This window comes from Thiomicrorhabdus indica (assembly GCF_004293625.1).
In the GTDB taxonomy this organism is placed as follows: Bacteria; Pseudomonadota; Gammaproteobacteria; order Thiomicrospirales; family Thiomicrospiraceae; genus Thiomicrorhabdus; species Thiomicrorhabdus indica.
Genome location: NZ_CP033040.1, coordinates 1 through 115,343 on the forward strand (window position 1 = coordinate 1; position 115,343 = coordinate 115,343).

Consider the following 115,343-nt stretch of genomic DNA (forward strand, 5'->3'; position numbering starts at 1 on the left):
ATTATCCACAGGTATACTTTCCAAAGTTTTTATTAAATGAGACAGCACTCTTTTAAACTTCGAAAATCGAGTCGCTGCTCACCCTATTAGAGGTAAGATTTTGTCATCCTTGTGGTCTGAAATACTAAAAAGATTAGAGCAGGAATTGAATGAACAACAGTTTCATTCTTGGATTCTGCCTTTACGTGCCTATGAAAAAGACAATGTTATTCATTTGCAAGCGACCTCTAGCTTTATGCTTGACTGGGTGAAAAAGCACCATTTCGAACAGATTCAAGCAACTTTGCATCAAGTCGCACCGACCAATACCCCTGAAATAATTCTAGAGATTGGCTCGTATGAACAGGAAACCATTACCGATAGCGAGCCAACCGTTCCTCAAGCTTTAAAATCAAAAAGCAACAGTTCGCCCAAAGAAGCGCCCACTGAAAAGAAAATCAATCAAATTGAACATAATTTGAATACGAACTTTACCTTTGGAACCTTTGTAGAAGGTAAAGCCAATCAACTTGCAGCCGCAGCAGCACGTCAAGTTGCGGAAAATCCAGGTGGCAGCTACAACCCATTATTTATTTATGGCGGTGTCGGCTTGGGTAAAACACACTTAATGCACGCCATTGGTAATCAACTTTTAGCGGATAAACCCGATGCAAGAGTGGTGTATTTGCACTCCGAGCGCTTCGTTATGGACATGGTGAACGCCTTACGTCACAACAAAATTGATAAATTCAAGCAGTTCTATCGTTCGCTCGATGCACTGCTGATTGATGATATTCAGTTCTTTGCTAACAAAGAACAATCACAAGAAGAGTTTTTCCATACCTTCAACACGCTTCTAGAAGGAAACAAGCAGGTTATTCTAACCTCTGACCGTTTTCCAAAAGAAGTGGAAGGGCTTGAAGATCGTCTAAAATCACGTTTTGGCTGGGGATTGACCATTGCCGTTGAACCGCCTGAATTTGAAATGCGTGTTGCCATCTTACTGAAGAAAGCCACAGAATACGGCCTACTACTCTCAGATGAGGTCGCTTTCTTTGTTGCAAAACGTCTGCGAGGAAATGTGCGAGATTTAGAAGGCGCACTGAAACGAATTCGTGCCTATGTGCAATTAACGCATGCGCCAATTACCGTTGACCTAGTCAAACAAGCATTGAAAGACCTTTTGGCGTTACAGCAAAAAATGGTAACTTTGGAGAACATCCAAAAAACCGTTGCAGACTTTTACAAATTACGTGTAGCAGATTTATTATCTAAACGCCGCTCACGCAATATAGCACGCCCACGACAAATGGCCATGGCAATTGCCAAAGAGTTAACCAATCACAGCTTGCCAGAAATTGGCGATGCATTTGGTGGGCGTGATCACACAACAGTGTTACATGCCATTCGTAAAATTAAAGAATTACGTGAATCAGACCATCATCTTGATGAAGAATTTAACAGCCTGATTCGCATTATCACAAATTAAGTCAACGATTAAGGATAGAGACATGAAAATCTCAATCACTCGAGAAAACTTACTGAAAGTTTTACAAACTGTCGGAGGCGTTGTTGAAAAGCGCCAAACCATGCCGATTCTAGGAAACTTGTTATTTCAGGTGTCAAACCAAATCTTGATCGTGACAGCTTCCGATTTAGAAATTGAAACCCGTGCACAAACCCAGCTGGAATCCTCAGATACTGAGCAATTCTCAATTACTCTACCAGCCTTAAAGCTCATCAATATTGTGCGCTCGTTACCAGATGGGTTGACCATTAACATGGACTTCGGCCAAGACCGCTGTAACCTCACCGCTGGACGTTCGAAATTTAAACTTTCAACCTTGGATGCAGAAGGTTTTCCAACATTGGATTTAAGCCAAACCGACATTAGCTTTGAACTGCCACAAAAACGCTTGAAACAGCTGATGCAACACTCGAGCTTTGCTATGGCAAGCCAAGATGTGCGTTTTTATCTAAACGGAATGCTATTCGATATCAGCAAAAACCAATTTCGAGTGGTTGCAACCGACGGTCATCGACTGTCTACCTGTTTTACCGAAGTAGAATTAGAAAATGTCACCGAAACTCAAGCAATTTTGCCACGTAAAGGCGTTCTAGAACTCGCAAAATTGGTTCAAGACAGTGATGATTCTCTAGAATTTTCGTTGGCAAAAAACTATTTAATGGTTCGTGTAGATACCACTTTATTCACCTGTAAACTGGTTGACGGTCGCTTCCCTGATTATCGTCGAGTCATTCCGGAAAATAACGACCAACTGGTTCAAACTGACCGTGAATTGCTAAAGAGCTTGTTGCAAAGAGCATCCATTCTTTCGAATGACAAATACAAAGGAATTCGTGTAACACTTGGCAACAACCTGCTAGCGGTTAACGCAACAAACAGCGAAAAAGATGAATCACACGAAGATATGGCGATTGATTATGCCGGTGCGGAAATGGAAATTGGTTTCAACGTAGGCTACATCCTAGATGTTCTAAACACCATGGCCGATGACTGTGTCGTTTTAAAATTCAAAGATGCCAACAGCAGTTGCTTAATCAGTGCCGAATCCGACGGTTGTGCTTGCCAGCACGTTATCATGCCGATGCGTCTATAGTTTCATTCTAAAAAAGGCACCAGAATGTGGTGCCTTTTTCCAAAGACCAACAAGCCTATATTTCGATACGCCTTAAGCTATAATCTACTCGAACGATAAATATTCTTATTTGGGAATGATTATGGATAACCAGAAATTGATTCGCATAGCAACCTATGCTTCCGTTAGCACCGCTATGATTTTGGTCGCAATCAAGCTTACCGCTTGGATTCGCAGTGACTCGGTCAGTATTCTGGCTTCGTTGCTTGATTCTACTTTAGATATTGCCGCCTCTTTAATGATTGCTTTTGCCGTATACATTGCTCAAATTCCTGCGGATGAGGAGCACAGATTCGGGCATGGAAAAGCCGAGCCGCTAGCGGCCATGGCGCAAAGTATTTTCATAGCCGGCTCAGCAGTTTATCTCGTCATCTACTCAATAGAACGGATATTTGCCCCGCAAGCAATTACTCATGCTGACACCATTATTCACTATATGATTTTTAGCTTAATACTCACATTAGTGCTTATCACTTTTCAGCGTTATGTGATTGCTAAAACTCAATCCACAGCCATTCGTGCCGACTCGTTACATTACCTAAGCGATGTTTTCGCCAATATTTTGGTGATTGTTAGTTTATGGCTTAGCCACGTCAACTGGGTAGATCCTGTACTGGCATTATTGATAGCACTATGGATTCTTCACAGCGCAGCATCTATTGCTCGCGATGCTAGCCACCAACTGCTGGATCACGAATTACCTGAAACCGAGCGTCAGAAAATGGTAAATATCATCCTCAAGCACCCTGATGTTAGAGGGGTGAACGATCTTCGAACTTATCAATCAGGTCCGAATAAATTTATGCAATGTGATTTGGAACTGGATGACTTTCTCACACTCAGAGCCAGCCACTCCATTACCGAAGAAGTCACTCAACAACTAAAATCGCAATTTTCGGACTTAGACGTTATGATTCACCAAGAGCCCGTGAGCTTGCAAGGTGACCCTGAACATCACACATGGGGAGCAGAATCTAACAATAAGTTGCAAAAGCACTTAGCCAAAACAACTGAAAACTCATCTCTCAACAGAGCCAGTAAATAGACACCTTCATGACGCAAATTGTCAAAATTCAATTACATAGTTTTCGCAATATTACCCAAGCGAACTGCCAACTTGCATCTGGCCTCAACTTATTTATTGGCGATAATGCCGCTGGCAAAACTTCACTGATCGAATCGCTTTGGCTTTTAGCCACCGGACGCTCTTTTCGCAGTAGCAAAATCAAAGATTTGATTCAAATAGACCAGAGTCAAACAACTGTATTTTTAGAAATCCAAAATTCAAAACATCAACATCGTCTTGCCGTTCAAAAATCTGCTGACAGCACAACTTTACGGTTAGATGGGGCGAACTTAAAAAGCCAAGCACAACTGGCAACCTATTTACCCGTTCAGCTGCTCACACCTGAAAGTCATAAATTACTCGAGGAAGGGCCTAAAGCAAGACGGAGCTTTATGGACTGGGGCTGCTTCCATCAAAACCCAGCATTTATCGACAACTGGCGTATTTTTCAGCGCAGTTTAAAACAGCGTAACTCGGCACTAAAAAAACGAATGCCTGCCAAAATGGTACAAATTTGGGATACTCAGTTCATTGAATCCGCATTAAAGATCGATCAAATGCGTCAAGACTATTTGCAAAAACTCGCACCACACCTGCAAAACTTTTGCCAAAATTTAATGCCCGAGCTTGAAGCGGATGTAGGCTGTCATTACCGAGCAGGCTGGCCTCAAGCGACCGAAAATCTAGAACAGCTCATGCATGAAAACCTGCTAAAAGACCAACAACTTGGACACACACAGTATGGCGCTCATCGTGCGGATATTCGCTTTAAATTTGCCGGCCGAGAAGCCTTGCAAATGCTTTCTCGTGGACAACAGAAACTGTTTGTTTGCGCACTACTTTTAGCTCAAGCGAAATTACATGAAGAGATTTGTGGCGAAGCAGTCATTATGCTCATTGATGACTTACCCGCTGAATTGGATGAATTCCATCGTCGAAAATTATTAGAGCTTTTGCAATCACTGGGAATCCAGCATTTTATCACCAGTACTGCCGAGAACTTAATTCCCATTTTGTCGCCAAAAACTTCGCAGATTTGGCGAATTGAACATGGAAACTTCAGCCCAATAGTGCTTGGATCAACTTCCATTGATTATTGAGTTTTTAACCGGCCGGTATTCTTTCTAAAAACCACCGGAACGACACCCTTCAGAAAAAACCTTGTAACACTTTGTTTTTAAAAGGAAATTTATACCAACTTTCCTGCCTGCGAACCCAATCAATTTGTGGTAAAATCTAGCGACATTTTTGTGTATGAAAAACAATGTTTTATCGTTCATTTACCGGCCGGTAATCCTTATAAAAAGAAGATACTATGACTGAAGAAACACAATACGATTCCTCCTCGATTAAAGTCCTCAAAGGCTTGGACGCCGTTCGCAAACGCCCAGGTATGTACATTGGGGATACCGATGATGGCACAGGCCTTCACCACATGGTGTTTGAGGTCGTTGATAACGGTATTGATGAAGCCCTTGCAGGGCACTGTGATAAGGTCGTTGTTACGATTCACACTGATGGATCAGTTTCGGTAAGCGATAACGGTCGTGGGATTCCAGTTGGTCTTCACCCAGAAGAAGGCGTATCTGCCGCTGAAGTCATTATGACCGTACTCCACGCCGGTGGTAAATTCGACGACAATTCCTACAAAGTCTCCGGTGGTCTTCACGGGGTCGGTGTCTCGGTGGTCAATGCCCTTTCTTCCGAACTTCACTTAACGATTAAACGTGAAGGCAAAATCTGGAAACAATCTTATACTCATGGTGTGCCAGACGCACCATTGGAAGCGATTGCTGACACTGACGAAACCGGAACTGAAATCCGATTTTTACCGAGTAAAGAAACCTTCACCAACCAAACAGAGTTTTCATTTGACTACTTGCTGAAGCGCCTTCGTGAACTGTCCTTCCTGAACTCCGGCGTCCACATTGAGCTGGTTGACAAGCGTGATGATCGTCACGAAGTCTTTGAATTTGAAGGGGGTATTAAAGCATTCGTTGATTACATCAACCAAAACAAGACACCGATTCATGAGAAAGCATTTTATTTCTCAACGGTCAAAGACGACATCACCGTTGAAGTTGCCATGCAATGGTCAGAAGCCTATAAAGAGTCGATTTTCTGCTTTACCAATAATATTCCCCAACGCGACGGTGGAACTCATTTATCCGGTTTCCGTGCTGCACTGACACGAAGCATGAACAGCTATGCAGAATCTGAAGGTTTAAATAAAAAATACAAAATCAGTGTTTCCGGTGATGATGCTCGTGAAGGTTTAGCCGCGGTTATTTCAGTAAAAGTTCCTGACCCAAAATTCTCTTCACAGACCAAAGACAAATTAGTTTCTTCTGAAGTAAAAAGTGCGGTCGAAACCGCTATGAACGAGAAGTTCGCAGAATTCCTGTTGGAAAATCCAAAAGATGCACAAGCCGTGTTTGCCAAAATCGTTGATGCAGCACGTGCACGTGAAGCCGCGCGTAAAGCCCGTGAAATGACACGTCGTAAAGGTGCTTTGGACATTGCAGGATTACCAGGTAAATTAGCCGACTGCCAAGAAAAAGACCCTGCTCTTTCAGAACTTTACTTAGTGGAGGGTGACTCGGCCGGTGGTTCGGCAAAGCAAGGTCGTGACCGACGTACACAGGCAATTTTGCCGTTAAAAGGGAAAATCCTTAACGTTGAAAAAGCTCGCTTTGACAAAATGCTCTCTTCTGCGGAAGTCGGCACATTGATCACTGCGCTAGGCTGTGGAATCGGAGTCGATGATTACAATATTGATAAGCTCCGCTACCACCGAATTATTATCATGACGGATGCTGACGTGGATGGTTCGCATATTCGCACGCTACTTTTGACCTTCTTCTATCGTCAATACCCTGAACTGGTGGAAAATGGCTATATCTATATTGCTCAACCACCTTTATACAAAGTCAAAAAAGGTAAGCAAGAAACCTATCTCAAAGATGATATGGAACTTGAAGCCTATCTACTGCAAATGGCCATTGATGGTGCACAACTAAATCCAGGTTCTGGCGCACCTGCAATTACCGGGCTTGGCTTAGAAACACTTGCCAAAGACTATTTCAAAACCAAACACGTCATTGACCGTTTAAGCCGTCGTTACAACTCTGTCTTCCTGAATATGATGGTTGACCACGCGACGGTTAACCTTGAAATGTTGAATGATTTTGATGCTCTCAATGGCTGGGTGCAAACTATTTTGCCGCACTTAACCGCTAAAGGTGAACTCGATAAAGTGGAATATCAACTCAATGTTGAACCTGCGACCGATATTAGCGGTGATGCACAATTCCAAATTCGTTTAACTCAACGCGAGCATGGAACTCTAAGCTCACAAATTTTTGATGCAGATTTCTTTGCCTCGAAAGAGTATGCACAAATCGTTTCACTTGGTGAACAGTTACAAGGTCTACTCAACTCTGATGCCTTTATTCAAGTTGGTGAAAAACAGCAGTCAGTTGCCAACTTCCAAGAAGCAATTGAATGGTTATTCAACGAAGCTAAGCGTGGTCAAAACATTCAACGCTACAAAGGTTTGGGGGAAATGAACCCTGAACAACTTTGGGAAACCACCATGAATGCCGAAGCACGCCGCTTAATGCAAGTCACCATTCGTGATGCAATGGTCGCGGATCAAGTCTTTACCACGCTTATGGGGGATGAAGTCGAGCCTCGACGTGACTTTATTGAGAAAAATGCGCTACAAGTTGAAAATCTCGACGTGTAATTTCAGAGAAAATTTCAACGACTTATGCAAATTCAGACAACCGTTGTCACAAACATTTAATTTTGAAAAATCAGCGGTTTTAGTTTCTAATACCCTGCATTAGTCTAAAGCTATAAATATATTAGTAAAAAGCGAAACCTAACCGGCCGGTTCAAATCGGCCGAATTACCTGGGTTTCACATTAATTAGGAGACAGTTATGTCAGTAGAACATCCAATTGTTACGGTTACAGGTTCATCAGGTGCCGGTACTTCTTTCGTTAAACGTGCAGTCGAAAAAATCTTTGATCGCGAAAGCTTAAACGTTGCAATCATCGAAGGTGACAGCTACCACAAATACCCACGTATGGAAATGCGTGAAAAAGTTGCGGAATCCAAAGCAAATGGTGGTCCAGTACTGACTCACTTCTCTGAACAAGCGAACTTATTCAACGAACTTGAAGCACTTTTTAAAGAGTATAAAGAAACGGCAACTGGTAAACGTCGTTACTACATCCACTCTGACGAAGAAGCTGCAGAGCACAATGCTCGCCTAGGTACAAACCTAGAACCAGGTGAGTTCACGCCTTGGGAAGATATTCCAGAAGGAACTGACGTTCTATTCTACGAAGGTCTACACGGAATGGTAAAACGTAAAGACCACGGTCCTGAAGAAGGCATGCATGATGTCTCTCAATACGTTGACCTAGGAATTGGTGTTGCACCATCGATTAACATCGAATGGATGCAAAAAATCTACCGTGATACGTCTGAGCGTCCATATTCAGTCGACCAAGTACGTGATGTAATCCTTGAGCGTATGCCTGACTACATCGAAACGATCGTGCCTCAATTCCACCGTACACACATCAACTTCCACCGTGTACCGTTAATTGATACGTCTGATCCATTCTCAACGATGTCTCCAGATGCACCAATGGGACCAGCGCCAGAAGATTCATTGATTATCTGTCACGTTCGTCACCAAGACATCGATCTAGAAGCGGTCAAGAACGAAATTCCAGGCGCTTTCCTACAAAACGATGAAACTTTGGTTTGTAATGGTTCGCACATGGTTCAAGCAATGGACCTAATGATGACACCAATCATCCAAAACCTAATCGCTAAAAAGCGCGCTGCAATGGCAGCTCTAGAAGGCTAATCAAAAGGTTATCTCCTTCTAAACTTTACCGGCCGGTAACTTTTATCGGCTGGCATAAAAAAGCCCCCGCAAGAATGATTTCTTCGGGGGCTTTTTTCATTCAGCAGTATTTCAGATAACGGTTAAATAGTGACCTTATCCAGAGCTTGCTCAATGTCGGCAATAATGTCATCAATATGCTCAATCCCAACCGACAAGCGAATCAAATCTTCAGAAACTCCAGCCTTAGCTAACTCATCAGCATTTAATTGACGGTGTGTTGTGGTTGCAGGGTGACAAGCTAAAGACTTTGCATCACCGATATTCACCAATCGTAGAATCATTTGTAACGCATCAATAAACTGTGCACCAGACTCACGACCACCTTTGACACCAAAACTTAAAATTCCAGAAGCCTTTCCACCGCAAATCTTCTGACAGATCTCATGATATTTATCGCTCTTCAAACCTGCATAATTTACCCAAGAAACTTTTGGATGCGCAAGCAGATACTCTGCAACTTTCAGCGTGTTCTCACAGTGACGCTCCATTCTTAACGCCAAGGTTTCTAAGCCTTGCATTAACTGAAATGCACTCTGAGCAGACAATGCGCCGCCAGTGTTTCGCAAAGGCACAACACGGCATCGAGCAACAAAAGCCGCAGCGCCAACATCTTTTGTGTAGCTAACACCATGATACGAAGGATCGGGTTCATTGAGCATCGGAAAACGCTCTGCATTCGCCACCCAATCAAACTTACCAGAATCAACAACTGCACCGCCCATGGTCGTTCCATGTCCACCAATGTATTTGGTCAATGAATGGATTACTATATCCGCTCCATGCTCAATTGGGCGGCACAGGTACGGCGATGCAACCGTATTATCAACCATCAATGGCACACCATGCTTGTGTGCAATTTCTGCCAACTTTTGTAAATCAACCACATTACCAGCCGGATTACCAATTGACTCGCAGAAGATCGCTTTGGTATTCGCATCAATAGCCGCTTCAAACCCAGCATAGTCATCTGACTTGACCATGCGAACTTCAATCCCTTGGCGTGGTAGTGTATGCGCAAATAAATTATAAGTACCACCATACAACTGGCTGGTACTCACAATGTTATCGCCAACTTGTGCGATTGTTTGAATGGCATAAGTAATTGCAGTCATGCCTGTCGCCACAGCTAAGGCCGCAACACCACCTTCCATCGCTGCCACACGCTCTTCAAGCACCGCATTCGTCGGATTCATAATCCGAGAATAAATATTTCCTGCAACTTTTAAGTCAAAAAGATCCGCACCATGTTGCGTGTCATCAAAGGTATAAGAGGTCGTTTGGTAAATCGGAACAGCCGCCGCCTTTGTGGTTGCTTCAGACTTATAGCCTGTATGCAGAGCCATAGATTCTAATTTCATATTCAGTCCTTTAATTGTTGCAGAAAATGCCAAAACCTATCCTAAAGGTTTTGAGATTCAGCAAGATAAAAATTTTTCATCTTCAGATGACAATTTCTCATAGTTCGAAACTTTTCAATCGTGATGCAACGTCAGACATTTAAGATCGCTGCTCCATCATAGCCATCTTCACTCCGGTATAAAGTAAAGCGAACCCAGCTGTTTTATTCACAAGATGAACCACCCAAGATTTTAATTGCTGCCGTGCCAAATGGGCACCCAACAATGCATAGCCGCTATAAACGAGAAGATCAGCAATAAAAACAGTCGCCCCCATTAACATCAATTGTGTAAATATGGAGTCATTTGGATCAATAAATTGCGGTAACAAAGCTGTGAAATACATTAACGCCTTTGGATTAGAGATCTGAATCGCCAAACCTTGGCTAAATAATTTTCGACTTTGCTGAGAAGTTTTCATCCCCCCTAAACGCAGATTCGACCCTTTAGCGAATAAAGCCATGGCTCCCAAATACACTAAAAAAGCGACCCCCAACCATTTAATGATTTCGAATAAAGTGTGCGAAGCTAAGATTAATGTGGCAATACCGGTTGCCGATAAGAGAAAAAAGAAGGCATCTCCGCTAGCAATTCCCAGAACGCCTAACCCCGCCCGTTTGGATTGCAAGGCAGCCCCCTGCGAAGCAGCAACCATTGCCGACGGTCCAGGAACCATAATCAACAATACTGTGGTCACAAAAAACAGACTATAAATCTCAAAACTCATTTACTACTCTTCTAACCTCTCTCAAAAAAGCTCGACGCATTTTAGGGAACCTCTGATCGAATCAGAGATTCCTTAACTTATCGAACAATTGCCAAATGTGCCTCAAGTTCCACTGACTGACCTAAGCGTTTTTCAATTTGTTGCTGGATTTGATCAATCTCATAAGCCGTCAGTGTTTGTTCAGATAACAGAGTCAAGGACACTCTTAAAGGCTTACCACGCAAAATACGAACCTCTCGAATCGTTGCATCGGTTGACAACAAACTAATCGGCTGGGATTCGAGTGCCGTGACCATTCTCTGCTCTTGAACCATTGAATAAAACGCAATGCTTAATGGGATACTGACCAGTATCACCACGAATGTTGTCATCATCAAACCTTTTTTAGCCAAGTGCAATGGACTAAAACCCAAAACCAAAAAGGTTGCCGCCGCCGCCAAGACAATACCGACCAAGTTCGTTAAAAACAACAAAAAAGCACCAGAGAACACATGCCAATCCCACCAACCAATGCCAATTCCAGAAACAGCCAAAGGTGGAACCAACGCTACTGCAATAGCAACTCCAGCTAAACTTTTAGCGACTTCTGATTTCGCATTGGCATAAGCACCTGCGATTCCGGCAATAATTGCAACGGCCAAATCCAAAATCGTCGGACTTAATCGAGCAGAAATTTCCGAATTCAATGCTTGTAATGGCATAAGCCAACTGAACAAAGTTGCGCCAAATAGTGCCAATAAAATCCCGAAAAGTAATGTTCTACTGCTTGTAATAGTTAACTCTGTTTCCTGTCGCAAAACACCCATCGATAGCGAAATAATCGGTGCCATTAAAGGTGCTAAAATCATCGCGCCAATAATCACCGGTGCAGAATTAGCAAATAAACCAACGGTTGCTAACAATACAGACAAAGCCATTAATACAAGATACGGTGGCGATAGTTTAGCGCTCTCTTTAAGCGAAATAAACGTCTCTTTGACCTCTTCGGGATCGGAGTGATAAATCCAAGGCAATTCACGCGAGACAAGGGACGTGATAAGTTTGCCTTTTGGTAAGTGGCTAACTCGAAATGACTCTTTGGGGTCAGAAACTCGACCGGCCGGTAACTCTGTATTGCAAATCTGAATCTGTGTCGGTTTTACCTCACACTCAACCTGAGCCTGTTCACAGGTTTCATAATCAATCCGAATTTCAACCGATTTTGGAAACTCTAATTGCAGACTTTGCGTTTTGACATGTCCCAAATAAGAGGGCAAGTTCAACACCTTGGTCTTACTCGGCAAAATCCGTGTTAAAGCAAAATTCCAAATTTCAGAAATGGATCGGGGGGCAAAAATCACCGTATGCAAATTTGGCTCACTCTGTTCGCCATTCGCCACCACCCGATGGGTAAAGGCATTTTGCTCCGGCTGATATACCATGCTCAAACTTTTTGCCGCAGTTTGAATTTGTGAATTCTTATCGGTGGTTAAGGTCAGTAAAAATGGCTGACTGCGCACCATATGAACAATCATGCCCCAAAGATAAACGATACGTGCCCAAAAGCCTTGCTGAACTTTCGCTGCCGGCTCCATAGATTGACGATCGCCAATTAAAACCGAACCTAATACCAGTTGTTGATTACAAAAAAAGTTATCAATGATTTTCGGCGATTCGTCACTAAAAATGGCTTCTAATGCATTAGAAAGCTTTGCTGGAATATGAAAGCGTTTCGCACTCAAAGGTGCATCGGGATGAGGTAAGAGACCAATCTTTACCGGCCGGTCAAATTGATTCAGAAAGTTTTTGAGGTTTTGATCACTCAAAGACAGCAATATTAAAGAGTCACCTTGTTGAACAGCAAAGGTTTCAAACTCGAACTCATCAAAGTGAATCGTTTGAATTGAAGCGATGTTTTGATTTGCTTCCAGAAATGCTTGAAGAGTTGCATCAAGCTTCTCAGGTGAATGGTCATCGGTTAATAGAATCATCTAACATTGCTCAGTATCAATCAGAATGATAGATTTTAACCGATTTGAGCCTTAATCCTTACCAAACAAATCTCGGGTGTAAACCTTATCTTTAACATCACGAATCTCGTCCACCAAACGATTCGCCACAATCACATCGCTCATAGCTTTAAATTCGTCCAAATCGGTAATGACTTTGGAGTGAAAGAATTCTGTTTCACCCTGTTCTTCCAGTACAGGTTCATAAATAACGACTTGAATCCCTTTGGCTTTAATGCGCTTCATAATTCCTTGAATCGAAGAAGCTCGGAAATTATCACTGCCTGCTTTCATAATCAGGCGATAAATTCCTACAACCGTCGGGTTTTTCTTGAGAATCTGCTCCGCAATAAAATCCTTGCGAGTGGTGTTGGCGTCAACAATTGCTCGAATTAAGTTTTGAGGCACATCCTGATAATTAGCCAGCAATTGCTTGGTATCTTTAGGCAAACAATAACCACCGTAACCGAAACTCGGATTATTGTAATGGTCTCCAATTCGAGGATCTAATCCAACCCCTTGAATCACTTGTTGAGTACTTAGGCCATGAACTTCACAATAAGTATCTAGCTCATTAAAGTATGAAACCCGTAAGGCAAGATAGGTATTTGAAAACAGCTTAACCGCCTCGGCTTCGGTAGCATCCGTAAACAACACAGGAATGTCACCGGCCGGTTTACTAGCACCTTCCACCAAAAGGTTCGCGAATGTCTGCGCGCGTTCCGAATTTTCGCCAACAATAATACGAGACGGATATAAATTGTCCCAAAGAGCCTTACCTTCACGTAAAAACTCCGGTGAAAAGAAGATATTCTCGACGCCAAATTTTTCCTTGACTGAATCGGTGAAACCAACAGGAATCGTCGATTTAATGACCATCACTGCACTGGGATTAATCTCTAAGACATCGGAGATTACAGCTTCAACACTAGCGGTATTAAACGTGTTGGTATCAGTGTCATAATCTGTCGGCGTGGCAATCACCACAAACTCTGCACCTTTATAGGCAGTCTCTTTCTCCAAAGTCGCTGTGAAATTTAATGTTTTGTTGTTCAAAAACTCAGTAATTTCTGCATCAACAATGGGAGATCTTTTGGCATTTAATAACTCGATTTTCTCAGGAATAATATCCAATGCGACCACTTCATGATGTTGTGCTAAAAGTACAGCCAAAGAAAGACCAACATATCCAGTTCCAGCCACAGCAATTTTCATATCTATCCTTTCATCGCGAGAAATTTTGTCATTCAAATTCAGCGTTTATAATAACTGCCATCTCTTAAGAATTAAAAAGAAAGTTTTATGAAAAAAATCCATATGAGCCCAGACATGAACTTTTTAGCATGGGTCTATCGATTCTTTGATTTATGGTTACCATTGATCCTTCTCGCAGGCTTAACGCAGTTTGTTTCATCGGTGGAACTAAACTCTGATTATTGGTTAATCGGAATTTTTTCAGGAATTGCGTTTGTCTCTTTTGGGCAACTCTCTGGCCTCTATCGAACTTGGCGTGGAGATGATTTGTTTTTAACCGGCCGGTTAATTTTACAAGCTTGGTTTCTTGCTTGGTCTGCCATTATTATCATGGTGTTCTTTTTAAAAGAAAGTGAGTCCTATTCAAGGCTCGTGATGATAAGTTGGGCCGCTATAACCCCATTTATAAGTATCCTCATCCGTTTATTTATCCGATATATTTTAGGAAAGGTACGGAGTCACCCAAAAAATCAAACCAAAATTGCGATTGTTGGGGCGGGTAAAGTTGGCCAACAGCTCGCGAAAAATTTGTTAAACAAACCCTTGCTAGGCTACCAAATTCATGGATTTTTCGATGACAACGAATCTTTACTCGGCACGAAAATCGATGGTATTAAAATCCTAGGAACAACTGAAACAGTGTGTGACTCAATTGCTTCAAATGCGGTTGATGAGGTTTATATCTGCCTGCCGCTTAGAGCAGAAAGCAAAATTAAATCTTTATTAAATGAACTGAATAATTCTTCAGTAGTCGTTAAATTTATTCCAGATTTTTTTACATTTGATTTGATGCATGCTCAATGGATGGAAATTGATGGCCTTCCCATTGTCTCTATTTACGATACCCCTCTAAATTCACTAAGCGCACGCTTAACCAAGCGCCTAGAAGATGTCGTCTTATCTACTTTCATCTTAATTGGGATTTCACCCATACTGGTTATGATTGCAGTCGCCATTAAAACGACCTCAAAAGGACCAGTGATTTTTAAACAAACACGCTATGGCGTGAATGGTCAAAAAACTAATATCTATAAGTTTCGCACCATGACCACTCTAGAAAATGATGAAAATATTCAACAAGCTCAAAAGGGAGACACAAGAATTACCTCTATCGGCAGGTTTTTAAGAAAAACCAGTTTGGATGAACTGCCGCAGTTTGTGAATGTTCTGCAGGGAAAAATGTCTATTGTTGGCCCCAGACCTCACGCCGTTGTCCACAATGAACAGTATCGAAAACTTGTTCCTAAATATATGCAACGACATTTAGTAAAGCCCGGCATTACCGGATGGGCACAAGTCAATGGCTGGCGAGGAGAAACAGACACCTTAGACAAGATGCAAAAACGCATTGAATTTGATTTACATTACATCAATCATTGGTCAGTTTGGCTAGACCTCAAAATAATCGTACAAACAGTTTATAAAGGATTTATACACAAAAATGCCCGCTAAAGCGGGCATAACTGAAAAGTCATCGTTGTTAACAATAAACAACCATAATGCTTTTAATCTTCATTAAATGATCGAGCAAACATATTGGTAAATGGCTTAGTGAAATAATCGAGTAGCGTTCGCTCACCAATTTTAATCATTACTTCCGCCGGCATACCTGGAAGCAAGAAGATTCCATCTTCCTCCATTTGTTTGATCCCAGCATCGGTCAACATAACTTTCGCCTCAAAATATTCCATGCCCGACTGTTCATCCATGAACTTATCAGCGGATACATGATACACCTCACCTTCAACCACATGGGTTAGCTGAGTATTGAAAGCCGAAAAACGCACATCGGCAATCAGCCCAATCATCACCTTATCGATATCGGTGACCATCACTTTCGCTTTGACCGCATAATTTTTCGATGCAGGAACAATTTCCATCAGTGTCTTACCTGATTGGATGACCTCGCCAATGGTGTAAACTGTCAAACCATTCACTACCCCAGCGACAGGTGCAGTAATATCGACACGCTCTAATCGATCAGCTAAGGCAATACGACGAGACTCTAAATCAACACGTTCAGATTGAACCTCTCGAAGCTGAGAAACGACTTCCTCGCGGAACTGTTGTTTACGTAAAATCAACTGAGATTCAGTTTCCGCAATCTGGACTTTCAAACGAGCGATTTCCGATTGATTACTATTACGTTCACCTTTAAGACGTGACAATTCACGTTGCATTTCCTGCAAACGAATTTTATCGGCGTATTGCTCTTTGAACAGTGCTTCCCAGTCTTTAACCTCCAATTCATAACTGGCAATTCGCTCATCAAGGGTCTCAATCAGCGAGTTTAAACCATTGATTTGTTCATTCATGGCATCAATTCGTTGATCATAAATTTTTAACTCTCCACTCAGAGAGTTACGACGCGCGTTAAAGACTTCTTTTTGCCCTTGCAGAACTTCTTGGACATCTTCATTTGCAGACTGGCTTAATAAAGCCTCTGGAAATTGGATGGTGTCCGCCAATTTACGTTCTGCTTTTAAACGTGCTTCTAAGCCATAAACTTCATTTAACCGCGCCTCAATCACCGACATTTCAGCTTTAGCTTGCGTAGGCGAAAGTTTAAGCAGAACTTGACCTTTTTTGACTTGCTGCCCCTCTTCAACGAGAATTTCAGAAACCATTCCACCTTCATAGTGTTGGACAACTCGGTTATTGGATGCGACGAACACTGTTCCAGATGCAACCGCTGCACTGTCTAAAGGTGCCGTGGCAGACCAAGTACCAAATACACCAAAGACAATAAACAAAACCAATAAACCTAAACGGCTATATGGAGTATGGTCATTCTTTATATTCGGTAAATCATCCTGTTTTTGTATTGCCATACCATCCAAGTCAGAACTAATCACTTCTCCCTGGTGTTTAACGGAGGTTGCTTTTTCATTTGCTAATTCAGCCATTTCACACCCCTCTCTTATTTACTGTTACCAAGCGACAAACTGCCGTCTTGTAAAGCTTTTAAAACTTCATCTCTTGGCCCAAATCCACGCAATTGCCCTTCTGCCATTAGGATAATTTTATCGACATGTTTGAGAATCTGTTTACGATGTGAAATCAACACAGCGGTTGTACCTTTTGCTTTTAATTGTTGTAAGGCCTCAGCCAATGCCTGCTCGCCTTGATCATCCAAGTTAGAGTTTGGCTCGTCTAAAATCACGACTTTAGGGTTACCGTAAAGCGCTCTTGCGAGACCAATACGTTGACGTTGTCCACCCGATAAACCTGCATCCCCGCTTAAAACCGTGTCATAGCCTTGTGGCAAGCGTAAAATCATTTCATGTACACCAGCCATTTTGGCAGCCATAACAACTTTTTGAGGATCCAACTCACCAAAACGTGCGATATTTTCACTGATGGTACCAGCGAATAACTCTATATCCTGCGGCAGATAACCGATATGTTTACCCAAAGCATCTTTATCCCAAGCATGAATATCTGCACCATCCAATCGAACCTTACCAGCCATGAGAGGCCAAACCCCTAATAAAGCTCTCGCCAAAGAAGATTTACCAGCCCCTGACGGTCCAATAATCGCCACCATATCACCTTTATCTAGACCAAAATTCACACCTCGAACCGCAGGTGCTTGAGCACCGGGAGGTACCACCATAATATTCTCCGCAAACAACTGTCCTTCTGGGTCAGGTAAAGCCATCGGCTCTTGTTGTGTCGGATATTTGGTAAACAATTCATTCAAACGACCATAGGCACTTCGAGCCTGTCCAAACCCTTTCCAAGAACCAATCATTAAATCCACTGGTGCTAGCGCTCTACCCAAAATAATCGAACCGGCAATCATCATCCCAGGGGTAATTTCATTTTGAATGGCTAACCACCCCCCAAGACCCAGAATCAATGATTGGAACATCAATCGAAAGTTCTTTGACATATTAGTCAAAACACTGGCTCGATCACTGGCATCAGATTGTTTTTGTAAAAAACTTAAATGCTTTTGGAACCATTTGTAACGTAGGTTTTTCTCCATTCCCATGGCTGCAACGACTTCGGCATTTTTTAAGCAGGACGACGCATAGTTTGCTGATTGCATACTCTCGGTGTTCGCTTCTGCTAAAAGTGCTTTGGTAGAGTATTCATTAATCCAAGCCAGCGAGAACAGAACCACAACCGCAAATAAAGCAAACGCCCCAAACCACGGATGGAATAAGAATAAAATCCCAATATAAATTGGTAGCCATGGCGCATCAAAGAAAGCAAACAAACCATTACCTGTCATAAATTGGCGCACACTATTCATATCATGAATCGGTTGCGGAGAATTATGACCGGGTTCATTCACCGAGCGTTTAAACATCGAAGAAAATAGATTTTCATTCAGGTAGCTATCTAACTTATTTCCCACTCGAATCAGAATCCGAGAACGAATAAACTCTAATAACCCCATAGTGATAAACAGAATGACCACAATTAGAGTCAACATGTAGAGGGTATCTTCCGATCGGCTGGTTAACACTCGATCGTATAGCTGCAACATATACAGCGCTGGAACCAGCATTAGCAGGTTAATAAACAGGCTAAAAAAGCCTGCAGAATAAAAAGCGCGTTTGACACTGGCCAGCGCTTTTTGCAGTTCGGTTTTATCTTGAGGTTGGGACATAGCTAACGACTTATAAACTCTTTAAAAAGTTAAGATTTCAAGGCTGACATGGAAAAATCAGACTTCAGATAGGATTCAACACCGGCCGGTGACAATTGACCAATTAAATAGAGAAATTCAATTTGCGCCATAATATTGTCATGAATTTCGAAAATTAGGCGGCGCTCAACCTCATAGCCTCGCGCTTTGGCTTCTAATACATCGAAGACACCACGCAATCCATAGGTTAAGCCCTTTTGAGCAGAATCTAGATAAGCTTGATTAGAGACTTTAGATTTTTCTAAAGACTCAATATTCGCAATAGAACCTTCTAAACGCGCCATAATTTCATCCATTTTAAACTGGATAAAGCGTTTTTGATCTTCCAGAAAATAAGTTTCACTCTCTACCTGATAACGCGCCGCTGTCACTCGGGAATTCGTCATTCCCCCTTCATACAAAGGCATATTTAGTTCTAATTGAATTTTCTTATCTTTTTCGATGCTGCTTTCGTAGGTTTCTGAGTCGCCGACAGTCATTCTCAAAGAGACTTCAGGCCAATATTCGGCTTTAGCAACATCAACACCAATCTCAGAAACTTTTAAGCGTTTCTTTGCGACATCAATCGTTTGCGAATTTTGCAACGCTAAACTAACCCAATCTCCCTGCTCTAAAATATGATCGGCTCTTTTCCAAAGCTGCGAATTCAATGAGTCGACCTCTGTCACAGGCGTGCCCAAGATTCTCCCCAGACTTTTCTGAGCCACTTTCAAATCATTCTGATCACGAACTAAATTGGAGCGAAGTACATCATAGCGTGATTGCGCCTCCAACAGGTCAACCTTATTTGATAAACCACGCTCAAGCATTGCTTCCAGCTGTTCAATACGTTTCACATGATCATTCAGCTCCAAATCAGAAATGCGAACCGCTTCTTGAAATTTCAACACTTCAATATAAGACTGAGCCATTTCCACTAACTTGGTTTGTTGATCCAATGAAAAAACAGCTTCTTGACTGGCAACAGCGGCTTCAGAACGATCAATGCCCAAAAAACGTTTACGCGAATAAACAGGTTGCACTAAATTCAAATTCAAACGTTGATACGTTTCTTTTGCATCCTCAACAAAACCTGTTGAGTACTCGCCTCGTCCCTTTATGGCTGAAGCAGATATCTGCGGCTTAACTTGGGCCCAGGCTTGATTAATTTGCTCGGCATCCGCATTCAATTGTGATTGCTTGGACAATAGATCATCGTTGTATTGCAATGTTTGCTGCATAGCAGAAACAAAATCCACGCTTTCAGCAGCAGCAGGCATTTGCAGACCTGTAAAAATGACAAAACCAACCGCAAGGTTGGCTAGAGGATTACGCCCTTTAAAGCGCAATCGATTTCGAATACTCGTTTCCATAATTCTCTTTTTAAAATTTGAGGACATCACTATCATCGTCGTCAAACATTTTTTCCAAATCCACTTCATTGGCATTGGCTTGTTGTTTTAGCTTACTATGTACTTCCACCGCTTTTTGTAGGTTCTGGAACTTATCCATACTCAGTAAATGCGCGTAAATAAAGCCCATAGCTCCAGTACGTTGTAATGTCTGTAATGTTTCAGCAGATAATTCTCGCAACTTACCTTCATCCACTCGGAATAAATCCGGTCGAACCGTTTGCGTTTGTTCTGAATCCTCTGAAAGCTTCACCTGAATATTCATAGGGATTAAAATCCCAGATTCAAGTACCGAGTGAAGCGCTTTTTGATCGACTGCTACTCGTTGATTGAGTTGATCCAAAAATGTCATCACTCCCTTGCCTTTTTCAGTGAGCTTACCGTCCGCTAAAATCGCTTCACCTTGACCTTTAGCAAAAGCCTTATCAACCTCTGCTTGAAATACAGCCAGCATTTCCTGAGGCTTATCCTCACCCTGAGCTTTTGCTTTTATCAAACGAAAAGGATAGGCTCGCAAAGCCGCTGGAACATAAGGCAATAAAAACTTACCATTCACAGGGTGGACCAAACAGTTCTCTTCACCCAATCCTGAAGCCAGCCCAAAACGAATCATCGTACTCCCTTCTGACCTAATCACTTGGAAAAGCATCGGCATCAGACCAATCAATTTGGCAACTTCTGCTGAATTTAATTCAATAAAATTTGACGACTGAGCAAATTCAAACGGCTTAACTGGCGCATAGCCATAACCATTATGTAACTTCGAAGACAGGGCGATAAAAGGAGAACTTGGGACAGATTCAGACATAAAATTGAGCAAACTCACTAGCACATAATTTTTAGAAAGTGCATTCTAACACTCTGAGCAAGCAAGAGTAAATTTCTAAAACTGCTTAACCATCACTCAGTTGGCTTTAGAACTGCGCTACCAGAAACAAGGATAACTTGAGTTTGACCCGTTGTTAAGTCAGTTTCGACTTGCACCTCAGTCGGTTCTGACGTTTTTTCCAGAGTCCAACCCTTTTCCACCATAACAGGCTGATTTTCAACCAACTCTATTTGCGCTGGCTGAGGAATTTCATTACTCCCTCCACCCCCGCCTCCACAAGCAGTCAGAAAGAGTGCAAAACTTGCAATCACTGAATAACCAATCATGTTTAATGTCATATTTTTCATCTCATTTCTCCAACACTAAAACGCAATCGGTGCATCTAAATAAGAATTCACAATTAACTTACCATTTTGAATACGAATCTGACTAGATGCAGTGATAGGCGTTAATGGTAATACCCAAGTTGAATTGTCAGAAGTCACTCTTCCATCTGTGTCAATCCACAGTTGAATCGAACCATTCGCAGCCACTGGGTTACTGATTTGTAAGCTTAACCGGCCGGTCACTTCCTCTAAATCAACTTCAGTAAACGTCTCTATTAAATTCAGTACAAGGTTCGAATTCCCAATGGTTAACACCACATCCAGACCCACAATCGTCCGCTCAACCGTTACCACATCTGAAAGTTGGATCGACTCACCCACTTCCGGTAAAGTTGTCATAGCTCCAATATTCACAACAAACGGTGCAACAGTCACTTTAAAGGTTTCAGACTGGGTTTGCCCATCTTCTGAGACGGTGACGGTGACGACCACTTCTCCAGACGTGACAACTGGGCTCCAGTTCAATTGCAAGCCACTGTCTTGATAGCTAACACTCAACCACTGTGGCTGAGAGACTGCAATTGAAATAGTCGGTTGAGTCACACCCAAAATCGTAAATGGCAGATTTGTTGGCACTTGTCCCGCCGGTGCGACCACATTATTCACTTGCGATAGGGAAATATTTCGAACCAAAGGATCGGTGCCGTTTGCGATTTCTTCACTATCCGCAACCCCATCCCCATCGTCATCGTCATCTCGAACATCTGCAATGCCATCACCATCGGTATCTTTATTCGCTAATTCATCCAATGGAAAATCATCTTCTGCATCTAAAATCCCATCCGCATCACTATCCGCATTCAACGGATTCGTGCCAAGCCCGATTTCTTCAGCATCACTTAAACCATCATTATCATCATCTGGATCACGATTGTCACCGATTCCATCACCATCAGAATCTTTGGATTCAGAGGAATCATTTGGAAACGCATCTTCTAAATCTCTTACACCGTCATTATCCGAATCCAAGGTGGATTCAGTAATGATTAGCTGTGTAGCACTTTGATTATTCGTTTCATTAATCTCGATAACTGCTGAAAGAGTATCCACAACAGCAATCACAAAATAATCATCAGGAGAGGTAATCAAAGGGATGGATAAAGCCTTGGATACCGATTCACTTGGGTTCAAGGCGGATAACGCAATTTCATCACTGGCTAGTAAGACATCACGATCATCTTTCGTATTATCCGTCGATAGATACCAAGCAATGCTCACAGGATCAGCCGTAGCAGAATTCCCCTCATAAAACACCGTCGTGCTAGCGTTAAGCGTTTGGCCAGCTTCTAATGAAGTTGGGGACAATGACAAATCTGACACCTGATAATCCTGTTCAAGTGGGTAAATGGTCAAACGCCAGCTTGATGACCAATTACCTTCATTCGCTGAAATTGCAAAGGTTAAATTTACTGAAGTTTCATTGGTACAACGCTCAAAAGAAAGATCAAAATCACCCAAAGACCATGAATTTTCACCGGCCGGTAAATTATTCCAAGACTCCAGTGCATCGGTTATGTCTACACAACTTTCACTGGCAGACAGTCTGGCAGTCACACCTGTCGCGATGACCTCACCAGTATTTTGAATGCCAACACTCAACTCAATTCTTTCACCCGGTTCAATCGTGCCACTGTCATTACCAAAGCTCCCATCAGAAGTGTCATCATCCACCAAAACTGCCGTTACCGCTAATTCAGGATAAACCGGTGCCGGTTCTGGCTCCATAGATTGAGTCGGATAAAAAGCCGCGACCTGATCTCGGATAGCGTTAAAACCGCGAGCGTTATCCGCAGCAAGCGCCCCCGAAGCAACACCACATGGCTGGCCAACACACAAAATATTCGGATTAGAAAACACATCACCTTCCGGCTCATCGTAACTCATAATGGTTGCAAACACGCCTGGGTCATCATGCCCAAAGGAATAAGAAAAAATTGGGGTTTCGCCTCCGGCATGCGAATGATCGTGTTCCGAACCTAAGTTATGACCTAATTCATGGGCAAATGTATTATTAGGCGCAAAATAATTTTGGTCACTGCCATCACTGACCACAAAAAAAGCATAATCTTTGTCATAAGACTGCATAGCACCATCACTCCCTAAACGATAAGCAATGCCGGCACTTTGGTGCTCTGGATAACGAAAATCTCGAACAAACCCCACTAAATCAGCGCCGTATTGTGAACGCAAGGTAGATACATCAGCAAAAACGCCAGTACCCTCTTCAATCGCCGTTAAAGCTTGGGAATTACTCGCTGAGTTCGAATAATTTTTTAACGCACTGTAAACAAGACGCACTTGAATATTGATTTGGCTATCTGCAAACGCTTGATTGGTATAGGCCATTTTATTGTTAATCAGACTTCTAACAGCCGCCTCGCTGCCTAATCGTGATTGCAATGCCGAATCCCAAAACACCATCACATCAATAGTACTGCTTGCGGAAGCCTCTCGAACAACGGCCTTTTTAGCTTTCGGTTCATGCAAATCATTTGCAGAAACGAACGGTGTTACAGGTCTGGAAGGGACAACACCCCCTTCATCAATTGGAACCCGTTGCATGTTTTGCTTATATTGAGGGGGAACTAGCCACAAACCTCCTGCATCCGCATGCAACTCAAAACGCCCTTCTGGCGTTTTAATATGACCAAAACCAGCGAGTTTATTGGTTGTAGAAAAAGTGATTAATGCTGAAGTGGAGGCGTTTTTTCCTAAGCTCGCAGAAATCGAAATATCACCGTTACTATGTTCAAAGCGACGAGTGACTTGCAAGGTGACGGGCTTTTGATTGAGTACAAACGTCAAATCATCGCCAACATCAATCTTTGACAATTGCGCTGACAACACCACAGCCTGCCGATCTGAAATTGCTTGGTTATTTTTTTCGTTTTGAACGGTGTTTGAACGGACTTGTTCAAACAAAGGAAATGACGCTGCCAAAGACAACGACGACCAACTAACCAGGCCGATGATTAAAATCGACCAAGCTCTGACGAGAAAAAAATGCATAACGGCACCCAAATACAAAATGACTCAATGCATGATACCGAACTTTACAGTAAGAAGGTAAGCAATCTAAATCTTACCGGCCGGTTGGAAATGGATTACTTCGTCGTTGGTTTTTAGATTGCCGCGTCACTACGTTCCTCGCAATGACACCTTTTTTACGTCATTGCGAACGCAGTGAAGCAATCCACACAACACAGTCATTGCGTCTGCGAGCACCCCAAGGGCACTTGCTGCGCGACGCAGAGCGCGGCAGGAATCAATCGACAAAAGTTATGCTGCCGTTTGCAGATGACGACTCAAGGTTTTCACGTATGAATTGCGAGCGGTTTGAACCATTGACATTTCCATATCAAGAAGGGCTAATTTCTTATCTAATTCAATAATATGGTTTAAATGTTTTTTTGTTTCTTCTGCAAAATCATCTACAACAAACTTGTCGCCATTAATTGTCACAATTCCATTCTTTTTGTTTGGGTGTGCTTTTTCAGGTAGGTTTTGACTTACAAGCTCTGCGACCGAGCGGCGTGCTTTTTGTAGATTTTCACGATTTGAATTTAGAGATTTCAGCTTCCCTTCTGTAAATAAAATTGCATTGTATTGTTCACGAGCGACTTGGCTCAATTGCGCTACTTCAAATTCTTGATTGTCCAGTTTAATTACACTCATAAAGACTCCGCATGATAATAGGATTTTTTTCTTAAAACCACTGCATTTTACACACAATGCCCTTAAGAAAAAACCCTGCTCGGCAAGCCGAGCAGGGTTTTCGCACTTACCAAGAATACCTCAAGAGGCATTCAAGGCATTTCTAGTTAACTAGAAATTATACGAACAAAGTACCATCAAAGTTTGCAGAAGTTACTGCATCCAATGTGTTACCAAAGTCAATGATTCCAACTAGTTGTGCACCAGTGAAGTCACCATTGTTTTCAGCAACAAGGTTAAACACTTTATATTGACCATCGTTCAAGTCATTTTCAACCATAACGATATGGTTGTAAGTCCCTGAAGTTAGATTCGCAATATTAGCAGCATCTAGGTCAGTTTCATCAATTGAACCCCAATCTTCAGTACCTGCATCATTCAATGCAGCAACAAGATTATTTTCGTTCAATCCAGCCCATGTTTCACCAACAGACTGTGCAAAGTCATTGATGATGGTTACTTCGTTGATGTCCGCTGTCGTATCCGCGTTTAGCGTAATCGTAGGCGTGACAGCAGAAGCTGAAGAACCAGAAGCAGACGTTGACGCATTTAAGTATGCTTCAAAGTTGATGCTGTCTGCTGCATCACCGGTTTGAACAAAGTTCACAACTGTATCAGTACCGTTACCAGAACCTGTGTAAACCAACATGTCGTTAGATTCGAAATCTGTACCTAGAACAACAACGTCATCACCAGAGCCTAGAGTAATCATGTTGTCACTGACCGCTAAACTTGTATTACCTGCTAGCAATGCACCACCTGCATCAACCGCCATATCTAAAGCATCCAATGCACCACCGGTTGTGTAAACTTCAACCGCTTGATCCAGACGATTTTGAACTTCTGTATCGGTATAAGTTGCCGTAGAGTCATTATCGATGTCACGAAGTGCCCCAATAATTGCTGATTGCTCAGCTGCTGATAGATTCGTGAAAGTCGCCGCTTGAATAGTGATGGCTAGATCACTTTCTTGGAAGCGACCATCGATCGCTGAAGTAATAATGATGCTGTTCGCAGGGCCATCTTGAACCGATAGCAACTCTTCAAGTACATCATCACCAGCCACACCACCGGCAACGTTATCCGTTGTGGTTAATGCATCTTTGATTGCTTGGTTAATGTTAGTTGCGTTACCGATTGCATTGGTTGTACCAACAGTCACTGTTGATTCAAAACCATTGTCAGTCGCTACTGCATCACCTGAAATCACACCTGAAGCACCTGCAACTTGAGCACCAGAGTAAGTGACGGTTAGTTGTGCACCATATAGCAATGCATTTGCACCAGTACCAAGGCTGTCAAGATCTGTAATCACATGGTTGCCTGCTGCATTAGCTTCAGTGTTCACAACCCAAGTCGCTGCATTACCATTAGATGAGATTTCACCTTTTGTCGTTTCAGTAATTGTTGTTGCACCTTGAAGAGGCCCATCTGCAAATGTTGAAAGAGCAACGTTTGCAAAAGTATCTGTTGGATTATCCCAAGTTACTGTTAAGGTACCGTCTGCCGCAGTTGCATCAGCTGTTACCACTGTTCCTGCTTGCGCATTAATTGCTGCTGCAACTTTAGAAGCCACTTCGATTGCAGAATCGTTGTCATCTAGTGACACAGCTACCGTTGTATCTGTCGCAGCTAAACCAACTGTTCCGTCCGTGTCCAAGTTCACATAAAGTGTCCCTGTTTCATCTGCTGCACCCATAGTGAAAGTTTGAACTTCTGCAGTATCTGCATTGGTTACTGCATCAACACCTTGATTATCAACAGCAAAACCTGTTACACCATCCGCTGCACCAGCAGCAGTTCCTGCGATAGAAGTATCATCTAAATCAACCTGCGCAGCAGCAGTGTTGTTTGTTACCTGAACAGTACCAGCACTGAAGTCATAGTCAGTAACCGTGTGATTAGCATAAGTCGCACCAGCGAATTGCTCAACTAATTCATCAATTGACACTGTGCCGTTGCCATCGGTATCCGCTAGAGTAACTGTTGTACCATCAAATGTTACAGTTGAGCCGATTGCAGAGTTTGTGCCTGGAGTAAATGTAATGGTTGTAACTTCTGCTTCTGCTGCAACGTCTGCATTAGGTACACCAGCAGTTGTTTCAACAGCTGCAGCTGCAGCTTCAGTGTCATAAGATTCTTCAACAACGATTGGAGCAATGTCACCATTTGTTGCAAATGCAGCATCCACAGCAGCGTTATCGAAAGTGAAAACAACTGTGTCACCAACTGCAGTAGCAGAACCACCATCAGCATTCGTGAAATTTGCAGTGTTATTTAATGCAGCAGCAACTTTTGTAGCAACGTTAGCTGCAGTATCACCTTGAGCAACGGTTACCGCAACACCATCAACCGTGAAAGTAACCAATGTATCAACATCAGTAAGACCGTCTACAGATGCTGCTGTGAAAGTCAAAGTTTGAACTTCATTAATACGAGCACCAGCATTGTTTAGACCGCTGTTGTCTGTGTAAACTGTATCATTATCTGCACCGGCATCAATGACTGCATCACCTACACCAGTCGTCATAATATGATCGTTACCAGCACCACCGTTGATAGAAATATTAGCGTTTTCTTCTAAGTTTTCGTACCAGTTAGCACCTTCATCCCAGTTAGCGGCAATACCAAATGCCGAATCGTCATCTGCATCTCGACCTTCATCACGTGTGAATTGTCCAATGCGAACTGTGATTGAGTCATCACCATTGTTACCATCTACTGCTAGATTGAAATCTTCACGTGTCGCTGTTCCAGCTGATTGTAGGTTATCTCGATCAATATCAAGACGCAACGTATCATCATTTGTACCAAGATCGTAGTCAAACGTACGGTTATCTGCACCCGCATTAGTCGCTGTATCAGTTAGGTCTAGGTATTTGCCAACAACTGCTTCAGATAGAACCGCTGTGAAGTTTACCGCACCTTCCATTGCAGAAGCGTCAAGTACACGTACATCATTGAAACCATACTGATCGATTGTTCCAGCAACGCCGTCTTCATCATCAATATCGCCAACACCATTTGCACCACCGTCGTTACCATCAACAATACCTGTAACAGTCAAAGAACCGTTTGCAGTCGTGTTGTTGTCTGCGAAGTGATCACGGTTGTAAACATATACTTCTTCAAGCGTGTTAGCTGTTGAAGTGATGTTTTGTAGTTCTGAGTTACGGTCAACATAAATATCAAACTGTTCTACACCCGTTGAATCAGATGTTTCACCCGTTGACATAGCACCGATCACAAGATCACCACCCATAGAACCACGACCTACATCATCCAAGACAACTGTTGACGTGATTAGGTTTGAAGTAACCGTTGTGTCACCTACCGCTACGTTTGCAGAGAAAGCGTTGTTTGACGGAAGACCTTCATCTGCTGTCCAACCTGGATTGTTTAGACCAATTTCACCATCAGAAATAGTCAGTACATATTCATCCGCAGAACGTGCAACACCATCACGAGAGAAGAATGTGTCTGTTCCTGGCGAAAGTGTTAGAACAACATCTTCTAGAAGTTCTGAATATTCAGCTTTTGCTTGAGCTTCTGCAAATGCATCTTGCATCACTTGCCACATATCAGCATAAGTTTCTACATCTGCAACACCGTTCGCTGCAAGATCAAGAGTTACTGTTGTACTATTAACTTGGAAGCTTACATCCGTGTATGGAAGATCTTTTAATGGAGCCGTTGCATCAAAATCTGCAATTTCAACCTGATTACCAACTGTCATAGTAATAGAGTTTGAAGAGTTGTCACCTTCTTTAACCAAAGAGTGGTTATCAAAGTAAACATCTAGATCAACGTCACCTGAATCAGTCGAGACCATTGCAATTGTGATGTCTTTAGTGATTTGATTTGAAGAATCGTTGTAAGCTTCTGTACGCTCAATACGAACATCTTCAATCACTACATCTGCACGAGAGTTGTTAGACTCGTACCAGTTAGTACCTTCCATACGCTCAGCATCAATTTGAACGTTATTGTTCATATTGTTGTCTGATGAATCATCTGCAACGTTATCATCTTGCGCACGAACAGCAAATTGCTCAACAGACTCAGTGTGAGGAGTAATTGCAAAAGCTTGAGAGTTACCGATATCAGCTTCTAAACGGTCAACACCGCCAGCACCATCAATCATATCACCAGACTGAAGCGTGTTTTGGTTATCAAAGATGTAACCTAGGAACATGTCTGCATTATTTGTTCCAGACATGTCATCTTGATCAATTGTCAACATAAATGTTGTATCCACATCAACATTTGTAGAATCAGGACCCACGCCTTCAACTAGTCCTTGCAACGCAGCCATGTCAGTTGTTGCAATTGGGTTTGTTACAGACACTTCAACTGCTACTGCTAGTTTATTTGCTAGTGTCGCTGCTGCATCTGGGTAAGCTGCCATAACATCTGCATCTTGTGTTAGACCTTTTGTATAACCCCAGATTAGTGCTGCGATTTCGCCATCAATGTTTGATGGGTCAAACGCTGCAACTGCTGCTTCAGTCGCTAACAACATATCTAAGTTGTCTTCTAGACCGAAAGAAGAAAGGATTTTTTGTGCAAGACCTAGGTTATCTAGACCTTCAATAGATTCTTGGTACTGTGGTGATTTTACCAATGCACGAGCAAGCTCAGCCATAGTTTCATCATCAGTCAAACCCCATTCGTTTTGAACGTTAGTTGCATAGTTCGTGAAGTTGTTTAACCAGTAACCACCAGCAGGCATATCAAAAATACCAAGTGTTACGTTTAGAATGTCATTTGATGTAAATGCCATCGAGTATTCTCCTTATCGAGATTTTATGTTTAACACATAATTTCAATCTTGTTTAACGTATTTCCGCGCTTCCAAGTGTTGAAATTAATATTTGCAAATATTAAAGACCCATATACTTGTGCTTTAACGTTTCTGGATTCTAGCAAAGTCTACGCGCCTAAATGTGATGCGAGTCACATTTTAGGAAGAAGTCTCCATTTTCTCAATGTCTTTGTGTCATTTTTCTACCAACTCCATATCATTCCTGCCTGAATTGCATTTTGTTCAACATCAAATAAATCAATATTGCTCTTTTGTTTGAGAGCACTTGCTTCGATAAAGAGTTTTTTATCATCCATTAACCGATACTCATAAGCTGCAAACAACTGCATTTTCAACTGCTCTCTTGGCTCTAATGGCAATATCAAGGGACTATATAAATTTTCATCCTCGGTGTAACTCAAATAGGCCCCCAACTGCCAGTAATGTTGATTGTAGTCGTAAGGTTGGCTAACACCAAAATAAAGAGTACTTTGATCTCCTCCTGGTCTTGCCGGATTCTGAGCCAAATTTACATTCAAACCTACAATGTACTGTTGTTGTCCCGAGAGTGTCCAGTTCAATCCAACGTTACTCCCATTGTAAACACTTTGATCAAATTGAGAGTGTCCGAGCTGCAAACCAAATTCATACTGGCTTGATCGATAATTCGCATTTTGTTGTAAATAGTGCCCAGATCCGGTCAATCGACTGTAAGTGTAATTATATTCCGTTTGCATCTTCCAAAAAGGAGTCAGCAAATGCTGATAGCTTAAAGATACTTGTGAAATTGAAGCGCTGCTTTCAATTGCTTGCTTATGATGTGACTTTATAGACCACAAATCGCGTTCATCCGCTTGATAATGGAGTTGTAATTGAGTGTCTGAAAACAAATAGTTTTGCGCTAGATATTGGTTGTCAATCGGAACCGAGATAAGGGATTCTTGCCAAAATAATTCGAGCGATTTCTGATTAGATGTTTGGTAAAAATTATCATCATAACCGACTGATTGACGCAGTTGCCAGAAATGACGGGCGCTCTGAGGTTTTTGCTTTGCAGAACCTTCTAAGTATTGGTTTTTAATTTGAGAATCTCGCAAACTCTTTTGCCAGCTTTGTAAGAGCTGTTTATCGTCTGAGGAAACTGTTTCATTCATCAATAACTGATGAATCAACTGTTGTGCACCTTGAAAATCATTCACTGAAATCAATTCTCCAACCAAGGCTTTGAGCTGTTCGATTGTCGGCGGTTGATTGGATGACATTAATTGTTTTTCAATGTCGTTGGCCTGTACTATTCCTGCAATCAACACCATTCCTAATCCAATTAGCCGAATAAATGCTTGGATGAGTTTAGGCTTCACCGAATGCCCTTTGATAACAGTTTTGTTTTGACATGATTTATTTAATTTTGTTTATTCAATATGACAAAAGCTATTAGCAAGCCCTAAAGTTTGACAAAAAGGACAACTATTGAACTTGCTAAGATTTTGTTGGTTGTTTAGGAGAGGTTTATGGCTGCCATTGGGTAGCACCCTGAATGTATTGACCCTGAGTTGTTGTTGAGAATAGATATGCTGCTTCTTGACCTTTCGACGTAATCAATCCAGTGACAAATCCCTGCCCACTATCAGAAACGAGTTTACCTCGATTAGAAATAGCACCTTGAGAAGTAAATTGAGCTTGATCCAAATAGCCATTGGCATTCATCGTAAACTGTGTGGCAAATCGACTATTCGTTAAATCCAGTGCCAAGATCCCTTTACTTACTGATACTGGAATATCAGGGTTTGCTAACATTTTAACCTGAGTATTCGCAAGCAATAAGTTAAACTGGCCTTGTGTCGGTGTATAAGACATAGTTTCCGGTGTTTGATAGAGAGTTGCAACATTGTTAGCCATAACAGGATACCAGCCCTCTGGACGTTCTTTATTGATAGAGGCTGGTAAAACTCCTAACGTTAGCGCCGGTTTTTGAGGAGTTAAGGCTCCAGATAGGTTGACTGCTTGAGTATAAAGCTGATCAAGAACATCCGTTGCTTTTCTTTTCGAATCAAGCGTTAAAGGTTCTTTTGAATCCGAGGAGCTACTTGTCGATGTTTGTTGCGCCTCTTCCGAATTATGGCTTTCAGAAGTCGGTTGCGCTTGCTCTTCTGGCGAGCCTTCATCAGCTTCTTCTTGAAGTACTTCAACCTCATGAACCATTACATCGACAGAGTCTTTAGCTTGTTCTGTCACTTTTGTCAGCTCTGGTGTCGCCATGCCTAAGGTATATTTAATAATATGATCTTTTAGGGATTCATTAAGCTCAATCGCGGTTTGGCAACTTAATGGGTTATCGCACTGTGACTTTGAAGCCATTACAATCGCACCACTATACAGTGCAGCAAACGATTGTTTTTGATCTGTTTGCACCAAATAGTCTGTGCCTCTAATTCCAATAGCAACCACCGGTGTATTTAAACGATAGTTCTCTTTATTTGCTTGGCCTGCTTTACCAGTAATGCTTCGAACACTCCCTTGCAACAAATCAAATTCCACCTTATTGTTTTCGGGTTGCTCAGGCAAGTATCGATATTTCTGAATTTTCAACACAGTTTTTGGTCGTAAACTTAAGCTTCCCTGATCACAGAATCGAAGAAAAAGCCTTGCTCCAGCTTCGGTTTCTAAGGTTTCACCTTCTTGAATTACATCGCCATTATCGAGTAATCGTAATTGACCTTGCGTATTTTGTGCATAGGCTTGACCAATCACTAACTTCACAGTTGCGGCTTGTTGTTGACAACTTTCATTTGCTTGAACGGAATTCAACGCCCCAAAACAGAATAAGAGAGACAGCGGCCAAACCAGCAATAGATTCAATTGTTTTTGCATATTTCTCACCTTTTAAGTTTTGAAACGAAATTCAAGAGCTAACAAGCTAATTCTCACTTATCAAACACAAAAAATCCACAGACCTTTTATAATACCATTTTTATTGTTTACATTTTATTCTCAAAGGATTTTTTTTGGAATCTCAATCAGTTAGCGAATCTCAGACAGTTCTTGATACTCAAAACTTGGGTAAAACCTATATTACCTTTGGTTCTAAGTGGCAACACCTTCGCCAACTTTTATGGCCAAACTCCACAGCTCTACCTGGTTTTTCAGCCCTTCGAAATGTTACTTTTTCCTTGCAGAAAGGCGCAGTACTAGGCGTAATTGGACAAAATGGCGCCGGAAAATCCACACTTTTACAAATACTGGCTGGAACCTTACCACAATATGATGGGATACTTTCCATTCGAGGGAGGGTCGCTGCACTTTTAGAATTAGGCGCAGGATTTAACCCTGAGTTAACCGGCCGGGAAAATGTTTATCTATTTGGTGCAATGATGGGGGTTTCAAAATCAGAAATGCAACAAAGATTTGATGAGATTGTTGACTTTTCTGGTGTAAGCCGCGTCATTGATCAGCCTGTCAAAACTTACTCAAGCGGAATGTTTGTTCGTTTGGCTTTTTCAGTCGCAACCAGTGTCAATCCTGATATTTTGATTGTGGATGAAGCATTAAGTGTCGGTGATGGTGCATTTGCGAGAAAATCTTTTGATCGCATTATGGAACTTAGAGATTCGGGAACATCTATTATTTTTTGCTCACATGCGCTATATCAAGTACAAGTTTTATCCGATGAGGTTTTGTGGCTAGAGGCTGGAGAGGTTCGTGCACTTGGAGTGCCTAGAGAGGTTATTGAAAACTATCAAAAATTCTTAGACCGCTTACAAACCAATCAGCAAGTTCCTAAAATTGAAGAAAAACGCCCTTCCGATCAAACATTAGGCGTAGCACGCTTAACCAATGTTTCTATAAGCGCTGATGGTGATTCAGGTGAAGTTTTAAGCGTTACCTGCGAAAAAAGTGAATTGTCTATTGAAGTAGAATTTTCCTCAGACCTTAATCAGCCTTGCCCGACAGTCGCCATAGTTTTTACCGATGATGAAGGGAAAAATATCAGTAGTTGCACCACGTTTTATGACCACATTCACGTTGAACGTAATGCAAATGGTGATGGTAAGGTTGTAGTCGCCTTTCCTAAATTTGGGTTAATGCATGGGCGCTATTGGGTGAATGTACTACTGATGTGTGAAAAGGCTATTATGACCTTGGATGGTGTCTATCGTTTTGTCAAACTTGATGTGGAGCAAGTTGGACATGAAGTTGGAGTAGCAATGTTGCCTAGGCTTTGGAATAAAGACAACTCGTTCGATGTAGCAAGTAAACAGTAAGGCATACTGCTTGAATGAGCAGTACCACAACTCCAAAAAGGTTTAACTGAAAATCTGTCTATTCCATAGTGGCAATAAATCCATTGCCCACCAATGCTGGGGCTGCTGAATCAACTGCTGAGTTAACCATTGATATGAAGGTTGATACCAATCCTCGTCATCACTTGGGAAGCATGGTTCGGAAAAATGTATAGAAATATCGCCATGCAAATCAGCATCCGCATAATAAGCAACAATCGGTAAATTGTATATTTCTGCTATCTTTTTAGCTCCGGATGCTAAAACTACCTCACCAAACTTTGTTAGAACCTTAGTGCCATTACCATCAAACGACGGTAAATCTGCTAAAACAATAATGCTTTTTTTCTGTTTAACTTGAGTCACTAATGCCTTTAAACCGGTTTCAGAATGTTGGTGAGGTATCGCATTATATTTTCGAAAGTAATGCGCTTGCACCGCCTTTGGCACAGATTCTTTGTAGACGACATCGGATGTCATCAAAACAGCATCTTGATGATCGGCTAACCATTTAGCCGCTTGAATAGAACAACCATAATGCGCGGTAATAAAAATACACTGTTGAGGAATCGACTCTTGTTTAACACTAAATTGACCTGCTTGATTAACAAGCCTTTCAGTCATCAATTCCTCTATTGATTGCGCTTGATACCGTTGACTTAATAAAAGTTGTTGGCTTAGATTATTCTTTTCGGAAAGCCATTTCGAAGCCATGTCTGTTCTTATATGAACATCTTGGTCAATCTTTGAAAAGATACGCCAATCTCGCTTTCTAAACGAGTACACCGCCCCTCGAAACTTGGCTAGTTTGACAGCCATAAAAAACGGTAATTTAGCTAAGATGGGCAAAAACCAGCTGTAATCTATGTAAATCCATAACTTATTCATTCGACGCATTTTTTCTCTCAGTCTTAGAACAAGAGTCAGCTCTACCTAAGAATTCAGACCAGTGGTTTGCGTTATATTTTGAGTCGCCTTTTAATAAATATTCGGTATCAATCAACTCAAGGTTTTGTTGAGCTATTATGACTCCAAAGTATCGTTCTAAAGCATGCGCTAAAGTGCCATCAATGTCATTGGCTGTGTCGTAATAAAAATCCCCTAATTCAATTGGCGAATCTTTGAGAACTTGAAGCCCTTCTGGTTTAAACCAAAACATGGTTCCTGCGGCGAAAATTTCTTTGCCTGTCACCTCGGGGTAGGAAAATTTTTGCGATAAGCGCTTTAGCCATTTTTGATTTTTCCCCCAGAAATGTTTTATTGCTGGAGCATGGCCTTTTGCTGCAACCATACCAATTTTTTCTTGCTCACAGAAACGATTAAGTAACTCTAATGCCTGAGCTGGCTCATCGGGTAAAAGTTCTGAATAAAGAAAATCGCGCCATTCATTTCCGTCTTCGCGATGTAACGATTTTTTGGTATGTAATTTTAATACCGCCTGATAATTACAACCAATGATATCTGGTAAAACCGACAAAAACGGTGCAACATCTCGCCCAATGTTTGGCGTCAAATAAACCCGTGCATCTGGCCATAGTGATCGAATATCTCCTAAAGCTGTCTCATTTGAGATCGTCACCCAAATATCAAGCTCCAATTCACTGGCTTTTATTCTTTTTGCCAATATCGGTAGAATTTCTGGGTAATAAGCATGAATTATGATGGCATGGGAATTTGATTGATGTCCTTTCTGCAAAAGAGTCTTAGTTTTTTGATCCCAATGATTAATTGCTTTTTGAGTCGCGCACAAGTAGGCATGTCCATTAAAACGATCAGGCTCTAAATATGCCCCTTCTGCCCATTCGTTCCATGCGTTAATAAAAACCATCTGATTATCAGGTGTCTGGGTCCAACGCATGTCCACAATCGCATCATGTAGCCAACGACTGTACTGTAGAGGGGAATTATGAATAAATACATTGCCATCATGACCTCTTCGTGCCGTATTATCCCAACCTGGCATAACACCTCTAGCACGATAATAGTTTTCTTTTCTGTCATTCAATAATATCTGTTCGACAGTTTGATGATAGTCAAAAACCTTATGTGAAAACTCCTTGTAAGTTTTTTGCAGTGGTTGTGTACATGGTCTTGATTCCACACCCACCGGTGGAAATTCAATTGCACCATCAAAGCCAATGGATGTTGGATCAACTTGATCTCTAGATTGAACCACCAATAGGTGTAAATCAGTTTGGTAATTTGACCACATATAGTCTCTCCACCGATTTCCTGTCGCTTTGGCTTCTGGTAACAAACTTGGGTAGTAAAGAACCAGTACTGGCTTGTTGTCGATTCGATAATAACGCGGATCAAGCATATAACGACTGATGTGCTCAATAAAACGAATATCATCCTCTGGTGAGTGATCTTGTGCGATTAGAACTTCTTGATCTTGACCGTCCCATCGCCTCGTCCAGTTTTCATTCGCCCAGCAAAAAAACATTGGGAAATCTAGGTCTGACTGTTTCAACCAGTTTTCTAATGGTCGCTCCATTAGTGTTTTACCTGCAAACCAATAGAAGTAGACACAAAAAGCATCAATGCCAACCTTTCGAGCCAACTCTGCTTGTTTATACATAACTTCAGAATGCGAAAGATCATAAAACCCTAAATCAGCTGGCAACCTTGGTTGCTCATGCCCAATAAACTGTGGATTGGCTTTTGTTACATTGGTCCACTCAGTAAAACCCTTACCCCACCAGTCATCATTCTCGGAAAATGCATGGAACTGGGGTAAATAAAATGCAAAAACTTGATGACTATGATTGCTTTTCTCTGGCGCATCGCATTCATCTTCTAATAGGAAAAAGTGACTACGAGCATGCGTCATGTGCTTCACCCAACCTTGCGCTGATTCATACGGTAAAGGCTTAGAGCTTATTCGCGAAAATAGTTGGTACCTTAAATGCATTAGCTTCTGCATCAAACGGCAAACAGGCATCCAAAAAGGATAGCTATGACAAAAGGTTTTTATTTTTTGTTTGAAATGGTGAATATTGAATTTCATGGTTAGAGTATTTGAATATAACTATTTATTTTTAAAGAAACGGGCAAGTTTTGAAAAAGCCTGTTGGCAAAAACCAAAATAAGCCTTTTTTCTTAAGCATTTAAGCTCGTTTAATGTGTTTTGATAACTTTCTTGCAACTCTAGAAAATTATTTTTTTCTTCGTTCAAAGCTAACTGACATGCTGACAGCTGACCATTTAATGAATCGACTTGATCAAACCAATTTTGATGCTCAATGGATTTATGTTGTTTTAGAAGTTGAAAGTCATGAGTCATTGGCCAATTCATTTGCACTTTTAAAGTGACAGCTTGTTCAATTACTTCTTGCTCTACAGGAACTTCAAACCACGGATCAAAAGAGGTCATAAATATATTCAAATCTGAATTATTCCATTGAAATGTAATATCTGAACTACAATTCAAAATTGGAGCTGATTCACAAAACTGCCATAAAATTTGCTGGTTTTTATCTAAAAGCATCAAACGTTTTATTGTTACCAAGCCAGGGATATCCGCTGGGTCAAAACGAATTTTTTGCACATCGTTTGGTAGTTCAAAATCAAAATCCATGTATTCTGTCAAATAACAGCGAATAGATTGACTATCTTTTCCGGAGAAACTCTCTTCTCCCTTTTTTTGAAAAAACACTGTCGGTTGAATAAAGATACCTAAATCCGAAACCTCATGTAACGAATTTATAAATTGGGCATCTGGACTATAGGCTTTGCTTGGTTTTATTTCTAATAAAAACTGATACGTATTCGCTTCTGGAAGTCGCGAGAGCATCTGAACCCATTGGCCTGATATTCCATTTTTCAACTCTTCTGCAAATTCGGTTCCCTGAACACCTATTTCGACTCTATCCAGCAATTTCCAACCTACATTTCCTAAAAGTTGCATAAAGTTTGGAATACTTTGTGGACTAAAAAATCGCACATGCGTTTTGTCTAGTAGTCCGTGGTTTAGATAAGTAAATTTTTGTTGTAATAACTGTAAGATTACTGCCGCATGTGCAACATTAGGAATTGAAACCAATAGTTTTCCATCGGTTGTTAAACAATCTAGCAATTCAATCACTGTCGCTTCTGGAGTTCTTAGGTGCTCGAGTACATCTGCAATAACAATGACATCATAGTTTTTTTCCAATTGTTTAGAGAATCCTTTCGTCTCTAAATCAATTTGCCAAACATTTTGATAATGTTGCTCAGCCACTTCGGCAGATTCAGGATGCGCTTCAATCGCATCAATCTCTAAATCTGTATAAGACGATAAAAAAGCACCCAATTCACCTGTTGCACACCCAACATCTAGCAACTTTCCTTTATTAGGAATGTATTCAAGTAGCTTGCTAAGGCTATTATTCATCCCTTTTTCGAGAGCTGGCCGATCATACAAATTGTCTGAAATCATAAATTAATGCTCTTAATTTCTTAGAATGAGTGAATTATTCGGATCTACAAAATTAGATAGCATCTGCAAAACCTCTTTTTAACTTTCCAAACACCTTATATCCCAAAGCTGTTATGGAAACTGCAACCATCAAATAAATTGCCCACCCAAGCCAATCCGGCTGATTACCATAAAGAATAATTTGCCGGCTTTGCTCAATCATAAATGTCAAAGGGTTTAAGTACATCCAGTTATGCCAGTTTTCTGGGAGTCGCGATAAAGGATAAAAAATTGGAGACATAAACAATAAAAACATGGAGAGTGATCCACTGATTTGGGAAATATCTTTAATAAAGACTCCAAAAGCTGCTAAAAACCAAGCTACTCCAATCAATAAAACCAAAAATGGTAACCATAAAATTGGAATTAAGAGCCAGGTGAAGAAAAGCTCCTGCTTAATCACAACGATTGCCAGTAATAAAATAATCAGCGAGATGCTATTGTGTATCAGGCTATTCAGCAGTACAACCACTGGTAATTTTTCAGTTGGAAAAACAATTTTCTTGACCAATTGAGGGTTTGATTGAATCAAATTAGGCGCTTGCGTGATGATGTCCGAAAGCATGGCATGCAAGATCAAACCCGTGAACAACATCAATGCGAAATCAAAGGTTTTCTCGTTTTCAATTCCCCATTTTGCTCCAAGTACCACATTAAAAACAAAGGTATACATTACCAAGGTAATAAGTGGTAAAAGAATCGCCCAAAAAAAGCCAAATAGAGTTCCTCTATAACGCGAATGCAAGTCTTTCTTTATTAATTGATAAAGCATTTTGGTAACCGTTTACATGCAATCATGTTTTATTTGCTGTGTAATAGCCAAATTTGTAGGCTGTCCATTTAAGTATAGTTCGTAATATTGACTCTGGAATCATACTCGGCCTATGAGTTTTCAAATAATGGAGTTCACTTTTTACAAACTTAACACCTTCCGAGTCAGCCATTCCAAAATCTTGATTTATCCATGGGTTCTCACCATGAAATTGACCAATTTTTTTATATCTAGCTATTTCACCCCAAAAGCTTAATTTATGAGAATGATAGACAGCAGAAGTATGTTTATATGATACTTTGAACCCACCCTTTAGCAATTTTGCACATAGATACATATCCTCAGAGGCTGGGAGTGCTTTATCCCATCCATTGACCTCATGATAAGCAGAAACACGAACTGCACTAAATGCATCAGAACAGAATACTGTTTTTACACCATATTCTTTACGATCTTGCCACGATCTTTGATAGCTCATTTCAGGATAGTTGAATTCTCTAGCATGAACTTCAATAGGGGTTGCATCTTGATGAGCTATCTGACGTCCAAAGGAAATTCCAACTTCAGGATCTTCAAATGTAAGAAGGAGATTGGAAAAGGAGTCCGAATCTTTAAGCAAGACATCCTGGGTCATCAAGATAACTATTTCAACCTCTGGCTTTAGCATTTTCATTGCTTTTTGGCGGGTTAAAGCATGATTAAATTCTTGCTCTTTGATTGAATGGACAACATAACCAAACTTTTGAGAAACACTGTTAGTTTGGTCACTCGATTCAGTATCGATAATCACTACTTGGTCGGGCTGTACTGACTGTTGTGATATTCTTTCCAATACTTCAGACCAAAGCTGCCCAGCATTTCGTGTCGGTATTATTAAGGCAAATGACGAGGAGTGAGTTTTCATTAATCAATAGAGCCAGACAACAGGGAATAAAACAGCGTAGGTTAACATTTTACTGATAATTTGTCGGTATTTATATTTGAAATATCATTTTTATAAAAAACAACCACTAAAGCTCAATTAAAAGCTGTTGAACAGGTTGCGTAAGATAAACCTCACAGTTTTGTGGCACCTCACTCATCATCATGTCTGCAGTTTCTCTCGATAAAAGAATATGCGTCTGGTAGTCTTTGCTCCATTCATGAAGCCGATGAGCGAGATTCACCGTATCGCCAATCGCTGTGTAGGTGTGGCGTTGCTCAGTGCCCAAATCTCCCACCATGGCTGGGCCTGTATGTATCCCAATTCTTACTGAGATTTTTGGCTGCTGTGGGTGAGACTGATTGTAAAGATCCAAGCTTTCTAGCATCGCAACGGCGCTTCTCACCGCTAAATCGGCATGATCCGCTTGGTCTAAAGGCGCATTCCATAACGCCATCACCGCGTCACCAATATACTTATCAAGCGTGCCCTGATGAGAATGAACTTCCTGAGTCAATACATGCAGAACATCTTTTGTAATTCGTGCCAGTTCAGCCGTTGGAATTTTCTCTGATAACTTGGTAAACCCTTCAATATCAGCAAATAAAACGGTCACTTCTCGCACACTAGGTTCCAATACATCTTGCCTAGATTCAATCAATTGATTGACGACATCTTTAGAAAGGTAGCCTTGAAACAATCTGGTAATTCGACGGTTGTAGCGATCAACCACTAACCATTCAAAAGGAAACTGAATAATAATCAATAATGCCAATGCAACTAGGGGCAAACTCCATGGCATGATTTGGTTTCCATAAAGCGCAAAACTCATCAACAATAGCCAGCCGAAACCCATTCCTAAACTGGCAATCAACACCCAGAAAGTTTGTGACCAGAAAAAAAGCATCGCAAGAATCGCCACAGCGGTTAATGCATAGATAAGAACAAAAACTGGCTTTGCCCAAACAGGCGAGTCAACAGGATGAAGCAGTTTATAAAGCGCTCCAGCATGAATCGCTACGCCTGGAAGCCAGGGATGAATAGGCGTTGCAACACGATCAGATAAGCCGAGTGCCGAAGACCCTAATAATAGATATTTATCATCTAAATAACCGGCCGGTAAGGTTTGTAACAAGATGTCTTGTGCTGGGACGCTTTGCCAATGGTTCGCTTGAATACGATACGGAATTGTTAACCATCGTGTTGATTCTGGCAGAACTTGATTCGGGTTCACTTTTTGATAAAGGCTCTGTGCAATCATCGGCCATTGTTGATCTTGAAAACGAACCTGCTGAGGTAAACGACGAATTAAACCATCATTATCTACCCAAGGGCTGATATGACCGGTACATTGAGCATGTTGCGCTAACGCAGCATGATTTCCAACAAATCCTTTTGAAACTAAAGCAGTTTCACCGGCCGGTGCCCCTCCACTGACCTCACCTACTTGCCTAGGTGTATTGTTGATTTCCAAGTCGAATGCGATCGCTAAACAGATTGGGTAGCTCTGTAATAAGGTTTGTAAACGACTTTCACCTACCTCGTCTCTTGGTTCTGGCATAACCATATCGATTGCCAATCCTTTCGGGTGATGCAGTGTAAAAAGGTTTTCAATCAGTTGTGCGAGTAACTCGCGAGACCAAGGCCAAGACTGAATGTTTTGCAAACTCTGATCATCGATATCAACAATAACTATCTCTTTCGGCACGGTTTCTGTTACTAATAAACGCGTCATCATATCCTGTAGCACGTAATCCATTGGCCGCGTCCAGCTTGGATTCAGGTAGAGCAAAGCTGTGGCAAGCAACACCAAAATGAAGAGGATTTTGCGAATAAAACTGGAATTTCTGCTATATTTTGCTTTCATTGAGTTTGGGCTAAGTTGAAAAAGGATCGATTTTGTTTGAAAAAGTCACGCTGGATATTTCACTTAAGCATATTCCACTGTTAAAGGATTTACCAGATGAAATGCTGGTGAATTTGAACAAACGCATTAAATATGTCCGTTTTCAAAAGAACCAATTTGTCATTCGCAAAGGTGAAGCCAGTGAAAGCTTGATTTTCGTGATGCAGGGAGAGCTCAATGTCATCGATGTGAATGAAAATGGACAGTATTTCTGGCTAGCCAATATACCGGCCGGTATGAGTTCGGGGGAATTAGGGCTAATTAGTGGTGAAAAACGCTCAACAAGTATTGTTGCTAGCCGAGAATCCATTGTCGGTTTCTTGAATAAAAAGGATGCGCTGGAGCTGATATTAAAAAACCCTTCCATTTCTTGGAAAATCATGCAGCACATGGCCAAAATCATCAAGAAAAACAATACTCAACTGGCTCTGATGAACCTTTCAACCGCCCAAGAGCGTGTTGAGGCAATTCTCTCCCAGCGAATCAACCGTTATTCGAATGGCTCAATCGTTATTGAAGATCTCCCTTCTCAGGAATCCATCGCGACTATGGCGAATACAAGCCGTGAAACGGTCTCTCGTATTATCAACAAGCTTGTTAAAGACGGCGTTCTTGAAAAAGAAAAAGGTCGTAAACGCTATTTCGTTAAACAGCCGGATAAGCTGAAAGACTTAACGAAATAACCGCTCTTTAAATCAATGCGACAAAACAAGCGAGAGCGTTGAGGAGATTGCTTCGCTACGCGCCGCGTAGCAAGTGCCCTTGGGATGCTCGCAACGACTCAAATAAAGCAGTCATTGCGAAAGGGCTAGCTTTGGGTCATGCAGAACCACCCAATCGTTCACGCTGATAACTTCCATCTTGCACATGTTGACACCACTGCAAGTTGTCTAAGTACCATTGAACAGTTTTACGAATACCCGATTCAAAAGTCTCTTGCGGTGTCCAGCCTAATTCTCTCTCAATTTTACTTGCATCAATCGCATAGCGCATATCATGACCAGGACGATCTTGCACATATTTGATTAATGCTTGATAGCTATCGGCATTACCCGGCTCACAAGAGTAACTGTCAATATTCGGATTGTTTTCAGAGGGCGAAAGCTCTTCCAAAATGGCGCAGATGGTTTTGACCACATCGATATTTTGTTTTTCGTTATGACCACCGATATTATAGGTTTCACCCACTTTACCCTGAGTCGCAACCACCACTAATGCACGAGCATGATCTTCAACATAAAGCCAATCACGGATTTGATTGCCTTTACCATAAACAGGAAGAGGTTTACCATCTAAGGCATTTAATATCATCAAAGGAATAAGTTTTTCGGGAAAATGGTAAGGGCCGTAATTATTGGAGCAATTTGTTACCAGTGTTGGCATTCCATAAGTTCGCTGCCAAGCACGCACTAAGTGATCCGAACCGGCTTTGGATGCAGAATATGGCGAACTTGGTGCATAAGCGGTTTTTTCAGTAAACAACGGTAAGCCACTAGAGATTGCTTCGTCGTTATCACTCCTCGCAATGACCTTTTCATTTTCGGTCATCGTGAACGAAGCGTGTCGATCTACTTCATCTGGGTGAGGTAAGTCACCGTAAACTTCATCAGTAGAAATATGGTGGAAACGGAAATTCTCTTTTTTACCGGCCGGTAGATTTGTCCAAAAAGCTCTGGATTGTTCTAAAAGCGTGTAAGTTCCCACAATATTAGTTTGAATAAACTCTCCCGGCCCGTCAATCGATCTGTCAACGTGAGACTCAGCGGCTAGATGCATCACAATATCCGGTTGATGCAGCTCAAATACACGTTTTAGTGCGACTGCATCACAAATATCAACCTGCTCAAAGGCATAGCGTTCATTCTCACTCACCGATTCGAGTGACTCTAAATTTCCCGCATAGGTGAGTTTATCGACATTAACCACCGAATGCTCGGTGTCATGAATCAAATGACGAATCACCGCAGAGCCGATAAAACCGGCTCCACCGGTGACAAGAATTTTTTTTGCGTTTGTCATCTTAATTTTCTTTCTTTAATTCTGTTAAACATTCAATCAGTGAGTCGCGCCAATAGGGGATTTCAATATTGAAGTCTGCTTTAATTTTGGCTTTATTCATCACACTGAAGTGTGGCCGAATGGCTGGTGTCGGATAGTCTTTTGTTTCAATTGGCTTAACATCACAATTGATATCAGCCAATTCGAAAATCGCTTTGGCAAAGTCATACCAAGAGCAGACACCTTCATTCGAATAATGGTAAATTTGAAAACCATTGTCATTGCGAGGAGCGCTAGCGTCGTGGCAATCTAAAATTTTTCTAGATTGCTTCGCTTCACTGTCAATGATGTCAAGAATCGCATCCGCCAAATCTGTCGCATAGGTCGGGCTACCAATTTGGTCAAAAATAATCCCAAGCTGATTACGCTCTTTACCTAAACGCAGCATCGTTTTGACAAAATTATTTCCGAACTCCGAATAGACCCAGCTGGTTCGAATAATACAACCGGCCGGTGAAATTTCACGCATGGCCTGTTCACCCTTAAGCTTTGTTTCACCATAAATGTTTTGTGGGCAGGTTTCGTCTGTTTCAATGTAAGGTCGATAATTCTGACCATTAAAGACATAATCCGTACTAATCTGAATCAGAACCATATCTTTTTGCTTGGCAATTTGAGCCAATTGTTTAACCGCCAAATGATTGATCTTATCGGCCAAACCCGGTTCGGACTCCGCTCGATCCACAGCAGTATAAGCGGCACAATTTATCACCATATCAAAGCATTTATCAACAAAATACTGATCAATTGCAGCACTTGACGACAAGTCTAACTCTTCGCTACCAACAAAAGTAAATTGATACTGTGGATATTTTTTTGAAAGTTTTTGAATAGATTGGCCAAGCTGACCAGTCTTACCTGTAACCAAAACTGACTTATTCATAATAATTAATGCCAAAATCAAAATACTCGGGAAGCTCATCCAACGAAGGGTGCTTCTGGTCTTTTTCGGACAATAGAATCGCTGACTCGTCCATCTGCCAATCAATATCTAAACTAGAATCATTAAATGCCAAACCGCGATCATTTTCAGGTGAGTAGTAATTATCACACTTATAAGAAAAGATAGCAGACTCACTCAACACCACAAATCCATGCGCAAAGCCGCGAGGGACAAAAAGTTGGTGTTTATTCTCTGCACTGAGTTTTGCCGTGACAACTTGGCCAAATGTCGGACTCCCTTTTCGAATATCGACGGCAACATCTAACACCTCGCCTTCAATGACACGGACTAACTTAGATTGAGAAAAAGGAGGTAACTGAAAATGTAGTCCACGGAGCACACCTTTAGAAGACTTGGATTCATTATCTTGACAGAAATTTACTTCGTGCCCAATAAACGCCTCAAACTGATCCTGGCGGAAGGTTTCCATGAAATAACCACGCGCATCACCAAACACTTTGGGCTTAATGAGCACTACATCAGGTACCGATTGACGAATAAATTCCATTAGTTCAATCTCCCCTCTTCCGCTCGGCGTAACAGGTATTGGCCATACTGATTTTTCTTCAATGGTTGTGCTAATTCGATCAATTGTTGTTTGCTGATATAGCCCATTTCAAAAGCGATTTCTTCTAAGCACGCTACCTTTAGGCCTTGACGTTTTTCAATGGTTTCAATAAACATTGATGCCTCTAGAAGGCTTTCATGAGTACCTGTATCGAGCCAAGCAAAACCTCGTCCCATAGTTTCAAGCTTCAAACGCTGCTCAGAAAGGTACATTTGGTTAACGGTGGTAATTTCTAATTCACCCCGATGAGAAGGCTTAACTTGCTTGGATTTTTGAATAACATCATTCGGGTAAAAATATAACCCTGTGACCGCATAGTTGGATTTTGGAATATCTGGTTTTTCTTCTAATGATACGACATTGCCATTTTCGTCAAACTCCGCAACGCCATATCGTTCTGGATCATGAACGTGATAACCGAATACCGTTGCTTTGTTCTCTTGTTTGGCATTTTCAACCGCGTTGGCGGTCATTTTAGGGAGGTCATGACCGTAATAGATGTTATCACCTAAAATCAGACACACATCTGCATCGCCAATAAACTCTTCTCCCAAAATAAATGCTTGAGCAAGCCCATCAGGTGAGGGTTGAACGATATATTCAAAATTTAAGCCCAACTCTTTGCCATCACCAAGTAGATTTTGGAAACTTGCTTGATCCTCAGGTGTTGTGATGATCAGAATTTCCTGAATACCTGCCAACATTAAGACAGATAATGGATAGTAAATCATCGGCTTGTCATATAGTGGGACTAACTGCTTCGATACACCTTTCGTAATCGGATAAAGACGGGTTCCTGAACCGCCTGCTAAGACTATTCCTTTCATTATTTCCCTTTATTTTTACTCTACTGTAACCGACTTTGCCAGATTACGCGGTTGGTCTACGTCGGTTCCTTTAATTAACGCAACATGATAACTTAAAAGCTGCAACGCAACGTTAAAGGTGATTGGAGCTGTGATTCGGCCAACATTAGTAGTCGCTTTAATCACATGAAACCCCTCTTCCGAACTGATATCGGATTTCTCATCTTCAAATACGATCATTTGCCCACCGCGAGCTTTGACCTCTTGCAGATTGGATTTTAGTTTTTCCAATAGATCATCATGCGAGGCAATGGTCACCACAGGCATCGTTTCATCAATCAAAGCCAATGGGCCATGCTTTAATTCACCGGCCGGGTATGCTTCGGCGTGAATATAGCTAATTTCTTTTAGTTTTAAGGCACCTTCCATGGCGATTGGGTACATAGTTCCTCGCCCTAGGAACAGCGCACTATTTTTATCAGCAAATTGATTGGCAAGGGATTTAATCGCTTTTTCATGCTTTAACGCGCCCTGAATCAGTTTTGGAAGTTTTTGCAATCCACTGACTATCAACCTCTCTCGATCACTGCAAAGAACCTGTTTTGTTTTGCCAACGGCAACCAACAGTAGGGCTAAAGCGACAAGTTGCGTTGTAAATGCTTTGGTCGAAGCGACACCAATTTCTGGGCCTGCATGGGTTAAAAATGTTAAATCCGATTCTCGAGTTAAACTGGACTCCGGCACATTACAAATTGTTAAGGTCGGCAGTATTTTCTCACCACGTCCTTTTTTGAGTTGTTTCAGAGCAGCGAGCGTATCTGCTGTTTCACCGGATTGACTAATCGTGACAAATAACGTGTTATCTTGAATAACAGGATTTCGATAGCGATACTCACTAGCGACTTCAACCTGACAAGGCAGCTGTATGATATCTTCAAACCAGTACTTTGCCACCATTCCAGAATGGTAACTTGTTCCACAGGCAACAATTTGAACTTGATTAACTTGCTCAAACAACGCTTGCGCTTGGTGACCAAAGCTTGAAACCAGCACTTCTTTTGAGGTCACTCTTCCCTCTAAGGTGTCGATGACCGCTTGAGGCTGTTCAAAAATCTCTTTATGCATGAAATGGCGATGCTCACCCAACTCCACCGAACTGGCTGTCAGGGAGGATTGTTTAATTTCTCGTTCAACGCGTTTGCCCGATTCATTAAAAATTTCAAGAGATTCTCTGGTAATTTGAGCAATATCCCCTTCTTCCAGAAAAATAAAGCTTTGCGTCACCGGCAACAGCGCTGAAACATCTGAGGCAATGAAGTATTCGCCAATTCCAACACCAATAACTAATGGACTGCCTTTTCTAGCAGCAATCAAAGTTTCTGGATCATCAGAGCTGACAACACCTAAGGCATATGCACCTTCAAAAAGCGCAACGGATTTTTGAATCGCTTCAAGAAGTGAATCGCTCGTTTGGCGCTGTGCATGCACTTCATGCGCAACAACTTCTGTGTCGGTTTGCGAGGTAAACTGATAGCCTTGTTGAATTTGTTCGGCTTTTAATTGCTGATAATTTTCGATAATGCCATTATGAACAACCGCAATTTGCTTGTTACAAATATGCGGATGCGCATTTGTTTCAGAGGGTTCGCCATGGGTTGCCCAGCGAGTATGTGCGATACCGATATGCCCCGAAAAACTATCAACGGAGGAAATTTTCTTGCTTAGAGCATTAATTTTACCCAGCGCTCGCTGCCGTTGAAGGTTTGCATGATTGTCCAGAATAGCAACCCCGGAGGAATCATAACCGCGATACTCTAAACGTCTTAAACCTTCTAATAAAATAGGAACAACATTTCGCTCAGCAACACCACCGACTATTCCGCACATAAATGAGCCACCTTATAATTAAATTAAGCGGTAAATTATAACGAAATGAATTATAGATAAAGCGTGATTGTCTGAATTTGCAAACTGAAATCGCAAGGAGTTGGAATCGGTATTTTTTCAAACATTAGAGTTCAACTAATCCTTAAAGAGTCGTTATAGCTCGTTATAATGCCGTAAAAAGCTCAAATTAATAGATAGGCTCGACTCTAAAACATTTTTCGAAACTTCTGCCTGTTGCTAAAAGCGCGAGTGACTTTATTTATGAACATTTTTGACTTCAACCTTGCTCTGATTGCCCTACTACCCTTTTTAGGCGCGGCTATTGCTGCTTACAGTGCAAAGTTCAATCGTCTAGCGGCTGCATGGGTCAGTGGACTCACCGCTTTTATGTGTTTATTACTGCTGATACCGACTGGTGAAAAGGTATTCGCAGGTGAAACTCTTACCCAAACTTGGAATTGGTTACCATCCATCGGTTTACTGTTCTCTTTCCGCCTAGATGGACTCTCACTATTATTCGCCGGATTGATTTTAATTATCGGCTTACTGGTGATTATTTACGCCCGTTGGTACCTGTCTCCCAAGGATTCAATGGGACGATTTTTTGCCTATCTCATGATGTTTATGGGCTCGATGCTCGGAATAGTTCTATCTGAAAACATCCTACAATTGGTTGTATTTTGGGAACTCACATCACTGACATCCTTTTTATTAATTAGCTACTGGCAACACCGAAAAGAGGCACGCGAAGGCGCCAAAATGGCCCTAGCAATTACCGGAATGGGTGGTTTAGCCTTATTAGGAGCTGTGCTGATGTTGGGGCACATGGTAGGCAGCTATCAATTGAGTGATATTTTACCGGCAGGTGAACTTATAAAAAATCACGACTGGTACGCACCAATGCTCGTGCTTTTTTTACTCGGCGTGTTTACCAAATCCGCACAATTTCCATTCCACTTTTGGTTACCGCATGCGATGGCCGCTCCAACCCCTGTTTCAGCCTATCTGCATTCAGCAACAATGGTCAAAGCGGGTATCTTTTTACTGGCACGTTTTTTCCCAGCACTTTCAGGAACAGATCTGTGGATGTGGCTAGTCGGATCCGCCGGTATGATTACTTTACTGATCGGAGCCTATACCGCTTTATTCAAACACGATTTAAAGGGCTTACTGGCCTACTCAACCATAAGTCATTTAGGGTTAATTACCTTGCTGTTCGGGTTCGGCACTCAATTTGCAGCGGTTGCAGCAATTTTCCATATTATTAATCACGCAACCTTTAAGGCGTCCCTGTTTATGGTCGCAGGTATTATCGACCATGAAACCGGCACCCGAGACATGCGCAAGCTCAATGGTCTGATTAAATACATGCCGCATACTGCGGCACTTGCAATTATCGCCTCCTTGGCAATGGCCGGCGTTCCGTTACTCAATGGCTTTTTAAGTAAGGAGATGTTTTTTGCCGAGGCGGTTATCGCATCTCAAGCAAGTATATGGGCTTGGTCAATTCCTATCTTGGTAACCATTGCCGGTGTTTTCTCGGTCGCCTACTCCTTACGATTTGTTCATGATGTCTTTTTCAACGGTGAACCCATCGGTTTGCCAAAAACGCCACACGAACCTCCACGCTTAATGAAAATCCCAGTCGATTTACTGGTCATTGCCTGTTTGGCGGTAGGCATTTTGCCAATGTTTACGGTCGCTCCGATTTTAGCCGTTGCGGTCGACGGCACTTTACAAGGCGATGTGCCCGAATACAGCCTAGCTATTTGGCACGGATTCAATTTACCATTAGCCATGTCAATCATGGCATTGGTGTTTGGAACGATTGTCTATTTTAAACGTCATTGGATTATCAGTTATTACGAACACCATCAGCATGTTGATGCTCGTCGTTATTTCCAAAAAATTATGGCAAATCTCATATACTCAGCTAAAGCGATAACCAGAAAATTTGACAAAGGATCACTGCAAAACTCTGCATTTTTAACACTTTTAGCAACATTTATAATCTCAATCACTGCTTATTGGCAAACAAACGGCACGATTCAAAATCTCTTTGGCACTCGAGATTGGCTGCCAATTGACCCAGTTAGCTTATTAGCTGCCGTATTGTTAATTATTGCCAGTGTGCTCAGTGCGGTTTGGCATACACACCGTGTTCGCAGCATTATTGTCGTAGGTGTTGTCGGCTTAATCGTTTCACTCACCTTTGTAAAATTCTCCGCGCCAGATTTGGCGCTTACCCAACTCTCTGTTGAGGTCGTCACTATTGTACTTCTGCTGCTGGCACTGTTTTTTCTTCCTCAGCAGACACCAGAAGAAACCAATCGAATAAAACTTTGGCGAGATGGTCTGTTTGCCGTTGCATCGGGTATCGGAGTCACAATTTTAACCTTAATGGTCTTAAGCCGAGAATTTGATCCAATTTCCAACTTCTTCCTAAACAATAGTGTGCCTGGCGGCGGTGGAACCAATGTGGTCAACGTCATTTTAGTGGATTTCCGTGGCTTTGATACCTTGGGCGAAATCGTGGTATTGGCTCTGGCTGGTTTGGGAATCTTTGCGTTATTGCAAAACTTGAAACTACCTCAACCAGAAAGCAATGAATTTGGTCAAAATTGGAGTCAGGATCGCCACCCTGTTATTCTGCAAACCTTCTCTAGATTATTATTGCCATTGATGTTGATGGTTGCAGTCTATATTTTCCTTCGCGGTCACAATCTACCAGGTGGAGGTTTCATTGCCGGACTCATTGCATCTGTGGCATTGATTGTGTTCTACCTTGCCAATGGCATTGAGTGGACGCAACAACGACTCAAAGTCGATATGCACTGGGCGATCGGATTAGGCGTGTTAATTGCCAGCGCCACCGGCGTGGTTTCAATGTTGGTTGGCTTCCCGTTCTTGACCTCAGCCTTTGCACACATCCATTGGCCGATAGTCGGTGAGTTTGAGCTTGCAAGCGCCATTGCGTTCGACTTAGGCGTATTCTTGGTGGTTGTCGGTGCGACTGTTTTAAGCTTGGTTCAGCTTGGAAAACTTAGCCAACCGGCCGGTAAAGAAACAGGAAATTATTAAGGGACTTGTCGTTATCCATATTCGCTTGGCGATAGCCTTCCCTGGCTATTGACACCTCCAAATATGGATAATGACAACCTTTGAACTAATCGCTTACAGGAGCTATGAAAATGGAAGGATTAATTGCCCTAATGATTGGGGTCATGACTGCTGCAGGGGTATTTTTGACCTTACGTGGTCGAACCTTTCCAGTGGTTTTAGGCCTGACGCTACTTGCCTATGCGGTCAATGTATTTTTGTTCGCAATGGGACGGTTACAAACCGGAGTGCCAGCCGTCATTCGAGAGGGCGTCACTCAATACGCAGACCCACTGCCACAAGCTTTGGTATTGACGGCGATTGTCATAGCGTTTGGTATGACGGCATTTCTGATTGTATTGGCACTCAAAGCCCGCTCTGAAATGGGTAATGACCATGTTGATGGTACTCATCAACCGATAGATGAAATAAGCAAAAAACAAAGTTATCACTCGAAACATTAACCCTGTTGGAATTGTTAAGCCAGCGAAGACCTACCGCTGCTCTGAGAAAACCTTATGCAATATTTAATTGAAATTGTCAGCCCACATTTACCCATACTGCCTTTGCTGTTGCCTCTAATGGCTGGCATGCTTGTTTTATTGGTCGCAAATAAAGGCATTACTTGGCAAAGAACCATCAGCCTTGTCGCAACCCTTGGCTTATTTGTCATGGCTATTGCCAGTTTCACCTTCAGTTTAGAAGGCTCGATTCAAATCTACGCGCTGGGTAATTGGCAAGCGCCTTTCGGAATTGTGATGGTCCTCGATCAACTTTCGGCACTCATGTTGGTTTTGGTCGCACTGTTAGCAGTAACCGCCCTATGGTTTGCGATTCGACAAAATATAGATTCTCAAGGTGCGCACTTCCACCCTTTATTTCAAGTCCAACTGTTCGGTTTAAATGGCGCTTTTTTAACGGGTGACCTGTTTAACCTATTCGTCTTCTTTGAGGTCCTGTTGCTTGCTTCTTATGGTTTACTGCTTCACGGCGGTGGACGCCACAAAACCAAAGCAGGCTTGCACTATGTGGTTTTAAACCTGATTGGTTCAACACTGTTTCTGTTTGCTGTCGGTACACTCTACGGCATTCTTGGCACCTTGAATATTGCCGATATGGGTCAACGCATCACTCAACTGGCGACTGAAGATCAAGGTGTAGTAGCCGTCGCAGGTCTGATGTTGCTTTTGGTATTCGGTCTGAAAGCGGCGATGTTCCCTCTCTATCTTTGGTTACCTCATGCCTATTCCCATACCACCGCGCCGGTTGCCGCCCTTTTCGCGATTATGACCAAAGTAGGGCTCTATGCAATTATTCGAGTTCATGGCACCCTATTTGGCGAGCAAGCTGGCGAACTGGCAGGCATTCACACACCTTGGGTGTTAGGACTGGGTCTAATTACTTTAATTATGGCTGCAATGGGTGCTTTGGCGGCTAAATTCTTACGTCAACAAATCGCGTATTTGGTTTTAGCCTCTGTTGCGACACTATTAATAGCCAGTGCATTGCCAGGCGTTGAATCCTTGGCCGCACTGTTGTTCTATCTAATCCATTCGACTTTTATTGCAGCCGGTTTTTTCCTATTGGCCTACTTTATTCTGCAAGGTCGTGGACAAAAAACCGACCAATTGGTGCGTGCCTATTCCATGCCGAACGCCATCTTAATTGGCAGTTTTTTTGTATTTGCAGCGGTTGCCATCAGTGGACTGCCACCACTTTCTGGCTTCTTTGGAAAACTGCTTATCTTGAGTTCAGCCCTAGAGCATCCATTGTTTTTTGGAATTTTAGCGGTGGTTTTGATTTCAGGACTTTTAATGATTATCGCCTTAGCAAAAAGTGGTTCTCAGATTTTCTACCATATCCTCAAAAAAGAAGCCGATCACTCCATTCGCCATTGCAATACGCATGATGGTACTTGCCAGCTTAGCTTAGCTGGCATTGGTTCGGTGGTCATACTGTTTTCTATCTCCGTTTGGCTGGTTGTCTTTGCCCATCCAACACACAAAACCTTGAACTCAGTCGCCCAACAAACCTTGGATAGAACGCAATATCAACAACAAGTATTGAACTTCACACCGATTGCAAACTCACGCAAGGAGCTAGTTGAATGAAAACACTCCTCCCACACCCCATTTTAAGTCTTGTTTTGTGGCTACTTTGGTTGCTGCTGAATAACACTTTCGCGCCAGGACATATGTTGCTAGGTGCTGTTTTAGCGATTATTCTGCCATTCATCACTCGAAGCTTTTGGCCAGAAAATATCCGTATTCAACATCCATTGAAACTATTGAAATTCATCCTGATTGTGCTGTGGGATATTCTGATTGCCAACATTCAAGTAGCGCGTCTAATTCTTGGAAAAAATGACTCCTTGAAATCGACTTTTATTGAAATTCCTTTGGAAATAGAACAACCTATCAGCATTAGTTTGCTTGCCAATACGATTTCCTTGACACCTGGAACGGTGAGCTGTGATGTGAGTGAGGACAAAAAAACCTTAATCGTGCATGCGCTACATAGCCCAAACCCAGAAGAGACCATTTCTGAAATTAAACAGCGCTACGAGCAACCGTTAAAAAAGGTGTTTGAATCATGTTAGAAGTGAGTTTACAAATCGCTATGGTGCTAGTCACCATCGCCATGCTATTGAGCTTTTACCGCCTGCTGAAAGGTCCAAGCAGACTCGACAGAATACTGGCTCTCGACACGCTTTATATCAACAGTATTGCCATCCTAGTGCTTGCTGGACTGGTTTTTTCAAGCCCGCTGTATTTTGAAGCCGCACTATTAATTGCGGTGATGGGGTTTGTAGGAACCGTCGCCTTGAGCAAATACCTGCTTCGCGGCGACATTATGGAATAAGCAAGCAATGGTATAGGCTGAAATAACCGTCGTTGATTGCAAAACAAGAACTTTACCGGCCGGTAAAGTTTAAAACGTTATGAACAACCGAATAAAAAGAGAAGACAGATGAGTATCACGCTAGAAATCTTATTAAGTGTACTGATTTTAATTGGGGCGGTTTTTACACTAATCGGTTCCATTGGACTGGCCAAACTACCCGACTTCTATACCCGACTTCACGGCCCTACCAAAGCCAGCACCTTGGGTGTTGGAGCCATTCTAATTGCTTCAGCGATTTACTTTAGCTTCACTGAAACATTAAGCCTGCATGAATTACTGGTCACACTGTTTTTATTTATCACCGCACCCATTGGTGCACACCTGATGGCGAAAGCAGCGATTCATCTCTCTAAAAAATCACGGCTTTAAGAGTGCAGCTTTATTGTTGAATAAAACATAAGGTTTTTGGCCAAATTTTCATCGTTAAAGTTTTTTGGGGCGCACCCAAGCTTTACTTCCTGTGACCTTTTCCAGATCAAGTGCTACATCTTTAGCCGCTTCTCGATCAGGATAAAGGCCATATACCACCGCAAAACGTTTTTGTTGACCCACTACTTTTTCTTCAATACTTGCTTTAGATAACTCAAATTTATCGATGAACTGAAGCGCAGAACTTTGATCTGACAAGCTAACCAACTGTATTGTAAATTGATCATTACTAGCTGTTTCTAAATTAGGATGAGCCCTTGCTTCATCAATAAGCCCATCTAAATGACTCTTTTGCTGTGGAGCTTCATTCAAATTAATCTCTACGATTTCTTCTGTCATATCAATCGTATTACTGACTTCCAGTGACTCCAGTTCGATTTGCTGAATCGCATTTTTTTGAATTTTACAATGCAAGTTTTCCCTATTTAGCGCGCCACACAAATATTTTGGTTGGTTTAAATCCAAAAATGGTCCTAAGACTAGTTGATATTGGCTTTCAGCTGATTGAGTCAGTAAAACTTCATAAGGAGTTTGGTTAAAGTGTTTAGATAGAAGTTCAGGGAAAAAGCCTCGCAATAGGTTCAAAACCAACTTAGCATTTTTTTCACTGATAAAGGTTCCTAAGTCAATTGCATAGCTGTGCTCTAAACTCTTCGAATCATCCGTATACGCATATTTATCCGCAGGGAATAATTCAAAATTCGCCCCCAATAATAATGTTCCATCACTTCCAATTGAGACAGGAATTGCGCTGCGTGTTTTCAGGTTATTTTTCTTTAAAAAATCGCCTTCAACCGCTAAATGATAATCACCCGGTGGAACCATAGAAAATAGGAAAAAACCATCAAAAGAAGATTTGGTTGTCAGTTTTTCTGTTGTTTTCAAATTGGTCAGCGTTAATGGGACTTGACTCAATTCAGCAGCATTTTCAAATAATTTTTTGGCAACCGTGACAGTTCCTTCAATTTCACCAGCTGTTACAACTGGAATTAACAGGGTTTTAACTAATCCGGGTCTTGGTAAAAAGGATATCCCTTTATTCGAAGGAATCCAAAAAGGATCTTCTAAAGATTCTTTCTCAACTTCAATATCTGTCACCACATTCGATGATAAACCATGAATAAAGGCCTGCCCTTGATCATTAGTCACATCTTTACGGCGAGTTTGCGGACTAGACAATACAGCATTTTCAATTAAAGTTTCGCCTTGATCCAATTTCTGATTATTATTTTTATCTTCAAAGACAATTGCTGAAGCTGCACCCTTGGTTGACATTCGCTCAGATGTTGTAAAAAGTGAATTCGAGATAGGGTCATGACCAAGACCAAAACGTAAACTAAAATCAACTCTTTGATAACCTTCTTCATCCAAGCCTAAACTTAGACTAGAGATAGCATGTTTGTTTAACCAACTAAACGCTAATTTAGCCGTATTGAATTGTTCATTAAAGTCTCGTGTTAAGTTTAAATCCACCGTTAAACCATCACTCAAATATTTCTGAAAAGCGAGATAACCATAGTCAATTTCTGCCTCTGGATCCAACTGATAATCTAACCCCATTCGCATAAATATCTGTTCAATAGTCGTTGAGGCTTGAAAAAATCCTGAAACCTGCTCTGAAAGACTCTCTTCAAGTCGATTCTTCTGGCGGTTATATTTCAAGTTATTCACTAAGCTGACACGACCAAGCTTACCGCCTAAACCGAGTTGTAATTGATCAATCGTTTGCTCAAAATGACTGGTTTGTCTTTGATAAGAAAATGCATAGCGTGCATTACCGAATATTGGCCCATTTAAGCTAAGCTGATGACTTTGCTTCAAACGATAGGTTTCATTAAATGTTCGTTGAAAATCTTTAGACGCAGAACGAAAAGCATAAGTTAGATTATGTGCTGACCCTGCATATAAAGGTCGAGATAAATTCAATGAACTCAATTGTCCTTGGCTTAAATCTTTGAGGACTTGAGCGTTGATTAAGGTGTTTTGCCAAAATAGTCGTATACCAGGTTGGACAAAATCGTGTCGTTTTTGGTCTTCTTCAAAAACATAACTCGCAATATCAAAGGTTACCGATGCCGCCGCACCAATGCCTTTTTCAAAATGAGAGTTAAAACGAGCATGATTTGCATCATAACTATTTTCATCTTCGAACAACACATCTTGAAACGTTTTATTTTGCTGGCTAATAGAAACATCATAAATCAGCTTTCCGCCCACCAATGCAGCGGCATCTAAATTAAAAAGCTCCGTTTTTTCTTCACGTTGACCTTGGGGTCCATAAAAAACTAACCTGAACTCATTCTTCCCAACAAACAATTGCTGATCTAGAAATTCATACTGCCCATTATCTTTGACTTGAGTTGAACCAAGAAAAATGCCATTTCGGTATAGCTCAACTTCCCATCCTGGTTGTTGATAACCAATAATATTGGTCGTTTGGGAGTTGGTAATTCGACCAAATGGTTGATTAGAGATTCTCGCCCCAACTTCATTCACTCCAGAAAGATTATTAATCGTTGTTGGAATGATGTCACCAAACTCTACTTGTGTTGCCTTAAACACACCTAACAAATCAGGTTCCAATGAATTGCGCTCTAGCGTCAGACGGAAATCAATATCACCATTATTTGAATCAAACGAATTATATTGAGTCCCTAAAAAATACCGGCCGGTCATATAAGCTAAATCACCCGCACCCAAAACTGACAATTTGGTCTGATAATTGTCGTCCCTATCATGATTGCCAGAAAGCTGTATATCGGTAAAAACAGGTCCAAATAGCCGGTAAGGTTCATCCGCTCTAGGGAGTTTAGGTTCTAAATTCACTACCGATGTGGAACCTTGACGATTTGCACGCCTAAGACGATTTTGGATGGGTAAACGCTGTTTGGGTGTTAAGGTTAAAGTTAATTGGCGGCTATCTGCATCGGATTCAATTTGAAACCAAGCAAACACTTGACTCAGTGGAAAATAGAGTTTTTGTTGCTCAATTAACCAGTCATTCTCTGAAAATTGATCATTAAATGCATCGCTGACAACTTGATATTCACCTGGAGAAACAGACTCTATGGAAAACAACTTGTCTGGTGAAATAAACCATCCATCTGCCTCAAGCGTTTGCAGTTTACTCTCGGTAATAACAGCATTAATTTCAATCGGAAAATCAAGCAATGCAATAACTTGTTCAATGTCTACCCAAATTTGATTTTGTTTATCTAAAGCCTCTAAGTCACCTAAAATCAAGCCGTCATCCAAACGAACTGAAAAAATCAGTTCTCGATCAGTCGATTGTGTTAATTGCTCTTGAGTGACATATTTACCTGAAACAGGATCATAAAATAAAGAAGAGGCTGTTTCCTGATTTGCAAAAGAGACTGACAATGGCAACATCAAAAATACAAAATGGATTTTTGAAAAAAGCGATTGATATGCGAAACGTTTTTTAAAAATGATATTCATCAACCCTACACACACCTAATAAACAAATTCCGCAGAACCCAGATTTCTATGATTAAGGGCGGCGTCTCCGGTATACACAACTTTATAGATACCTTTTTTTAAAGGTTTCGTGTTTTCTAAAGAAAATCCTACTGATCGACGAATCTTTGTTTCACGGTAAACGGCAATATTGTTTAATTCTGCAATTTTAGTTGGTTGCGTTTCTAAGTTAGGCTGCCAATACAGTGTGGCTTTGCCATTCACACCATAATCGCCTAGTCGTTGAATATCAAACACAACTTTTTGTTTGCCTCCTTCATTAACGATTTTCAACTGACTTAATGAGACTTCTGAATTATAAGCACCACTTCTTACAAAAACTGGAATGGTGAATGACATCAACATATGCAATTTGATTTGAGCAGAATCCTGCATTTGTACCGCTTGTGGATCCGGCAATTCAGTAAACATCAAATGAGTTCGATATTCACCGGCCGGTAAGTTTGCAGGCCTTCTCGCAGCAATTCGAATTTTTTGTACCTCTCCCGGCGCTAACCGAACTTGTCTTGGACTATAACGCAACATATCTTTTGCTGAATGAAGCTGCTTTAAATCCGCAGCGGTTGGTTTAGTAATAATGCCGCCTTTCTCTGTTTGCACAATATCCACTAACCCTAAACGATAGGTTTTGGTTACATTCGAAGAATTGATTAAATTAACGTAGGCTGATCTCTCACGGTCTTCAAATATCACCCGTTTTGGGCTTATCATCAAGTTTGCATAAACTGAGTGGGAAAATAAGAAAAGGAATAAAAAGCCTATGAATGCTAATTTTTTTCTGATCATTTACTTGAATGCCTGTTTGAGTTGTTTGTCATGAATCTTTTAATAATTTATCAATAAACGATAAGGTCGATAATAGATGCCATCGATATAGCCAGCACCGGTACCACTAGAGGTCAAGCTACCAAATACCCGTAACTCATACTGCCCATTAATGTCGGTATTAAAACTCTCCACCTCAAGAACAGGGTCAACCTCAAACTGAGGCGTCGATAAATTTCCCAACTCATGAGAGGTTATAGGACTTGCCGGTTCAAGTGAGACATTCACTAAAAAATTACTAGCAAAGCCGTCAAAGAAAAATATCCCTGGTCGACCAGATTGCATAATCACAATCCCGGAATCAGCAACCGTCCCCAAGTTTGGATCTAAAGCCATCCTTTGAGGTGTTTGATTATTAGTAATGACTATTTCTCCAAACCACAAAGCTTGGGTTTGACGAATCTGCTCTTCGGCTTGGACTGTAAATGGCGTTAAAGGGAGAACCAGAACTAAAAGAATAAGCGTTTTTGTCTGCATTATCGGATTGAAATATTTAATCATCAATAAACCCACACAAAAAAGCTTGTAAAAACTCAATATTATTACTTTTTATTAAGCAATAACATTGAGTAAAGACGCATTTACTGATAATTCGCTACAACGGTAAATGTGCCATTGTAAGTTCCATCTGGAACAGCACCATCAATTGCAGCAGGTAAAGTAATCGTTGCACCCATATTGAATTCTAAATCACCGTTACCATCAGTCGTCAGGGCATCAGAATCACCTGCGGTAAAAGTTCTAAATGAGGCATTCGTTACATCATAAATCGTTGGTGAACCAATTGTTAATGCAGCCGCTGCTGGATTAGCTCCATTTGTTAAAGAGGTCAAGCCAGTCCCTAAATCTGTGGTGACAATAACCGATGCATTAGCGCCCGCACCAGTAATGGTGAACTTGGCAGGGGCCGGTGTCCCACCAATAACTGTAATAGTCGATAACCCATCATTCGTTGCGGTTAATGGGTTAGCAGCACCTTCTAAAGGAGACAAAGCAAGGGTCGCTGTACCACCATTTGTATTATCATCGTTGGCAATAATTTCTCCGAAATTCATATCCGCAGCCTTTACCAAAGTAATTGCACCATTGACAGTCACTGAGGCTTGAGCATTGATAGGCGTATTTGCTTGGGCTGATGTGGTTAAACCAATACCTGCAACCAATGCAATAGCAAGTTTTTGTTTTGAGATAAATTTCATAAAACATTCCTTCTCGTTAAAAGGACAGAATCGTCCATATAACTTTACGACAAAATAATTAAAAAGTTTAATTTTATTGACCTCTTGTAAGAAGTAAGTTTTATGTCTAATTAATGATTTTAATCACATTTTGGGAATACATAATCCCGAGTTCTAGCGTCTTGACACTCTGGTCTTATCGATTTTGAACTTTGATTCGTTTTAATTGAAACGGTTCTAGGAGGCGGTTGATTATTAGAGACAACTTTTTTCAATCGATCTAAATAGGTAATTAATTCATCTAATTCTTTTTCTTTTTGAATCACAGATTCTAATTTTGGCTTCAATCCTTTCCACTCATCCAAAACTTTTTTGGATTGCAAATCTTGACCTAAATTATTTATTTGCCAATCATTTACGGTATCTTTTGCCGTTTCAAACAAGTCTACAGTTTGACTTTTAGGCCAATATTCCCTTGTCTCAGCTTTTTGTTTACGGATAAAAAAGAACTCTGATGGAGAATAAGGTTGTAACTCTGATTCATCTTTAATTTCGAAAAAACGGCTAGGACTGTCCATTGGCTGCTGATAAATTTCTTCTGCTTGAATTCCAACCACCGTTATCTGAGACCAGACAGAGTAAGAAATTAAAGAAAGTGGTATGAATATTAAAACCGACAGTTTTTTCATTTCTATCAAACCTAAATGTTCTAATTTAGTCTAATAAACAAAAAACATACCAATTCAACAGAAGTTAAGAAAGGTTTATTAAGACGTCCATTTCTCGATTTTTCGGCGGTCGCGTTTGGTTGGCCTGCCAGCACCTTTTTCACGATAGCCAACCAATGCCATATCTGGCGAGGGTTTGCGCTGATTTAATACTTCAGAATCGAGTTGATATAAGGCTTGTGCCATTTCAGCCGAACCGCGTTTGTCAGAAATCACCAAAACCGTCACTTCGACTTGACGATGCACTTGCGTAATTTTCAGTTTATCGCCAACCATCAAGGTTTTGCTGGGCTTTGGTTTATGACCGTTGAGTTCGATTTTGCCACCTTTAATGGCATCCAACGCCACCCCACGCGTCTTAAAAAACCTAGCCGCCCAAAGCCACTTATCGACTCTCAGCTTTGTTAATTCTGATTTTTCTCCCAAAACCTATACCCACTCTTTTGGCGCCAGATAATCGTAGATTTTTGCCTCTTCCGTGCCTGGTTCAGGCTGATAACCATATTTCCAAGTCACTTCTGGCGGCATCGACATCAAGATAGATTCTGTTCGACCACCGGTTTGTAGGCCAAAAATAGTGCCACGGTCAAACGCTAAGTTAAACTCTGCATAACGTCCACGGCGATACAATTGGAAATCTTTCTGGCGCTCACCATATTCCATCGCTTTTCGTTTAGCAACAATGGGGCGGTATGCTTTAATGTAGTGATCCCCGACCGATTGCATAAACGCAAAGCACTTTTCAAAATCCCAACCATAAGTTTCTGCGTTTAAGTCATCATAAAACAGTCCGCCAACCCCACGTGTTTCATTGCGGTGTTTTAAGAAAAAGTACTCATCGCACCATTTTTTATACTTTGGATAAATGTCTTCACCAAACGGCTCACAAGCATTTTTAGACTCTTGATGCCAGTGAATAATGTCTTCTTCAAATGGATAATAAGGCGTTAAATCGAAACCGCCACCAAACCACCAAACCGGTTCTTCACCTTCTTTTTCAGCAACAAATAGACGAACATTGGCATGCGAGGTTGGAATATAAGGGTTGCGTGGATGAATCACTAAGGACACACCTAGCGCCTGAAATGACCGGCCGGCTAATTCTGGACGGTTAGCAGTTGCTGATGGCGGCAGTTTTTTACCTTTTACATGGGAAAAGTTCACGCCACCTTTTTCAATAATCTCGCCACCTTCCATGACTCGCGTTCGACCACCACCAGTCAACTGCATGACACCTTCAGCTTTTTCACGCTCCCACTCATCGACAATAAAGTCTTTTGAACCATCTTCCTGTGCTAATTGGGCACAAATGTCATCTTGCAAAGACAATAAATACTGTTTGACTGCTTCAACGTTTACCGCGTTTTCTAAGTGGCTCATTTTATTCATCACCTGAATTACTTTGAAAAAACGCATTTTATCAAATTTAATCCGTAGATTTAGGATTCAAAAATTGATTTAAGCTTGCGAAAATTTCGTATTATGACTGTTTTAAACGCATTTGCTAAATGTGCCGTTAACAATCTAAGGCGCAGTCATTGCTGGAATATTTAAGGAGCTGATATGCAAAAACTGGTTTTAATGAGTCTCATAACAACTTTGACTTTCAGCTCACACGCCTATGCCAACTGGTGGGAAAAAGGCTTAGAGGTGTTGAAAGAATCCACTACTCAAACTGACTCTTCATCACCTGTCGCTGCAAACAGCTCTGTTTTTGGAAATACCGATATCGAAAGTGCTTTCAGAGAAGCCTTATCGATTGGCTCTAAAACAGTCATTGATTCAATTGGTGTTGAAAACGGGTTTAACCTAAACCCAAAAATTCATATTCCTTTACCGAGTTCATTGAAAACCATTCAATCTGGACTGACAAAATTTGGCATGGGTGCCTATGCAGATGAATTGGAACTAACCTTAAACCATGCAGCTGAAGAAGCTTTGCCCGAAACCAAAGCGATTTTTTTAGAAGCCATTAAGAGCATGAGCTTTGAAGATGTTCAACAGCTTTATAAAGGCTCTGATAATTCTGCGACAGAATATCTTAAAAAAACCACCACTCCCGCATTGAAAGAAAAGATAGCACCCATTATCGACAACAAATTAAAGAGCGTAGGAGCCGTCAGTGCTTACGAAGCTCTAACCCAGAGTTATCGACAACAATACCCTTTTTTACCAGACGTTAAAGCAAACTTACAATCGCATGTAATGGATAAAACACTTGAAGGAATGTTTTATTACTTGGGTCAAGAAGAAAGTAAAATACGTCAAGAACCTTTAAAGTACGGTAGCGACCTACTCAAAAAAGTCTTTTCAAAATAATAACTTAGGAATATTATTTATGAAACGTTTGATTAAAATCACCCTGTTAAGCCTGAGTGTTTTGAGTTTAAATGCGTGTGTCAGCCAATCCACAAAAAGTGGCGATGTCGGGATTGAGCGCAAACAGCTGTTATTGGTTTCAGAACAAGAAATGATGCAAGGGGGCGCTCAAGCGTATGCAGGCGTTTTAAATGAAGCCAAGCAAAATAAACAGCTGAACACCGATCCAGTATTAACCAAACGTGTTAGGGCAATTGCTGATCGATTAATTCCTCAAACAGCCATATTTCGGCCGGATGCACCCAAATGGAACTGGGAAGTGAATGTGTTGAAGTCTGATGAACTCAACGCTTGGTGTATGCCAGGCGGCAAGATTGCTTTTTACACCGGAATTATTGAAAAACTTCAACTCACCGATGCTGAAATTGCCGCAATCATGGGCCATGAAATGGCGCATGCATTACGAGAACACTCGCGCGAACGCGCATCAAATCAAATGGTTCAAAACCTAGGTTTGGTAGCGCTCGGCGCACTTGCAGGAGTGGAAGAAAAGTATTTAGGAGCCGCAGCGCTTGCCATGCAAGTCACCTTAACACTTCCAAATAGTCGAACGCATGAAGTAGAAGCGGATCGAATGGGTGTCGAACTCGCTGCTCGTGCCGGATATGATCCTTATGCAGCGGTGACGCTCTGGGAAAAAATGCAAAAACAAAGCGGTGGCGGACAACCCATGGAGTTTTTAAGCACTCACCCAGCGCATGAGAACCGAATTAAAGACTTAAATGTCTATGCTAAACGTGTCTATCCACTTTATTTACAAACAAAAAAATAAGTTTCTTTACTTAAATTTCTTTGGATAAGACTAGCGCAAACGCTTTCTGGTTTGCGCATCCCAAATCTGGGTCGGTTCGGATAATTCTCCTAAAGGCGCATCAATGCAATCAAAACGATTACCGAAATAGTTTTTAACCTCAGCATAACTGCGCGCTGGTTCTTTACCACTTGGGTTAGCACTGGTCGAAACAATTGGTCCATTAAAGGCTTCGCATAACGCCTTTACAGTTGGATGACTCGAAACACGAACCGCTAAGGTCTCACGTCCTCCTGTAACCCATTTTGGCATCGATTGTCTCACAGGTAATACCCAAGTCACCGGACCTGGCCAAGAATCTCTAACTTGTTGTTCCCACGATTCACCACATATACAAACCAAGTCTTCGATTTGTTCAATTGAAGCAGCCGCTAAAATCACCCCTTTTTCGACCGGCCGGTGTTTCACGTGAAGCAATTTCTCAAACGCTTGTTCATTGAAAGGGTCACAACCTAAACCATAAACCGCTTCGGTTGGGTATCCAATAATATTCCCTAAGCGAAGTTGTTGAACCGCATTTTCAATTGAACTAGGCTGCTCCTTACTCATTCGGATTTAACTCTTTTGATAACCAATCAATGCAGTTGATGTATTTTAAGAATGGTTTTAAAAACATTCGGATCTTTTATTTGTGTCATTTCACCTTCGCGAGGAATATGTTTGTCTTTTAATCGCGATAAGAAAAAGCGTAAAGCCGCTAAGCGCAATGCCGCTGGCCAAGCAGCTTGTTCTTCTGAAGTTAACGGGCGAATGAGCTGATAAGCCTGCAACATCGTCTCGACTTTATTAGCATCAAAAGAAATCTGATCCACGTTTTCAGTTTGTGCACGACACCAATCATTCACCATCACCGCTAAGTCATATAAGAAGACTGAATTGCAGGCGTAATATAAGTCAATGATTCCAGATAATTCATCACCATCAAATAGCGCATTGTCACAGAACAGGTCTGCATGAATCACACCGGCCGGTAAATGTTTCCAATCAACTTGAGACTGAAAATTAAGCTCTTCTTGAATCAAAATTTGTTCATCTTCAGGAAGATGACTCGCAATCAACTCAAACGTGTTTTTCATCCAAGACAAATCACGATCATTGGCTCGATGTTCACTAAAATCAGCACCGGCCAAATGAAACTTCGCAAGACTTTCACCCATCACAGTACACTGTGTTACCGATGGTGTTTCCACACCTGAGCCGGTTAAACGTGCCACTAGAGCTGCTGGTTTGCTTTTCAAAGGCTGAAGATAGTCATTGGATCTAGTCGCAACAGGATGAGCGGTTGGAATTTGATGCTCCGCCATAAATGCCATGATATTTAAAAAATAAGGCAACTCATCAAAACTATGATGCTCGAAAATCGTTAAAACAAACTGCTTTTGAATACCATTGTGTTCGGTATTCACAAAATAGTTAGTGTTTTCGATTCCCGCGCTAATGCCTTCAAAAGAGGCTAAAGTTCCCACATCATAATTTTGCAAAAACTCGTTCAGATCATTTGCATCGACGACGGTGTAGACAGACATAGAGTAAATTCTCGTTATTCGCTAAAATGTGGCGCAGATTTTACCATAAGAGCATTTTTATGACTGACCACAATTCACTTTTGCCAATCAACCCAAATAGTCCATTTATTTTAGTGGATGGATCTTCCTATCTATTCCGAGCTTTCCATGCCATGCCACCACTCAGTAACTCAAAAGGACAAGCGACTGGAGCCATTTTTGGCGTCATAAATATGCTGGGCAAGCTCATTGAGCAATATCAGCCGGAAAAAATGGCGGTTATCTTTGATGCAAAAGGCCCTACCTTTCGTCACGAAATGTATTCAGAGTATAAAGCCCACCGCCCTCCAATGCCGGACGAACTCAGAACGCAAATTAAACCTATCCATGAAATTGTCAAAGCACTTGGACTGCCATTAATCGTCATTGAAGGTGTCGAAGCGGATGATGTCATGGGAACCCTTGCACACCAAGCCACTTTAGCTAAGCATGACACGCTGATTTCAACCGGTGATAAAGATATGGCGCAACTGGTCGATGAGCACGTCACACTAATCAATACCATGAACGACACGCTTATGACGCCTGAGGCCGTTGTTGAAAAGTTTGGTGTTCGCCCTGATCAAATTATTGACTATCTCGCCTTAATGGGTGACTCATCAGATAACATCCCAGGCATTCCAAAGTGCGGTCCTAAAACGGCAGTGAAATGGTTAAACGCCCATGGAAATATCGATAATTTGATTGCCAATGCCGATATGATTGGGGGCAAGATTGGCGAAAATCTTCGCAATAACCTTGAACAACTCGAACTTTCACGACAATTGACGACTATTCGACTTGACTGCGATCTTCCGGTCAACCTTAACTCGATTCAGAGAACTCCTCCTGATTTGGAAAAATTACAAGAACTGTTCAGCGAGTATGAACTTCGTAATTGGCTCAATACTGTGATGAAAGGCGAAGCCCCTTTTACTAAAAAATCAGGCGCGAAGGCTCACAGCCAAACTCTGCAAAAGAAAGGCAGTGAAAACACCTTTTCGACTCAGCAGACTGAACCGAATGAAACAATACCGGCCGGTGAAACCCCTGCTAAAACGGATTATGAGACTGTTTTTACAGAAGATGCGTTTAGCCAATGGCTAGAAAAAATTCAAAACGCCAAACTGTTTGCCATTGATACCGAAACAACCTCACTGAATAGCATGCAAGCTGAAGTAGTCGGTATCTGTCTAGCTGTCGCCACAGAAGATGGCAACCAAGCCTGTTATATTCCTGTTGCGCATGATTATGAAGGAGCGCCAGAACAATTGAATCGCAATGATGTTCTAGCCAAACTCAAACCCATCCTAGAAAACCCAAATGTCTTTAAATGCGGTCAAAATTTGAAATATGACTGGCATGTTCTGAAAAATTATGACATCGAGATGCAAGGCATGGCGTTCGATACCATGCTTGAATCCTACTGTTTGAACAGTGTTGCCACGCGCCACAACATGGATGATTTAGCATTAAATTATCTGAATTATCGCACCACACACTTTGAAGAAATTGCGGGTAAAGGTAAAAAACAACTCACCTTTAACCAAATAGAAATTGAAAAGGCTGCACATTATGCTGCAGAAGATGCTGATATTACCTTGCGACTGCACCAAGCCATTTGGCCACAACTCGAAGCAGAACCTAGACTCGGCCAGTTGTTTCAGAATATTGAAATGCCACTCATGCCGGTTTTAGCGAAAATCGAACGTAATGGCGTTTTGCTAGACACCGATATGTTGGCCGTACAAAGTAAAAAAATCAGCGAAAAGTTAGGTCAATTAGAACAAGAAGCCTATGCCATCGCCGGTGAAAAATTCAATTTAAACTCTTCGAAGCAGCTACAGACCATTCTTTTTGAAAATCTAGATTTGCCGGTCATTAAAAAAACCCCTAAAGGCGCACCTTCAACGGCCGAACCGGTTTTAGTACAACTAGCTGAAGATGGTCATGAAATGCCAAACTTAATTTTAGAATACCGAAGCTTGGCTAAATTAAAATCAACCTATACAGATTCTTTACCCAAACAGATTCACCCTGAAACTGGGCGAGTTCATACCTCTTATCAGCAAGCAGTCGCCTCTACCGGCCGGTTATCTTCGACCGAGCCAAATTTACAGAATATTCCAATTCGAAGTGAAGAAGGTCGAAAAATTCGCCAAGCTTTTATTGCTCGCCCAGGTTATAAACTACTCGCGGCCGATTATTCACAAATCGAATTAAGAATCATGGCGCACCTATCGGGTGATGAAGGGCTTTTGAACGCTTTTTCTCAAGGTAAAGACATTCACCAAGCCACTGCTGCGGAAATTTTTGACATGCCGCTCGATGAAGTAACAACCGAACAACGCCGGAGTGCCAAAGCGGTTAACTTTGGTTTGATTTATGGCATGTCTGCATTTGGTTTGGCCAAGCAACTGAATGTGGGACGTAATGAAGCGCAGGAATATATCAACCTCTACTTCTCCCGTTATCCGGGTGTGCTCGATTACATGGAATCCACCAAAGCGAATGCCAAAGAACACGGTTTTGTAGAAACCTTGATGGGACGCCGTTTATATTTGCCAGACATCAATGCTCGCAACGGCCAGCTTAGACAATATGCTGAACGCACCGCCATTAATGCGCCGATGCAAGGCACAGCAGCAGATATTATCAAAACAGCTATGGTCAATATCGGAGACTGGCTTGATCAAACCACTCTAGATATTCAAATGCTGATGCAAGTACACGATGAATTAGTATTTGAAGTCGCCGAAAGTGATTTAGAGTCGGCTAAAACAGATATTAAACGTTTAATGGAATCTGCCCTTGAACTGAAAGTGCCACTCATTGTTGAAATGGGTACAGGAGATAACTGGGATCAAGCGCATTAATGGGATCCACTAAAAATTCAAATAACGCTTTGTCGTCACTTACGCGTAATATTAAAGTGGCATAGAGTGTGGTATCTTCTGCCACCATAAAATATCAATCACACATAAAAATAATAATTTTGGAGTGGGAAAATGTCTATCCGTAATCGAATTTTAACGCTGTCTGCGGTTCTCTTCGGCTTTTTGCTTCTTGCTATTTTTGTTGGTTTAAGCCAAATCAGCCGCTTTGATCATAATCTACACCTTCTTTACGAGGACAGAATTGTTCCTCTCAAAGACTTGAAAAACATAAGTGATTCTTATGCAGTTAACATTGTGGATACTAACCACAAACTACGAAATGGGAATATCTCTTGGCAAGAAGCGCAAAACAATATCGTAAATGCTCAAAAAGAGATTAACGAGATTTGGAAAGCTTATATGGCTACGACTTTGACAGAAAAAGAAGCTCAACTAGCCAAGCAAGCTGAAAAATTGATGTATCCTGCGAATCAAGCTATTGATGAGTTGCTCACACTTGTCAGAGCGCAAAATGCACAAGAAATTGAAAAATTTAGTATTGAAAAACTCTATCCAGTGATTGATCCCATTTCCGATGCTATCTCCCAACTTATCAATTTGCAGTTAGATGTTGCTCAAGAAATCAATCAAGAAAGCTCCGAAAGCTATCAGACATTGATGACTCTTTCAATTGTGGCAATTATTCTTTCTTTTGTTTTTATTTCATGGTTTGTTCTTGTCACTGTTCGCGCCATTTCACGCCCATTGAATGAATTAGTTGAAACCTCCCAAACTGTCATGCAATCAGGCGACTTTAGCCAACGAGTTACGATTACACGCATGGATGAAGTCGGGGTTGCTGCCAGTGCTTTTAATCAACTACTGAACAATACAACGCAGGCAATTAAAGAAGCGAATCAAGTGGTGGGTGCAATTGCGCAATCAGACTTTAGCCAACGCATGAATGGAAATTATGTTGGAGATTTAAACCAACTTAAAGAAGGAGTAAATGCTTCAGCCAAAAGTGTTTCCTTTATGATGGATGAGCTTGGAAAAATTATGCAAGCGCTTCAAGATGGCCGGTTTGATGCCAAAATGGATCCTCAGGTTCCAGAAGCCTTCCGTCAACAAGTCGAAAAAGCTCTTTCAACCATTGACCAAGTAGTCACTCAAATCAATGATGTTATGAGCCATATGAATCAGGGTGAATTTGATAAACGAATCCAAACTCAGGCACACGGCCAATTAGAACAATTGAAAATCAATATCAATGGTTCTATGGATTCTTTAGAAACAGCCGTTCAGGATATTCGTCGAGTCGTAACTGCTCAAGCAGACGGAGACCTTACGACAAAAATTACCAACCACTATGAAGGCGAATTAAGTGTCCTTAAAGAGGTGATTAACGGCTCAGCACAAAAACTTACCGAAGTCGTTTCCAAAGCATTGAATGCCTCTAATGTTGTCCATACTGCTTCAGATGAAGTCTCGCGAGGAGCTTTGGATTTAAGCCAACGTGTTCAGGAACAAGCAGCGGCCTTGGAAGAAACATCTGCTACCATGGATGAGATGAATTCTACGGTACAAAATAATACCGAAAACTCTAAACAAGCGACAGTCGTTGCTCAAGATATGCAGCAACAAGCTCAACAGGGTCAAGAAATCATGGCGCAAACCATTACTGCCATGAACCAAATTCAGGAATCCAGCCATAAAATTTCCGATATTGTCAGCCTAATTGACGGAATTGCCTTCCAAACCAACCTATTGGCACTTAATGCGGCGGTTGAAGCTGCAAGAGCTGGTGAGCATGGTCGAGGATTTGCGGTAGTCGCTGGTGAAGTTCGCGCCCTGGCACAGAAATCAGCTGACGCAGCAAAAGATATTACTTCTTTAATTAATGAAAGCGTCACTCGAATCGATGAAGGAACCAAATTGGCATCCGAGTCTGGTGAAACTTTAAATACCATGACTGATTCGATTGAAAAAGTTTCCCATATGATTGAGCAAATTGCACAGGCATCGGTTGAGCAAGCTGAAGGTGTCAATCAAGTGCATAAAGCGATTACGGAAATTGATAAAGTCACTCAGCAAAACGCCGCTTTGGTTGAGGAAACCAGTGCTGCTTCTGAAAGCCTAAGTGAGCAGGCGCAAAACCTGAATAATGAAATGAATTTCTTTAATACTGGTAATGCGCAAGTCAATCAGACAAATCAAAGTCGAGCCTCAACTCCAATCGTTCGCCCTGCTCCTAAAATCGAGTCAAAACCTGTACAAAAGCCCGCATCTAAACCTGTCCCTAAACCATCAGTAGAAACGGCAAAACCTTCAACACCAAGCCAAAACAACGAAGAGTGGGATGAGTTTTAAAAAACTCCACTCATTCACCATTGAAAACCGGCATAAAGCCGGTTTTTTTATCCTTTTAAACTTTACTCTTACTCATAGAAACTTACTCAATAAAGGATAAATACCGGCCGGTAAGCTCTTGTCGTTTAATGACTTATTCTTCTTAAAAAGACAAAAACTAACATTTTTTTACATTGTCTAATCTTTTGTTTCAAAACAAAACACTTTTATTCTCCATTCTGCACCAAAGTCTTCTTAAGGTTAAAATTTGAGACACTTTAATCAATATAAAAATGAACTTTTCTAGAAAACTCTTAGGCACAAAGATTGCTGATTAAATTTTATTCAGAATCACTCTACTTAGTCGACTACTTATCTTTTAGACAAGATTATTCCTTTCAAATTATTCACATCGGTTAGATATCGACAACGGATAAAAACGAGAAGCGAGGGCAAGAATGGAATCCACTCATCAAGAATTTGATATTTCCAAATTCGGAACTATCGTCAGTAAAACTGATCTTCATGGAACCATTACCGGTGTGAATGAGGCCTTTATCCATGCGAGCGGCTATTCAAAAGAAGAATTGATTGGCCAACCACAAAGTATTGTTCGTCATCCAGATGTACCCAAAGCTGTTTTTAAAGATCTTTGGTCAACACTTAAAAGTGATAAACCGTGGGTACAAATCGTTAAAAACCGTCGAAAAGATGGCCGTTATTATTGGGTTCAAGCAAATATTACCCCTATGTATGAAAACGGTAAGATCATTGGTTATTTATCCGTTAGAACAGCTATCGACAATGCAACCAAAAACCAAGCTGAAAACCTCTACCAACAAATCAAATCCGGTAAGAAACGTCTGGATAACGGCTACCCATTAAGCAGTCTGCAAAAATTATGTATATTCGATAAAATTCACCCGATTAATCTGATGTTAACCATGATTGGTCTCATGGGAATACTTGCTACATCTATCCAATCAGGACTTATTCAACTCCCTACTGAACTGGTCATATTTATCAGTGCCTTTTTCTTTTTCTATACATGGGCCGGTAAAAAATATGCCTTTAACCGCTTAGGTAGTGCCAAAAAAGTCATTGATAAAATGCGTGAAGGTGACTTCTCAGGACAAGTAAATTTCCGTGGAAATCACTCCTTAGGAAAATTGGTATCCGCCGTTAAAATGATGCAAGTGCAATTAGGTGCCATGTATGATGATTCACAGACCAAACTCAACTCAAGCATGCGTTTAAAGTCGGCACTGGACAGTGCTTCAAGCAATATTATGATGGTGAATCAATCCGGAAAAGTGATTTACCTAAATCATCAAATGGAAGAATTTTTTCAAAAAAACCATACAAAAATTCAATCTGCGTTTGAAAATTTTTCCGTCGAGACCCTCATCGGTCAAAACTTAGCGACTGTTTGTCATAGCGAATTCTTCTCCGATCTCTCTCAAGCAAAGACTTCACAAGAGACGATTTGCGATCTAAATATCGAACTCTCTATAATTCCAGTTCAAGACGATGAAGGCACTCGCCTTGGTTCTGTTCTGGAATGGAAAGATATGACACAACAAAGAGTCATTGAGCGTGAATTGGAATCTACATTGAAAATGGCTTCTATTGGTCATACCGATTTGCATATTGATACCCGAAACCTAAGCGGTTTTTATCTCGACACCTCGAATAACGTTAATTCTCTCCTCTCAGAACTGCACGCAATCATCGAAAATATGGTTCATGTTATGACCAAATTAGCGATAGGTGATGTTCGAGGTCGTATTGATAAAGATTTACAAGGCTCTCTTGCTGCCATGAAAGGTGCAACAAACGTATCTTTAGACAACCTCAGCTCAATCATTATGTATATTAAAAAGGCGGCAGGAACCGTACAAATCGCCGCGGATGAATCTTATGAAGCTGCAAACGACTTATCTGACCGGACACAACAAGCTGCTGCCGCAATTGAACAAGTTAACTCTGCCATGCAAAATATGAGTCACCTGCAAATGGAAAACACACGTGAATTAACCAATGTTAATGACTCCGCACTACAAACCATGCAAGAAAATAAAAAGGCAAAAGCTTCCTTAAAAGCAACTGTGGATTCCATTCAAGAAATTCAAAAAACCTCCGAACAGATTTCCAATATTATTTCAATAATCGACGGTATCGCGTTTCAAACCAATCTACTCGCACTGAATGCTGCAGTCGAAGCAGCAAGAGCCGGTGAACATGGTCGTGGTTTTGCTGTCGTAGCAGGTGAAGTAAGAACTCTGGCGCAGAAATCTGCCGGAGCGGCACAAGACATTAAAGTCTTGATTAATGATTCAGTTCTTAAAGTGAATCAAGGTGTTGAAAAGGTGCAAGAAACCAATGAGGCTTTTGAAATCGTCGATCAAAGAGTCAACAATATCAGCAATGCAATGAAAACGGTGCTTGGTTCAATAGAACAACAACAAAATACCGTTAGTGAAATTGCTCAAGCACTTAATGAATTAGACACAAATATTCAAAACAACGCCTCTCTGGTTGACCAATCTTCCGCGGCATCACACTCTTTAAAAGAACAAGCCGTCTTACTCAATACTGAAACGGCTAAATTCCTCATTGATGAACATAAAGCGATTGATTTAATTCAGGATTCACCGGATCTTTTCGGAGTTAAAATGGCCGATGTACGTCAGAATATGCGAGTTTGGCGAACCAGTATTCAAACCTATCTAAACGGTATCCCGATAGAGATGGATGTCAATCAGGCTGTCAACCCGGAAAGCTGTTTTGTTGGAAAAAGCTTAGCAACGCTTTTGAATCAATTTCCACAAATGCAACAAATGAATGAATACCAAAAAGTACGTCAATTACATGTTCGCCAACATGAATTGGTGAAATCTGCCATGGAAATTTTGAATCAAGCCGATCAACATAGTTTGGAAGACTTAAAAACGAAAGATGCGATTCTGGACCAGTTTGTGAATATCACGGATGACTTAGACAAGGCACTTGCCGCCTTGAACAGTGCTTTAACCTCAGAACTGATGCAACAAGCAACACCTAATTCACAATCAATTCCGCAACTTCGCTCAGCATAAAACCAGCGATATCCTTGTAGGAAATACTTAAGGAAAGCAAGGAAAGTTTTGCAATGCGACAACTTCATGTCTTGAACTGTCAAACGAAGAACTCGGCGCTGAAAGGGTAAGCCGAGAAACGAAGAACTCGGCGAAGAGCCGAAAAATTAATTTGATTCAACCAGAGGTTCCCTAAACTACCGGCCGGTAAGAATTCATTTGTTACCGGCCGGTAAACCTTTAAACACTTTTTTAGAAAGTACGAATATTGGTTTTCTTCTTTTTCTTACCAAGCTTCGTGCCTTTCTCCGCTTGATGACGCTGATGCGGTTTTTCTTCAATCAGCTTCGCTTCATAATCCATCCAATCATCCAATTTTTTCCAAACCTCGAGCAACCCTTGTTTATTCAATGATGAAAATAGTTGCACAGATGCGTGCGGATACTCTTCCTGAATAAGCTTTTCGATTGCATGTAAACTGGCTTTCGCCGGCCCTTTTTTCAGTTTGTCAGACTTCGTCAAAAGTATATGAACTGGCAATCCAATTTGTTGAGTCCATTCCAACATCACTAAATCAATCTCCGTGGGCGGCATTCGAGAATCCATTAACAAAACAATCCCTTTCAACTGAGGACGCTTTTCAATGTATTCACTCAACCCTGCTTCCCAAGCTTTTTTGATTTTGACATTCACTTTTGCAAAACCATAACCCGGTAAATCCACCAAAGAACGAATTTCATCCACAGGAAAAAAATTAATCAGTTGTGTTCTCCCAGGAGTTTTACTGGTTCTGGCAAGCGATTTTTGTGAGGTGATTGTGTTCAAAGCACTCGATTTACCTGCATTTGACCGGCCGGCAAATGCCACTTCGAATTCAAATTCTTCTGGGCAAAGGTTTAAGGTTGGAACACTTTTAAGATATGTTGCACGTTGGTAAAGAGGATGTTGCATAGTTAATGGTCTTTTAATACTTTATCAATTTTGTGGCTAAGTATATACTTTACCCTATTTTTTGGGAAATACGTCCGCTAAACGCAGTCAATAAATTTAATTTTCCGTTAAAAATCAATAACTTAAAAACCAAGTAAATCTCTAGGTTTTTTAAATAATCCGGGCGCTAAAGAAAAAGAAACCTTATGAACAACTCAAGTACTGCAACCAAAGTTAAAAAGCCGAGTCCTTTTTTAAACTTTCTTGGCTCGATGAATCTTGCCGTTACCTTGCTGATGATGCTCTCGATTGCTTCAGTCATTGGTACCGTTTTACAGCAAAATCAGGCTTTCCAAGACTATATTATTAAGTTTGGACCTTTCTGGACCGATGTATTCAACAGTTTAGGACTTTTCCATGTTTACGGCGCAGCATGGTTTATTTTAGTCTTAATCTTTTTGCTGATTTCAACCAGTGTTTGCGTGGTTCGCAACACTCCAGGTTTCATGAAAGATATGAAACAGTTCAGCGAAAAGCTGACGGCCAATGCCATTAAACACCAAAAATACAATGTTGCGTTTAGCACTCACATTGCCAAAGACGAACACCTTACACATTCGGCCGCACTTCTGAAACACCACGGTTATAAAGTTAAAACCCATCAACACACTGATGGCTCCGTGACAGTTGCTGGTTTAAAAGGTGCTTGGAACCGTTTAGGCTATTTCTTTACTCATATCTCGATTATTATTATCTGTTTCGGGGGTCTGCTCGATTCCAACTTTTTACTAAAGTACCGCGAAATGACTGGTACTTTAGTGCCTGAAACACGCTCAGTGAGTTTAGATGAAGTTCCTCAAACCGCATGGGTTGGCCCAGAGAACCTCTCATTCCGAGGAACCGTTAACATTCCTGAAGGATCAAAATCCGATATTTTGTTCTTGCCATATGAAAATGGTTACCTAGTCCAAAAACTTCCTTTCACGATTGTAAACAAAGACTTCCATATCGATTATTACGACACAGGGATGCCGAAAAACTACCAAAGTGAATTAGAGCTTTACATTCCCGGTCAGGAAGAACCGATTCGTAAAACCATTGAAGTGAACAAACCTCTTTATTACGAAAACTATGCGATTTATCAGTCATCATTTGGTGATGGTGGTACTGAACTCAAACTAAAAGTGCATCCATTATTATCACCGATTGTGAACCCGCTTGAGCTCGAATCTACGGTAAACAAAGTTGAGCCTTTAAAAACCCCTATGGGTAAATTTCGTCTAGAGTTGAATGACTTCCGCGCCTTTAACATGGTGCCTTTGAGTGATGAAGAACAAGCTGAGACCGGCCGAAAATTCCACAATAATGGCCCAACGGTAATTTTCAAGGTTCGTAATGAACAAGGTAAAGCTTGGGAATACGAAAACTACTTAATGGCGAATCATCAAGATGGGCGCGATTTCTTTATGACAGGTGTGCGTGAATCTGCTGCAGAGCCATTCCGATATCTGTTTATTCCTGCTGATGAAAAACGCTCTAAAGAACGTTTTTTCAAGTTAACAGCCATGTTGAATCAAAGCACTCAAAATATGAATTTGATTCGTTCACTTTACCCGCAAGCCCCAGGGATGGATGATCGAACCTATGCTATGCAGCTCGATTTAACTGAAAAACTCTTGACCCTTTTCCGTCAAACCGGTTTCCAAGGGATCGAAGACTTTATATTGAAAAATGTGCCAAAAGAAGAACAGACAAAAGTCTCAGAATATTACTTTGCACAGACGACATTTGCCCTACAAAGCATCTATCTCGAATTGCTGCGTAAAGAAGGCATTATTGATGATTTAAACGCGGAAATTACACCTTTCGATAAACAGTGGTTTGAAGATGCATTAACCGCGATTACTGGGTTCTCTATTTATGGGCCACCCATGTTTGTTGAGTTGGCAGGCTTTAAAGAAATCCAAGCAACGGGTCTTCAAATTACTAAATCCCCTGGAAAAGACATTGTTTATTTCGGAAGTACTTTACTTATAATTGGGGTCTTCTTTATGTTCTATGTTCGTCAAAGACGTGTATGGATCAACATTCAACCAAGTTCTTCGGGTGTCGATTTAAACATCGCTGCCAAAGACAATAAAAACCTTCCAGAGACGAAAGTCGAAATGGAAAAAATCGCAGATCAAATTCGTGATTTTGCAAACAAGGCTTAAGAAAGGTAACGACTATGCAAACTGAAACCTATATGCAACAACTCGAAGAGTCGCAAAAACAGCCCATAACTTTTAAAGAAATTGTTTGGGCCATTTTTATCACGCTAGTCAGTGTTTACTCTTATGTCACTTACGGCACTTTAATGGATATCTATGAAATTGGTATTTTGATAGGTACCGCAATTTCATGGATCTGGCTTGGACGCTTCTGGCCAAGCATGCGCCCTTTCACTTATTGGGTGAGTGCCTTGACCATACTCGCGCTCTGGTCGTATCACAATCACGGTAATGTATTTGAAGCCAAAGATACCGCTTTCTTCTTGAAGTTCTTGGTCTCCAGTGAATCCGCGACTATGTGGATGAGCGCTCTTCTTGTACTAGCGACCGCGACCTACTTCTTTGCCTTATTTAACAAGTCAGAGTTTACTGCAAAAACAGCCACTACAATGGTTTGGGCAGCGATGGTATTTGGTTTTGTCGGCATGATGGTTCGCTGGCGTGAGTCTTACATCATTAACTTCGACTACGGACACATTCCTGTTTCATCACTGTATGAAGTATTCATTTTGTTTATTGTCATGACCGGTTTAATGTATTTGTACTATGAGCAAAAATATAAAACTAGAGCATTAGGTGGCTACGTAATGCTGGTCATCAGTGCGGCGGTTGCATTCTTGTTGTGGTATCACTTTGATCGTGGCGCTCATGAAATTCAACCATTGGTTCCTGCCTTGAAATCTTACTGGATGAAAATTCACGTTCCTGCGAACTTTGTCGGTTATGGTGGGTTTGCGATTGCTGCAATGGTTGCCGTTGCCTACCTGTTCACAGAACGTTCATTGAAAAAAAATCCTGAAAGTACTTTCGCTGCGCGTATGCCGAGCTTGGAAATCATGGATGACATCATGTATAAAGTCATCGCTCTTGGGTTTGCATTTTTCACTATCGCAACCGTTCTAGGTGCGATGTGGGCAGCTGAAGCTTGGGGTGGCTACTGGTCATGGGATCCAAAAGAAACTTGGGCTTTGATCGTTTGGTTGAACTACGCCGCTTGGTTGCATATTCGCATGTCTAAAGGCTGGCGTGGGACACCGATGGCTTGGTGGGCATTTATCGGTCTATTCATTACCACTTTTGCTTTCTTGGGTGTGAACATGTTCTTATCAGGACTTCATTCATACGGTGAGCTGTAATTCATAACCAAAAAGGATTTTAGATATGAATCGACGACTGTTTTTATCAACTCTTGCAGCAACTTCTTTAGTTGGAACTTCAAACCTAGCGCAAGCCGCTGAGTTTGAATTGATTGATGGCGTTCAATACAAAACACTGAAAAAACCAGTGGATACTGAAGGTAAAAAAACAGTCATTGAAGTTTTTGGTTATACCTGCCCTCACTGCTATCACTTGGAACCAAGTATTCATGAATGGTTGAAAACCAAGCCGGAAAATGTCCAATTTGAACGAATGCCAGTTGTCTTTAATCACCCAAATTGGATTTACATGGCTCGCGTGTTTTTCACCGCAAAACGTTTAGGTGTTTTAGAAAAATCACACAGCGACTTTTTCCACGCGATTCATCGTGATAAAACCGATGTCTTCACTCCAGAAGCTCTAGCCAAATTCTTTACTCGCTTTGGAGTAGAAGAAAAAGACTTCTTAGATATGTTCAAAAGTTTTGTGGTGGATGGCGATATCAAAAAAGCAGCGAAACTGACGCGCCAATATGAAGTCGAAGGGGTTCCAGCCATCATTATAAATGGCAAATATCTCACCGATGTACCAATGGCCAAAGGCAAGAAAGAGATGTGGACTGTGGTGGACGAGTTGATTCAAAAATAACTTTTCTATCTATAACTTAAATGACTATCAAATCATTCAAAAACCCCATTGAGGGGTTTTTTGCTTTTTGAGGCTCAGCCTCAATATGCTTCTGGCATAATAAAGCCATTCAAAAGCCTACCGGCCGGTAAATTAAAGGGATCTTATGAAAGCCTCAGAACTGTTTGTAAACTGTCTTGAAAACGAAGGTGTCGAATATATTTTTGGAATTCCAGGTGAGGAAAACTTGGAAATCATGGACGCTCTACTCGATTCAGACATTGAGTTTATTACAACACGCCATGAACAAGGTGCGGCTTTTATGGCAGATGTCTATGGACGTCTAACCGGCCGTTCAGGCGTTTGTATGTCCACGCTAGGGCCTGGTGCGACCAACCTTGTCACAGGAGTAGCCGATGCGAATATGGATAACGCACCTCTGGTCGCGATTGCCGGTCAAGCTGCCACAACACGTATGCACAAAGAATCCCATCAGGTCGTTGACTTGGTCAGTATGTTCAAGCCCATTACCAAATATTCCACTCAAATTCTTGAACCAGAAATTATTCCTGAAGTCGTGCGTAAGGCTTTTAAACTCGCAGAGGCAGAAAAACCTGGCGCGACTTTTATTGATTTCCCTGAAAATATCTGTGAAATGGACATTAATGAAACGCCTCTTCCAGTCAGTGTGAATCGTGCCACTTTCGCCGATCGCAGTCTTATCAAAGAAGCAGCAATAATGGTTCAGGAAGCTGAAAACCCACTCATACTGGTTGGTAACGGTGCCGTTCGCTCGTGCGCCAGTGACGACATTATTACCTTTGTTGAACGCCACAAAATTCCGGTCGTAAATACCTTTATGGCCAAAGGTGTGATTCCTTTTTACAACGATATGGCTATGGGAACGGCTGGCCTACAAAAAGGTGATTATGAAAACGGCGGCTTTGAAAAAGCCGATTTAATCATCTGTGTTGGTTTTGACATGGTTGAATACCACCCTCACCTCTGGAATCCTAATCGCTCTCATACGATTATTCACATCGACAGTAAAAAAGCCGAAGTCGACAGTAGCTATATTCCTAATTTGGAACTGATTGGCAATATCGGTGCTAACTTGCGCTCTCTGGGTGAAGCGATTGAAAAACCTATCACCAAATCAAATATCGACTTCACATTGCGTCAATCCATGATTAACGAAATGAACCGTTGTTCCAAAAGTGATGCTTGGCCAATGCTTCCACAAAAGATTATTTGGGATCTACGTACCGCAATGAACTCTGAAGATATCGCCATTAGTGACGTCGGTGCACACAAAATGTGGATGGCACGAATGTTCCGATGCGATCAGGCTAATACTTGTATTATTTCTAATGGCTTTGCCGGCATGGGGATTGCGGTCCCAGGCGGTGTCGCGGCTAAACTCGCCTTTCCAGAAAAAGCTGTCGTTGCGGTCACAGGGGATGCAGGATTTATGATGAACTCCCAAGAAATCGAAACCGCCCTGCGTAACAATACACCGTTTGTCATTCTTATTTGGAACGACAGTCAATACGGATTGATTGAATGGAAACAGCAGCGCCGCTATGGACGCCCTGCTTACATTGATTTTAAAAACCCTGATTTTGTTGCCTATGCAAAATCATTTGGCGCTGAAGGCATTAGAATCAATGCAGCAAAAGAGTTATTACCGGCTTTGAAAACTGCTTTAAAAACACCGACCGTAACCGTCATTGACTGCCCTGTCGATTATTCAGAAAATGATCGTCTCACTGAACTGCTTGGGAATGTGCTTTCAGAGATTGAAGACTAAACTTAATGAGTAATGAGTAATTTGTATGCTGAATGTTAAATAGAATGCACCGCATTCCCAATAAACTATTCAGCATTAAACATTCATTTACAACCCAAACACCACTTCCGATAATGGCTTACGCTTGCCATTTTGGGTTGAGCAATCCCCTTTTAAATGCCCCATATACAAAACACCAATAAGCTCGATCTGTTGTGAATCTGCATTAATTTGCTGGTATGTGTGGTTATCTTTGATAATCGGCCCAGTACTCCACTGGACTCCCATTCCCATCTGCCAAGCCATTAACTGGAAGTTTTGAATCGCACAACTGCAGGCAGCATAATCTTCTTTTCTAACCAATTCGTCATCCGCTAAAACTTGACCAACCAATACCATTTTGGGAATCTTTAAAAACTTTTCCACCGCTGCATCATAGATCATCTGATAGTTTTCTGAATTTGGCTCTGCCCGGCTCTCAGCTCTTAACTTTGCATAAGTTTCAGCCAAAGCTTTCTGTTGCGCTTCAGAAACCACCCAAAACCGCCAAGGTTGCGTCAACTTATGATTCGGAGCCCAAATAGCTGCCTCTAAACAATTGTCTAACTCTGCAAACTCTACCGGCCGGTCAGAAAATTGATAACAAGTTCGACGAGATTTAATTAATGTCAGTAATTCAAACGCATTCATAATGATTTTTTGACCTTTATTTTTAGTTCTTTACGTTTCTTTAAATCTTTCCTCAAAGAATACCGGATACAACAAACAAATCATGGCAAAATACTCAAAAATTAATAGTTTTCATCTAAGCCCTTTGGATAAAGTGTGTTGTTTTGTGGATAAATACCAAATTTTACAATAATCAAAATTTTATCCCCAAAACACCCACATCTATCCACAGGGCTTTTAACTAGGGTTGTTACCAAGCTTATTCACAAGTTAACTTATTGATATATGAAATTTATTCTTATTTATCTACAAAAGTTGTACACAACAAGAGTAATAAAAACAAAGTAAACTATATAAAAGATATATTCTTTAACAGCCTGTGAATTACTCACAAATTGAAAACGAAAGGTAAATAAATGACATTAAGTGAATTGAAGTATATTGTTGCGGTTGCCAAGGAAAAGCACTTTCGTAAAGCTTCAGAAACCTGCTTTGTTAGTCAACCAACGCTCAGTGTGGCTGTAAAGAAACTCGAAGAAGAATTAGACATCACCATTTTTGAAAGACGCAAACAAGATTTGATTGTGACGCCTATTGGCAAAAAAGTTATTGCCCTTGCAGAAGAAATACTTGAAAAAGCAGATGACATCAAAACCCTTGCTAAAGAATCTCAAGGAGATTTATCGTCGCAATTACGGATTGGTGCAATCTATACAATTGGCCCTTATTTGCTTCCACGACTTCTGCCGGAATTTCAAAAAGTCGCTCCTAATATTCCTCTGATCATTGAAGAAAATTTTACGAGTGTCTTAGTCGAAAAACTGCATTCAGGTGAACTCGATCTTGTGATCCTTTCTTTGCCTTTTGAAGAAAATAATATTGAAACTCAACCACTTTACAGCGAACCTTTTAAAGTGATTGTGCCAAATACGCATCCACTAGCGGACGTCGATAAACCTTTGAGTTTAAAAGAAATGGAAAAGGAAACAGTTCTACTTCTTGGTGCAGGACATTGTTTTAGAGATCAAGTTTTAGAATCGTATCCTAATTTTATGCACTTGAATCACCACAGCGACCGTCTTCAAAAAACCTTTGAAGGCAGCTCTTTGGAAACGATTCGTTACATGGTATCTTCAGGCGTTGGAATTTCTGTTTTTCCATGTTCATCTCTGTCTGACAGAGACAAAGGGTTGTTTAAAATTAAAGAGCTTAAAGAAGATCAAAGTTCCAGTCGTGTTGTGGCTTTGGCTTGGAGAAAAACGTTTCCAAGAACAGAAGTTTTAGAATTATTTAATCAAGCCTTATCCAAAATAAACTTGCCTTGTACGAACCCAATTAAATAAAATGGCAGAAATGAAATTTTAGGACCTTTTTATTCATGTTATCCATGCAGAAAAATCTATTAACAGCCACATTGAGTGTTGGATTACTTGCCCCCCACATGACCGTCTTGGCAGAATCGAAACACAACAGCCCTTCATTCGACTTTGACAGTTTAGAAGTTGTCTACCCAGAAAACTTTAAGAAGTCCTCTGCAATCAGCTCTAATGACCCCTATGAGTCATTTAATCGTCGTATGTTGGATTTCAATTTGAGTTTTCATGACTCAGTCGGTAAACCTTTGATCAAAGGTTATCGTTCCATTCCAAGCCCTATTCGGACCGCTGGTGAAAATTTTCTGAATAACCTTGGGCAACCTTTATCAATGCTTAACAGCTTTTTGCAAGGTAATGTGGAAGATGGCCTGAGCACGCTAATGAGATTTTCCATCAATAGCACTTTTGGCTTACTTGGAATTTTAGATATTGCCACTGAAGCTGGGCTTAACGATAAAGATGAAGACTTTGGACAAACGCTTTATGTTTGGGGTGTTTGGAATGAAGCAAATTATGTTGTAGTCCCGTTTCTAGGGCCAACTACCACACGAGATATTTTTGGAAAAGTGGAAAGTAGTGTTGATCCAATCTATTATCAAAATGGCTTGGAAAGCACTTATGCTTTGGATGATGAATTTAATGAAAAAGCTAAGGTTTTTATGGCTGATGGAGTCGTCAGTTATAACAGGGCAGAACCTTTAATTTCGACCTTGGAAAATCAAATTGATCCGTACTTATTTGCGCGTGAAGCCTACATTCAGAATAGAGTGAATGCGATTTACAATGGGAAGCCACCAATGCCTAAAATCGAAGATGATTTTTTTGAATAGTTAAGTCTGGCAGATTTTTTAATGGCCAAAATATAACCGGCCGGTCAAAAATGTAAGTAGAAAAGAAAGTACCAATAGTAAAAAAGCTAACAAAAAACGCTCCAATCTCATTGAGAAAAGGAGCGTTTACTTTTTTAGAACCTGATAACTTTTGATTTGCCTTGGTTTACTCTGGTTTGTAATCAGGAGCTGGTTTGGCGATAAATCTTAGCCATACTAAACCAATGATTGCGGCCATTAACGAAGCGACTAAAATACCGGTTTTAGCTTCTACCAGCATCATTCCTGGATTTGTCCAAGCCAGTTCAGCAATGAAAATTGACATGGTAAAACCAATCCCCGCTAAAAATGCGGTTCCAAACAACTGATTCATTGATGCGCCACTTGGTAGTCTGGCAATCCCTAGTTTAATCATTAACCATGCCACTCCAAAGACACCAATCAGTTTTCCAAGAACTAATCCGCTGATCACTCCAGAAGCAACTGGTTCCATTACAATCGTGCCCATTTCCGACCAGTTAATCGCCACACCGGCATTTGCAAGTGCAAATATTGGAATAATGAAAATTCCAACCGGAAGGTGAAGACTGTTTTCTAAACGAATCGACGGTGGCTGAACTTGTTTCACGCTCGATTCCATTTGCGTCAATAGACCTTCTTGTTGTTCACAAAGTTGATAATTTGGATGTGATTGATCGGTTTTTTTGTAACGCGCCACTAAGTCATCAATATGCGCAGAGAAAAAGCGTGGATTAAATTTTGGACGTGTTGGAATCGCCAATGCGGTCAAAATCCCTGCTATGGTCGCATGAACACCTGATGACAGCATTGCAGACCACATTAGAACCCCGATAACCACATAAGGCAGAACGCGATAAACACCTGCACGGTTCATGGCAATTAAAACCCCAAACAGTGCAAAAGCAATTAAGAGGGCAGTTGTATTGATTTCGGCTGTATAGAACAATGCAATGACTGTTACGGCACCCAAATCATCGACAATTGCCAAAGCAACTAGGAAGGTCACTAAAGCTGGTGGCACACGTTTACCTAAAATGACTAAGGCACTGATAGCAAAAGCAATGTCGGTTGCCATCGGAATTCCCCAACCATTGACTGCTTCGGTGCCATAAGTGAAATACACATAAAACAGTGCTGGGAAAACCATTCCCCCGACTGCCGCTCCAATAGGCAAAATTGCATTTTTCGGGTCTGATAATTCGCCAACTAAGATTTCGCGCTTAATTTCTAAACCGACCAAAAAGAAGAAAATTGCCATTAAGGCATCGTTGATCCAGTGATGGAGCGTTAATTTGACATTAGTTTCCCCAAAGCTAAAACCAAAATAGGTATGAAAAAAATGCTTATAGGCTTCAGCATAGGCATCACTATTTGCTAGAAACAGTGCTAACAGCGTCATTAAAATCAAAATTGCACCGGTAGTCATTTGATGATGCAAGAATGATTGGAAAGGGGTCACAACTTTTTTAAACGGTTGTTCCCAAGGCGACTTTAAATGAAAGTCGTGGTTTGAAAAGGGGTTATGCATAAATGAGTTCCTGTTATAGCCGATAAAATTATCTTATCTGCTATTTTACTGATTCTCGTAGAAAAATTCTAAAAGAGTCAGAATCTACCGGCCGGCTAATAAAATAACCCTGAACTAAATCGCAATTTAGTTCATTAAGAATTTCAATGGTCTGTTCGTTTTCAACCCCTTCTGCTGTAACGGTTAATCCTAGGTTGTGCCCTAAATCAATAGTGGAGTGAACAATCGCTAAATCATTCTGGTCTTGATTGATTTCTTGGATAAAGGACTTATCAATTTTAAGTTCGTTGACTGGCAGACGTTTTAAATAAGCAAGTGATGAAAAACCAGTTCCAAAATCATCGATTGATATTTTTATTCCCAATTGATTCAGTTGATTTAGCTGGATCAGCGATAAATTCAGGTTTTCCATCATCACGCTCTCAGTGATTTCCAGAATAAGATATCGGTATTCGAGTTTATTTTGGTCGAGTAAGTTTTTGATTTCAAAACTCAGTTCTTCATTGGCCAAATCAGTGACAGACAGATTAACTGCAACCGATATCTTATAGCCTTGTTTATGCCACTGGGCACACTCAGAAATTGCCTTATTTAAAATTTGTAGGGTCAGTTTATGAATAACTCCGATGCGTTCTGCTGCATCAATGACTTTTTCTGGTGAAATAAATCCAAGAGTAGGGTGGTTCCAGCGCAATAAGGCTTCACAGGCAACTATTTTTTGGTTTTTGAGCTCAATTTTCGGCTGATAATAGGCTTCGAGTTGCTCTGCTTCGATTGCATTTACCAAATCTTGTGTAAGCAACATACGCTCTTTACTGTAAATATTTTCGTTTGAGTCGTAAAAACTAAAACTGGCTCGCTGGCGTTTGGCTGCATACATTGCCATATCTGCATATTGCAAGAGATTTTCGGCATTTTGGCTGTCTTTAGGATAAACCGCCATGCCAATGCTCAATCCCACATTAATCGATTCGTTATCAACGATAAAAGGTTGTTCTAAACTCTCTATGATTTTACGCACCAATTGTTTTGCATTATCAGGATCTGTTTTAGGCAGTAGCAAGGCAAATTCATCGCCACCTAATCGTGCCAAGGTATCTGATTTGCGAATTAAGCTTTGAATTCGGTTTGAAACTTTAATTAGCAATTGATCACCCGCAGAATGTCCAAGAGTGTCATTGATTTCTTTGAAGTAATCCAAATCCATAAAACACAGAATAAATTGGCCATTTTCTCTGTCGCCAGAAAGCAATTGATATTCCAATCGCTGACTCAATGCAAAACGGTTAGGTAGTCCTGTTAAATGGTCATGCATAGCTTGATGTTCCAGCGCTTTTTGTCTTTCAGTAACCTCCTGATCCATTTGCTGGTAGGCATCAAGTAGATTAGCTATTTCCAATGTTTTCGCTGCACCAATTTCAGGGCTAGAAATATCAATTGCTTTGGATTTTAACGCTTGAGAAATTTGACGAATAGGGGAAAAAACCATCCAATCCAATGAGATGAGAATAAAACCGATAAATAGAAAAAGAAGTGTGATTAACCCAAAAATTAGGTAGTAAAAAAAGGTGTCGCTTTTTTGTAATTGATGATCAATATTCTGTTTTTCAGTGCGCAGAGTGGTTTCCAAAAGATTCAAATCAAGAGTGATGGTTTTCATGACTGGAAAAATTCTATTTTTCATAATCATGGTGTCACTTCGCCATTCTCCGTGTTCTGAAATTTCTCGCATGATTAAAAAATTATCAAGCCATTTTTGACTCAGTTTTTCAATACTGTTTAAAATTTCTTCTGCTTCAAAGCTATCTTCGTTTTGATAGAGTTTTTTAAGTTTTTTCAGGCTTTGCATAAAAATATCATGAAAATCATTCAGGCTTTTTCCTTGATCTTTGAGTATTTCAATTGAAAAACTTGCCAAACGATTTGTCATATAAATACGGGTTTGTGAAATCGCTTTTATCCAATTCAGATGGGTTTTTATTAGCTCTGGATAGAGTTGTTCTGAAGTAGGGGTTAAACTTTCTGATTCGATTTCGCGTTTCAGAATTTCAAATCCAGAATTAATTTTATCTTGCTGAATTTCCATCTCATTCGCAGAAATATCCATCGCTGGATATTGCTTATTAATATCTTTTCGGTACTCGACTAGGCGCTTTACTTCGATGTTGAGAGATTTGAATTTTTCAAGTAATGGCAGAACTTTTTGAGTTAAAGGGATATGAAACTCGTGTTCAGATTTAAGTAATATTTTGAGTAAGTTGATGGAAGAGTTTGTGTTGGTATCAATTTTATGGAGCAAATCCTCATTAATTGGATCTAAAAGAAATAGATTAATATCTTTATTAATACTCAGTAGGTTATTTCTAGTTTCATCAATTTTCGATTGCTCTTCTAAAACGCCTTGATAGGCGTTTGTGACAGCCTGCTTCGTTGAAAGTATATTGAGGTAGCTGATTGCAATGATAAAAACAACAATTAAACCTATAAATAAAGTTGTTTTTAAATATCTTTTTCGCAAGCTGGGCGGGGTTTTGTAGATTGGAACCATGAAGACAAATTTTAATGAATTTTTGAGTGAGTTGACTTCATCCTAAGATAAATTGGCAAAAATACAAACAAATTTTATTTAATTGAGCCCATATAGAACTATTACCTTATATTGTTGAATTTTATAGTTTTATTAAAAATAATTAATTTTATTAATTTCTGAAGTTGTATCAGAATAAAAACTGTGAATGTTACCGGCCGGTAAAAAAAACAAAACAATAAACCGGTCAAAAATATCATTTTTCTCAAAACCAATTTTTTAGGAGAGTGTTATGGAATCAACAGGAAAATGCCCATTTATGCATGGCGCTAATACTGAAAGTCAATCATCGGTCATGGCTTGGTGGCCAAATGCTTTGAATTTGGACATATTGCATCAACACGACCGCAAAACCAACCCATTGGGTGAGGATTTTAATTACGCTGAGGCGTTCAAAAAGCTCGATTTGGAATCAGTCAAAAATGACTTAAAAGCCCTGATGACCGATTCGCAAGATTGGTGGCCTGCCGATTGGGGGCATTATGGCGGGCTAATGATTCGTATGGCATGGCACGCCGCCGGTTCTTATCGGATTGCCGATGGTCGAGGTGGAGCCGGAACCGGTAACCAGCGTTTTGCACCGCTTAATTCATGGCCAGATAACGTCAACCTTGATAAAGCACGTCGTCTGCTGTGGCCGATTAAAAAGAAATACGGCAATAAACTGTCTTGGGCAGATTTAATGATTCTGGCTGGGAACATGGCCTATGAATCGATGGGCTTGAAAACCTTTGGTTTTGCCGGTGGTCGAGAGGATATTTGGCATCCAGAAAAAGACATTTATTGGGGTTCTGAGAAAGAGTGGCTTCAACCGTCTGGCGGTGAAGGCAGCCGTTATTCCGGTGAGCGAGATTTGGAAAACCCATTGGCTGCGGTGATGATGGGTCTTATTTATGTCAATCCAGAAGGGGTAGATGGTCATCCTGATCCACTAAAAACAGCGCACGATGTGCGAGTTACCTTTAAACGTATGGCGATGAATGACGAAGAAACGGTGGCTTTGACAGCAGGTGGGCATACGGTAGGTAAATGTCACGGCAATGGTGATGCGGCGAATTTAGGGCCCGATCCTGAAGCAGCAGACATTCATGAACAAGGTTTCGGGTGGCTAAATCACACAAGCAGAGGAATCGGCCGAGATACAGTATCAAGTGGAATTGAAGGGGCTTGGACGACCCATCCCACTCAGTGGGATAATGGTTATTTTTACCTGCTATTCAACTACGATTGGGAGTTAAAAAAGTCACCGGCCGGTGCTTGGCAATGGGAGCCGATCAATATTAAGGAAGAAGATAAACCGGTCGATGTTGAAGACCCTTCAAAACGATACAATCCGATTATGACCGATGCAGATATGGCAATGATTAAAGACCCAGAATATCGCAAAATCTCGGAACGGTTTTACAATGATCCAGACTATTTCTCAGAGGTTTTTGCGCGTGCTTGGTTTAAATTGACTCACCGTGATTTAGGGCCAAAAACACGTTATTTGGGGGCGGATGTGCCAGATGAAGATTTGATCTGGCAAGACCCAATTCCAGCTCCTGAATATGTGCCGAATGAGGCTGAGATTGCCGAGTTAAAATCGAAAATTTTGGATTCCGGTCTAAGTGTTGCGGAGTTAGTGGCGACCGCTTGGGATTCGGCGCGTACCTATCGTGATTCAGATAAACGTGGTGGTGCGAATGGTGCACGAATTCGTCTTGCACCTCAAAAGGATTGGGTGGCAAATGAGCCAAAACGTCTTGAAAAAGTCCTAAACGTACTTGAAAAGATTCAAAAAGAATTTAACCGGCCGGTATCTATGGCGGATTTAATTGTCTTAGCAGGTTCGGCTGCAATTGAAAAAGCGGCAGAGGATGCTGGGGTTTCGATGGAAGTGCCGTTTGCACCGGGGCGCGGTGATGCGACGCAGGAAATGACCGATATTGAATCTTTTGAAGTGCTGGAGCCTTTGCACGATGGTTTTCGTAATTTCTTGAAAGGGGATTATGTGGTGCAACCTGAAGAGATGTTGCTGGATCGTGCACAATTGATGGGGTTAACCGCACCGGAAATGACAGTATTGATCGGTGGTATGCGTGCCTTGGGCGCAAATTATAATGGTTCCAAAGACGGTGTATTTACTGACCAAGAAGGGGTTTTAACCAATGACTTCTTTGTCAATCTGACGTCGATGGAATATAGTTGGGAGCCAACGGGTAAAAACAGCTATGACATTGTTGAACGAATGACCGGCAACAAGAAATACACCGCAAGTCGCGTCGATTTAGTGTTTGGATCAAATTCGGTTTTACGTTCTTATGCGGAAGTCTATGCACAAGATGACAACCAAGAGAAGTTTGTTAAAGATTTTGTCGCCGCTTGGGTCAAAGTGATGAATGCTGATCGGTTTGATTTGGCTTAATTTAACTTAGTTTATTGGGTTTTATGACGTTCAAAATTGATATGAAAAACGGTGCTTTGAGCGCCGTTTTTTGATTTTATTCACTCTAAAAATCACTATATTTGTTGCTTTTTAGAGTGCAAATGCCAAAGTGAAATCGGGTTTGAGGTTCTATAATAGTGTGTTTTGATTCTAAGTGAATGTTTCCTCTTGAACCCAAATAGGCACCCTGCTCAATATTATCGATTGGCTTATTTTTTACTGGCACTGGCTGCTTTATTCTGGGCTGGTAATTTTGTGCTGGCACGCGCGATGCACGCCAATATTCCGCCGATTGGTCTAGCGTTTTGGCGCTGGTTCGCAGTGGCGGTGTTTATTGTGCCTTGGGCGTGGCAAGATTTAAAAAAACAGTGGCCGATTATGAAAGCGCATGCTGGTTTTATGTTGGCGTTGGGAATTTTGAGTGTCGGTGCGTTCAATACGCTGGTTTACATCGGTTTACAAACGACTTCGGCAGTGAATGCGTTGTTACTGTTGTCTTCCGTACCGGTGTTTATCTTGTTGATGTCTCCAGTAATTCTCGGTCACCGCTTGAATGCGTATCAAATAATGGGCATGGTGGTTTCCGGTTCCGGTGTTTTATTGGTTTTAACACAAGGCAAGCTACTAGCTCTAGCAGATTTTGGGCACGATGCAGGGCTGCTTTGGGTATTAACGGGCGTTATTAGCTGGGCGCTCTATTCCGTGTTGTTGCATAAATTGCCGAAAGGCATCGGCGGCAGCGGTTTCTTTGCGGTGACGGTATTGGTCGGGGTATTTGGGTTGTTACCGTTTTACGCTTGGGAAAGCGTTGTGCAGCAGCGACCGATAACGTTTATCACCGATTTTTGGCTGACGGTGGCTTACGTCGCTTTTTTCGCTTCTATTCTAGCGTATATGTTTTGGAACAAAGCGGTGGATATGATTGGCGCGGAACGCGCTGGCGGGTTTATTCATTTGATGCCGGCGTTCGGTTTGATGTTATCGGCGTTGTTGTTAGACGAAGCCATTACCGTTGCTGCTTTGTTGGGATTGGGGCTGATTTTTGCCGGTTTAGTTTTGGCGGCGGGTAAATCGATATGGCGCAAATCGGCTTAGATCGAAATAGAAGAAACGTAAAGCCGAAATATTAATAGATTATTTTCCAATCATATTTTTTGATTTTGGCATCGGTAGTCTGCCGATTGCCGAAAAAACTCAGAAACTTTTGTCCAAAGAAAACTGGCTGTCTACTCAAGCCGAAAACGGTTCTACGATGCTTTACAGCAATAGAAAATTTTTTATGAGAAAAAACGCGCATAATAAATCTATTTAAGTGAGTTAAAAGCACTATATTTAGTGGTTTTTACAATGTTTTTTGCTAAAGTAATCTATTTCGAATCCCGTTTTTTAAGGAATTGTTTTGAACTTACATCTTATACCGATTGAGACTCAAACGCAGATTGAACAGCTCGCTCGGCTTGCTAAATCCATTTGGGAACAACATTTCACGCCAATCATCGGTGACGAGCAGGTGGACTATATGTTGACCCATTTTCAGAGTGCTGAGGCGATTCGGCAACAAATTCGTGACGGCGCTCTATATTTTGTCGCACACACCGAACAAGGTCAGCAAAGCTATATGGCAGTGATTCCGTCGGTGGAAAAAGGCAAAGCCATGTTAAGCAAGTTGTATGTGGAGCATTCGGCTCGTGGAACGGGTATTGGCAAAGCGTTGCTGACGCATGCTGAAAAAGTTACGCGTGATTTGCGATTGAATGCTTTGTGGCTGACGGTCAATCGTTTTAACGACGATACGATTGCCTGGTATAAACGCCAAGGGTTTTCTGTAGTGGATGAGCAGAAAAAAGATATCGGTAATGGCTTTTTTATGGACGATTTGATTATGGAAAAAACGGTTTAGCCAAGGAGGATAAGGTGGCGTTTTCGGAAGCGGAAAAAGAAACTCTATTGGCTTTGAAAGGAGTCGGTCCAACCGTAGTTAAGCGGATTGAAGAAATTGGTATTGACTCATTTGAGGTGCTGGCCACTTATCAGGGGGAAGAGATTGTAGAAACAGTCGCATCCATGTTGCGGACTACTTGCTGGAAGAACAGCCCACAGGGTTTAGAAGCTATTAATGCTGCGATTGATTGCGCTAAACAGCATAAAGATGCGTAGCGATTGCAACTTCTCAAATTCAAAGCTTGAAACGTAAACGGCTAGATTAAAAGCTTAAGTAGGAATGTGTCGTTTGACAAAGGTGTATCGATTAGCTTTCATGACAGTAAATGAGTTTTTACAGGACAAAAAAAGCCCGCAAAATACGGGCTTAAAAGTGGTTTTAACACAGAGTTAACTATTATTCTGCTTTTGTACCGTAGAAGTTCCCTTCAGTATCTGTAAAGTTTTGCGTAGAGTATTCAGAGTAAGGCAGTTTACTCACTGTACCTTGTTCCTTGGCATAGTCAGAGAAGCTTTGCGCATAGTCTAAGAAAGTGTCGATGTATTTGTCGCCAGTAATCTCAGCAAAGGTTGCGTAGCCATCTTTACCGCCAGCAATATAGTCATTTGTTAAAACGATATAAGTGGCTGATTCATTAAAGGTTACCCAAGTATCTGAGCCACGTGCTTTATATTCTAGATTGGATAAACGATTTCCAACCGTTTGAGTCAAATCCATATCCCAGCGAAGACCTGCGGCATAAGGATAAGCACCGGTAGAAGGTTCTACTGTTTTAACCGCATTTTCAGTGGCTTCTTCAAGCACTTGCTTGATTTGAGCACCTGTCATTTCCAATTCAACCAATGTATTAGAAAATGGCAACAGGGTGTAGGCCGTATCGGTTGTAATATCACCGGCCGGTACATCGACGCGCACACCACCGGCATTTTGAATGGCAATATCCGATCTTGGATCCATTTCATAGAACGCTTGTGCAACGAGTTGTTGAATATCTCCACCGTGTGGCTTTGTGTCATCTGCGGTACAAATATTTGAACGACCTTGGCCAGGAATTCGTTCCAAACACAAGTCACCAGACGCTTCTGCAATTTTTTCAAGCTTTAATACTTCTACGTCAGCTGCATAAACATTTAATGTGGTTTGAGCTTCAGAGTTGGCCGTCGTAACACGAAGATTGGTTTCATTTGCTAGCAATGCATTGACTTCAGAACTTTCAGACTCTACCAATAGGTGTGGTGTTCCTGAACAGTTTTCGACTTGACCATCCGCATTAAAAGATACATTTAATTCACCGACGACTTGTGCATATTGCCAAGCTTGAACCACACAAACAGTATTGCCTGATTTATCAGTGACTTTGGTTGGGTAATCGCCTTGTGAATTTAAACCATACTGATCAAAATCACCTAGCAAACTGTGAGAATCCCCACCCACAATCACATCCACTCCATCAAGGTTGGAAGCCAGTGTTAAATCATTTGCGTATTGATAATGGGTTAATAGGATGATTTTGTTAATGCCATCGGCTTCTAATTCATCAATGTATTTTTGTGCCGTTTCCAACTCATCCAAAAACTGGGTCGAATCGAGAGGGCTAGAAGAGTTTTGAGTTTTAGATTTAATATCAATCCCAATAATTCCGACCTTTTCATCATTAAATTCTTTAATCGTATAAGGAGAAAGCATATTTTTTCCACCGGCCGGGTAAAGAGGGGTGCCTTCGGTAGGAACAACGTTGGCAGCCAACACTGGTGTCGTCGGACATTTTGCATTTTCAGCAGGGTTTAGGAAGTCTAGGAAAGTTTTCAGACCTGAATCCGAGCTATCAAATTCATGGTTTCCAAGCGCAAAGGCATCAAAACAGACTTCGTTCATCATTGCGGCATCGGCTTCACCTTGGAAAAGCGTGTAGTAAAGCGTTCCAGTCATGGCATCACCGGCATGCAGTTTTAAAACATTGCCAGAAGCGGTTTGCCCTTCAAGTGTTTTGAAAGCTTCAACCACACGTGGGAAACCACCGCTTGCCACTTCGTATTCATCTGCTCCAAGAGTGATATCCATAGAATCTTCTTCGAGATGAGAGTGATGGTCATTGATATGCAAAATGGTCATTTCAAGAGCTTGAGGTTCTGAATCAGAATCGCTGTTACAAGCCGTTAAGGCAAACGACGCTGTCACAATAGATGCACCAATAAATGCGGTTTTTAGGGCGTGATTAAGTTTAGATAATTTCATAGTTTCCTCAGAAAAAAAGATATAAATGTCTATGAAATTAGACTCGATTTTTTTGATGACTTTGTGACAGAAAAATCACAAATTTATGAACGATTTAAAAAATAAAAAGCCCGCAGAGTGCGGGCTAAAAAGTAAAGGTGTGTTTAAAGTTTAATCAACTTCAATTTCATTGATTTGATAGAAAGTGGTGGTACCACTGACTTCACTGGCAACAATCAATAATGGTTGTCCATTTGGGCTATTTTCAGCAGAAACAAATTTCATCCCTTCAGGTCCAAGATCACCTGCACCACCGGCTTCAAGTACATCATTGGTGACATCTGTCAGACGGTTCGAATTGTATTCAATAAATGTTGCTTCAGAAGGCGTGGTGATGTCATAGACCATAATGCCACCCATACGCTCTAAACCGATAAACGCATAAGTTTTATCGCCGATTTGAGCGATTTCTAAGGCTTCTGGTTCTGGGCCTTTGTTATCTGAACGATCTTCAGCAGCATTCTCAGCATTGTCATTATTGAAATCGGTTCCGTACTTCTCAGCGGTAATTTGCTCGAATGTATCACCGGAATCAAAAACCTGTTCACCCGTTTCAGCATTGAAAATAGAGAAAGAACGACCACCAAAACTTAGAATTTTATCGATGGTTCCGTCACCGTCTAAATCACCATGTTTTAATGTTAGGCTGTGGGAAAATTTCAAACGATTAACCGTGTCACTTAAATCACCGCCATCAAAGCGAGATAAGTTCAATTTTGCAGTGGTTGAAGCAGGTTCATAAACATCAGAATCCAGCGCGTCTTTTAAAGTGATTTCATCGATACATTGTTCGCCAGCATCTTCTTCCTTATTAAAGTAAAAGCCAGCCGCCTCACAACTTACCTGATCTAATGCTAGTAACCAGTCATCACGGCTATCGCCTTCATTGGCGGTTAGAACATAGTTCACACCATCTACTTGGTAAGTTGCGATGGAATCCGGCATTAACATTCCCAGTGCGTTTTCGGTTTTGATATTAACCATATCGTCTTTGTTATTACCATCCAGGCCATTGCCATCAATAGAGTGGTCTTTTAAACCTAAAGCAAAGATTTTATTAATGGTTTTGGTTGTCAAATCAACGTCTACAATCGCATTGTTTTCTTGTAAGGCGACAAACGCACGGGTACTGTCTTCAGAAATAGCGACATATTCAGGCTCTAAATCTTGGGCAGGTGTGGCATTGTAACCATTCAATAAAACACCTTCTGGCAACGAAATTCCTGCAAAGCCGAGAGAGGTGACATTCGTTGATAAAGTACTGCCGTCCCAATTAATATCAATAATGCTGATACTACCTTCTGGGTCAATTGCGTAGGTATCTTCAGAAGGTTCACCCTCATTGGCAACGACTAATAATTCGCCATTTGGTGAGAAGGTCAACATATCCGGTAAAGCGCCTACTTCTAAGGCTGAAACAAAGCTCAAATCACTGACTTTGTAGAACATTACCCAACCATTATCGGTTTTAGTTTCTGCCTCGACTGCAACCGCCATCAAGCCATTTTTAACAGCTACTGAGTTTGCAGTGCCGACTAAATCGGTTGACCCAACAATTCCGTTATCTTGAAGTGTTTGCGCTAAGTTAATCGATAAGTTTTTAGTTGGGTTTGAAACATCTGATGAATTCAATACATCAATCTGTCCTGAGTTCGCGTTTACAACAAAGGTTTGTTTTGTATCAGCATCAAACGCTACGATTTCTGCTGCGGATTCATCAAACACACCTGAAGCGTATGTGCCCATTTGTTGCATTGAAATAGTGGTTTCTACAGCAGGTTCTGTAGTTGTCTCGTTGTCATCATTGTTACAACCTGATGAAAGAATTAGGCCTGAAAAAAGTGAAGCCCATAAAAGGTTTTTTTGAAAAGACATGGTTCAACTCCTATAAATTAGCGAGGGAAGTAAACCAAAAAATAATTAAGCGTTTGTGAACCTAAAATGTTCTTTAGATGACATTAAATTTAATACCGGCCGGTAGAAACTTTTGTTGTATGAACTTGATTTGCCTTTTCTTTTTCTTATTTATTTCTGTGATTTAACCCTAATTTTATTCAGGCAGGATTTGAGAGTGCTATTATCAATTTTCGTTCAATATTGGTTTTTTCTGGTATCGGTTATGGGTTGTTTTAGGGAAAACTGGGAAAAAATGTTTAAAAGTTCGCTAAGAATTTTGATTCTCAGTTTGCTGGCTTTTAACAATACCGCTTTAGCTTCTGATAATTTGCAGAGCCTCCCTGTAGATTGGTCAAAAATTGACTTGCCTGCTCTGTTAATTGAACCGGATTCTGGAGTCATTTTGGATGCTAATAGTGCAGCAAAGCGTTTCTATGGTTATCCAGAATTAACCAGTAAAACCATTCAAGAAATCAATACCTTTACATCCAAGCAAGTTGCCGAGGAGCGCCAAAAAGCATTAGAGGAAGGTCGAAATTATTTTATTTTTCGTCATAAACTTGCCAGTGGTGAAATAAAAAAAGTGGAGGTTTTTGTCTCCTCGATTCGTTATCAAGGTCGCAAACGTTTACTGTCACTGATTGTTCCTATTGATAAATTAGAATTGTCTGAAGGGGCTTCCCAACACTATCAAACCATACTTGAAAAAAGCTTAGATGAACAAGCCCAAGCCATCTATCAAAACCGACAGATAAAGTTTTGGTTAATGGGAGTGGCTTTGTCAATTTTGGCTTTTTTGACACTTTATCTTTATCGAACCCTCCTAAAAACCAAACATTTACAAAAACATTTAGTTCAAACTCAATCGCAGCTTAAAGCAACTTTAAATGCATTACCGGATTTGTTATTTGAATTGGATGAACAAGGTGTTTTTCTTGATTTTCATGCCTCAAATCGTGATCAACTTTATTTACCTCCAAAAAGTTTTTTGGGAAAGCATATCAAAGAATGTCTGCCACCGAAAATTGCTGAATTGACTCAACAGAATATCGATTCAATGAGACAAACTGGGCAAATTAAGCATAAGCAATATCAAATAGAGATTAATGGAAATACAGAATATTTTGAACTATCGGCCTCGATAAAACAGAATCCAGCAGGAGAAAACACATTTATTTTTGTCTCAAGAAATAATACCGATCGAATTCGAGCTGAAGCCAAGCTGGCTCGCAATGAACAGAATTTACGTTTTATTTCTGAAAATATTTCCGAAGTGCTTTGGTTACGAGATTTTGAATCTGGAAAAATTGAGTATGTCAGTTCTGTTTATGAAACTCTATGGGGACAGAGTCGAGAAAGTTTGTATGAAGACAACAGCCGTTTTTTAGATTCCATTCATGAAGAAGATAGACAAGGGGTTATTGATTCTTATAAGAATTTGTCAATTAATAACAGCTTAGAAAACATCTATCGAATTCTCTCTTCAGACAACCAAGTTCATTGGATAAATGCCAGAATGAGGGTAATTGCTAACCCGACAACAGGCAAACTATTGGAAGTTGGTCGTGCAACCGATATTACTGATTTAAAACACAAAGAATCTGAATTAGAGTTGGCAGCCAGTGTATTTCAATCGGCTCGGGAAGCGATTGTAATTACACTGCCAGATAGTACGATTATCGAGGTTAACCACGCGTTTACTGAGATAACTGGTTATAGCCGAGAAGAAGCTTTAGGCCAAAAAACGAATTTTTTAAAATCGAATAAGCATTCAAAAGGGTTTTACAAGAACCTTTGGAAATCCTTATTACAAAATGGATATTGGACAGGGGAAATTTGGAATATTAAAAAAAGTGGCGATTATTATCCTCAATTAACCACGATTAGTACGGTGTTTGATGAAAATGATCCAAGCCAACCATTGCATTTTGTGGTGTTGTTTTCTGATATTTCTGAACAAAAACAGCATCAACAGCAGTTAGAAAATTTAGCGAATTTTGATGATTTGACAGGTTTGCCTAATCGACGTTTGTTGAGCGATCACCTTCACCGAGCAATTATTGGCTCAGAAAGATCGAACGATTTAATTGCCATTGCGTTCATCGATTTAGACGGATTTAAGGCTTTTAATGATCAATTTGGTCATGATCGGGGTGACGATTTGTTGATCCAAATTTCAGCAAAAATGTCCAATATTTTAAGAAAAACCGATACCTTATCGCGTATTGGTGGCGATGAGTTCGTCGTAATCTTTGAGGAAATTGCCGATAAATTGGAATTGATTCCATTATTGGAACGTTTATTAGCATCGATTCGCGAAATAAATATTGAATTTGTGCACAAAGTTCAGATTTCAGCCAGCATTGGTGTGACTTTATATCCTGATGATAAGGTGGATGCAGAGCAGTTAATTCGACATGCAGATCAGGCGATGTATCAAGCAAAACGCCAAGGAAAAGATCAGTATGCATTCTTTGATATTGAGAAAGAGTTAGCGATTCAAAGTAATCAAGATTGGTTGAATGCCATAAAATCAGCCTTGGGGAATAATGAATTTGTTTTGCACTATCAGCCCCAAGTTAATATGAAAACGGGTGCAATCCAAGGGGTTGAAGCATTAATTCGCTGGCAACACCCTCAAGAAGGTTTGCGATACCCGAATGACTTTTTGCCTATTTTGTCTGGGTGGCCAATCGAGATTGACATTGATTTTTGGGTGATTCGCCAAGTGCATATTCCGGCGGACTTGAACGGTGATTCCGGTTTTATTTGAACACCTGATTTCAACGCATCGTTGGCTGTGGCTTTTTTACCCTAAGTGTTCAAGTGGCGTCAATCTTTGATTGCATTTTTCGCATCGATTCGCCCTTGAGTTTGATGCGATGCGCGTTGTGCATCAGTCGATCTAAAATCGCATCAGCAAGCGTGTTGTCACCAATCGATTGATACCACTCCTCTGTCGGTAACTGGCTAATTAGAATCGTGGAACTGACGCCATGGCGGTCATCCATGATTTCCATCAGGTCATTGCGTTGCGAGGCTTTGAGTGGTTCTAATCCCCAATCATCGAGAATGAGTAACGGTAATTTGGCAAGACGTTTAAGTGCGGTTTGATAAGTCCCATCCGCTTTGGATTGAGTGAGTTCTAACAGTAAGCGACTGATGCGGTAATACTTGACGCCATAGCCTTGCAGACAAGCCGTGTGACCCAGTGCACACGCAAGATAAGTTTTTCCTGAACCACAAGGGCCGGTGAGCAGCACATTCTGATGACGTTTGAGCCACTCGCCTTGAAGTAGGTCACGCATTACACTGGCGGTGAGCCCTCTTGGGTGTTGGTAGTCAATGCCTTGAGCGGTGGCCAGCAGTTTGAACTTGGCTTGAGCGATCAGTCGTTGCTGTTTGCGATGGTCTCGGTCCTGTTGCTCACTTTGCATCAGATGCAAGAGTCGCTCACTAAAACTCAAGTCATCATAATGGCTCGGTTGATCCAGTTGATGTTGCAGAGCTTGACGTAGGCCATACAGTTTTAAGGCATCGATTTGGTTGAATAAGGTTTGCATAAAGGGTCTCCGAATTAGTGGAAGCTGTGCGGGCCACGGATGTTTTCATGGGACTGGGGCAGTGTCGTCGAGGTGTTTGCCTTGTTCGTCTCAATGGGTAGCTGATCTAGATTGCTGACCAGGATATTTTTGAGTTGTTGTAATCGGTACAGCTTGTAGTGATTGGCGCGCTGACAGGCCCGATTTAATCGCTCAGCGGGATACTGACGAGTGAGGCCCAATGCGCCTAAGCAGACGCGATAAGCCTGTTCTGGATGGTCTTTAGTCATGAGCTGCGTACTCACCCAAGTCAACACCTCAGGACCGATGGCTTTGGCTTGGTTTTTTAAGCTTCCGGGAGAGACTTTGTGCTGAGCCAAGTGTGCTTTGGGCATGTGCTGAGAATCGGTGGTAAAGCCATAGGTATAACCTCTAAGGTGTGTGGCCACACAGCGATTATGGAAGAACAGTTGAATCTGTTTGCTCGTAGCATGTAGTTCAATGGTTTCGCCCACCAATTCATGCGGTACCGAGTAGAGCCGCTGGTCGAACTCAACGTGATAATCAATATTCACCTTAACGCGTTTAATGTGGGTGTATTCATAAGCGTTGCTTGGAAGAGGCAACAATGCCGGCCGGTCAATGTTTTCGAACCATTCAAGACGATTGCCTTCAAGGCGTTTAAAGGGTTTTGTATTCACCTCTGTTAACAAGGCTTGAATGCACTGGTTGAGCTCACCCAGAGAGAAAAACGTCTGGTGACGCAGACGCGCTAAAATCCAGCGCTCAATGATCTGCACACCCACCTCTACCTTGGCTTTATCTTTCGGTTTACGAGGACGAGTGGGCAGAATCACCGTGCCATAGTGCTGGGCAAGCTGTTGGTAACTGGGATTGACCTCTGGGTCGTATTTACAGGCTTTGGAGACGCCGCTTTTGAGATTATCGGGCACAATCGTTTGCGGTACACCGCCTAAAAACCCAAAGGTTCGAACATGACTCTCTAGCCAGTCTTGAAGCCCTTGTGACCAGGTGGCTTCAGCATAGTAATAGTTACTGGCACCCATCGCCGCCACAAAGATTTGAGCGTGTCGCACTTCCCCGGTTAAGCCATCGACAATCGGCATGGTTTTACCAGCATAGTCGACGAATAAGACCTCTCCGGCTTTATGGTGCTGGCGCATGGAGCGTTGTTGTTTTTTAAGCCAGTTGAGATAACGGTCGCAATACTGAGAGTAGCTATAACAACGGTTAGGGTATTGTTGACAGTACTCCTCCCAGAGCAGTTGCTTGGTGACGCCCTTATGGGTGAGTTGCTTTTTCACCTCAGCCCACTTAGGCACTTGGAAACGGGTAGAGGCTCGCGTATCGGCAGTGGGATAAAACTGCTGTGCGAGTTGGGCATCATCGAATGAATCAAGTGGCCAAGACAAATCGAGTTCTTTGGCACGTTTTAAAAGCGATTGCACCGAACCGACACTGATTTTCGTGCTGCGGTGAATCTGACGAATGCTTAAACCTGCGTAAAAATGCAGGCGTAAAACTTCACGAATGTTACGCATTGTAATCCTTTTCAAAACCGAACCTCTTCTTGCCAACGAAAAAGAGGGATTCGATACGAAATAGTGAAATAAATCAATGCGTTGAAAGGATTCTGGAAACACTTGAACACCGATTCCGGGGATTTGAACAGTGATTCCGGAAAATCGGCCAAAACTGTACTAAATAAAACCGGAATGAGTGTTCAAGTAAAACCAGAATAGGTGTTCAAATGTTTCCGGAATGGGTGTTCAAGTCAGGCCGGAATATGCACCAAGCGTTAATTCAACTCAATAATTGGCAAGGAACAGATATACAGGACTTTACCATTAGCATTAATGTGAGTGGTCAACTGTTGTTAACGGAGTCATTTATAGAAGATTTGCTGGCGATTCTTAAGGATTACCCAGAACACCTGTATCAACATTTAGAAATTGAGGTTTTGGAAAGTCAGGCGCTTGCTGATTTAAAACAAGTGTCTCAGGTGATTAACTCATGTCAGGAAATGGGAATCAAATTCGCCTTGGATGATTTTGGGACGGGTTATTCGTCTTTGACGTATTTACGTTATTTGCCTGCGAATTTAGTCAAAATTGATCAGTCATTTGTTCGTGACATGTTAACCGATAACGAAGATCGAGCGATTGTTGACGGCATTATTGGTTTGGCTGCAGCCTTTAACCGTAAAGTGATTGCAGAAGGGGTAGAAACTCGAGAAATTGGACAATATCTAATCGAAAATGGCTGTGAACTCGGTCAAGGATATGGCATTGCAAAACCAATGCCGATTAACCAAGTGGACGACTGGGTTGAGAGTTGGAAGTCATCCACTTGGTAATTTTTTTAGAAAATTTAAGTTATAAAATTACTCAAAAAATTATTTAAAAAAATGGGTAAGTAAATTCTATGATTGTTTCAGGTTTTAAATAAGCCAGCGACAAATGCCTTTTTCCCCCTTCGAAGTGAGTTTTAGTCCAGCTTAGCGAAAGACTCTGCGAGCGATGAGACTGTTTGAGCAAACTTTGTTTGCGAGTTTCGAAATCGCCAGAGGATAAGCGTTAGCTGGACTTAACGAGCGGAGTGGGGCTGTTTTCTTTGGTTCATTTCTTTTGCCAGGGCAAAGAAATGAACGGAAAAAATATTGGGCAAAAATCTGATTATTATTGATTTTTAGGGTGAGACCAAAATCACATAACAATCACAAAATTTACATAGCCAAAAAAATATCTAGTCATTCGTTTTTTGAATTTCCAGCAATTTCATTTTGGAATCTGAGCGGAATCGAACTTGATCACCACGTTTTAAACCTTCAAGCATGGTTGGGTCATCAGTGCTAAAAGACATAGTCATTGGTGGCATATCCAATTCATCGAGTTTACCGTGTTTTAAAGTGATTTTTCCATTATGAAGCTGAACGCGTTTGACTTCGGCTATTACAGTTTTTTGCATAGCTTTGTGTTCGCTCATCATGTGCATGTTATGACCGTTAGGGTGATCATTATTATGATTCATTGCCCAAATCGATGAACTGACACCAAAAGTTAGCGCAATAACTAAAATTGCACGAATGGTATTGAAGGTTTTTTCTGCTTGAGTTTTCATAAATTTCTCCTTAGTGATGGTTGTGATTTGAGGATTTTTTGACGTTAACTTCAATCGGCGTATCAATTGATTCTTTCGTTGGCATTGCACTCTGCCCTGCATCGTTTGAACGTCTGGGTTTTAAAGGTTCGCCTTGGTACTCATAGGCTTGCGTTCCAGCAGGTTGTTGGAACCAACCAGGATCAGAATAGTCACCGGGTTTTTGATCTTCTCGTACTTTGAAAACGCTGAACATACCACCCATTTCTACAGAGCCGTAAGGTCCGTCACCCGTCATCATCGGTAAGGTGTTTTCTGGCAATGCCATCTGCATTTCAGACATATCTGCCATGCCACGTTCGCCCATCGCCATGTAATCTGGCACCAGAGAATGCAGTTTTTTCGTAACACCGCTATGGTCGACACCAATCATTGTTGGCACATCATGTCCCATTGCATTCATAGCGTGATGGCTTTTATGGCAGTGAAATGCCCAATCACCCACTTCATCGGCAATAAATTCAATCTGCCGCATTTGCCCAACGGCGATATCGGTCGTGACCTCTGGCCAGCGACTGCCTTTCGGCGTTGGGCCTCCATCTGTACCTGTGACTTCAAATTCATGTCCGTGGATATGAATTGGATGGTTGGTCATGGTTAGGTTTCCGATGCGAATACGCACTCGGTCGTCTTTGCGAACACACAGTGGTGAAATTCCGGGGAAAACCCGTGAGTTCCAAGTCCAAAGGTTAAAGTCAGTCATGGTCATAATATTGGGAGTATAAGCACCAGGTTCAATGTCATAGGCATTCAATAAAAAACAGAAGTCACGATCCACTTCGTTAATTAGAGGGTGTTTTTGTTTGGGGTGAGTGACCCAAAATCCCATCATTCCCATTGCCATTTGCGTCATTTCATCTGCGTGAGGGTGGTACATAAAAGTTCCCGGCCGGCGCGCCTCAAATTCATAGACAAATGTTTTACCGGCCGGTATCGCAGGTTGATTCAGTCCAGAAACACCATCCATTCCATTGGGTAAACGTTGACCGTGCCAATGGATACTGGTGTGTTCAGGAAGATGGTTCGTAACAAAAATACGTACTCGATCTCCTTCAACTACTTCAATAGTTGGCCCAGGTGATTGGCCGTTATAACCCCATAGATTAGCAATCATTCCGGGAGCCATCTCACGTTGAACAGGTTCTGCGACTAAATGGAACTCCTTCACACCGTTGTTCATGCGCCAAGGCAGAGTCCAACCGTTTAGAGTAACCACTGGATTATATGGTTGGCCAGTATCGGGATATAGAGGGTCCATAGTATCCGCGGAAGTTTGGATTACCGGTTCTGGTATACTTGCTAGTGCACTTTTGTGAACCAAACTACTGGCAACAGCACCGCCTGCAAGCCCAGCCATTTTTAAAAAATCTCGTCGACTATTCATAAATTTCTCCTAATTTGGTTAGTGCGCATCGCTTGCGTTATTGGCTGAATTTGAATTGATTTGAGTCAAACTCGAGGTAATCGGTTGACCAATGAGATTGGCATCCAGATTAGTTTTCGCCTTCCAAAAGTCGGCTTTTGCATCAATTGTGCTTTCAATTGCTGAGATCTGCTGTTTACTGTCGGATATTAATTGAAATACGCTAATAAACATTCCGTTGTATTGATAAGTGTTTTCCTCAGCTAAAATTTCTTGCATGGGTACCACTTCATTTTGATAGTGTTTGGCAATATCGTAAGCCGTGCGATAAGCAGAATAGCTTTCTCGCAAGTAGGATGATGCTTGGCGTTGAGAGGTCAAAAGTTGGGTTTGAGCTTGTAATAATTTTGCTTTAGCGGACTGCCGCTTGAGTTCTCCCCAATCAAAAATAGGGAGTTGAATTTCAATTTCAAAGCCATCAGAGTTTTCTTTATCGCCGGGTTCCCGATCCTCTTTGGATTCTTTGATTAAGCCAACTTCAATATCAGTAAAGCTGGTGACTTTTTCAATGCCATAAGTTGATAGCAAAGAGTCTAATTGGATTTGAGCCATTTGGATATCAAGGCGGTTTGCGCCCAGATTTTTAACGCTTTCCACTGATAAGGGCGAATCGGGTAAATCACTGAGCTGTGAAGGGAGTTTGAGCTGTTTGGCTTGCTTGGCTGTTAACCCGAGCAAACGGACTAATTGCTCTTTTTTACTCAGCCATTCGTGTTGTCTTTTGGCCAAAGTTACGGCTGCATCTGAATAGAAAAGCTGTTGACGTAAGCTTTGTATCCGAGTGAAATTACCTGCTGCTTGCATGCGTTTAGCAAGGGTAGCGGTCGCCTCCGCAGCCGTCATAACTTTTTTTGCATATTGCCATTTTTCTTGTGCAACCACTGCATCAATCCAAGCGTTTCGCAATTGGCTAATCTGTGTCACGACTTTCACTGCTAATTCAGCTTGGCGTTGTTTGAGTTGCCATTTAGCGGTTTCCTGTCTTGCTGGTAATGTTAGTAAATCTAGTAGTCCAAATGACAGCACTTGTCCGATTTCAATTTCATGAGCATTACTGACTCGTTCAAAACTGAAAGCAGGATTATGAATGCGTCCAATCTGCGCGGCCATTGATTGTCGAGACCAATTTTGAGCTAACAAACTCTGGAATTCTGGACTGTAATTCAAGAGCAAGCTGACTGCTTTTGCTTGATTCAGTGGCGATTTCAACAGTTCATCTGCAAAGTTTTGTTGAAAGTTAGGAGACTCTAAATTTTGATGAAATACTAATTCTCCTTGTGTAAATGGAGTGAGTTGTTGATTGGTTTGTTGCACCGATTTTGGCATATCAACGGTTGCACAGCCAGATAGGCTTAAAATCCCAAGGGTGATGACAGAAAAACGCCAATAGAGTGGAGAGGTTTTCATTGGAAACCTCCTTGCATCATTGAGTGTTCATGATGATGGTGCGAATGCCTATTGGATGAACTTTCTTGTGATGCTGGTTTTGAACTTTGCATGCCTTCTTGCATATAGACGCGCCAACCACCAATTTTCTCAACGGTTTGATTAGCTTGATGCCAGTCACCTAAAGGCGCATCCATAAAGGGTTTGTAGTTTGAGAATGCCGATTGATAATCGACCTGTTCTTGTGCCTGTACATTGGTGCACACACCAATAAGCAGGACACCGCTTAAATTTAAAAAACGCATAGTGCCTCCAAAAAAATTGGATTAAAAATTTTGAGATAGAATCAAAAATTTATGCGTTGAGCGGAGGTCGATAAATGGAAGTAAAATCGGTTGAACGGAAAGTTTCTACCAAAGTAGGTATGGCAGAAAAAGAGGGCGTTTGTTGCCAAACTAATATGGGAGTTTCCAAAAGCTCGACACTAATGAAATAAGTACATTTGCAATCGTTATGTTGGAATTTGGAATCGGTTTGTGTATCGCATTTAGTGTCCGTAATCATTGAATGACTGTTGTTTTGGGCATCTAGTTGCTTGGACTGCAATAGTGAGTGGTGGTAATGATTGGAAAGTTGATTGGTGGAAATTTGGTGGTTGCTTGAGTGGGTATTAAAATGCATCGTTTTTGCATCTAACGCTTCAAATGAAATTTGAGTAGCGGTGTTTGGCTTGAAGTGATGCAAACAACTTAAACCAGCGGCGAATCCCTGAGTGAACACGGCAGTCATCAGCCACAAAACCAATGTGGCTTTGAAAAAATGCAAATTGTTGGAAATTGCTTTTTTCATTGAAGTACCGTATGCCAAAATTAAATATGAAAGTTTTAATTTTCATTTTATGGGATTTACAAGGTTATTCAAGCATTGAATCTTGAATAAAGTTTTGACCGGCCGGTAAAGTTTGAATCTTTTTACGCAAAAAACTTTGTAAAGTTTTCGATGGCTTCACGTTCCGTGCGGTACTGGTTGACTGGATGATTTGTATCTTCATAGCCAATCGCCATACCACCCAAAATAAGCTTGTTTTCGTCATAATCCAATTGCTGGCGAATAATCTGAGGATATTCTCCCAAAGCGCCTTGCGGACAAGTTGCTAACCCAGCTTCTTCGGCAAGTAACATAATATTTTGTACAAACATTCCACAATCAAAATAAGAGCCGGTATTCAGCGACTGATCGATGAGAAATATCAACATCACTGGTGCGTCAAATGCGCGGTAGTTTGCTGCCCATTGCGCTTTTTGACGTTCTTTGTCTTGGCGTTCAATATTTAACGCACCGTAGAGTTGTTTTCCGGTTGTCACACGGCGTTGTTTATAGGGTGGATGCCATTCATCAGGATAATAGCCATAATCCATCTGTCCGCGGTTGCCTGCTTCAAATTCCGCCAAAAAAGCATTTTGCAATTGTTGTTTAGTTTCGCCTGTTACCACGGCAACTTGCCACGGCTGAGTATTAACACCCGAAGGCGCAAAGCGAGCAGTATCCAGAATTGTTTGAATGGTTGAAAGTTCTACCGGCCGGTCTAAAAAAGCGCGCGTAGAGTGGCGTTGACGAATTGCTTGAGTAACGGTGAGTGACATTAAATTTTTTCCATTTGATTCGGATGTATTGAATAGTCTGGTTTAAAGAATAACGACTTGGTTTTTACCTTGTTTTTTTGCTTGGTAAAGTGCTTTATCCGCTCTTTTAAACAGGCTTTCTGTGGAATCTGTTTCCACAAAAAGGGTTGCTCCAAAACTCAGTGTTATTTGGGGATCAAATGTGCAATTTTCAACTTTATCTCGAATGGATTCGCAAATTTCTTTGAGCTTTTCCTTGTTTGTATTTTCAAGAATGATCACAAATTCTTCGCCACCCACTCGGTAGAGAATACGTTTGTGTTCCAATAACTCAAAACTTAAATTAGTGATGTTTTTTAATACCTGATCGCCGGCAGCATGACCATATTCGTCATTGATAAGTTTAAAGTCATCAATATCGAAAATGACAAAGCCTAAAGGATGATGGTTATGCAACACGTTTTGAATTGAGTTTTTTAATTGGAAGTCAAATGAACGGCGGTTTCCGGCTCTTGTTAAAGGGTCTGTTTGACTTTGGTCATGCAATTCGACTAATTGGCTGATATCACTCATGACGACAACGGATTGCCCGCTTTTGGGATTAAGAGGCGTCGCTTTCACACTTAATGTTAGGACTTTATCAACCGGTTGAACTTTAGCTAAAAATACATTTTTAGGGTTTTCCAACAGTACTTCCAGCCAAGTTTTTGAACCCATATACTTGCTTAAATAGCCTTCTTCCTCAAGAAAATAATCACAGACACAGCTTTTATCTTCGGGGAGTTTAGGAAAATATTCAAACAGCTTTTGATTTCCCTCTGATAGCTTGTTGCCGTTGGTGACTAAAACTAAATCATTTTCAGCGTTTAGAATATTTTGATAATGATTCTTTTGCGCAAAGATGATGCTAAAACCAAGTCCTGCTAGAATCAATAATGTAAGGAAAATATCCAGTTGAATCAATCTTTTCCAGGTTTGTTCAGCTTCAAAAGATTGGCTGGCCGTGAGGTTTATGTCATCGACCGAAATAAAGCTGAAAAAGTAGCCATGAATCTGATTGTTGTTGGCAACTAAAGGGTAGGGAACCACCAGTAAATTATTCCATATGGTGTATTTGTTGTTTAACCACAATGAAATATCTTTAGGACTTATTTTTTCTAGAATTTCTGGATTTGGATTTAGGTTAGCGACATAGTGCGAACCAATTTTATGAGAACTAAATGGGTGTTGAATAATTTTTGACCGATCCTGAGTAGCAATGACTAGAGAGTCAATTTTTTCAGCCTCAAAACGTCTTTGAATGGAGTTGAAGTGAGTAATTAAGTCTAAAAACCCGACAATTTCCTGTTGTTTGTTAAAGATTGGCGTTACGGCTTTGAGTGATACATCGAAACGCCCAGAAGAAATACCTGTGATGGGAGCTTGGCTTTCAATAATCTGTTTGAACTCTGGCCGGATTTTATTTAAGCCATCACGAATAGATGTCCAGTTTCGATAGAGAGACTTACCGTTAATATCCACCACTTGAACCCAAACACTTTTGTAAGAAGAAAAGTTTTCAACTTTATTGATTACTGCTGAATTATGAAGAGCAGTAATATTCATGTCATTCTGTTCAAGAATGGTCGAAAGGATAATCGACATTGCGATGGTTGTTTTCTGCTTCTCTTTTATCGCTTGTTCGACTCTGGAATTTACCGATTCTGAGTATTCACTGTATCGATGTTCTTGGGCGACCGATTGGTAATACTGAACGCCAAAGTAAGTAATGACTTGCAGAACAGCAATAAGAAAAACAGCGAGTAAAACTTTGTAGCGATGCAAATAAAAGTAATCCAACAAAATCTTTTACTCCAACGAACAGTCCAGATGAGGAAGTATAACCTGTCAGCACAGCTTGCAAGATAGATAAACGTCATTCAACAATTAGTTGTATTTATGGGCAAAAGTCGATTTTTTATCTAACCTCTAAGCGAATCGCTTATGACTGTATCGGTAATGCATTTTTTGCAATCACTTTTCGCAGCACGAAACTGGTGTGTACACCGCTCACACCGGGAATTTTAGTGAGGTGTTTAAGTAGCAATTCTTGATAAGCATCGAGATCTTTGACGACGACTTTAAGCTGATAATCCGCACTTTGGCCAGTCAAAAGTAAACACTCGATGACATTCGGCAATTTTTGGATTTCTCGTTCGAACTCTTCAAATCGTTCTTGGGTGTGTTTATCCATCGAAATATGAACGAGAGCCATTAAATCCAATCCGAGTTTTTTTGCATCCAGTTGTACGTGATAGCCTTGAATAATTCCAGATGTTTCGAGTGTTTTGAAACGGCGCAGACAGGCTGATGGCGACAAACCAATTTGATCGGCGATTTCCTGATTAGTAAGGCGACCATTTTGTTGCAGTGCGTTTAGGATTTGTTTGTCGTATTGGTCGAGTTTCATGGTGATTGTTTCGGGTTAGGTTCAATGCCATTAAGTTAAGAAAAATCGTCATTGCGAGGAGCGTCAGCGACGCGGCAATCTAAAAACTTTTCAGCTTGAAAAACCTAGATTGCTTCACTTCGTTCGCAATGACCTATCCTTAACTAAATTAAATTAAAATTTTATAAAAATTAATTTTATTAGAATTAAATTCTAATTTATTTGTTTTTATTAAAATATTTGCAATAAAAAACGGAGTTGTCAGCAGTAAAATATTCTCTAGTTTAGAAATTTACTGGAAATTATTCTCATGACAATGAATTCATCGAAATACCGTCGTAACCCTACGCCTAATTTGACTGATCGCCAGTGGCCAAATAATGAGCTAGAAAAAGCACCAATTTGGGTAAGTGTCGATTTACGAGATGGTAACCAAGCGCTTGCCAACCCGATGAATGTCGAGCAGAAACTAAAACTTTGGCATGAGTTGGTGGCTATCGGTTTTAAAACCATTGAAATTGGTTTTCCGTCGGCATCTCAACCAGAATTTGAGTTTACCCGCCGGTTAATTGAAGAAAACCGTATTCCAGAAGACGTGACGGTTCAGGTGTTGGTGCAAGCGCGAGAGCATTTGATTGAGCGTACTTATGAAGCGCTAAAAGGCGTCAAAAAAGCGGTGATTCATGTCTATAACACTACTTCCATTGTGCAGCGTGAAAATGTTTTTGAAAAATCGAAAGATGAAATCAAAGCCATGGCGGTGCAGGGCGCGAAATGGGTTCAAGAATACGCTGAAAAAGCCAAACAAGACGGTTCTAATTCAGAATGGATTTTCCAATATTCGCCGGAAAGCTTCTCACAAACTGAAACTGATTATGCAGTGGAGGTTTGTCAGGCTGTGATGGAAGTTTGGCAACCAACGCCAGATAACATGTGCATTTTAAACTTACCTGCAACGGTGGAAAGCAACTCGCCGAATCGCTTTGCCGACCAAATTGAATACTTTATTCGTAATTTGCCAAATCGAGAATCGGCGATTATTTCGATTCATACCCACAATGACCGCGGTTGCGCAGTCGCAGCGGCAGAATTGTCGCTACTAGCTGGCGCAGATCGTATTGAGGGAACACTTTTAGGAAATGGTGAGCGTACCGGAAATATGGACATTGTTACTTTGGCAATGAACTTGTATTCCGAAGGCATTGATCCAGAGTTAGACTTTACCAACCCAGAAAAATGGATGGATGTGGTTGAGGAAGTTACCAAAATCCAAACACATCCGCGTCATCCTTGGGTGGGCGATGTGGTGTACACCGCTTATTCCGGTTCGCACCAAGATGCAATTCGTAAATGTTTATTAAAACAAGAAGATAATAAGCCATGGAATGTGGCCTATTTGCCAATTGATCCCAAAGACATTGGACGTGATTACGAAGCGATTATCCGTGTTAATTCGCAATCCGGTAAAGCAGGTTCCGCGTTTATTTTGGAACAAGAATATGGCTTAAATATGCCGAAATGGGTGCAGATGGATTTTGCTGGAACGGCGCAGAAACTTGCCGAAGAAAAAGGTGGCGTTGTCAGCCATGTTGACCTATTTGCCGCTTTCAAAACCTATTACAAGTTTGGACAATTCAACGAGCGCATCCAATCTTACCAAGTTAATCGTGACGGCGACAAAGAAACCATTAGTCTTGAATTTGATGGGGAAACTTGGTTGGGTAAAGGTACTGGCACATTGAGCGCCTTGTGTGATGCTTATCAGCAAAAAACTGGCAAAACCATTGATGTCATCGATTACTCGGAGCACGCTATCCATCTTCAAAATTTGTCCGATGGTAAGGACGCCTATGCGGTAGCTTATGTTTATCTACAAACTGAAAATGGTAAAAAAGTTGGTGTTGCCACTGCGAAAGACACCGTCTCAGCAATGATCCAAGCTACACTAAAAGGCCTACAAAGCGCCTAAACAATCAAGTTGTTAAAACTTCAGAAAGCGGCACTTTCCTAGTGGAACTGTCGCTTTTTTATTTTTTCGTTTCGAAAAAATTTAGTACCATGCAATATCGTTTAAAAGTGAATCACTGTTTTTCATTGTTTTCTTAGCTAGTTTTTATGCTGCCTAAACAGGGTTGTTTAGTTTCTAAGTCTATTGAAAAATAGAATGATTAGAAGTAATGCACATCCTGAAAAATGATATAAAACGGCAACTTAAAGCATGTTTGAATGACGGAATATATTAGATTTAGGACGTCTAATAATAGTTAAGTGTACGAGAGAGTATGGATTTATATACCGCTGAGGAAATAGCAGAAAAGCAACTTTTGACTGCTTTGGAGTTATACCAAAAAGGAGACTTTCTTTGCACAATTACTTTGGCTGGTGCTGCTGAAGAAATACTTGGAAAGAGGTTGCGCAAGTTAAATATCGAACCTTCTTTTGAGAGAATAAAGAATTCAATAATGGAAGTGGCGAGAAAGTTTGGTGAAAAGGATCCAAGTGCGGATAAGGTTTTAGGTGATTTGCTAAATTTAACCCGCAATGAGTTAAAGCACTATTCAGGAGATGAGGTGTTGGAATTTGACTTGGCTGAAGATTCTTACGAGATGCTCGAGCGAGCAATTACAAACTATATACTACTTACTGGCACTGTTCATGAAGCAATGTTTGGGTTCTGGACTTCAATCAATGACACTTAACAAAGTGGTCAAGTTCACTCCGGCCCTTCAGGCCTGCGCGGGACACCCTATGCGCTGCTCCAGGTGCCCCTTACCACGGCGTTAGCCATACAGGAATACTGGGAGATATAGTGCTAGAAAGAATTAAGGATAATCTGTTCTCAAATGTATTTACTGCTGTCGTAAGTATATTGTTTACATGTGGTGTTTTTTATATCTACTCACAGCCATCTTCGTCTGAAGAAATTAAGTCAGAGTTGTTTAAAATAACTGAGGAGTATATAGGGAAAAATTATTCGAAAAAATTTAATGGCTTAAATTTAAATAAATACATATCTCAAGAAATAGATTTAAGCTCGAACAACGTGGTTTTCTTCTTTGGTACTATGACTGATGATAATGACAATTTATTTCGATGGATCGGTGTATATGAGAGGCAAGATGCTAACTTAATTGACGAGCTGTTAGGTAAAGATGGTTTTTTTGAAGTTAAGTCATTTGCAATGTTCGAAGTTCCATATACTGATGTGATGGTATTTGACAATATAGAATCGATCGATATTGATAAAGATGGACAAAAAGAGGTTCACATAAGATTTAAGTCAGTCTGGGCGGATAGCCGAGGAATTGCACCGTTAATTTTAAAGAAAAATGATCAAGGCAAATGGGCTTATATAGGTTTGCCGTCAGTTGACCTTGCGATTGAGATGAAAACCGAACATAGTTTATCTCCTACAGCACGCCCATATACTCATTTCGGTGCAAGAAACTCTGATGAAGAAGTTATAGGAAAATCAGTGGATGAACTGACAGCAATGGGTGTTTACGGACATGATTGGGTGTTAGAGTTTCCTGATAAGAAGCAAACTTTTTCTTCTCTGCGTAATGGTGGTGGTTATTTTTTTAACAATCATCCAATTAAGGGTTACTTCCAAATACTATGGGTTTCTTTCATCAAAGATGGTAGAGCAACACTTGATAGACATTACACTGTCGTTAGAGTCTTTAAGAGTGATAGCGATCAATTGGTTATCGATGATCTTTGGAACTGGGGGAGACCAGTATTCTCAGGTGTACCATTAGACCCAACTGATTTGAGTGTCAATTCACTTTATGAGTCGGGTGTTTTGTCCCATGTTGGTGGTGATAAAGGTGAACTTTACTTTGGTTTTACAGAGTTCGAAAAAGTGGGTATTCTTGATGGCTTTGGTCAATTAAACGGCACGGCTCTCAATAAACTTAAGTAGTATGGTTAACAAGGTGTTCAAGATCGTTCGCGTTGCTTACTGGGACCTTCGCAGAATAAAGGTGTCAGAGTAAAATTAAATTGTTAATGTATCTAGATTGTTCAATTTAAGAGATTAGGTTTATGCAGCGATTAGAGAGAATTACACCTGTAGGCATTCCAATTCATGTGATTCAACGAGGTAATAATCGTCAGGTTATTTTTGCGGATGAATCGGATTTTAAAGTGTTTACGAAGGTCAATTTAGCTGAGTGGTTCGTTTGTTAGCCACTTAGCTTTGCGTTACACGTCTATAGGAATCACCATTGAGCGATAACTGGACAGAAGAAGAACTAAAAGCAGCAGTAGAAGCATATGTTCAGATGCATTCTGATGAAGCGAATGGGGTGCCATTTGTTAAAAAGAAAATCTACTCTGAACTAGCTGATCGTTTTGGCCGTACTGAGAAATCATTCGAGTATCGAATGCAGAATATCTCCTATGTCTACTCGCTTATGGGTCGCACATGGGTTTCTGGTCTAAAACCGGCTAAAAATGTTGGGGTAAACAACGCAGCAGTAATTGAAAGACTAATATCCGAAGTTGAGGGGCAAAGCCTGCCCACTATCGCCGAGTTTGAAACTCAAGTTATCTCTTATAAATCAAAGGTAAATTTTTCCAAGCCAAGCGGCATCAAAGAGCCAGAAAAAACTTATACACAAGTAACTAGTTTCAATAGAGATCCAAAAGTAAAAGCATGGGTTCTTAAAGAGGCATCTGGTAAGTGTGAGTGTTGTGGTTCTGATGCACCATTTACAACAGCAGAAGGTGAGCCTTTCCTAGAAGTCCATCATCTTCGTCGGTTAGCTGACGGCGGCTCGGATACTGTTACAAATGCCGTGGCTTTGTGTCCAAACTGCCACAGAGAAATGCACTACGGAATCAATAAGTCTGCTTTGGTTGGTTCAATGTACAGCAAGTTATCGAGGCTTGTGCATGAGTAGACGTGTAACAAGTCAATCAACTTCGCGCCTACGGCGCCGGTTATTGAGGCATTATGTTCTCGGAGAATCATGGCGTACGACATCCATATAGGAAAATCCAAGAAGTCTCATACGTACAAGTTTTCGATTGAGGAACGTGATTATTACAAGTTTCTCAATGAGATCAAAAACGCTTCAATGTCACTACATAGGCTATCTAGATTTGGTGACTACTATGACGATACAGTATTTCGACCTTGTGATTTGGAAGGCTTGATTGAAGAGCTTCAGCTCGTTGTTGAGCATGGAGCTGAAGGGCGCTCAACTGCATTAGCCTTAATTGATATCGTAAAGGGAGCAATGGAAGAAGGTTTGCATGTTTTTGGTTTTGCTGACTAAAAAACATAACAAGCCGCTGCACACCGATACATTGCTCGTTCCCACGCAGGAGCATGGGAACGAGAAAAAACGAGAAAAATCGCGGAAAAA

The 115,343-nt window shown here is 41.1% G+C and carries 89 protein-coding genes; 39 read left to right on the forward strand and 50 right to left on the reverse strand.

Features of this window, described 5'->3' with window-relative positions:
- The first annotated feature begins 97 nt into the window (after positions 1 to 97).
- The 6 genes from dnaA to D9T12_RS00030 all read left to right on the forward strand — a co-directional run bounded on the left by dnaA (position 98) and on the right by D9T12_RS00030 (position 8,593).
- Positions 98 to 1,468 (forward strand): chromosomal replication initiator protein DnaA, encoded by a 1,371-nt coding sequence (gene dnaA / locus D9T12_RS00005; RefSeq protein ID WP_130536244.1) that lies wholly within the window; start codon positions 98 to 100, stop codon positions 1,466 to 1,468.
- Between the two features lie 22 nt (positions 1,469 to 1,490).
- On the forward strand, positions 1,491 to 2,600 hold the full coding sequence (gene dnaN / locus D9T12_RS00010; protein ID WP_130536245.1) for a DNA polymerase III subunit beta: 1,110 nt from the start codon (positions 1,491 to 1,493) through the stop codon (positions 2,598 to 2,600).
- A gap of 121 nt (positions 2,601 to 2,721) precedes the next feature.
- Positions 2,722 to 3,684: a cation diffusion facilitator family transporter gene (locus tag D9T12_RS00015; RefSeq protein ID WP_130536246.1), complete on the forward strand. Its 963-nt coding sequence runs from the start codon at positions 2,722 to 2,724 to the stop codon at positions 3,682 to 3,684.
- Between the two features lie 8 nt (positions 3,685 to 3,692).
- Positions 3,693 to 4,805, forward strand: a complete 1,113-nt coding sequence (gene recF / locus D9T12_RS00020; RefSeq protein WP_130536247.1) for a DNA replication/repair protein RecF — start codon at positions 3,693 to 3,695, stop codon at positions 4,803 to 4,805.
- A gap of 215 nt (positions 4,806 to 5,020) precedes the next feature.
- The gene (gyrB, locus tag D9T12_RS00025; protein WP_130536248.1) at positions 5,021 to 7,453 is read left to right on the forward strand and encodes a DNA topoisomerase (ATP-hydrolyzing) subunit B; all 2,433 of its coding nucleotides are present in this window, start codon (positions 5,021 to 5,023) and stop codon (positions 7,451 to 7,453) included.
- A 198-nt stretch (positions 7,454 to 7,651) separates the two neighbouring features.
- A complete protein-coding gene (locus tag D9T12_RS00030; protein WP_130536249.1) occupies positions 7,652 to 8,593 on the forward strand; it encodes a phosphoribulokinase in 942 nt (313 codons plus the stop codon).
- Between the two features lie 122 nt (positions 8,594 to 8,715).
- Here the strand turns inward: D9T12_RS00030 and D9T12_RS00035 are convergent, their stop codons facing one another.
- From D9T12_RS00035 to D9T12_RS00050, 4 genes are all read right to left on the reverse strand, one after another.
- Positions 8,716 to 9,993 (reverse strand): O-acetylhomoserine aminocarboxypropyltransferase/cysteine synthase family protein, encoded by a 1,278-nt coding sequence (locus D9T12_RS00035; protein ID WP_130536250.1) that lies wholly within the window; start codon positions 9,991 to 9,993, stop codon positions 8,716 to 8,718.
- A gap of 139 nt (positions 9,994 to 10,132) precedes the next feature.
- On the reverse strand, positions 10,133 to 10,759 hold the full coding sequence (locus D9T12_RS00040) for a LysE family translocator (protein ID WP_130536251.1): 627 nt from the start codon (positions 10,757 to 10,759) through the stop codon (positions 10,133 to 10,135).
- A 77-nt stretch (positions 10,760 to 10,836) separates the two neighbouring features.
- Positions 10,837 to 12,729: a TIGR00341 family protein gene (locus D9T12_RS00045; protein WP_130536252.1), complete on the reverse strand. Its 1,893-nt coding sequence runs from the start codon at positions 12,727 to 12,729 to the stop codon at positions 10,837 to 10,839.
- Positions 12,730 to 12,780: 51 nt separating this feature from the next.
- Positions 12,781 to 13,962 (reverse strand): nucleotide sugar dehydrogenase, encoded by a 1,182-nt coding sequence (locus D9T12_RS00050; RefSeq protein ID WP_130536253.1) that lies wholly within the window; start codon positions 13,960 to 13,962, stop codon positions 12,781 to 12,783.
- Between the two features lie 87 nt (positions 13,963 to 14,049).
- Here D9T12_RS00050 and D9T12_RS00055 point away from each other — a divergent pair, with 87 nt between their 5' ends.
- On the forward strand, positions 14,050 to 15,453 hold the full coding sequence (locus D9T12_RS00055; RefSeq protein ID WP_240693195.1) for an undecaprenyl-phosphate glucose phosphotransferase: 1,404 nt from the start codon (positions 14,050 to 14,052) through the stop codon (positions 15,451 to 15,453).
- A gap of 53 nt (positions 15,454 to 15,506) precedes the next feature.
- Here the strand turns inward: D9T12_RS00055 and D9T12_RS00060 are convergent, their stop codons facing one another.
- The 6 genes from D9T12_RS00060 to D9T12_RS00085 form a co-directional block, all read right to left on the reverse strand.
- Positions 15,507 to 16,907, reverse strand: a complete 1,401-nt coding sequence (locus tag D9T12_RS00060) for an HlyD family type I secretion periplasmic adaptor subunit (protein WP_130536254.1) — start codon at positions 16,905 to 16,907, stop codon at positions 15,507 to 15,509.
- Between the two features lie 14 nt (positions 16,908 to 16,921).
- Entirely contained in the window at positions 16,922 to 18,622 is a 1,701-nt protein-coding gene (locus D9T12_RS00065) for a type I secretion system permease/ATPase (RefSeq protein WP_130536255.1), read from the reverse strand.
- A gap of 29 nt (positions 18,623 to 18,651) precedes the next feature.
- Positions 18,652 to 20,013, reverse strand: coding sequence for a TolC family protein (locus D9T12_RS00070; protein WP_165395005.1), 1,362 nt, complete (start codon positions 20,011 to 20,013; stop codon positions 18,652 to 18,654).
- A 10-nt stretch (positions 20,014 to 20,023) separates the two neighbouring features.
- On the reverse strand, positions 20,024 to 20,860 hold the full coding sequence (locus D9T12_RS00075) for a SapC family protein (protein ID WP_130536257.1): 837 nt from the start codon (positions 20,858 to 20,860) through the stop codon (positions 20,024 to 20,026).
- A gap of 92 nt (positions 20,861 to 20,952) precedes the next feature.
- Positions 20,953 to 21,228 carry a hypothetical protein gene (locus D9T12_RS00080; protein WP_130536258.1) on the reverse strand — a complete coding sequence of 92 codons (276 nt, stop codon included), beginning with the start codon at positions 21,226 to 21,228 and terminating at the stop codon, positions 20,953 to 20,955.
- A gap of 15 nt (positions 21,229 to 21,243) precedes the next feature.
- The gene (locus D9T12_RS00085) at positions 21,244 to 24,276 is read right to left on the reverse strand and encodes a reprolysin-like metallopeptidase (protein WP_130536259.1); all 3,033 of its coding nucleotides are present in this window, start codon (positions 24,274 to 24,276) and stop codon (positions 21,244 to 21,246) included.
- On the opposite strand from D9T12_RS00085, the gene D9T12_RS12525 reads away from it, so the two are divergent.
- Positions 24,271 to 24,393 carry a hypothetical protein gene (locus D9T12_RS12525; RefSeq protein WP_276318992.1) on the forward strand — a complete coding sequence of 41 codons (123 nt, stop codon included), beginning with the start codon at positions 24,271 to 24,273 and terminating at the stop codon, positions 24,391 to 24,393. The two genes, D9T12_RS00085 and D9T12_RS12525, sit on opposite strands and share 6 nt — an antisense overlap.
- A gap of 153 nt (positions 24,394 to 24,546) precedes the next feature.
- Here D9T12_RS12525 and D9T12_RS00090 read toward each other — a convergent pair whose 3' ends face one another.
- The 4 genes from D9T12_RS00090 to D9T12_RS00105 form a co-directional block, all read right to left on the reverse strand.
- Positions 24,547 to 24,942 carry a DUF6447 family protein gene (locus tag D9T12_RS00090; RefSeq protein ID WP_130536260.1) on the reverse strand — a complete coding sequence of 132 codons (396 nt, stop codon included), beginning with the start codon at positions 24,940 to 24,942 and terminating at the stop codon, positions 24,547 to 24,549.
- A 157-nt stretch (positions 24,943 to 25,099) separates the two neighbouring features.
- On the reverse strand, positions 25,100 to 29,764 hold the full coding sequence (locus D9T12_RS00095) for a beta strand repeat-containing protein (protein ID WP_130536261.1): 4,665 nt from the start codon (positions 29,762 to 29,764) through the stop codon (positions 25,100 to 25,102).
- 224 nt (positions 29,765 to 29,988) lie between these two features.
- Positions 29,989 to 31,146, reverse strand: a complete 1,158-nt coding sequence (locus tag D9T12_RS00100; RefSeq protein ID WP_130536262.1) for a hypothetical protein — start codon at positions 31,144 to 31,146, stop codon at positions 29,989 to 29,991.
- Between the two features lie 148 nt (positions 31,147 to 31,294).
- Positions 31,295 to 32,656, reverse strand: coding sequence for a FecR family protein (locus tag D9T12_RS00105; protein WP_130536263.1), 1,362 nt, complete (start codon positions 32,654 to 32,656; stop codon positions 31,295 to 31,297).
- 134 nt (positions 32,657 to 32,790) lie between these two features.
- Between D9T12_RS00105 and D9T12_RS00110 the strand changes: the two genes are divergently transcribed.
- Positions 32,791 to 34,047, forward strand: coding sequence for an ABC transporter ATP-binding protein (locus D9T12_RS00110; protein ID WP_130536264.1), 1,257 nt, complete (start codon positions 32,791 to 32,793; stop codon positions 34,045 to 34,047).
- A 42-nt stretch (positions 34,048 to 34,089) separates the two neighbouring features.
- On the opposite strand, the gene D9T12_RS00115 is transcribed toward D9T12_RS00110, so the two are convergent.
- The 6 genes from D9T12_RS00115 to D9T12_RS00140 all read right to left on the reverse strand — a co-directional run bounded on the left by D9T12_RS00115 (position 34,090) and on the right by D9T12_RS00140 (position 42,085).
- Positions 34,090 to 34,962, reverse strand: a complete 873-nt coding sequence (locus D9T12_RS00115) for a lysophospholipid acyltransferase family protein (RefSeq protein WP_130536265.1) — start codon at positions 34,960 to 34,962, stop codon at positions 34,090 to 34,092.
- Entirely contained in the window at positions 34,946 to 36,898 is a 1,953-nt protein-coding gene (locus D9T12_RS00120; protein WP_165395006.1) for a glycoside hydrolase family 99-like domain-containing protein, read from the reverse strand. The genes D9T12_RS00115 and D9T12_RS00120 overlap by 17 nt, the downstream gene beginning before the upstream one ends.
- A gap of 198 nt (positions 36,899 to 37,096) precedes the next feature.
- Positions 37,097 to 38,485, reverse strand: coding sequence for a class I SAM-dependent methyltransferase (locus D9T12_RS00125; RefSeq protein WP_130536267.1), 1,389 nt, complete (start codon positions 38,483 to 38,485; stop codon positions 37,097 to 37,099).
- 52 nt (positions 38,486 to 38,537) lie between these two features.
- Entirely contained in the window at positions 38,538 to 39,296 is a 759-nt protein-coding gene (locus tag D9T12_RS00130) for an ABC transporter permease (RefSeq protein ID WP_130536268.1), read from the reverse strand.
- Positions 39,297 to 39,318: 22 nt separating this feature from the next.
- Positions 39,319 to 40,200, reverse strand: coding sequence for a glycosyltransferase family 2 protein (locus D9T12_RS00135; RefSeq protein WP_130536269.1), 882 nt, complete (start codon positions 40,198 to 40,200; stop codon positions 39,319 to 39,321).
- 106 nt (positions 40,201 to 40,306) lie between these two features.
- Complete coding sequence (locus D9T12_RS00140; RefSeq protein ID WP_130536270.1) at positions 40,307 to 42,085, reverse strand: CHASE2 domain-containing protein; 1,779 nt, start codon at positions 42,083 to 42,085, stop codon at positions 40,307 to 40,309.
- A gap of 32 nt (positions 42,086 to 42,117) precedes the next feature.
- Between D9T12_RS00140 and D9T12_RS00145 the strand changes: the two genes are divergently transcribed.
- On the forward strand, positions 42,118 to 42,807 hold the full coding sequence (locus tag D9T12_RS00145; RefSeq protein ID WP_130536271.1) for a Crp/Fnr family transcriptional regulator: 690 nt from the start codon (positions 42,118 to 42,120) through the stop codon (positions 42,805 to 42,807).
- A 136-nt stretch (positions 42,808 to 42,943) separates the two neighbouring features.
- Here the strand turns inward: D9T12_RS00145 and D9T12_RS00150 are convergent, their stop codons facing one another.
- The 5 genes from D9T12_RS00150 to glmS are packed head-to-tail and all read right to left on the reverse strand — an operon-like array spanning position 42,944 to position 48,386.
- Positions 42,944 to 44,143 (reverse strand): dTDP-glucose 4,6-dehydratase, encoded by a 1,200-nt coding sequence (locus tag D9T12_RS00150; RefSeq protein ID WP_130536272.1) that lies wholly within the window; start codon positions 44,141 to 44,143, stop codon positions 42,944 to 42,946.
- Position 44,144: 1 nt separating this feature from the next.
- Positions 44,145 to 45,065: a dTDP-4-dehydrorhamnose reductase gene (gene rfbD, locus D9T12_RS00155; RefSeq protein WP_130536273.1), complete on the reverse strand. Its 921-nt coding sequence runs from the start codon at positions 45,063 to 45,065 to the stop codon at positions 44,145 to 44,147.
- Positions 45,058 to 45,633: a dTDP-4-dehydrorhamnose 3,5-epimerase gene (gene rfbC / locus D9T12_RS00160; RefSeq protein WP_130536274.1), complete on the reverse strand. Its 576-nt coding sequence runs from the start codon at positions 45,631 to 45,633 to the stop codon at positions 45,058 to 45,060. Before rfbC ends, rfbD begins: the two co-directional genes overlap by 8 nt.
- Complete coding sequence (gene rfbA, locus D9T12_RS00165) at positions 45,633 to 46,520, reverse strand: glucose-1-phosphate thymidylyltransferase RfbA (RefSeq protein WP_130536275.1); 888 nt, start codon at positions 46,518 to 46,520, stop codon at positions 45,633 to 45,635. The genes rfbC and rfbA overlap by 1 nt, the downstream gene beginning before the upstream one ends.
- Before the next feature lie 15 nt (positions 46,521 to 46,535).
- Positions 46,536 to 48,386 (reverse strand): glutamine--fructose-6-phosphate transaminase (isomerizing), encoded by a 1,851-nt coding sequence (glmS, locus tag D9T12_RS00170; RefSeq protein ID WP_130536276.1) that lies wholly within the window; start codon positions 48,384 to 48,386, stop codon positions 46,536 to 46,538.
- A gap of 261 nt (positions 48,387 to 48,647) precedes the next feature.
- Between glmS and D9T12_RS00175 the strand changes: the two genes are divergently transcribed.
- From D9T12_RS00175 to D9T12_RS00200, 6 genes are all read left to right on the forward strand, one after another.
- Positions 48,648 to 51,467 carry a monovalent cation/H+ antiporter subunit A gene (locus tag D9T12_RS00175; protein ID WP_130536277.1) on the forward strand — a complete coding sequence of 940 codons (2,820 nt, stop codon included), beginning with the start codon at positions 48,648 to 48,650 and terminating at the stop codon, positions 51,465 to 51,467.
- A 110-nt stretch (positions 51,468 to 51,577) separates the two neighbouring features.
- Complete coding sequence (locus D9T12_RS00180) at positions 51,578 to 51,949, forward strand: Na+/H+ antiporter subunit C (RefSeq protein WP_130536278.1); 372 nt, start codon at positions 51,578 to 51,580, stop codon at positions 51,947 to 51,949.
- Between the two features lie 54 nt (positions 51,950 to 52,003).
- Positions 52,004 to 53,596, forward strand: coding sequence for a monovalent cation/H+ antiporter subunit D (locus tag D9T12_RS00185; RefSeq protein WP_130536279.1), 1,593 nt, complete (start codon positions 52,004 to 52,006; stop codon positions 53,594 to 53,596).
- Positions 53,593 to 54,084, forward strand: coding sequence for a Na+/H+ antiporter subunit E (locus tag D9T12_RS00190; RefSeq protein WP_130536280.1), 492 nt, complete (start codon positions 53,593 to 53,595; stop codon positions 54,082 to 54,084). The genes D9T12_RS00185 and D9T12_RS00190 overlap by 4 nt, the downstream gene beginning before the upstream one ends.
- On the forward strand, positions 54,078 to 54,347 hold the full coding sequence (locus tag D9T12_RS00195; protein ID WP_130536281.1) for a K+/H+ antiporter subunit F: 270 nt from the start codon (positions 54,078 to 54,080) through the stop codon (positions 54,345 to 54,347). Before D9T12_RS00190 ends, D9T12_RS00195 begins: the two co-directional genes overlap by 7 nt.
- 108 nt (positions 54,348 to 54,455) lie before the next feature.
- Positions 54,456 to 54,758 carry a Na+/H+ antiporter subunit G gene (locus D9T12_RS00200; RefSeq protein WP_130536282.1) on the forward strand — a complete coding sequence of 101 codons (303 nt, stop codon included), beginning with the start codon at positions 54,456 to 54,458 and terminating at the stop codon, positions 54,756 to 54,758.
- A 54-nt stretch (positions 54,759 to 54,812) separates the two neighbouring features.
- On the opposite strand, the gene D9T12_RS00205 is transcribed toward D9T12_RS00200, so the two are convergent.
- From D9T12_RS00205 to hemF, 7 genes are all read right to left on the reverse strand, one after another.
- Positions 54,813 to 58,277, reverse strand: a complete 3,465-nt coding sequence (locus D9T12_RS00205) for an SPOR domain-containing protein (protein WP_130536283.1) — start codon at positions 58,275 to 58,277, stop codon at positions 54,813 to 54,815.
- A gap of 15 nt (positions 58,278 to 58,292) precedes the next feature.
- On the reverse strand, positions 58,293 to 59,027 hold the full coding sequence (locus D9T12_RS00210) for a fimbrial biogenesis chaperone (protein WP_165395007.1): 735 nt from the start codon (positions 59,025 to 59,027) through the stop codon (positions 58,293 to 58,295).
- Positions 59,028 to 59,141: 114 nt separating this feature from the next.
- The gene (locus D9T12_RS00215) at positions 59,142 to 59,642 is read right to left on the reverse strand and encodes a hypothetical protein (protein WP_130536285.1); all 501 of its coding nucleotides are present in this window, start codon (positions 59,640 to 59,642) and stop codon (positions 59,142 to 59,144) included.
- An 80-nt stretch (positions 59,643 to 59,722) separates the two neighbouring features.
- Positions 59,723 to 60,340 carry a DUF4402 domain-containing protein gene (locus D9T12_RS00220; protein ID WP_130536286.1) on the reverse strand — a complete coding sequence of 206 codons (618 nt, stop codon included), beginning with the start codon at positions 60,338 to 60,340 and terminating at the stop codon, positions 59,723 to 59,725.
- A 119-nt stretch (positions 60,341 to 60,459) separates the two neighbouring features.
- The gene (locus D9T12_RS00225) at positions 60,460 to 61,008 is read right to left on the reverse strand and encodes a hypothetical protein (protein WP_130536287.1); all 549 of its coding nucleotides are present in this window, start codon (positions 61,006 to 61,008) and stop codon (positions 60,460 to 60,462) included.
- 78 nt (positions 61,009 to 61,086) lie between these two features.
- Complete coding sequence (locus tag D9T12_RS00230) at positions 61,087 to 61,473, reverse strand: RNA-binding S4 domain-containing protein (RefSeq protein ID WP_130536288.1); 387 nt, start codon at positions 61,471 to 61,473, stop codon at positions 61,087 to 61,089.
- Between the two features lie 3 nt (positions 61,474 to 61,476).
- A complete protein-coding gene (gene hemF, locus D9T12_RS00235) occupies positions 61,477 to 62,427 on the reverse strand; it encodes an oxygen-dependent coproporphyrinogen oxidase (RefSeq protein ID WP_130536289.1) in 951 nt (316 codons plus the stop codon).
- 183 nt (positions 62,428 to 62,610) lie between these two features.
- On the opposite strand from hemF, the gene D9T12_RS00240 reads away from it, so the two are divergent.
- Complete coding sequence (locus D9T12_RS00240; protein ID WP_130536290.1) at positions 62,611 to 63,366, forward strand: DUF4197 domain-containing protein; 756 nt, start codon at positions 62,611 to 62,613, stop codon at positions 63,364 to 63,366.
- 19 nt (positions 63,367 to 63,385) lie between these two features.
- Positions 63,386 to 64,198, forward strand: a complete 813-nt coding sequence (locus D9T12_RS00245; RefSeq protein WP_130536291.1) for a M48 family metallopeptidase — start codon at positions 63,386 to 63,388, stop codon at positions 64,196 to 64,198.
- Between the two features lie 30 nt (positions 64,199 to 64,228).
- On the opposite strand, the gene tsaC is transcribed toward D9T12_RS00245, so the two are convergent.
- Both tsaC and D9T12_RS00255 read right to left on the reverse strand, forming a co-directional pair.
- Entirely contained in the window at positions 64,229 to 64,786 is a 558-nt protein-coding gene (gene tsaC, locus D9T12_RS00250; protein ID WP_130536292.1) for an L-threonylcarbamoyladenylate synthase type 1 TsaC, read from the reverse strand.
- A 26-nt stretch (positions 64,787 to 64,812) separates the two neighbouring features.
- Complete coding sequence (locus D9T12_RS00255) at positions 64,813 to 65,763, reverse strand: homoserine kinase (RefSeq protein WP_130536293.1); 951 nt, start codon at positions 65,761 to 65,763, stop codon at positions 64,813 to 64,815.
- 59 nt (positions 65,764 to 65,822) lie between these two features.
- Here D9T12_RS00255 and polA point away from each other — a divergent pair, with 59 nt between their 5' ends.
- The 3 genes from polA to D9T12_RS00270 all read left to right on the forward strand — a co-directional run bounded on the left by polA (position 65,823) and on the right by D9T12_RS00270 (position 74,104).
- Entirely contained in the window at positions 65,823 to 68,657 is a 2,835-nt protein-coding gene (polA, locus tag D9T12_RS00260) for a DNA polymerase I (RefSeq protein ID WP_130536294.1), read from the forward strand.
- Positions 68,658 to 68,789: 132 nt separating this feature from the next.
- Positions 68,790 to 71,027: a HAMP domain-containing methyl-accepting chemotaxis protein gene (locus D9T12_RS00265; protein ID WP_130536295.1), complete on the forward strand. Its 2,238-nt coding sequence runs from the start codon at positions 68,790 to 68,792 to the stop codon at positions 71,025 to 71,027.
- A 437-nt stretch (positions 71,028 to 71,464) separates the two neighbouring features.
- Positions 71,465 to 74,104: a methyl-accepting chemotaxis protein gene (locus D9T12_RS00270; RefSeq protein WP_130536296.1), complete on the forward strand. Its 2,640-nt coding sequence runs from the start codon at positions 71,465 to 71,467 to the stop codon at positions 74,102 to 74,104.
- Between the two features lie 231 nt (positions 74,105 to 74,335).
- Here D9T12_RS00270 and yihA read toward each other — a convergent pair whose 3' ends face one another.
- Positions 74,336 to 75,034 (reverse strand): ribosome biogenesis GTP-binding protein YihA/YsxC, encoded by a 699-nt coding sequence (gene yihA / locus D9T12_RS00275; protein ID WP_130536297.1) that lies wholly within the window; start codon positions 75,032 to 75,034, stop codon positions 74,336 to 74,338.
- A gap of 185 nt (positions 75,035 to 75,219) precedes the next feature.
- Between yihA and D9T12_RS00280 the strand changes: the two genes are divergently transcribed.
- The 4 genes from D9T12_RS00280 to D9T12_RS00295 all read left to right on the forward strand — a co-directional run bounded on the left by D9T12_RS00280 (position 75,220) and on the right by D9T12_RS00295 (position 80,857).
- Positions 75,220 to 77,226: a cytochrome c biogenesis protein ResB gene (locus D9T12_RS00280; RefSeq protein ID WP_240693197.1), complete on the forward strand. Its 2,007-nt coding sequence runs from the start codon at positions 75,220 to 75,222 to the stop codon at positions 77,224 to 77,226.
- Positions 77,227 to 77,240: 14 nt separating this feature from the next.
- A complete protein-coding gene (gene ccsB, locus D9T12_RS00285; protein WP_130536298.1) occupies positions 77,241 to 78,419 on the forward strand; it encodes a c-type cytochrome biogenesis protein CcsB in 1,179 nt (392 codons plus the stop codon).
- A gap of 25 nt (positions 78,420 to 78,444) precedes the next feature.
- Positions 78,445 to 79,068 (forward strand): thiol:disulfide interchange protein DsbA/DsbL, encoded by a 624-nt coding sequence (locus D9T12_RS00290; protein ID WP_130536299.1) that lies wholly within the window; start codon positions 78,445 to 78,447, stop codon positions 79,066 to 79,068.
- Positions 79,069 to 79,213: 145 nt separating this feature from the next.
- Positions 79,214 to 80,857, forward strand: coding sequence for an acetolactate synthase large subunit (locus tag D9T12_RS00295; RefSeq protein ID WP_130536300.1), 1,644 nt, complete (start codon positions 79,214 to 79,216; stop codon positions 80,855 to 80,857).
- Between the two features lie 87 nt (positions 80,858 to 80,944).
- Here D9T12_RS00295 and D9T12_RS00300 read toward each other — a convergent pair whose 3' ends face one another.
- A complete protein-coding gene (locus D9T12_RS00300) occupies positions 80,945 to 81,526 on the reverse strand; it encodes a nitroreductase family protein (RefSeq protein ID WP_130536301.1) in 582 nt (193 codons plus the stop codon).
- Positions 81,527 to 81,921: 395 nt separating this feature from the next.
- Between D9T12_RS00300 and D9T12_RS00305 the strand changes: the two genes are divergently transcribed.
- Together D9T12_RS00305 and D9T12_RS00310 are read left to right on the forward strand one after the other, a co-directional pair.
- Positions 81,922 to 82,848, forward strand: a complete 927-nt coding sequence (locus D9T12_RS00305) for a hydrogen peroxide-inducible genes activator (protein WP_130536302.1) — start codon at positions 81,922 to 81,924, stop codon at positions 82,846 to 82,848.
- 35 nt (positions 82,849 to 82,883) lie between these two features.
- Positions 82,884 to 83,711, forward strand: a complete 828-nt coding sequence (locus D9T12_RS00310; protein ID WP_130536303.1) for an MlaA family lipoprotein — start codon at positions 82,884 to 82,886, stop codon at positions 83,709 to 83,711.
- A gap of 166 nt (positions 83,712 to 83,877) precedes the next feature.
- Here the strand turns inward: D9T12_RS00310 and nhaA are convergent, their stop codons facing one another.
- On the reverse strand, positions 83,878 to 85,260 hold the full coding sequence (gene nhaA / locus D9T12_RS00315; RefSeq protein ID WP_130536304.1) for a Na+/H+ antiporter NhaA: 1,383 nt from the start codon (positions 85,258 to 85,260) through the stop codon (positions 83,878 to 83,880).
- Positions 85,261 to 85,300: 40 nt separating this feature from the next.
- Positions 85,301 to 87,808: a putative bifunctional diguanylate cyclase/phosphodiesterase gene (locus D9T12_RS00320; RefSeq protein WP_130536305.1), complete on the reverse strand. Its 2,508-nt coding sequence runs from the start codon at positions 87,806 to 87,808 to the stop codon at positions 85,301 to 85,303.
- 271 nt (positions 87,809 to 88,079) lie between these two features.
- Here D9T12_RS00320 and katG point away from each other — a divergent pair, with 271 nt between their 5' ends.
- The 4 genes from katG to D9T12_RS00340 all read left to right on the forward strand — a co-directional run bounded on the left by katG (position 88,080) and on the right by D9T12_RS00340 (position 92,432).
- Positions 88,080 to 90,254, forward strand: a complete 2,175-nt coding sequence (gene katG / locus D9T12_RS00325) for a catalase/peroxidase HPI (RefSeq protein WP_130536306.1) — start codon at positions 88,080 to 88,082, stop codon at positions 90,252 to 90,254.
- A gap of 189 nt (positions 90,255 to 90,443) precedes the next feature.
- Positions 90,444 to 91,370, forward strand: coding sequence for a DMT family transporter (locus tag D9T12_RS00330; RefSeq protein ID WP_165395008.1), 927 nt, complete (start codon positions 90,444 to 90,446; stop codon positions 91,368 to 91,370).
- Positions 91,371 to 91,674: 304 nt separating this feature from the next.
- Positions 91,675 to 92,175, forward strand: coding sequence for a GNAT family N-acetyltransferase (locus tag D9T12_RS00335; RefSeq protein WP_130536308.1), 501 nt, complete (start codon positions 91,675 to 91,677; stop codon positions 92,173 to 92,175).
- A 14-nt stretch (positions 92,176 to 92,189) separates the two neighbouring features.
- Positions 92,190 to 92,432 (forward strand): helix-hairpin-helix domain-containing protein, encoded by a 243-nt coding sequence (locus D9T12_RS00340; protein ID WP_130536309.1) that lies wholly within the window; start codon positions 92,190 to 92,192, stop codon positions 92,430 to 92,432.
- 181 nt (positions 92,433 to 92,613) lie between these two features.
- Here the strand turns inward: D9T12_RS00340 and D9T12_RS00345 are convergent, their stop codons facing one another.
- Entirely contained in the window at positions 92,614 to 94,452 is a 1,839-nt protein-coding gene (locus tag D9T12_RS00345) for a 5'-nucleotidase C-terminal domain-containing protein (RefSeq protein ID WP_130536310.1), read from the reverse strand.
- Positions 94,453 to 94,602: 150 nt separating this feature from the next.
- Positions 94,603 to 96,366, reverse strand: a complete 1,764-nt coding sequence (locus D9T12_RS00350) for a choice-of-anchor I family protein (RefSeq protein ID WP_130536311.1) — start codon at positions 96,364 to 96,366, stop codon at positions 94,603 to 94,605.
- 274 nt (positions 96,367 to 96,640) lie between these two features.
- Between D9T12_RS00350 and D9T12_RS00355 the strand changes: the two genes are divergently transcribed.
- A complete protein-coding gene (locus D9T12_RS00355) occupies positions 96,641 to 99,160 on the forward strand; it encodes a diguanylate cyclase domain-containing protein (RefSeq protein WP_165395009.1) in 2,520 nt (839 codons plus the stop codon).
- Positions 99,161 to 99,209: 49 nt separating this feature from the next.
- On the opposite strand, the gene istB is transcribed toward D9T12_RS00355, so the two are convergent.
- Together istB and istA are read right to left on the reverse strand one after the other, a co-directional pair.
- Positions 99,210 to 99,950 (reverse strand): IS21-like element helper ATPase IstB, encoded by a 741-nt coding sequence (gene istB / locus D9T12_RS00360; RefSeq protein WP_130536313.1) that lies wholly within the window; start codon positions 99,948 to 99,950, stop codon positions 99,210 to 99,212.
- A gap of 14 nt (positions 99,951 to 99,964) precedes the next feature.
- A complete protein-coding gene (gene istA, locus D9T12_RS00365; RefSeq protein ID WP_130536314.1) occupies positions 99,965 to 101,491 on the reverse strand; it encodes an IS21 family transposase in 1,527 nt (508 codons plus the stop codon).
- 209 nt (positions 101,492 to 101,700) lie between these two features.
- On the opposite strand from istA, the gene D9T12_RS00370 reads away from it, so the two are divergent.
- The gene (locus tag D9T12_RS00370) at positions 101,701 to 102,306 is read left to right on the forward strand and encodes an EAL domain-containing protein (RefSeq protein ID WP_130536315.1); all 606 of its coding nucleotides are present in this window, start codon (positions 101,701 to 101,703) and stop codon (positions 102,304 to 102,306) included.
- Between the two features lie 389 nt (positions 102,307 to 102,695).
- Here the strand turns inward: D9T12_RS00370 and D9T12_RS00375 are convergent, their stop codons facing one another.
- The 8 genes from D9T12_RS00375 to D9T12_RS00410 form a co-directional block, all read right to left on the reverse strand.
- Complete coding sequence (locus D9T12_RS00375) at positions 102,696 to 103,070, reverse strand: copper-binding protein (protein WP_206199107.1); 375 nt, start codon at positions 103,068 to 103,070, stop codon at positions 102,696 to 102,698.
- A gap of 10 nt (positions 103,071 to 103,080) precedes the next feature.
- Positions 103,081 to 104,493 (reverse strand): multicopper oxidase domain-containing protein, encoded by a 1,413-nt coding sequence (locus D9T12_RS00380; RefSeq protein WP_130536316.1) that lies wholly within the window; start codon positions 104,491 to 104,493, stop codon positions 103,081 to 103,083.
- Between the two features lie 18 nt (positions 104,494 to 104,511).
- Positions 104,512 to 105,939 carry a TolC family protein gene (locus D9T12_RS00385; RefSeq protein WP_130536317.1) on the reverse strand — a complete coding sequence of 476 codons (1,428 nt, stop codon included), beginning with the start codon at positions 105,937 to 105,939 and terminating at the stop codon, positions 104,512 to 104,514.
- Positions 105,936 to 106,223, reverse strand: coding sequence for a hypothetical protein (locus D9T12_RS00390; protein WP_130536318.1), 288 nt, complete (start codon positions 106,221 to 106,223; stop codon positions 105,936 to 105,938). The genes D9T12_RS00385 and D9T12_RS00390 overlap by 4 nt, the downstream gene beginning before the upstream one ends.
- 49 nt (positions 106,224 to 106,272) lie before the next feature.
- Positions 106,273 to 106,767 (reverse strand): hypothetical protein, encoded by a 495-nt coding sequence (locus D9T12_RS00395; protein WP_130536319.1) that lies wholly within the window; start codon positions 106,765 to 106,767, stop codon positions 106,273 to 106,275.
- A 122-nt stretch (positions 106,768 to 106,889) separates the two neighbouring features.
- Complete coding sequence (locus D9T12_RS00400; RefSeq protein ID WP_130536320.1) at positions 106,890 to 107,561, reverse strand: nitroreductase; 672 nt, start codon at positions 107,559 to 107,561, stop codon at positions 106,890 to 106,892.
- A gap of 42 nt (positions 107,562 to 107,603) precedes the next feature.
- Positions 107,604 to 109,382: a sensor domain-containing diguanylate cyclase gene (locus tag D9T12_RS00405; RefSeq protein ID WP_130536321.1), complete on the reverse strand. Its 1,779-nt coding sequence runs from the start codon at positions 109,380 to 109,382 to the stop codon at positions 107,604 to 107,606.
- A gap of 139 nt (positions 109,383 to 109,521) precedes the next feature.
- Positions 109,522 to 109,989, reverse strand: coding sequence for an Lrp/AsnC family transcriptional regulator (locus D9T12_RS00410; protein ID WP_130536322.1), 468 nt, complete (start codon positions 109,987 to 109,989; stop codon positions 109,522 to 109,524).
- A 289-nt stretch (positions 109,990 to 110,278) separates the two neighbouring features.
- On the opposite strand from D9T12_RS00410, the gene D9T12_RS00415 reads away from it, so the two are divergent.
- The 6 genes from D9T12_RS00415 (at position 110,279) to D9T12_RS00435 (ending at position 115,253) form a co-directional block, all read left to right on the forward strand.
- Complete coding sequence (locus D9T12_RS00415; RefSeq protein ID WP_240693198.1) at positions 110,279 to 111,937, forward strand: 2-isopropylmalate synthase; 1,659 nt, start codon at positions 110,279 to 110,281, stop codon at positions 111,935 to 111,937.
- Positions 111,938 to 112,250: 313 nt separating this feature from the next.
- Complete coding sequence (locus D9T12_RS00420; RefSeq protein ID WP_130536323.1) at positions 112,251 to 112,667, forward strand: hypothetical protein; 417 nt, start codon at positions 112,251 to 112,253, stop codon at positions 112,665 to 112,667.
- A 110-nt stretch (positions 112,668 to 112,777) separates the two neighbouring features.
- The gene (locus tag D9T12_RS00425; RefSeq protein WP_130536324.1) at positions 112,778 to 113,893 is read left to right on the forward strand and encodes a hypothetical protein; all 1,116 of its coding nucleotides are present in this window, start codon (positions 112,778 to 112,780) and stop codon (positions 113,891 to 113,893) included.
- Between the two features lie 122 nt (positions 113,894 to 114,015).
- Complete coding sequence (locus D9T12_RS12385; protein WP_165395004.1) at positions 114,016 to 114,159, forward strand: hypothetical protein; 144 nt, start codon at positions 114,016 to 114,018, stop codon at positions 114,157 to 114,159.
- A 38-nt stretch (positions 114,160 to 114,197) separates the two neighbouring features.
- Positions 114,198 to 114,875 carry an HNH endonuclease gene (locus D9T12_RS00430; protein ID WP_165395010.1) on the forward strand — a complete coding sequence of 226 codons (678 nt, stop codon included), beginning with the start codon at positions 114,198 to 114,200 and terminating at the stop codon, positions 114,873 to 114,875.
- Between the two features lie 69 nt (positions 114,876 to 114,944).
- The gene (locus tag D9T12_RS00435; RefSeq protein WP_165395011.1) at positions 114,945 to 115,253 is read left to right on the forward strand and encodes a hypothetical protein; all 309 of its coding nucleotides are present in this window, start codon (positions 114,945 to 114,947) and stop codon (positions 115,251 to 115,253) included.
- Positions 115,254 to 115,343 lie beyond the last annotated feature (90 nt).

Bases quoted from the DNA above. Each gene is read 5' to 3' on its own strand.
- D9T12_RS00130 (WP_130536268.1), bottom strand. From the start codon at position 39,296: ATGCTTTATCAATTAATAAAGAAAGACTTGCATTCGCGTTATAGAGGA.
- D9T12_RS00255 (WP_130536293.1), bottom strand. From the start codon at position 65,763: ATGTCTGTCTACACCGTCGTCGATGCAAATGATCTGAACGAGTTTTTG.
- D9T12_RS00065 (WP_130536255.1), bottom strand. From the start codon at position 18,622: ATGTCCCAACCTCAAGATAAAACCGAACTGCAAAAAGCGCTGGCCAGT.
- ccsB (WP_130536298.1), top strand. From the start codon at position 77,241: ATGCAAACTGAAACCTATATGCAACAACTCGAAGAGTCGCAAAAACAG.
- D9T12_RS00045 (WP_130536252.1), bottom strand. From the start codon at position 12,729: ATGATTCTATTAACCGATGACCATTCACCTGAGAAGCTTGATGCAACT.
- D9T12_RS00180 (WP_130536278.1), top strand. From the start codon at position 51,578: ATGGAAGGATTAATTGCCCTAATGATTGGGGTCATGACTGCTGCAGGG.
- D9T12_RS00205 (WP_130536283.1), bottom strand. From the start codon at position 58,277: ATGAATATCATTTTTAAAAAACGTTTCGCATATCAATCGCTTTTTTCA.
- D9T12_RS00350 (WP_130536311.1), bottom strand. From the start codon at position 96,366: ATGTCTTTTCAAAAAAACCTTTTATGGGCTTCACTTTTTTCAGGCCTA.
- D9T12_RS00140 (WP_130536270.1), bottom strand. From the start codon at position 42,085: ATGAAAGCAAAATATAGCAGAAATTCCAGTTTTATTCGCAAAATCCTC.
- D9T12_RS00075 (WP_130536257.1), bottom strand. From the start codon at position 20,860: ATGTCTGAATCTGTCCCAAGTTCTCCTTTTATCGCCCTGTCTTCGAAG.
- D9T12_RS00040 (WP_130536251.1), bottom strand. From the start codon at position 10,759: ATGAGTTTTGAGATTTATAGTCTGTTTTTTGTGACCACAGTATTGTTG.
- D9T12_RS00435 (WP_165395011.1), top strand. From the start codon at position 114,945: ATGGCGTACGACATCCATATAGGAAAATCCAAGAAGTCTCATACGTAC.
- D9T12_RS00380 (WP_130536316.1), bottom strand. From the start codon at position 104,493: ATGAATAGTCGACGAGATTTTTTAAAAATGGCTGGGCTTGCAGGCGGT.
- katG (WP_130536306.1), top strand. From the start codon at position 88,080: ATGGAATCAACAGGAAAATGCCCATTTATGCATGGCGCTAATACTGAA.
- D9T12_RS00135 (WP_130536269.1), bottom strand. From the start codon at position 40,200: ATGAAAACTCACTCCTCGTCATTTGCCTTAATAATACCGACACGAAAT.
- nhaA (WP_130536304.1), bottom strand. From the start codon at position 85,260: ATGCATAACCCCTTTTCAAACCACGACTTTCATTTAAAGTCGCCTTGG.
- rfbC (WP_130536274.1), bottom strand. From the start codon at position 45,633: ATGGAATTTATTCGTCAATCGGTACCTGATGTAGTGCTCATTAAGCCC.
- D9T12_RS00295 (WP_130536300.1), top strand. From the start codon at position 79,214: ATGAAAGCCTCAGAACTGTTTGTAAACTGTCTTGAAAACGAAGGTGTC.
- D9T12_RS00355 (WP_165395009.1), top strand. From the start codon at position 96,641: ATGTTTAAAAGTTCGCTAAGAATTTTGATTCTCAGTTTGCTGGCTTTT.
- D9T12_RS00030 (WP_130536249.1), top strand. From the start codon at position 7,652: ATGTCAGTAGAACATCCAATTGTTACGGTTACAGGTTCATCAGGTGCC.
- D9T12_RS00200 (WP_130536282.1), top strand. From the start codon at position 54,456: ATGAGTATCACGCTAGAAATCTTATTAAGTGTACTGATTTTAATTGGG.
- D9T12_RS00190 (WP_130536280.1), top strand. From the start codon at position 53,593: ATGAAAACACTCCTCCCACACCCCATTTTAAGTCTTGTTTTGTGGCTA.
- D9T12_RS00035 (WP_130536250.1), bottom strand. From the start codon at position 9,993: ATGAAATTAGAATCTATGGCTCTGCATACAGGCTATAAGTCTGAAGCA.
- D9T12_RS00060 (WP_130536254.1), bottom strand. From the start codon at position 16,907: ATGGCTGAATTAGCAAATGAAAAAGCAACCTCCGTTAAACACCAGGGA.
- istA (WP_130536314.1), bottom strand. From the start codon at position 101,491: ATGCGTAACATTCGTGAAGTTTTACGCCTGCATTTTTACGCAGGTTTA.
- yihA (WP_130536297.1), bottom strand. From the start codon at position 75,034: ATGCAACATCCTCTTTACCAACGTGCAACATATCTTAAAAGTGTTCCA.
- recF (WP_130536247.1), top strand. From the start codon at position 3,693: ATGACGCAAATTGTCAAAATTCAATTACATAGTTTTCGCAATATTACC.
- D9T12_RS00390 (WP_130536318.1), bottom strand. From the start codon at position 106,223: ATGCGTTTTTTAAATTTAAGCGGTGTCCTGCTTATTGGTGTGTGCACC.
- D9T12_RS00210 (WP_165395007.1), bottom strand. From the start codon at position 59,027: ATGATAAGCCCAAAACGGGTGATATTTGAAGACCGTGAGAGATCAGCC.
- D9T12_RS00195 (WP_130536281.1), top strand. From the start codon at position 54,078: ATGTTAGAAGTGAGTTTACAAATCGCTATGGTGCTAGTCACCATCGCC.
- D9T12_RS00395 (WP_130536319.1), bottom strand. From the start codon at position 106,767: ATGAAAAAAGCAATTTCCAACAATTTGCATTTTTTCAAAGCCACATTG.
- tsaC (WP_130536292.1), bottom strand. From the start codon at position 64,786: ATGAGTAAGGAGCAGCCTAGTTCAATTGAAAATGCGGTTCAACAACTT.
- D9T12_RS00150 (WP_130536272.1), bottom strand. From the start codon at position 44,143: ATGACAAACGCAAAAAAAATTCTTGTCACCGGTGGAGCCGGTTTTATC.
- D9T12_RS00245 (WP_130536291.1), top strand. From the start codon at position 63,386: ATGAAACGTTTGATTAAAATCACCCTGTTAAGCCTGAGTGTTTTGAGT.
- D9T12_RS12525 (WP_276318992.1), top strand. From the start codon at position 24,271: ATGCATAACGGCACCCAAATACAAAATGACTCAATGCATGATACCGAA.
- D9T12_RS00400 (WP_130536320.1), bottom strand. From the start codon at position 107,561: ATGTCACTCACCGTTACTCAAGCAATTCGTCAACGCCACTCTACGCGC.
- D9T12_RS00185 (WP_130536279.1), top strand. From the start codon at position 52,004: ATGCAATATTTAATTGAAATTGTCAGCCCACATTTACCCATACTGCCT.
- D9T12_RS00270 (WP_130536296.1), top strand. From the start codon at position 71,465: ATGGAATCCACTCATCAAGAATTTGATATTTCCAAATTCGGAACTATC.
- D9T12_RS00410 (WP_130536322.1), bottom strand. From the start codon at position 109,989: ATGAAACTCGACCAATACGACAAACAAATCCTAAACGCACTGCAACAA.
- istB (WP_130536313.1), bottom strand. From the start codon at position 99,950: ATGCAAACCTTATTCAACCAAATCGATGCCTTAAAACTGTATGGCCTA.
- dnaN (WP_130536245.1), top strand. From the start codon at position 1,491: ATGAAAATCTCAATCACTCGAGAAAACTTACTGAAAGTTTTACAAACT.
- D9T12_RS00115 (WP_130536265.1), bottom strand. From the start codon at position 34,962: ATGCGTCGAATGAATAAGTTATGGATTTACATAGATTACAGCTGGTTT.
- D9T12_RS00370 (WP_130536315.1), top strand. From the start codon at position 101,701: ATGTTTCCGGAATGGGTGTTCAAGTCAGGCCGGAATATGCACCAAGCG.
- D9T12_RS00320 (WP_130536305.1), bottom strand. From the start codon at position 87,808: ATGGTTCCAATCTACAAAACCCCGCCCAGCTTGCGAAAAAGATATTTA.
- D9T12_RS00225 (WP_130536287.1), bottom strand. From the start codon at position 61,008: ATGAAAAAACTGTCGGTTTTAATATTCATACCACTTTCTTTAATTTCT.
- D9T12_RS00310 (WP_130536303.1), top strand. From the start codon at position 82,884: ATGTTATCCATGCAGAAAAATCTATTAACAGCCACATTGAGTGTTGGA.
- D9T12_RS00280 (WP_240693197.1), top strand. From the start codon at position 75,220: ATGAACAACTCAAGTACTGCAACCAAAGTTAAAAAGCCGAGTCCTTTT.
- D9T12_RS00240 (WP_130536290.1), top strand. From the start codon at position 62,611: ATGCAAAAACTGGTTTTAATGAGTCTCATAACAACTTTGACTTTCAGC.
- hemF (WP_130536289.1), bottom strand. From the start codon at position 62,427: ATGAGCCACTTAGAAAACGCGGTAAACGTTGAAGCAGTCAAACAGTAT.
- D9T12_RS00305 (WP_130536302.1), top strand. From the start codon at position 81,922: ATGACATTAAGTGAATTGAAGTATATTGTTGCGGTTGCCAAGGAAAAG.
- D9T12_RS00015 (WP_130536246.1), top strand. From the start codon at position 2,722: ATGGATAACCAGAAATTGATTCGCATAGCAACCTATGCTTCCGTTAGC.
- glmS (WP_130536276.1), bottom strand. From the start codon at position 48,386: ATGTGCGGAATAGTCGGTGGTGTTGCTGAGCGAAATGTTGTTCCTATT.
- gyrB (WP_130536248.1), top strand. From the start codon at position 5,021: ATGACTGAAGAAACACAATACGATTCCTCCTCGATTAAAGTCCTCAAA.
- D9T12_RS00385 (WP_130536317.1), bottom strand. From the start codon at position 105,939: ATGAAAACCTCTCCACTCTATTGGCGTTTTTCTGTCATCACCCTTGGG.
- D9T12_RS00420 (WP_130536323.1), top strand. From the start codon at position 112,251: ATGGATTTATATACCGCTGAGGAAATAGCAGAAAAGCAACTTTTGACT.
- D9T12_RS00085 (WP_130536259.1), bottom strand. From the start codon at position 24,276: ATGCATTTTTTTCTCGTCAGAGCTTGGTCGATTTTAATCATCGGCCTG.
- D9T12_RS00080 (WP_130536258.1), bottom strand. From the start codon at position 21,228: ATGAAAAATATGACATTAAACATGATTGGTTATTCAGTGATTGCAAGT.
- D9T12_RS00090 (WP_130536260.1), bottom strand. From the start codon at position 24,942: ATGAGTGTAATTAAACTGGACAATCAAGAATTTGAAGTAGCGCAATTG.
- D9T12_RS00345 (WP_130536310.1), bottom strand. From the start codon at position 94,452: ATGAAATTATCTAAACTTAATCACGCCCTAAAAACCGCATTTATTGGT.
- D9T12_RS00070 (WP_165395005.1), bottom strand. From the start codon at position 20,013: ATGGAAACGAGTATTCGAAATCGATTGCGCTTTAAAGGGCGTAATCCT.
- rfbA (WP_130536275.1), bottom strand. From the start codon at position 46,520: ATGAAAGGAATAGTCTTAGCAGGCGGTTCAGGAACCCGTCTTTATCCG.
- D9T12_RS00125 (WP_130536267.1), bottom strand. From the start codon at position 38,485: ATGATTTCAGACAATTTGTATGATCGGCCAGCTCTCGAAAAAGGGATG.
- D9T12_RS00215 (WP_130536285.1), bottom strand. From the start codon at position 59,642: ATGATTAAATATTTCAATCCGATAATGCAGACAAAAACGCTTATTCTT.
- D9T12_RS00265 (WP_130536295.1), top strand. From the start codon at position 68,790: ATGTCTATCCGTAATCGAATTTTAACGCTGTCTGCGGTTCTCTTCGGC.
- D9T12_RS12385 (WP_165395004.1), top strand. From the start codon at position 114,016: ATGCAGCGATTAGAGAGAATTACACCTGTAGGCATTCCAATTCATGTG.
- D9T12_RS00105 (WP_130536263.1), bottom strand. From the start codon at position 32,656: ATGCAAAAACAATTGAATCTATTGCTGGTTTGGCCGCTGTCTCTCTTA.
- D9T12_RS00050 (WP_130536253.1), bottom strand. From the start codon at position 13,962: ATGAAAATTGCTGTGGCTGGAACTGGATATGTTGGTCTTTCTTTGGCT.
- D9T12_RS00290 (WP_130536299.1), top strand. From the start codon at position 78,445: ATGAATCGACGACTGTTTTTATCAACTCTTGCAGCAACTTCTTTAGTT.
- D9T12_RS00175 (WP_130536277.1), top strand. From the start codon at position 48,648: ATGAACATTTTTGACTTCAACCTTGCTCTGATTGCCCTACTACCCTTT.
- D9T12_RS00300 (WP_130536301.1), bottom strand. From the start codon at position 81,526: ATGAATGCGTTTGAATTACTGACATTAATTAAATCTCGTCGAACTTGT.
- D9T12_RS00375 (WP_206199107.1), bottom strand. From the start codon at position 103,070: ATGAAAACTCAAGCAGAAAAAACCTTCAATACCATTCGTGCAATTTTA.
- D9T12_RS00415 (WP_240693198.1), top strand. From the start codon at position 110,279: ATGACAATGAATTCATCGAAATACCGTCGTAACCCTACGCCTAATTTG.
- D9T12_RS00120 (WP_165395006.1), bottom strand. From the start codon at position 36,898: ATGACGCATGCTCGTAGTCACTTTTTCCTATTAGAAGATGAATGCGAT.
- rfbD (WP_130536273.1), bottom strand. From the start codon at position 45,065: ATGAATAAGTCAGTTTTGGTTACAGGTAAGACTGGTCAGCTTGGCCAA.
- D9T12_RS00055 (WP_240693195.1), top strand. From the start codon at position 14,050: ATGAAAAAAATCCATATGAGCCCAGACATGAACTTTTTAGCATGGGTC.
- D9T12_RS00095 (WP_130536261.1), bottom strand. From the start codon at position 29,764: ATGGCATTTACATCAAATGACATTCTAAACGTAACACTTGGTATTTTT.
- D9T12_RS00220 (WP_130536286.1), bottom strand. From the start codon at position 60,340: ATGAAATTTATCTCAAAACAAAAACTTGCTATTGCATTGGTTGCAGGT.
- polA (WP_130536294.1), top strand. From the start codon at position 65,823: ATGACTGACCACAATTCACTTTTGCCAATCAACCCAAATAGTCCATTT.